At 64.8% G+C, this 114,461-nt stretch carries 98 protein-coding genes and 1 riboswitch (2 of these 99 cut by a window edge); of the genes, 51 read left to right on the top strand and 47 right to left on the bottom strand.

Annotation, left to right across the window (positions count from 1 at the left end; genetic code table 11):
• Nucleotides 1-1,578 carry the 5' portion of an FHIPEP family type III secretion protein gene (locus ACEN9T_RS01440; RefSeq protein ID WP_413706583.1) on the bottom strand. The gene continues 378 nt to the left of window position 1, outside the view, so 1,578 of the gene's 1,956 nt are visible here — the first part of the coding sequence; its start codon is at nt 1,576-1,578; its stop codon lies beyond the left edge, outside the window.
• 318 nt (nt 1,579-1,896) lie between these two features.
• Between ACEN9T_RS01440 and ACEN9T_RS01435 the strand changes: the two genes are divergently transcribed.
• From ACEN9T_RS01435 to ACEN9T_RS01420, 4 genes are read left to right on the top strand one after another with little or no spacing between them, the layout of a single operon-like run.
• The gene (locus tag ACEN9T_RS01435; RefSeq protein WP_413706206.1) at nt 1,897-2,745 is read left to right on the top strand and encodes a helix-turn-helix transcriptional regulator; all 849 of its coding nucleotides are present in this window, start codon (nt 1,897-1,899) and stop codon (nt 2,743-2,745) included.
• Nucleotides 2,742-3,830 (top strand): type III secretion system cytoplasmic ring protein SctQ, encoded by a 1,089-nt coding sequence (sctQ, locus tag ACEN9T_RS01430; RefSeq protein WP_413706205.1) that lies wholly within the window; start codon nt 2,742-2,744, stop codon nt 3,828-3,830. The genes ACEN9T_RS01435 and sctQ overlap by 4 nt, the downstream gene beginning before the upstream one ends.
• Before the next feature lie 52 nt (nt 3,831-3,882).
• Complete coding sequence (sctR, locus tag ACEN9T_RS01425) at nt 3,883-4,542, top strand: type III secretion system export apparatus subunit SctR (protein ID WP_092971978.1); 660 nt, start codon at nt 3,883-3,885, stop codon at nt 4,540-4,542.
• Nucleotides 4,543-4,553: 11 nt separating this feature from the next.
• Nucleotides 4,554-5,324: a lytic transglycosylase domain-containing protein gene (locus tag ACEN9T_RS01420; RefSeq protein WP_413706204.1), complete on the top strand. Its 771-nt coding sequence runs from the start codon at nt 4,554-4,556 to the stop codon at nt 5,322-5,324.
• Between the two features lie 38 nt (nt 5,325-5,362).
• On the opposite strand, the gene ACEN9T_RS01415 is transcribed toward ACEN9T_RS01420, so the two are convergent.
• Complete coding sequence (locus tag ACEN9T_RS01415; protein ID WP_175537119.1) at nt 5,363-6,442, bottom strand: helix-turn-helix transcriptional regulator; 1,080 nt, start codon at nt 6,440-6,442, stop codon at nt 5,363-5,365.
• A gap of 450 nt (nt 6,443-6,892) precedes the next feature.
• On the opposite strand from ACEN9T_RS01415, the gene modB reads away from it, so the two are divergent.
• Together modB and ACEN9T_RS01405 are read left to right on the top strand one after the other, a co-directional pair.
• On the top strand, nt 6,893-7,579 hold the full coding sequence (gene modB / locus ACEN9T_RS01410) for a molybdate ABC transporter permease subunit (protein ID WP_092971980.1): 687 nt from the start codon (nt 6,893-6,895) through the stop codon (nt 7,577-7,579).
• Nucleotides 7,576-8,319, top strand: a complete 744-nt coding sequence (locus tag ACEN9T_RS01405; RefSeq protein WP_092971981.1) for an ABC transporter ATP-binding protein — start codon at nt 7,576-7,578, stop codon at nt 8,317-8,319. The genes modB and ACEN9T_RS01405 overlap by 4 nt, the downstream gene beginning before the upstream one ends.
• Here the strand turns inward: ACEN9T_RS01405 and ACEN9T_RS01400 are convergent.
• From ACEN9T_RS01400 to ACEN9T_RS01385, 4 genes are all read right to left on the bottom strand, one after another.
• Complete coding sequence (locus ACEN9T_RS01400; protein WP_413706203.1) at nt 8,316-8,813, bottom strand: flavodoxin family protein; 498 nt, start codon at nt 8,811-8,813, stop codon at nt 8,316-8,318. The genes ACEN9T_RS01405 and ACEN9T_RS01400 overlap by 4 nt on opposite strands.
• Nucleotides 8,814-8,819: 6 nt before the next feature.
• Nucleotides 8,820-9,632: a TOBE domain-containing protein gene (locus ACEN9T_RS01395; RefSeq protein WP_413706202.1), complete on the bottom strand. Its 813-nt coding sequence runs from the start codon at nt 9,630-9,632 to the stop codon at nt 8,820-8,822.
• A 66-nt stretch (nt 9,633-9,698) separates the two neighbouring features.
• Nucleotides 9,699-10,202, bottom strand: coding sequence for a DUF6622 family protein (locus ACEN9T_RS01390; RefSeq protein ID WP_413706201.1), 504 nt, complete (start codon nt 10,200-10,202; stop codon nt 9,699-9,701).
• Between the two features lie 123 nt (nt 10,203-10,325).
• Nucleotides 10,326-13,076, bottom strand: a complete 2,751-nt coding sequence (locus ACEN9T_RS01385; RefSeq protein ID WP_092971985.1) for an EAL domain-containing protein — start codon at nt 13,074-13,076, stop codon at nt 10,326-10,328.
• A gap of 712 nt (nt 13,077-13,788) precedes the next feature.
• Between ACEN9T_RS01385 and ACEN9T_RS01380 the strand changes: the two genes are divergently transcribed.
• From ACEN9T_RS01380 to ACEN9T_RS01365, 4 genes are all read left to right on the top strand, one after another.
• Nucleotides 13,789-14,187: a glycoprotein gene (locus ACEN9T_RS01380; protein ID WP_092971986.1), complete on the top strand. Its 399-nt coding sequence runs from the start codon at nt 13,789-13,791 to the stop codon at nt 14,185-14,187.
• Nucleotides 14,184-14,615 carry a hypothetical protein gene (locus ACEN9T_RS01375; protein WP_092971987.1) on the top strand — a complete coding sequence of 144 codons (432 nt, stop codon included), beginning with the start codon at nt 14,184-14,186 and terminating at the stop codon, nt 14,613-14,615. Before ACEN9T_RS01380 ends, ACEN9T_RS01375 begins: the two co-directional genes overlap by 4 nt.
• 52 nt (nt 14,616-14,667) lie before the next feature.
• Nucleotides 14,668-15,591, top strand: a complete 924-nt coding sequence (locus ACEN9T_RS01370) for a helix-turn-helix domain-containing protein (protein WP_413706200.1) — start codon at nt 14,668-14,670, stop codon at nt 15,589-15,591.
• A gap of 148 nt (nt 15,592-15,739) precedes the next feature.
• Entirely contained in the window at nt 15,740-16,180 is a 441-nt protein-coding gene (locus tag ACEN9T_RS01365) for a universal stress protein (protein WP_092972309.1), read from the top strand.
• Nucleotides 16,181-16,242: 62 nt separating this feature from the next.
• Here the strand turns inward: ACEN9T_RS01365 and ACEN9T_RS01360 are convergent, their stop codons facing one another.
• The 3 genes from ACEN9T_RS01360 to ACEN9T_RS01350 all read right to left on the bottom strand — a co-directional run bounded on the left by ACEN9T_RS01360 (nt 16,243) and on the right by ACEN9T_RS01350 (nt 19,102).
• Nucleotides 16,243-16,797: a Spy/CpxP family protein refolding chaperone gene (locus ACEN9T_RS01360; RefSeq protein ID WP_092971989.1), complete on the bottom strand. Its 555-nt coding sequence runs from the start codon at nt 16,795-16,797 to the stop codon at nt 16,243-16,245.
• 105 nt (nt 16,798-16,902) lie between these two features.
• Complete coding sequence (locus ACEN9T_RS01355) at nt 16,903-17,562, bottom strand: response regulator (RefSeq protein ID WP_413706199.1); 660 nt, start codon at nt 17,560-17,562, stop codon at nt 16,903-16,905.
• Nucleotides 17,546-19,102: an ATP-binding protein gene (locus ACEN9T_RS01350; RefSeq protein ID WP_413706198.1), complete on the bottom strand. Its 1,557-nt coding sequence runs from the start codon at nt 19,100-19,102 to the stop codon at nt 17,546-17,548. Before ACEN9T_RS01350 ends, ACEN9T_RS01355 begins: the two co-directional genes overlap by 17 nt.
• A 262-nt stretch (nt 19,103-19,364) precedes the next feature.
• On the opposite strand from ACEN9T_RS01350, the gene ACEN9T_RS01345 reads away from it, so the two are divergent.
• Together ACEN9T_RS01345 and ACEN9T_RS01340 are read left to right on the top strand one after the other, a co-directional pair.
• A complete protein-coding gene (locus ACEN9T_RS01345) occupies nt 19,365-20,144 on the top strand; it encodes an AraC family transcriptional regulator (protein WP_413706582.1) in 780 nt (259 codons plus the stop codon).
• Between the two features lie 92 nt (nt 20,145-20,236).
• Nucleotides 20,237-21,145 carry a DMT family transporter gene (locus ACEN9T_RS01340; protein ID WP_413706197.1) on the top strand — a complete coding sequence of 303 codons (909 nt, stop codon included), beginning with the start codon at nt 20,237-20,239 and terminating at the stop codon, nt 21,143-21,145.
• Here ACEN9T_RS01340 and ACEN9T_RS01335 read toward each other — a convergent pair.
• Entirely contained in the window at nt 21,142-22,722 is a 1,581-nt protein-coding gene (locus ACEN9T_RS01335; RefSeq protein ID WP_413706196.1) for a TerC family protein, read from the bottom strand. The genes ACEN9T_RS01340 and ACEN9T_RS01335 overlap by 4 nt on opposite strands.
• A gap of 123 nt (nt 22,723-22,845) precedes the next feature.
• The gene (locus ACEN9T_RS01330) at nt 22,846-24,252 is read right to left on the bottom strand and encodes a cytochrome-c peroxidase (protein ID WP_413706195.1); all 1,407 of its coding nucleotides are present in this window, start codon (nt 24,250-24,252) and stop codon (nt 22,846-22,848) included.
• Between the two features lie 274 nt (nt 24,253-24,526).
• Between ACEN9T_RS01330 and acpA the strand changes: the two genes are divergently transcribed.
• Nucleotides 24,527-26,689, top strand: coding sequence for an acid phosphatase (acpA, locus tag ACEN9T_RS01325; RefSeq protein WP_413706194.1), 2,163 nt, complete (start codon nt 24,527-24,529; stop codon nt 26,687-26,689).
• A 66-nt stretch (nt 26,690-26,755) separates the two neighbouring features.
• Here the strand turns inward: acpA and ACEN9T_RS01320 are convergent, their stop codons facing one another.
• The gene (locus ACEN9T_RS01320; RefSeq protein WP_024978611.1) at nt 26,756-27,004 is read right to left on the bottom strand and encodes a dodecin; all 249 of its coding nucleotides are present in this window, start codon (nt 27,002-27,004) and stop codon (nt 26,756-26,758) included.
• Nucleotides 27,005-27,347: 343 nt separating this feature from the next.
• Between ACEN9T_RS01320 and ACEN9T_RS01315 the strand changes: the two genes are divergently transcribed.
• The gene (locus ACEN9T_RS01315) at nt 27,348-27,629 is read left to right on the top strand and encodes a hypothetical protein (protein WP_092971996.1); all 282 of its coding nucleotides are present in this window, start codon (nt 27,348-27,350) and stop codon (nt 27,627-27,629) included.
• Between the two features lie 19 nt (nt 27,630-27,648).
• On the opposite strand, the gene ACEN9T_RS01310 is transcribed toward ACEN9T_RS01315, so the two are convergent.
• On the bottom strand, nt 27,649-28,005 hold the full coding sequence (locus ACEN9T_RS01310) for a DUF3175 domain-containing protein (protein WP_413706193.1): 357 nt from the start codon (nt 28,003-28,005) through the stop codon (nt 27,649-27,651).
• A 152-nt stretch (nt 28,006-28,157) separates the two neighbouring features.
• On the opposite strand from ACEN9T_RS01310, the gene ACEN9T_RS01305 reads away from it, so the two are divergent.
• From ACEN9T_RS01305 to ACEN9T_RS01295, 3 genes are all read left to right on the top strand, one after another.
• Nucleotides 28,158-29,456, top strand: a complete 1,299-nt coding sequence (locus ACEN9T_RS01305; protein ID WP_413706192.1) for an MFS transporter — start codon at nt 28,158-28,160, stop codon at nt 29,454-29,456.
• Nucleotides 29,457-29,607: 151 nt separating this feature from the next.
• Nucleotides 29,608-31,644: an ATP-binding protein gene (locus tag ACEN9T_RS01300; protein WP_413706191.1), complete on the top strand. Its 2,037-nt coding sequence runs from the start codon at nt 29,608-29,610 to the stop codon at nt 31,642-31,644.
• A gap of 269 nt (nt 31,645-31,913) precedes the next feature.
• Nucleotides 31,914-34,343 (top strand): penicillin acylase family protein, encoded by a 2,430-nt coding sequence (locus ACEN9T_RS01295; protein ID WP_413706190.1) that lies wholly within the window; start codon nt 31,914-31,916, stop codon nt 34,341-34,343.
• A gap of 332 nt (nt 34,344-34,675) precedes the next feature.
• Here ACEN9T_RS01295 and ACEN9T_RS01290 read toward each other — a convergent pair whose 3' ends face one another.
• Both ACEN9T_RS01290 and ACEN9T_RS01285 read right to left on the bottom strand, forming a co-directional pair.
• Nucleotides 34,676-35,602, bottom strand: a complete 927-nt coding sequence (locus ACEN9T_RS01290; protein ID WP_343659503.1) for a sugar kinase — start codon at nt 35,600-35,602, stop codon at nt 34,676-34,678.
• 12 nt (nt 35,603-35,614) lie between these two features.
• Nucleotides 35,615-36,892, bottom strand: coding sequence for an amino acid deaminase (locus ACEN9T_RS01285; RefSeq protein WP_413706189.1), 1,278 nt, complete (start codon nt 36,890-36,892; stop codon nt 35,615-35,617).
• Nucleotides 36,893-37,054: 162 nt separating this feature from the next.
• On the opposite strand from ACEN9T_RS01285, the gene ACEN9T_RS01280 reads away from it, so the two are divergent.
• The 5 genes from ACEN9T_RS01280 (at nt 37,055) to ACEN9T_RS01260 (ending at nt 41,968) form a co-directional block, all read left to right on the top strand.
• The gene (locus tag ACEN9T_RS01280) at nt 37,055-37,924 is read left to right on the top strand and encodes a MurR/RpiR family transcriptional regulator (RefSeq protein WP_175537132.1); all 870 of its coding nucleotides are present in this window, start codon (nt 37,055-37,057) and stop codon (nt 37,922-37,924) included.
• A gap of 13 nt (nt 37,925-37,937) precedes the next feature.
• Nucleotides 37,938-39,434: an N-acyl-D-amino-acid deacylase family protein gene (locus ACEN9T_RS01275; RefSeq protein WP_092972312.1), complete on the top strand. Its 1,497-nt coding sequence runs from the start codon at nt 37,938-37,940 to the stop codon at nt 39,432-39,434.
• Between the two features lie 42 nt (nt 39,435-39,476).
• A complete protein-coding gene (locus ACEN9T_RS01270; RefSeq protein ID WP_009240594.1) occupies nt 39,477-39,863 on the top strand; it encodes a RidA family protein in 387 nt (128 codons plus the stop codon).
• Nucleotides 39,864-39,954: 91 nt separating this feature from the next.
• The gene (locus tag ACEN9T_RS01265; protein ID WP_413706188.1) at nt 39,955-41,307 is read left to right on the top strand and encodes a gluconate:H+ symporter; all 1,353 of its coding nucleotides are present in this window, start codon (nt 39,955-39,957) and stop codon (nt 41,305-41,307) included.
• A gap of 34 nt (nt 41,308-41,341) precedes the next feature.
• Nucleotides 41,342-41,968, top strand: a complete 627-nt coding sequence (locus ACEN9T_RS01260) for a bifunctional 4-hydroxy-2-oxoglutarate aldolase/2-dehydro-3-deoxy-phosphogluconate aldolase (protein ID WP_092972008.1) — start codon at nt 41,342-41,344, stop codon at nt 41,966-41,968.
• A 36-nt stretch (nt 41,969-42,004) separates the two neighbouring features.
• Here the strand turns inward: ACEN9T_RS01260 and ribB are convergent, their stop codons facing one another.
• The gene (gene ribB / locus ACEN9T_RS01255) at nt 42,005-42,730 is read right to left on the bottom strand and encodes a 3,4-dihydroxy-2-butanone-4-phosphate synthase (protein ID WP_413706187.1); all 726 of its coding nucleotides are present in this window, start codon (nt 42,728-42,730) and stop codon (nt 42,005-42,007) included.
• 126 nt (nt 42,731-42,856) lie between these two features.
• A riboswitch (FMN riboswitch) is annotated at nt 42,857-43,012 on the bottom strand.
• 197 nt (nt 43,013-43,209) lie between these two features.
• Here ribB and ACEN9T_RS01250 point away from each other — a divergent pair.
• Nucleotides 43,210-44,904, top strand: a complete 1,695-nt coding sequence (locus tag ACEN9T_RS01250; protein ID WP_413706186.1) for a phospholipid carrier-dependent glycosyltransferase — start codon at nt 43,210-43,212, stop codon at nt 44,902-44,904.
• Nucleotides 44,905-44,979: 75 nt separating this feature from the next.
• On the opposite strand, the gene ACEN9T_RS01245 is transcribed toward ACEN9T_RS01250, so the two are convergent.
• From ACEN9T_RS01245 to ACEN9T_RS01235, 3 genes are all read right to left on the bottom strand, one after another.
• Nucleotides 44,980-45,420 carry a DUF333 domain-containing protein gene (locus ACEN9T_RS01245; RefSeq protein ID WP_413706185.1) on the bottom strand — a complete coding sequence of 147 codons (441 nt, stop codon included), beginning with the start codon at nt 45,418-45,420 and terminating at the stop codon, nt 44,980-44,982.
• Nucleotides 45,421-45,539: 119 nt separating this feature from the next.
• Nucleotides 45,540-46,826, bottom strand: a complete 1,287-nt coding sequence (locus ACEN9T_RS01240) for an ATP-binding protein (protein ID WP_092972012.1) — start codon at nt 46,824-46,826, stop codon at nt 45,540-45,542.
• Nucleotides 46,810-47,541 carry a response regulator gene (locus ACEN9T_RS01235; protein ID WP_024978593.1) on the bottom strand — a complete coding sequence of 244 codons (732 nt, stop codon included), beginning with the start codon at nt 47,539-47,541 and terminating at the stop codon, nt 46,810-46,812. Before ACEN9T_RS01235 ends, ACEN9T_RS01240 begins: the two co-directional genes overlap by 17 nt.
• A 253-nt stretch (nt 47,542-47,794) precedes the next feature.
• Here ACEN9T_RS01235 and ACEN9T_RS01230 point away from each other — a divergent pair, with 253 nt between their 5' ends.
• From ACEN9T_RS01230 to ACEN9T_RS01210, 5 genes are all read left to right on the top strand, one after another.
• Nucleotides 47,795-49,183 (top strand): MdtA/MuxA family multidrug efflux RND transporter periplasmic adaptor subunit, encoded by a 1,389-nt coding sequence (locus ACEN9T_RS01230; RefSeq protein WP_413706184.1) that lies wholly within the window; start codon nt 47,795-47,797, stop codon nt 49,181-49,183.
• A 57-nt stretch (nt 49,184-49,240) separates the two neighbouring features.
• Nucleotides 49,241-52,375, top strand: coding sequence for an MdtB/MuxB family multidrug efflux RND transporter permease subunit (locus ACEN9T_RS01225; protein ID WP_092972014.1), 3,135 nt, complete (start codon nt 49,241-49,243; stop codon nt 52,373-52,375).
• Complete coding sequence (locus tag ACEN9T_RS01220; RefSeq protein ID WP_413706183.1) at nt 52,372-55,473, top strand: multidrug efflux RND transporter permease subunit; 3,102 nt, start codon at nt 52,372-52,374, stop codon at nt 55,471-55,473. The genes ACEN9T_RS01225 and ACEN9T_RS01220 overlap by 4 nt, the downstream gene beginning before the upstream one ends.
• 2 nt (nt 55,474-55,475) lie before the next feature.
• Entirely contained in the window at nt 55,476-56,981 is a 1,506-nt protein-coding gene (locus tag ACEN9T_RS01215) for an efflux transporter outer membrane subunit (RefSeq protein ID WP_092972016.1), read from the top strand.
• Nucleotides 56,982-57,280: 299 nt separating this feature from the next.
• Nucleotides 57,281-57,844 carry an acyloxyacyl hydrolase gene (locus ACEN9T_RS01210; protein WP_413706182.1) on the top strand — a complete coding sequence of 188 codons (564 nt, stop codon included), beginning with the start codon at nt 57,281-57,283 and terminating at the stop codon, nt 57,842-57,844.
• A gap of 78 nt (nt 57,845-57,922) precedes the next feature.
• Here ACEN9T_RS01210 and ACEN9T_RS01205 read toward each other — a convergent pair whose 3' ends face one another.
• Nucleotides 57,923-59,263: a diguanylate cyclase domain-containing protein gene (locus ACEN9T_RS01205; RefSeq protein WP_092972313.1), complete on the bottom strand. Its 1,341-nt coding sequence runs from the start codon at nt 59,261-59,263 to the stop codon at nt 57,923-57,925.
• 654 nt (nt 59,264-59,917) lie between these two features.
• Here ACEN9T_RS01205 and ACEN9T_RS01200 point away from each other — a divergent pair.
• On the top strand, nt 59,918-60,394 hold the full coding sequence (locus tag ACEN9T_RS01200; protein ID WP_092972018.1) for a hypothetical protein: 477 nt from the start codon (nt 59,918-59,920) through the stop codon (nt 60,392-60,394).
• A 14-nt stretch (nt 60,395-60,408) separates the two neighbouring features.
• Here ACEN9T_RS01200 and ACEN9T_RS01195 read toward each other — a convergent pair whose 3' ends face one another.
• Nucleotides 60,409-60,921, bottom strand: coding sequence for a GtrA family protein (locus ACEN9T_RS01195; RefSeq protein WP_092972019.1), 513 nt, complete (start codon nt 60,919-60,921; stop codon nt 60,409-60,411).
• A 119-nt stretch (nt 60,922-61,040) separates the two neighbouring features.
• Here ACEN9T_RS01195 and ACEN9T_RS01190 point away from each other — a divergent pair, with 119 nt between their 5' ends.
• Both ACEN9T_RS01190 and ACEN9T_RS01185 read left to right on the top strand, forming a co-directional pair.
• Complete coding sequence (locus tag ACEN9T_RS01190; RefSeq protein WP_092972020.1) at nt 61,041-61,946, top strand: flagellar brake protein; 906 nt, start codon at nt 61,041-61,043, stop codon at nt 61,944-61,946.
• Nucleotides 61,947-62,169: 223 nt separating this feature from the next.
• Nucleotides 62,170-63,585, top strand: coding sequence for a bifunctional diguanylate cyclase/phosphodiesterase (locus tag ACEN9T_RS01185; protein WP_092972021.1), 1,416 nt, complete (start codon nt 62,170-62,172; stop codon nt 63,583-63,585).
• Nucleotides 63,586-63,643: 58 nt separating this feature from the next.
• On the opposite strand, the gene ACEN9T_RS01180 is transcribed toward ACEN9T_RS01185, so the two are convergent.
• Nucleotides 63,644-65,212: a methyl-accepting chemotaxis protein gene (locus ACEN9T_RS01180; RefSeq protein ID WP_413706181.1), complete on the bottom strand. Its 1,569-nt coding sequence runs from the start codon at nt 65,210-65,212 to the stop codon at nt 63,644-63,646.
• 292 nt (nt 65,213-65,504) lie between these two features.
• Here ACEN9T_RS01180 and ACEN9T_RS01175 point away from each other — a divergent pair, with 292 nt between their 5' ends.
• Nucleotides 65,505-65,645: an entericidin A/B family lipoprotein gene (locus ACEN9T_RS01175; RefSeq protein WP_009240575.1), complete on the top strand. Its 141-nt coding sequence runs from the start codon at nt 65,505-65,507 to the stop codon at nt 65,643-65,645.
• A gap of 75 nt (nt 65,646-65,720) precedes the next feature.
• Here ACEN9T_RS01175 and ACEN9T_RS01170 read toward each other — a convergent pair whose 3' ends face one another.
• On the bottom strand, nt 65,721-67,448 hold the full coding sequence (locus ACEN9T_RS01170; RefSeq protein WP_413706180.1) for a phospholipase D-like domain-containing protein: 1,728 nt from the start codon (nt 67,446-67,448) through the stop codon (nt 65,721-65,723).
• 186 nt (nt 67,449-67,634) lie between these two features.
• Here ACEN9T_RS01170 and cls point away from each other — a divergent pair, with 186 nt between their 5' ends.
• Both cls and ACEN9T_RS01160 read left to right on the top strand, forming a co-directional pair.
• Nucleotides 67,635-69,068, top strand: a complete 1,434-nt coding sequence (cls, locus tag ACEN9T_RS01165; protein ID WP_413706179.1) for a cardiolipin synthase — start codon at nt 67,635-67,637, stop codon at nt 69,066-69,068.
• A 93-nt stretch (nt 69,069-69,161) separates the two neighbouring features.
• Nucleotides 69,162-70,424: an MFS transporter gene (locus tag ACEN9T_RS01160; protein ID WP_413706178.1), complete on the top strand. Its 1,263-nt coding sequence runs from the start codon at nt 69,162-69,164 to the stop codon at nt 70,422-70,424.
• Here the strand turns inward: ACEN9T_RS01160 and ACEN9T_RS01155 are convergent.
• Nucleotides 70,379-71,443 carry an AraC family transcriptional regulator gene (locus ACEN9T_RS01155; RefSeq protein ID WP_413706177.1) on the bottom strand — a complete coding sequence of 355 codons (1,065 nt, stop codon included), beginning with the start codon at nt 71,441-71,443 and terminating at the stop codon, nt 70,379-70,381. The two genes, ACEN9T_RS01160 and ACEN9T_RS01155, sit on opposite strands and share 46 nt — an antisense overlap.
• A 143-nt stretch (nt 71,444-71,586) precedes the next feature.
• Between ACEN9T_RS01155 and ACEN9T_RS01150 the strand changes: the two genes are divergently transcribed.
• The 7 genes from ACEN9T_RS01150 to ACEN9T_RS01120 all read left to right on the top strand — a co-directional run bounded on the left by ACEN9T_RS01150 (nt 71,587) and on the right by ACEN9T_RS01120 (nt 78,217).
• Complete coding sequence (locus ACEN9T_RS01150; protein ID WP_024978576.1) at nt 71,587-72,642, top strand: 3-keto-5-aminohexanoate cleavage protein; 1,056 nt, start codon at nt 71,587-71,589, stop codon at nt 72,640-72,642.
• A gap of 71 nt (nt 72,643-72,713) precedes the next feature.
• Complete coding sequence (locus ACEN9T_RS01145) at nt 72,714-74,054, top strand: spinster family MFS transporter (RefSeq protein WP_413706176.1); 1,341 nt, start codon at nt 72,714-72,716, stop codon at nt 74,052-74,054.
• 129 nt (nt 74,055-74,183) lie between these two features.
• Entirely contained in the window at nt 74,184-75,164 is a 981-nt protein-coding gene (locus ACEN9T_RS01140; protein WP_413706175.1) for a quinone oxidoreductase family protein, read from the top strand.
• Between the two features lie 9 nt (nt 75,165-75,173).
• Nucleotides 75,174-76,022 (top strand): TauD/TfdA dioxygenase family protein, encoded by an 849-nt coding sequence (locus ACEN9T_RS01135; RefSeq protein ID WP_413706174.1) that lies wholly within the window; start codon nt 75,174-75,176, stop codon nt 76,020-76,022.
• A gap of 57 nt (nt 76,023-76,079) precedes the next feature.
• The gene (locus ACEN9T_RS01130) at nt 76,080-77,213 is read left to right on the top strand and encodes a porin (RefSeq protein WP_413706173.1); all 1,134 of its coding nucleotides are present in this window, start codon (nt 76,080-76,082) and stop codon (nt 77,211-77,213) included.
• 102 nt (nt 77,214-77,315) lie between these two features.
• Entirely contained in the window at nt 77,316-77,891 is a 576-nt protein-coding gene (locus ACEN9T_RS01125; protein WP_413706172.1) for an RBBP9/YdeN family alpha/beta hydrolase, read from the top strand.
• A gap of 14 nt (nt 77,892-77,905) precedes the next feature.
• Entirely contained in the window at nt 77,906-78,217 is a 312-nt protein-coding gene (locus tag ACEN9T_RS01120) for a Rieske (2Fe-2S) protein (protein ID WP_413706171.1), read from the top strand.
• Between the two features lie 13 nt (nt 78,218-78,230).
• Here ACEN9T_RS01120 and ACEN9T_RS01115 read toward each other — a convergent pair whose 3' ends face one another.
• From ACEN9T_RS01115 to ACEN9T_RS01070, 10 genes are all read right to left on the bottom strand, one after another.
• Nucleotides 78,231-79,598 (bottom strand): MATE family efflux transporter, encoded by a 1,368-nt coding sequence (locus ACEN9T_RS01115; protein WP_413706170.1) that lies wholly within the window; start codon nt 79,596-79,598, stop codon nt 78,231-78,233.
• Nucleotides 79,595-80,209 carry a DUF2239 family protein gene (locus ACEN9T_RS01110; RefSeq protein WP_413706169.1) on the bottom strand — a complete coding sequence of 205 codons (615 nt, stop codon included), beginning with the start codon at nt 80,207-80,209 and terminating at the stop codon, nt 79,595-79,597. Before ACEN9T_RS01110 ends, ACEN9T_RS01115 begins: the two co-directional genes overlap by 4 nt.
• 110 nt (nt 80,210-80,319) lie before the next feature.
• Nucleotides 80,320-83,073, bottom strand: coding sequence for a molybdopterin-dependent oxidoreductase (locus ACEN9T_RS01105; protein WP_413706168.1), 2,754 nt, complete (start codon nt 83,071-83,073; stop codon nt 80,320-80,322).
• A 296-nt stretch (nt 83,074-83,369) separates the two neighbouring features.
• Nucleotides 83,370-84,602 carry an NAD(P)/FAD-dependent oxidoreductase gene (locus ACEN9T_RS01100; protein ID WP_413706167.1) on the bottom strand — a complete coding sequence of 411 codons (1,233 nt, stop codon included), beginning with the start codon at nt 84,600-84,602 and terminating at the stop codon, nt 83,370-83,372.
• A gap of 106 nt (nt 84,603-84,708) precedes the next feature.
• Nucleotides 84,709-85,047: a nitrite reductase small subunit NirD gene (gene nirD, locus ACEN9T_RS01095; RefSeq protein ID WP_024978563.1), complete on the bottom strand. Its 339-nt coding sequence runs from the start codon at nt 85,045-85,047 to the stop codon at nt 84,709-84,711.
• A 23-nt stretch (nt 85,048-85,070) separates the two neighbouring features.
• Nucleotides 85,071-87,626, bottom strand: coding sequence for a nitrite reductase large subunit NirB (gene nirB, locus ACEN9T_RS01090; protein WP_413706166.1), 2,556 nt, complete (start codon nt 87,624-87,626; stop codon nt 85,071-85,073).
• Nucleotides 87,627-87,640: 14 nt separating this feature from the next.
• Nucleotides 87,641-88,963, bottom strand: coding sequence for an MFS transporter (locus ACEN9T_RS01085; protein ID WP_092972037.1), 1,323 nt, complete (start codon nt 88,961-88,963; stop codon nt 87,641-87,643).
• Between the two features lie 388 nt (nt 88,964-89,351).
• Entirely contained in the window at nt 89,352-89,645 is a 294-nt protein-coding gene (locus tag ACEN9T_RS01080) for a hypothetical protein (RefSeq protein ID WP_092972038.1), read from the bottom strand.
• A 161-nt stretch (nt 89,646-89,806) separates the two neighbouring features.
• Nucleotides 89,807-90,061, bottom strand: a complete 255-nt coding sequence (locus ACEN9T_RS01075) for a GlsB/YeaQ/YmgE family stress response membrane protein (RefSeq protein ID WP_004627540.1) — start codon at nt 90,059-90,061, stop codon at nt 89,807-89,809.
• Nucleotides 90,062-90,173: 112 nt separating this feature from the next.
• Entirely contained in the window at nt 90,174-91,718 is a 1,545-nt protein-coding gene (locus tag ACEN9T_RS01070; protein WP_092972039.1) for a PAS domain-containing methyl-accepting chemotaxis protein, read from the bottom strand.
• A gap of 424 nt (nt 91,719-92,142) precedes the next feature.
• On the opposite strand from ACEN9T_RS01070, the gene ACEN9T_RS01065 reads away from it, so the two are divergent.
• The 4 genes from ACEN9T_RS01065 to ACEN9T_RS01050 all read left to right on the top strand — a co-directional run bounded on the left by ACEN9T_RS01065 (nt 92,143) and on the right by ACEN9T_RS01050 (nt 95,515).
• Entirely contained in the window at nt 92,143-92,703 is a 561-nt protein-coding gene (locus ACEN9T_RS01065) for a GbsR/MarR family transcriptional regulator (RefSeq protein ID WP_045201721.1), read from the top strand.
• A gap of 18 nt (nt 92,704-92,721) precedes the next feature.
• Entirely contained in the window at nt 92,722-94,095 is a 1,374-nt protein-coding gene (locus ACEN9T_RS01060) for a cytochrome ubiquinol oxidase subunit I (protein ID WP_092972040.1), read from the top strand.
• Nucleotides 94,092-95,123, top strand: coding sequence for a cytochrome d ubiquinol oxidase subunit II (locus ACEN9T_RS01055; protein WP_092972041.1), 1,032 nt, complete (start codon nt 94,092-94,094; stop codon nt 95,121-95,123). Before ACEN9T_RS01060 ends, ACEN9T_RS01055 begins: the two co-directional genes overlap by 4 nt.
• A gap of 86 nt (nt 95,124-95,209) precedes the next feature.
• On the top strand, nt 95,210-95,515 hold the full coding sequence (locus ACEN9T_RS01050) for an NIPSNAP family protein (protein ID WP_413706165.1): 306 nt from the start codon (nt 95,210-95,212) through the stop codon (nt 95,513-95,515).
• A 7-nt stretch (nt 95,516-95,522) separates the two neighbouring features.
• On the opposite strand, the gene ACEN9T_RS01045 is transcribed toward ACEN9T_RS01050, so the two are convergent.
• Nucleotides 95,523-96,641 carry a helix-turn-helix transcriptional regulator gene (locus tag ACEN9T_RS01045; RefSeq protein ID WP_092972043.1) on the bottom strand — a complete coding sequence of 373 codons (1,119 nt, stop codon included), beginning with the start codon at nt 96,639-96,641 and terminating at the stop codon, nt 95,523-95,525.
• A gap of 252 nt (nt 96,642-96,893) precedes the next feature.
• Between ACEN9T_RS01045 and ACEN9T_RS01040 the strand changes: the two genes are divergently transcribed.
• Nucleotides 96,894-98,996: a hypothetical protein gene (locus ACEN9T_RS01040; RefSeq protein WP_413706164.1), complete on the top strand. Its 2,103-nt coding sequence runs from the start codon at nt 96,894-96,896 to the stop codon at nt 98,994-98,996.
• Here ACEN9T_RS01040 and ACEN9T_RS01035 read toward each other — a convergent pair.
• The 4 genes from ACEN9T_RS01035 to ACEN9T_RS01020 form a co-directional block, all read right to left on the bottom strand.
• Entirely contained in the window at nt 98,993-99,307 is a 315-nt protein-coding gene (locus tag ACEN9T_RS01035; protein WP_413706163.1) for a hypothetical protein, read from the bottom strand. The genes ACEN9T_RS01040 and ACEN9T_RS01035 overlap by 4 nt on opposite strands.
• Nucleotides 99,308-99,424: 117 nt before the next feature.
• Nucleotides 99,425-99,727, bottom strand: a complete 303-nt coding sequence (locus tag ACEN9T_RS01030) for a hypothetical protein (RefSeq protein WP_024978550.1) — start codon at nt 99,725-99,727, stop codon at nt 99,425-99,427.
• 143 nt (nt 99,728-99,870) lie between these two features.
• Nucleotides 99,871-100,038, bottom strand: a complete 168-nt coding sequence (locus ACEN9T_RS01025) for a hypothetical protein (RefSeq protein WP_413706162.1) — start codon at nt 100,036-100,038, stop codon at nt 99,871-99,873.
• Between the two features lie 111 nt (nt 100,039-100,149).
• Complete coding sequence (locus ACEN9T_RS01020) at nt 100,150-100,611, bottom strand: nucleoside deaminase (RefSeq protein ID WP_092972046.1); 462 nt, start codon at nt 100,609-100,611, stop codon at nt 100,150-100,152.
• 252 nt (nt 100,612-100,863) lie between these two features.
• Here ACEN9T_RS01020 and ACEN9T_RS01015 point away from each other — a divergent pair, with 252 nt between their 5' ends.
• Nucleotides 100,864-101,295: a PGDYG domain-containing protein gene (locus ACEN9T_RS01015; RefSeq protein ID WP_092972047.1), complete on the top strand. Its 432-nt coding sequence runs from the start codon at nt 100,864-100,866 to the stop codon at nt 101,293-101,295.
• A gap of 4 nt (nt 101,296-101,299) precedes the next feature.
• Here the strand turns inward: ACEN9T_RS01015 and ACEN9T_RS01010 are convergent, their stop codons facing one another.
• Nucleotides 101,300-102,226, bottom strand: a complete 927-nt coding sequence (locus ACEN9T_RS01010; protein ID WP_413706161.1) for a hypothetical protein — start codon at nt 102,224-102,226, stop codon at nt 101,300-101,302.
• A gap of 184 nt (nt 102,227-102,410) precedes the next feature.
• On the opposite strand from ACEN9T_RS01010, the gene ACEN9T_RS01005 reads away from it, so the two are divergent.
• Nucleotides 102,411-103,307 carry an oxygenase MpaB family protein gene (locus ACEN9T_RS01005; protein WP_413706614.1) on the top strand — a complete coding sequence of 299 codons (897 nt, stop codon included), beginning with the start codon at nt 102,411-102,413 and terminating at the stop codon, nt 103,305-103,307.
• Nucleotides 103,308-103,319: 12 nt separating this feature from the next.
• Here the strand turns inward: ACEN9T_RS01005 and ACEN9T_RS01000 are convergent, their stop codons facing one another.
• Nucleotides 103,320-104,900 carry an MDR family MFS transporter gene (locus ACEN9T_RS01000; RefSeq protein WP_092972049.1) on the bottom strand — a complete coding sequence of 527 codons (1,581 nt, stop codon included), beginning with the start codon at nt 104,898-104,900 and terminating at the stop codon, nt 103,320-103,322.
• Nucleotides 104,901-104,989: 89 nt separating this feature from the next.
• Nucleotides 104,990-105,937, bottom strand: a complete 948-nt coding sequence (locus ACEN9T_RS00995; protein WP_413706160.1) for a LysR family transcriptional regulator — start codon at nt 105,935-105,937, stop codon at nt 104,990-104,992.
• A 126-nt stretch (nt 105,938-106,063) separates the two neighbouring features.
• Between ACEN9T_RS00995 and ACEN9T_RS00990 the strand changes: the two genes are divergently transcribed.
• Nucleotides 106,064-106,690 (top strand): FMN-dependent NADH-azoreductase, encoded by a 627-nt coding sequence (locus ACEN9T_RS00990; protein ID WP_092972051.1) that lies wholly within the window; start codon nt 106,064-106,066, stop codon nt 106,688-106,690.
• 144 nt (nt 106,691-106,834) lie between these two features.
• On the opposite strand, the gene ACEN9T_RS00985 is transcribed toward ACEN9T_RS00990, so the two are convergent.
• Entirely contained in the window at nt 106,835-106,981 is a 147-nt protein-coding gene (locus ACEN9T_RS00985; protein ID WP_175537123.1) for a hypothetical protein, read from the bottom strand.
• A gap of 447 nt (nt 106,982-107,428) precedes the next feature.
• Between ACEN9T_RS00985 and ACEN9T_RS00980 the strand changes: the two genes are divergently transcribed.
• On the top strand, nt 107,429-107,560 hold the full coding sequence (locus tag ACEN9T_RS00980) for a hypothetical protein (RefSeq protein WP_024978542.1): 132 nt from the start codon (nt 107,429-107,431) through the stop codon (nt 107,558-107,560).
• A 37-nt stretch (nt 107,561-107,597) separates the two neighbouring features.
• Here the strand turns inward: ACEN9T_RS00980 and ACEN9T_RS00975 are convergent, their stop codons facing one another.
• The 3 genes from ACEN9T_RS00975 to ACEN9T_RS00965 form a co-directional block, all read right to left on the bottom strand.
• Entirely contained in the window at nt 107,598-109,247 is a 1,650-nt protein-coding gene (locus ACEN9T_RS00975) for a S10 family peptidase (RefSeq protein WP_413706159.1), read from the bottom strand.
• Nucleotides 109,192-110,790 carry a protease pro-enzyme activation domain-containing protein gene (locus tag ACEN9T_RS00970; protein WP_413706158.1) on the bottom strand — a complete coding sequence of 533 codons (1,599 nt, stop codon included), beginning with the start codon at nt 110,788-110,790 and terminating at the stop codon, nt 109,192-109,194. Before ACEN9T_RS00970 ends, ACEN9T_RS00975 begins: the two co-directional genes overlap by 56 nt.
• Before the next feature lie 124 nt (nt 110,791-110,914).
• A complete protein-coding gene (locus ACEN9T_RS00965) occupies nt 110,915-111,883 on the bottom strand; it encodes a hypothetical protein (RefSeq protein WP_413706157.1) in 969 nt (322 codons plus the stop codon).
• 975 nt (nt 111,884-112,858) lie between these two features.
• On the opposite strand from ACEN9T_RS00965, the gene ACEN9T_RS00960 reads away from it, so the two are divergent.
• On the top strand, nt 112,859-113,200 hold the full coding sequence (locus ACEN9T_RS00960) for a DUF1488 family protein (protein WP_004627574.1): 342 nt from the start codon (nt 112,859-112,861) through the stop codon (nt 113,198-113,200).
• Nucleotides 113,201-113,277: 77 nt separating this feature from the next.
• Here ACEN9T_RS00960 and ACEN9T_RS00955 read toward each other — a convergent pair whose 3' ends face one another.
• A protein-coding gene (locus ACEN9T_RS00955; RefSeq protein WP_413706156.1) for an AMP-binding protein crosses the window boundary here: on the bottom strand, nt 113,278-114,461 show its 3' portion. Its footprint extends 514 nt past the window's final position; 1,184 of the gene's 1,698 nt are visible here — the last part of the coding sequence; its start codon lies beyond the right edge, outside the window; the stop codon is at nt 113,278-113,280.

The following is a 114,461-nucleotide window of genomic DNA, read 5'->3' as shown; positions in this document are numbered from 1 at the left end:
CACCAGCTCCACCAGGCCGATCACGTCTTCGGGCTCTTTGGGCGACCACGTGATCAGGCTCTCGAAAATGGCGCGCAGGTTGCGGATCGACACGCCCTCCTGCACCAGCCGGCGCAGCACTTCCGTAATGCGCTGCGGAGGCACCAGGCGCGTGAGTTCAGCCACCAGCTCGCCGTGTTCGCGGCGCATGATCTGGATCAGGTTCTGTGTTTCCTGAATGCCGATGAGTGACGCAGCGTTGCGCTCGATGAGCGTTTCGACTTCTGCAGCCAGGCGGTCTTCGGCGGGCACGGCACCGTCTGAAATCGCATCGCGCTCCGGCAGCGTGCCTTCGGCGGCCAGCACGTCCTGCACAAGCAGCGCGTAACCGTGGGCGGGCAACGCCGCATCCCAGGTCAGTTGCACGCGTGGGAACACCGCGCCGAGCCTGCGCTGCACGCGCGATTTGGCTTCGGCCAGGCGGGTCTGCAAGGCAACGAGTTCGATCTTGCCGCGCAGGTCTTCCGACAGGCGCACCGCAATGGGCGCCGCAATGCCTTCTGCCGGCGAGCCAGCTTCGGGTTCGGCCAATCGCCGGGCATCGGGGCCGAGCACAAGCAGATCGAGCGGCGGAGCCTGCCGGCGCTGGCGCATGCGGAGGAACGCGGCGGCCGCGGTGCCGATCGCCAGTAGCAGGAACGACCATTTCGGAAACCCAGGCACCAGCAGGAACGCCAGCAGCACCCCGCTGGCCATCAGCATGCCGCGCGGGTGCGCGGTGATCTGCGCGCCGATCTGCTGGCCGAGGTGGCGGGCCTCGCGATCACGCGTGGCTACTCGGGTGGTGACGATGCCGGCGGCAATCGATACCAGCAGCGACGGAATCTGCGAGGCCATGCCGTCGCCAACCGTCAGGATCGCGTAACGGTGCAGCGCATCGCCGATCGACATGCCGTGCATCAACGCGCCCACGGCAATGCCGGCCAGGATGTTGATGACGGCGATGATGATGCCGGCAATGGCGTCGCCCTTGACGAACTTCATCGCGCCGTCCATCGCGCCGTGCAGTTGCGATTCCTGCTCCAGCGCCTCGCGGCGGCGCTTGGCCTCATCCGACGTGATGATGCCGGCGCGCAGGTCCGCATCGATGCTCATCTGCTTGCCCGGCATCGCGTCGAGTGAAAACCGCGCGCCGACCTCGGCCACGCGCTCCGAGCCCTTGGCGATCACGATGAACTGCACCACCGCGATCACCAGGAAGACCACGCCGCCCACGACGAAGTTGTTGCCGACCACCAGTTTTCCGAACGTGTCGATCACGTGGCCCGCGTTGGCCTGCAGCAGGATCAGCTTGCACGAGGCGATGTTCAGCGACAGGCGAAACAGGGTCGTGAACAGCAGCACCGCCGGAAACGACGAGAACGCAAGCGCCGACGGCAGATAGATCGACACGCACAGCAACACGATGCTTGCGGCCAGATTGAGCGAGATCAGCCCATCGAGCACAACGGTGGGCAGGGGCAGAACGAAGAGCGCGACCACCGCCACCACGAACACGGCAATCGCGATGTCGTAATTCACCAGCCGCGCCCAGCGCATGCCGGAGAGCGGAACATCCAACGCTGCAGCAAGATTCCGAGGCTTTGCCATGGAGCGCCTTTGGGCCCGTTTTGGACTGTTGGGACTGTTTTGGGCCGCGTGGGCCCACGAATCTCCGTAGAAGACAGGCGCTGTTGAGCCCCCGCTTCTCTTGCGAAAGTGTAGAAGTGAGGGGCCTGTCCGCTCAACGCTGAAACTCGTAGTCGAGCGGCCAATCTCTGACGAAGTTTCGGGGTCGACTACGCTTTTCGGTAGTTCATCGTGGTGTGTGCACGCCACTACAGTGAGTGCATTCACTTGCCACGCGAGAGGCCACGGTTGACTGCTTCGAATGTGGGTGCCGGCGATGTCCGCGCGCCGATCCTGTTTGGCGAAGAACACATCGTGGTCGATGCCGAATCGATCCGCCTGGGTGCGATGGCGCGCGCCGAGTCCTTCTCTGAAACCGCCCAGGATCTGCGGGCCGCGCACGGTGCGCAGGAACGGCAATTGCTGCTGCGCGCCGTCTTGCGCAGCATCGGCTTCGACTGGCTCTGCTACTACCGGCTGACACGCATTGGTGAATCGATTACGCGCGTGCTGTACTTCCGTGCGTATTCCCCGCCGAACTGGCCCAAGCGCTACATCGAAGAGCGCTACTTTGAAATCGACCCGCGCCTGGCCTTTGCGCTGCGCCACGAATGGCCCCTCGTGTGGGACCTGGCCGACCTGGGCGCCACGCTTACCGCGCCGGCGGATGCGGACCGCCTGCACCGCCTGCTGCAAGACGCGGAACGCTCCGGCCTGCGCAGCGGCATCAGCTTCGGCGTCGTCAGCCCACGCAGCCTGGAACACAGCGTCATCTGCTTTGGATCGGGCAATAACGCCAAGGGCTGGATTGCCGACAACGTGGTCGGCCAAGCCTATGCCGTAGGGCTGGGCCTGCATGAATTTCTCATGCAGCACGCCAAGCCATTGCATGAAGACACGCACGCGCGTGCGCTCACGCAGGTGCAACGGCAGATTCTGGAATTCATCACCAGCGGGTTGTCGGACAAGGCGATTGCCGAGCAGCTCAACATGTCGCCGCACAACGTCGACTATCACCTGCGTCAGCTCAAGAAGAAATACGGTGCACAGAACCGCGTGCAGCTGGCCTATATGGCCGGGCGCATGTTCATGACATGAATACGCTCGACGCACGCATGCTCTCCGCTGTGGACCAGACACTGGCGCGTGCGCTGTCGCGCCTGTATCTGGCGCGCGCGGCACTACCGTTTTCCGTAGGGAACATGCCCTACGAAGCGCGTTGCGAAGCGCATGCCGTGCAGGCTGCGGCACAGGCCTACCGCTTCACGTTGGGCGATGCCCCGGGCTGGCTGCTGCTCGATGCCGCCGCTGAACGTGCATGGCTGGCCGACGCCGCAGATGCGCACGTGCCGCAAGCCCTGCGCTGCGCCGTGCTGGCCGACGTTCTGGCACCGCTCACTCGGGCCATCGAGCAACGCAGCGGACGCGCGCTTATGTGGTTGCCAGAGACCGCCTCGCCCGACGTACGGCTGGACCGGCCAGACGTCCTGCAGATGATGATCACCCGCCGCGATGACGAATCCGTCGGGGACGGTGCCGCGCCGTGGCTGGCGCGCGCCGGTCTGCTGTTCGACGCGCCGCAGGTGCTAGCCGAACTGTGCCCGCCGGAGTTGGCCGCGGAGCCCATTCCGCTGGCCGCGTTCATGGGCACGCAGGTGCCGCTGCGCTTCGAGCTGGGCGCCACTTTTCTGTCGCGCCGCGACTTTGCCAGCATTGCGCTGGGCGACATCGTGCGCATCGAAAAATGGCTGCCCGCAGGCAATGCGCTGCGCTGCGTGGCCCGCGTGCGGGGGCAACTACACCTGCGTGTTTTCGGGCAAGTGCAAGGCAACCGCATCGTCGTGGAAACCGTAGAGGAAAAGCCGATGACAACAGAGAACCCAGCCCCCAATACCGCTGCATCCGGCACGGAACCCTCCGCGCGCCCGCTTCCCACCGACAGCCTGGACGACATCGAACTGGTCACCACTTTCGAGCTGGAAGAGCGGCGGCTGTCATTGGCCGAACTGCGTGCGTTACGGCCCGGCACGGTCATGGAGCTGGCGCAGCCGCTCAATCAGGCTGTCATCCGCATCCTGGCCAATGGCATGCCGGTTGGCGAAGGCCACCTGATTGCGGTCGGCAACCGGCTCGGTGTGCGCGTGTCGCGCTTCATCGGTCAGGCGGCACCGGGGCAGGCATAACTAACGCCCCTCCCTCAACAAGAACAACGCATCGACACACTCGACACACCCAATGGGAAACCTGCCCAATCCCGTAGCGATGATTGCCGTGGTGGCGGCGCTGGGCATCGCGCCCTTTGCCGCGCTCATGGTCACGAGCTACACCAAGCTGGTGGTGGTGTTTGGCCTGCTGCGCTCGGCGCTGGGCATTCAGCAGGTACCGCCCAACATCGTGCTCAACGGCATCGCGCTGATCCTGACGGTGTTCATCATGGCGCCGGTCGGCATGGACATGGTCGACAACCTGCGCGGGCGCAACTTCAACCTGAGCAGCCAGATGAGCGTGGACGACGTGATCGCCATCCTCGATGCCGCGCAGCCGCCGGTGAAGAAATTCCTGGAGACCCATACGCTGGAATCGGAGCGCAACTTCTTCGTCAAATCCGCCACGAGCATCTGGCCCAAGGAGCGCGCCGCCGGCCTCAAGAACGACGACCTGACGGTGCTCGTGCCGAGTTTCACCCTCACCGAGCTGATCAAGGCGTTCCAGGTGGGCTTCGTGCTCTACATCATCTTCGTGGTGGTCGACTTGGTGGTGGCCAACCTGTTGCTGGCCTTAGGCATGCAGATGATTGCGCCGACCACCATCTCGGTGCCGTTCAAGCTGCTGCTGTTCGTGATGCTCGATGGCTGGTCGGTCCTGGTGCACGGGCTCGTGCTGTCTTATCGATAGAGGTGGCGACCATGCGTGTCAGTGCTTTTATCGTTGCCGCCATGGCGTTTGGGGTCTGCATGGCAGCCACGTCTGCCGTAGCGGGGCCACGCATTGATGCGCGCGCCTTCGCCACGCTGGCTGCCACATGCGCGCCACGCGTTGATCGCCTCACGCTCGAAGCGCTGGTGCGCACGGAGTCTGCCTACAACCCGTATGCGATCGGCGTGGTGGGCGGCAGGCTTGTGCGCCAACCGGCCACGCTGGAAGAAGCCGTCGCAACCGCGCGTTCACTGGAGCGCCAAGGCTACAACTTCAGTGTCGGGCTCGGGCAGGTCAACCGCTACAACCTTGCGCGCTTTGGCGAGACACTGGAAACCGCGTTCGACGCCTGCCGCAACTTGCGTGCAGGCGGCACCATCCTCGCCGAGTGCTTTGCACGCTCATTGCCGCGCTACGGAGATCAGCAGCAGGCGTTGCGCGCGGCACTGTCGTGCTACTACAGCGGCAATTTCGAGACCGGCTTCCGCCATGGCTATGTGCAGAAGGTTGTCGCCAACGCTGGCGACGTGCCTGCCATCGTGCCCGACGCTGCCGGTGGGCGAATCGAGCCGATTCCTGTCGTGCCCGCCGGCGGCGCTACGCCGGCTGCAAGGGCACCCCGCCCCGCCTCTGCACCAGCGCAACCACGGGTGCTGACCGGCAGCGCGTGCACGGGCCAGACCGGCCGGCAGGTGATGATCGTTGCGTGCAATCGCGCCGACGGCGCGTCGTGCCTGCGCTGCGTGGCACTGCCGCGCTGAACGCCGCGCGGCAGCTTCCACATCGCCCCTTCCCCCCGTCAGATCAGGTTCAGGCGGCCCGCAATGTAGGCCAGCTGAGCGCGGTTGGTCGCGCCGTAGCGGCGGCGAATCAGGCGCAAGTGGTAATCAACGTTGTGCGCCGTGGTGTGCAGTTTGATGGCGATTTCCTTGTCGCTCATGCCCGCGGCCAGGCACGTCAGCACACGGCTTTGCATGACGGTGAGCGGTGCCTCTTCACCGGATACGCACGTGTTGCGCGTGAACGTTTGCAGTGGCGCCCGCCAAACCTGATGCAGCGCCATGCCAAAGAGGATCGACTGGCCAAGCACACTGTCGCTGATCCATTCCCGCCCTGCATGCGGCGAGCTGAGGCTGACGATTGCATGGTTCATGCCCTTGCCCGCGCCCAGGCTGAACATCACGCCGCTGCGCAGGCCGTGTTCGTCCATCGCCTGCAGCAGCGCGCGCATTGTGGGCTCCATGCGCGCCTGGCCGCGCGCCAGCGATGCCAGATCCCACACCAGCGGCATGCCGGTGGCAAACACCGCGGGCAGGCGCGGGTCGACAGTGAACAGACGCTCGTCGCAATAGCGCTGCAGGAACCGCGGCGCCACGTAGTTCTTGAGCATGGCCACCGTGGGCGGCGCGTTTTCGTGGCGCTCGGTCAGCGCGTAGGTGAGGGACGAAAAACCCATCAGCCCCATCAGCCCGGACACAATGCGTGCGCGCTCGGCCACCCCGCGTGCGGCCTGCAGTTCGGCAGCCAGGCGCAGGCGACCCGGCTGTGCAGGCGCGGGCTCGAACAGCAGCGCGTGCTCGTCCACGGGAACAACGTCCGTGCCGGACGGCAGCGGCACGAAGAAGCGATCGCCATTGGCGGCATCGTCTGCTGCGGTGCGCGCGGCCAGGGAATCGGCGTGCCCGGGTAGCGATGCGCTGTCCGCCTTCGGGGACAGCGCATCCAGGTCGAGCTGGAGGGAAGCGCCTGGGCAGGTGGAAACACCGGACTGCGCGTCCGCCCCCTTGAGCGCGGTGCGCATGTCCATCAGCAGCGCCACGTCTTCGGCGCGGGGGAAACGTACTGCCTGCAAACCATCTGAGCGATGTGCGGCGGCCATTGCCGTCCTCCGGTCATGTTGGAAACACCTGCTTGGCCGCCGGAAAGCTTCCGGCCATAGCCAAGACTGTTTCCCCCCCGGGGGATGACATTTGCTGTGCGGTGACCCTGAGCACCGCTGGGCATGGATCGTGAAAAGCGACGTCCGGCCTACGTTTTGGCGCATTGTTGCAAGCCGACGGCAAGGTTGTCCAACAAAACTTTTTAGTGCCCCACCATCGACGTGGCTTATGTTGCAACGCAGCGGAGGACGCCGCTGACAGCGGTGGCAGGACGGCGCATCCATGCCCCTTGCGGCATGCCGGACATCATTGTGTCAGGATTGACCGTGCGTTATATCCAACCCTATATTGCGAATAATTAACCCAATCTGTCGCCGGCGCCCAACGCGTCACCTCGTGGTTTGCGGGAATCATCCGGCCAGCCAACCGCACCTTCGCAACGTATCCGCATGTCCGCTTCCATCTGGACGCCTCTGCTGCTCTCACTCAAGGTGGCCGGCTGGGCGACCGTCCTGAACCTCGTGCTGGGCGTGGGCGCGGCTTACGCGCTCGCGCGCACGCGCAATCGCCTGCGCGACGTCATCGACTCAATCCTGACGCTGCCCCTCGTACTGCCGCCCACGGTGCTCGGTTATTACCTGCTGGTGCTGCTGGGCCGGCGCGGCACGATCGGGGGGTGGCTCGACAGCCTCGGGATTCAGCTCGTCTTTACGTGGCAGGGTGCGGTGATTGCCTCCACGGTGGTGGCGTTTCCGCTGGTCATGAAATCCGCACGCGCTGCCTTTGAAGGCGTGGATCACCAACTGGAAAATGCGGCGCGTGTGCTGGGCCTGCCGGAGGCTGCCGTGTTCTTTCGCGTCACGCTGCCGCTGGCCGCACGCGGCATTGCCGCTGGCGTGCTGCTGGCCTTTGCGCGTGCATTGGGCGAATTTGGTGCCACGCTCATGATTGCCGGCAACCTGCCGGGCCGCACGCAGACGCTTTCCGTGGCTATCTACGAAGCCGTGCAGGCCGGCGACGACGCCACGGCCAATACGCTGGTGCTGATCACCTCACTCACCTGCATCGTAGTGCTGGTGGTTGCCAGCCGGCTGCTGCAAGGGCGCGCGCCCAGCCTGCAGGAGCAACTGGCATGAGCGGCGGCATGATCGACCTCGTCGTGCAGAAAACGCTCACCAGCGCGGCGCGTGTGTTCTCGCTGGACATTGCCGTACGCTCGGACAGCCGGCGCGTGGTGCTGTACGGGCCGTCGGGCGCTGGCAAGAGCCTCACCTTGCGCGCCATTGCCGGCCTCATGACGCCCGAGCGCGGCCGCATCGTGCTGAACGGCCGTACGCTGTTCGACCACGCCGAGAGCATCAACCTGAGCGCGCAGGAACGCCGCGTCGGCTACCTCTTCCAGGACTACGCGCTCTTCAACCACTTGACGGTGGCGCAGAACATCGCGTTCGGACTCAAGCGCGGGTGGTTCAACCCGCCCCGCCGCACACGCGACCCTCGCGTGCAGCAGTGGATCGACACATTCGAGCTAGGCGCCGTCGCCGCCAATTACCCGACGCAGATTTCCGGCGGGCAGCGCCAGCGTGTGGCGCTGGCCCGCGCGCTGATCGCCGAGCCGTCCATGCTGCTGTTAGACGAGCCCTTTGCCGCACTGGACCCGGCGCTGCGCACGCGCATGCGTTCCGAGCTGTCTGCCCTGCAAGCGCGGCTGCAGGTGCCGATGCTGATGATCACGCACGATCCGGCCGATGTGGAGATCTTCGGAGACCACGTATTCGAGCTGCGCGATGGCCGCGTCGTGGCCGATGCCGTGCGCGCGCCCGATGCGGCGCCGCTATCGCCGTATCCGCATCTGACGGCGGTGCTGAACCGCTAGAAAACGCCTAACGCGAGCCCGGTTGCCATGGCCTGCCCGAGGGTGCGGCAGCGCTCCAGATCGTCTGCCCCGATGTGCTTGAGAGCCAGGATGGCCTCGGGCGTTTGCGCATGCGTGCAGACGATGAGCGGTCCGGCCACGGCCTTGAGCCGCCAGCCGGTGGCAATGCGCTCAATCTGGCGCACCGCGTTCTGGCCATCGCTGCCTGCACAGATCAGGCATGCGTATGGCCGGCCGTTGATACGGTCGAGCATCGGGTAATAGCAGCGGTCGAAAAAATCCTTGAGCTGTCCGCTGATGGCCGCGAGGTTTTCCGGTGTCGCGAAGAGATAGCCGTCCGCCGCCAGCACATCGTCGGGGCCAGTCTGCGCCGCGTGCAGCAACCGCACGGCAACGCCGCCCTCTTCCGCGGCACCCGCCTGCGCGGCCTCAGCCATCTGGCGCGCACCGCCCGTCATTGAGTGGTAGACGATCAACAGGGTTTTGGGCGTCATGAAGGCTTAAGCCAATCCCAGGATCACGCTCGACGCCTCAAAGACGGCCACGGCTTCCACGCCTTCGGCGAGCGCCAGTGTTTCCACAGCGGTACGCGAGAGCATGGCCACCAGCACCGTTTCTCCCGCCAACGCAGCGTTCGCATCCAGCAGGCGCAGGCGCACTTCGGCCTGCACCGCGCCATCGCGGATTTCCGTGACCACGCATGGCAACTGGTTTTCTGCCGAGACGCGCCACTCGCCGGCGCCACGCATCAGCATCACAGCAGGCGCCTTGATGAGCGCGACGGCCTGCACGCCCGGCGCCAACCCCAGCACGCGCGTGCTTTCCTGCGTGATGGTGGCGGCGACAGCCTGGCCGCCGGGCAGACGCAGCGTCACCACATCGTTGACAACGCCCGGTGCGACCGATTCGACCGTGCCGAACAGCGCATTGCGCGCGCTCGTGCGCAGCATCAGGCGGCGCAGCAGGTTGACGTCTTCACTGGCGGCTTGCGCGGCGGCATCCAGGCGCTCGACAAAGCGACGGTGTTCGGTTTCCAGCGCGCGAAAGCTCTCGATCAGCCGTTGCGCGCGCGGCGTCAGCACACTGCCGCCACCGCCCTTGCCGCCCGTGGTGCGCACCACCAGCGGCTCGCCGGCCAGGTTGTTCATGGTGTCGATGGCGTCCCACGCGGCCTTGTAGGAAAGACCTACCGCTTTTGCGCCTGCGGTGATGGAGCCGGTCTGCCCGATGGCAGCCAACAGTTCGATCCGGCCACGCCCGCCCCAGTTGTCTTCACCGGCGCGCAGCCAGATGGTGCCGTCGAGTTCCAGCATGTCGTCCCGTCTTGGATGGAGATTGCAACATGCAGGATGTTAACGTGTTAACACCGATTCGCTGGCTCAAGCCGCCGCCAGGCGCGGCGTACGCACATGCAGCAGCACCGAGCGCGAGAGCAGCAGGCCACCCAGGAAGCCGAACAGCGCGCTGAACAGCGCCATGAAACTGCCGGAGTGCGAGACTTCCGGATGCATCGCCAGCATCACGTTGTAGGCATAGCGGGACGCGAACAGACCCACGACCACCACCATCGGCACCCAGCTTCCGGGCACGCGCACGGTGTCGGCAGTTTCGGACACGGCGCCGTTGGGCGGCGACATGTACGTCAGCAGGAATGCCATCAGAACGGCCACCAGCCACATCGTGAGCGCCAGCGCGCTGCCATGGCTTGCCATCGACACACCGTAAAGCGAATACGCGGCCACCACCAGCGGCAGTACGATCAGGCGGCGGCGCGACACGATGCGGGGCTGCATCTGACGCACCCCGATGGCGATCAGCACGGCAAACACGACGAACACCCAGGTGGGCGTGTGCGAAACGATGGAGGCGATCGATTCGAGCATGGCGGTCTCCCTGTTGGAATGACGCCAGCTTAGGTGCCGGCCCCCGCACGCGGGAGCGGATTGCGACGAACGGCAGAAACCCCGGTGTGAACGGCTCAGTCAGCCATGCAGCCGGCCGGGCGGTCAGCCCAGCGCCGCGCGTACGCCGGCATCCACCACCGACAGGTGCGCCCGCAGCAAACGGTCGAAACCCTCGGCCGTGACGGGCTTGCCGATGTAGTAACCCTGGATTTCCTGGCAGCCCGCCTTGGCAAGAAACTCCACCTGGTCGGCGTCTTCCACACCTTCGGCGGTGACGGTCATGCCCAGGGCGCGCGCCATGGCGACGATGGCCTCCGTCAGCGCCACGGAATCCGGATCGCCCGGAATGCCGGTGATGAACGAGCGGTCGATCTTCACGTTGCTGATCGGGAAGCGCTGCAGATACGACAACGATGAATACCCGGTACCGAAATCGTCGATGGAGATCCGGATGCCCTGCGCGGTGAGCGCATCGAACATGGGGCGCACTTCATCCGCACCGCCCATCAGCAGGCTTTCGGTAATTTCCACTTCGAGCGCGGTTGGCGGCAGCCCGGTGTCGGCCAGCGTCTGCTCGATCATGGGCACCACGTCGCCGGCCTGGAACTGGCGCGCCGACAGGTTGACCGCCATGCGGAAGTCATAGCCCAGCGCTTCGTACCAGATCACGGCCTGCTCGCAGGCGCGGCGCAAGACCCATGCGCCAATCGGCACAATCAGACCGGTCTCTTCCGCCACCGGGATGAACTCCACCGGCGAGATCGCCCCGAGCTTGGCGCTGTTCCAGCGCAGCAGTGCCTCGGCGCCGACGATGCGATGGCTGGCCAGGTCGTATTTGGGCTGATAGACGAGCTGCAGTTCGTTGTTCTCGCGCGCATCGCGCAGCGCGTTTTCCAGCATGTAGCGGCGTTGCAGGCGGGCGTTCAGTTCAGCCGTGTAGAACTGCGCGCGGTTGCGGCCATTCTGCTTGGCGCGGTACATGGCGGCATCGGCCGAACGCAGCAGGTCGGAACCCGAGATGCCGTCGTGCGGATACAGCGCCACGCCAATCGACACGCCTAAGTAATACCGTCCGTTGACAGTATCGAACGGCTCGCGCATGGCCTGCAGCAAACGTTCGGCCAGCAGCGCGATGCGCTTTCCTTCGACACGCTGGTCGATCAGGATGACGAATTCGTCGCCGCCCAGGCGGGCGATCATGTCGCCAGGGCCGATGCAATCGGTCAGGCGGGCGGCGGCGCTTTGCAGCAGCGTGTCGCCGCAGGCATGGCCGGCGGTGTCGTTCACGCTTTTAAAGCGGTCGAGGTCAAGGAAGAAAAGCGCCAGTTCGCGGCTCTCGTCGCGTGCGCTCTCAATGGCGCTTTCCAGGTGTGCGATGAAGAAGCTGCGGTTGGTCAGCCCTGTCAGCGCATCGTGCGCGGCCAGATGGCGCAGGCGCTGCTCGGCGCGCTTGATGTCGGTGATATCGGCAAACGACAGCATCACGCTACTGGGCGTGGGCTCGGCGTGACGACGAATGGGAATGATGTTCTGCCGCACCCACATCAGCTCGCCCGTCTTGAGCAACAGCCCATACACGCGGCCGAAGATGGGTTCGCCAGTGCGCAGAACCTGCCCGGACGGCATCATGGTCGAACCGATTTCCTTGCCGTCTTCATCCACGACGCGTTGAATCGGGTCGAGCCGGTTACGCCCGACAAGCTGCCCAGGACGCACGCGCAGGATGCGCTCGGCGCTGGCGTTGGCGGCCTGCACCACACCGTCCGGCGACATGATGACGACGCCTTCGTGCAGGTTCGAGATCGCCAGGCGATAGCGTTCTTCGCTTTCGGCCAGGCCGCGCTCGACGTTGTCCTTCTGAATGGCAACGCCTGCCAGGTGCGTGACGTCGTCGAGGAAATGCTGTTCTTCTTCCACGGGCATGCACGGTTGTCGATAGAACAACGCGAGCACACCAAGCTTGTCCCCGCGCGATGAACGGATCGGCAACGCCCAGGCAGAAGCAAAGCCCGCCGCCAGCGCCGCCGTGCGCTCACGCTGCCAGCGCGGGTCGGTCGCAATGTTGTCGATGAAAACGGCGTCACCCAGGAATACGGCGCAACCGCATGCGCCAACATCGGGGCCGACTGGTGTGTTTTCCAGCGTGGCGGCATAGGCCGCGGGCAGCGTAGGCGCGGCGGCCACACTCAGGGTCTGGGAGTCGGCGTCCAGCAGCAGCAGCGCCGACATGGCATTCGGGTAGACCTGCTCGACGTACAGGCACAGATGGCGCAGCACCGTCGACAGCGTCGCATTGGAGGCAAGTTGCGCAAGCACGGCATTCTCCGAAGCGAGCAGGCGGCGCGCATGCAGTGCTTCGGCGCGAGCCTGTACGGCGTGGCGCTCCAACGCATGGCGCGACACGGCTTCGCGCAGCACGATCATGACGGCGGGCTGCCCCTCGTGCTCGCACGCGGCGGCTTCGCTGGCAACCAGCACGTGCGTGTAGTCGGCGCGCACCAGACGGTGTTCGACCGGCTGTGCAGAGACGCCGCTGCTCACCATGCCCGCCAGGCGCGGAACCACCTGGGCAACGTCATCAGGATGAATCAGGCCGGCGAGTTGCAGGCCGGCCAGTTGCGCTGGATCCTGCGCGCCCAGCAAGCGGGCGGCTGCCGGGTTGGCTCGCACGAGGCGCCCGTCCACGGTCAGCAATACCGCGTCGGACGACAGCCGTGACAGCGCATCGAAATCGGTACCACGCACATCAGTCATCGCCCCGACCATGGCCGCCACCGGACGTTGCGCGGCCTGGGGGCCCAGCGCAACGTCTGCAGGAGAGGCTCCGGCCTGGGCCGGAAGAAACTGGGTCATGGGCAATGCGATGGCTTGAGCGATAACAGCAACAGCAGTGGCAATGGGAAAGCGAGAGGGAGACTACACGTGTCTCGACCCTAACCACAACGGCGCGCCGGCAGAAAACTGAAGGGTGCTGCGTGCGATACCCCTGACGGGCGTGTGGCGGCCGTCCTACGTTGCATGCCCCAAGAAAAAACCCGCGCTCAGTTGACGAGGCGCGGGTTGAAATCTCTGGACCGTGTCGATCTGTTCCAGAGAGGAGAACCGACCCATGAGGCAAGCGAGGCAAAGCTGCATCGCATCGCCATGTTGTGAATCATAGTTGCCCCCTTGGAAAAACAAAGGGCGGAAAAGACCGGATATTTCGTCCCATTTTCATTTCCGCCGACCCATTTGTTTTGGCACTGCACGAACCCCTGTGCTGCTTATCCCGCCTGCTTACATCGCCTGCATGTGCGAGCCTTATGGGCGGTTCGTTTCACGATGCAGACGATGCCGGAAAAATCTCCCCGGCGTATCGGTTGGTCGCTACATTGGCAAGAATGTTCCAAGCTGCCAGATTATGTCGGTTCACATGAAGCATTTTGCGCAGGCAAAATCACGTCGGAGTGGCTCATGAGGCAGATTGCCGCGTCAAGTTCGGGCGCGGCGTGCCGTTACTGGTCGAAAGAGCGCGCCTGTTCCGTGACCTAGCAGGCGCAATTTGGATGCCCGTTCCTGGACTGTCATGCCGTCTCTGTCTCCCCCCACTGGATCGCTTTCACGGCGCACGACGCGGTTGCTGATTGCCGTGAGCGTGCTGGCCGTCCTTGTTGCGTTGCCGCGCGCACACGCTTCAACGCCGCCCGCGGCCGCAGTTGTGCCTGCCCCCAGCCGGCCACCCGTTGCTGCTGCCCCGCCCGCACCGATTCCGGCCGCTAAGACAACCAAGGCGACGACGGTTGCCTCTACCGCCCCGACCTGCCAAGCGATCATGCGGCGCCTGTCGGGCAGCCTGGCTGCCACGCCGAGCACGGCCGATAAGCCGGGCACCGTGATGATCGACGTGGACAAGGCGGGCGTGATGATGGCCTGCAGCCATTCCGACTCCATTGCCATCCCTGTACCGGGTGGCAAGCCGCGATGACACCCTTCGTCTTCGCACACCGTGTCATGGCCGGCATGCTGGCGGCGCTGGCAGCGCTGTCCATGCCGGTGGCCGGTGCGGAGCGCTGGATCAGGCTGGCCGATCAACCGGACAGCTACGCATCGCTCGACGTCGGAAGCATCCAGCGCATGCCCAGCGGGCCGGTCAGCGCATGGGTGCGCGTAGAAGCGTCGAACCGCTCGGGCATGCGCTCGCTGCAACGCATGTTCGGCGCCTTTCGCGGCGACATGGCCGATTTTCTGTACACCATCGATTGCCGCAGCCGGCAGTTCTCCGTCTCGCAAGCCAAGCTGTATCAAGGCGCGCTGACCGTCAGCGAACGACAGCTCGCCAACGATGCGGGCTGGCAACGCGTGGATGCCGTGGGCCTGGCCGGCGAGGTGGCGCGCCAGCTCTGCAGCGGATAGCGTCCAGGCTTCTTGCATCGCATCGCGGTGCCATCGTTGGTAACATCAACGCGTGCGCCCCGCTCCCAAGTCCCCTTCGCTTCAGCCTGCCGACCCTCGCGTAACCGCAGACGCGAGCGTCTTCGGCACGCTTGCACGCGGCTCGCGCGCATCGCTCGAGCGCGTGACGAATCTGGGCGATGGGGTGACCGCCGCCATCTGGCGCAACGAGCACGACGAGGCGCGCTACATCCAGCCCGAGCACCACACGCTTTCGGTCTATCTGCGGGGCGGGTACACCACGCACCGCCAGGATCTGCCGCACCTGTTCGGTGCGCCGGGGCGCGTCTGCATGCTGCCGGCCGAACACCAGTCGAGCTGGGTAATCGAGCAGCCGATGCGTTTCGTTCATCTGTATTTCACGCCTGACGCGTTGGCGGGGCACGCCGTACGTTTGCTCGACGCAGAGCCCCGCCTGTTCACGCTGCACGACCGCACCTTCATTGAAGATGTTCATCTCGCACAAGCCTGCGCGAACATCGCTCAGCTCGACTGGACCGACCTGGACGACCGCATGCGCGCCAACGCGCTGGCCAACGACACGCTGTCGTATCTCGTGCAGACCCAGGGCCGCACGCGGGCGCTGGCCGTACGTGGCGGACTGGCGCCGCACGTATGCCGGCGCATTGCCGCGCGTATCGATGCCGAGCTGCATCTGCCCCTGTCGCTCGGGCAACTCGCAGCAGAAGCAAACCTGTCGGAGTTCCATTTCGCACGGATGTTTCGGGCATCGTTCGGGGTGGCGCCGCATGAGTGGGTGATGCAGCAACGCATGGCGCGCGCGCAAACGCTGTTGCGCACTACAACCCTTGCGCTGGCGACGATTGCCGAGCGCTGCGGCTTTGCCAGCGCCAGTCATTTCAGCCGGCGATTTGCTCTGCAGCTCGGCGCGTCGCCGTCGCGCTACCGGCAGGCGTGGCACGGGGCTAGGCCGTAGCCTGCCACGTCAATATGCGAACGACCGTGCATCGCGATCGCCCGGCTCTCCATATCAGCCGAAAAGCTGCGCTGGACTAGCGTTTTCCACGATAGAGGCGCATCGGCGGGCGCAGTAACGTGGAGATGGGTTCCCCATGGAGACCGCCATGTTTACCCATATCCTCCTGCCGACCGACGGCTCCGAACAGTGCCGCAAGGCCATCGACGGCGCGCTCAAGCTGGCGCGCGCCACGGGTTGCCGCCTCACCGCCTACACGTGCATTGAAGAATTCCCCAACATGGCCTATTCGGCCGGCGTGGGCGAGTGTCCGCATGCGCACTACATGGAAACGGTGCAGGGCCACGCCAAGGACTGCATCGACCGCATTGCAGAGCGCGCCCGGGAAGAAGGCGTGCAGTTCGACAGCGATGTGTCGCAGTTTCCCGAGCCCTATCTGGGCATCCTGGATGCGGCAAAGCGGCACGCGTGCGACGTCATCTTCATGGCATCGCACGGGCACCGCAGCCTGATGGGACGACTGTTGATCGGCAACGAGACGCGCAAGGTGCTGACCTACGCGCATGTTCCGGTGGTGGTCTACCGCTAGGCATCCGTTCACGGGCCGCCCTGCGGACCGGGAACCGATTTCATCTTTGGGCCAATCCCGAATTACATCATCGGTGCGGGTTCCAGCCCGCCTTCTCCGGGCTCGAGCTCGGCCACACGCTGAGCCTCACGGTCGGCGATCTGCTTGCGCTGCTCCGGCGTGAGCACCTGCATGATCTTGGCGCCAGCCTGCGCGCGCAACTGCGCTTCGCGAGCCACGGCGCGGCCCAACGATTCAGTCAGGCTGCGCGCACGCGCTTCGTCATACTGACCCGAAGCCACCATCTGATGCAGATCGCGCCGGGCGTGCTCGATGGCCTTGCGCTGTTCGCGCGCTTCGGGCATCTGCGCATATTCGATGGCGAAGATCTTGTCGCGCTGCTCTTCGGTCAGCTTCAGGCCGTGCAGGAAGGGCGCGCCGCCATGATGCGGGCCCATGCCACGCGGGCCGCCGGGGCCCATGCCTGGCCCGCGCTCCATCATGCCCGGACCATGTGGTGACATAGGTGGCATGGGCGAGAGCGGATCAGCGCCGGGCCCGGCGGTCTGGGCCAGCGCGGCGCACGAGAGCAAAAGTCCGGCGGCAATACCGGCCACGCGGGAAGTCACTGCGGTCATGTTGAGGCTCCTGATGAGATCGTCGGCCGGACATGCCAGCCATACGCTCACTGTAGCCATCGACATCGCACCAAAGGTGGGCAAACAGAGGAGTTTTCTTGAACCTCAGGCGTCAAGGCGATAACCCACGCCATAGACGGAATGGATCAGGTCGGTGCCCGGGCTCACCTGCTCCATCTTGCGGCGCAGGTTCTTGATGTGGGTATCGACCGTGCGGTCGGTCACGATGCGGTGGTCGTCGTAGATCTGCTCGAGCAGGTTCGATCGCGACAGAATGCGCCCCGGTGCGCCCGCCAGCGCAGCCAGCAGGCGAAACTCCACCGGCGTGAGGTCGAGGCGCTGCCCGCGCAGCGTGGCGGCATAGGCGGCACCGTCGATCTGCAAGGCGCATTCCGGCATGCCGCCACCGCGCTGTACGCGGCGCAGGATGGTCTTGATGCGCGCCACCAGTTCGCGTGGGCTGAAAGGCTTGCAGACGTAATCGTCGGCGCCCAGCTCCAGGCCGAGCAGGCGGTCGATTTCTTCAACACGCGCCGTCACCATGACGATGGGCACCTCGCTGAATGCGCGTACCTCGCGGCAGATTTCCAGGCCGTCCTTGCCGGGCAGCATCAGGTCGAGCAGCACGAGTTCGGGTGCCGTCTCGCGAATGCGCTGCGTGGCATGCGTGCCATCGGCCAGCCACTCGGTCTCGTAATGAGCGGCGCGCAGATAGTCGGTCATCAATGCGGCCAGCTTGGGTTCGTCTTCAATGATCAGAATCATGGTCGGCTAGCGGATCAAGCACATCAAGAACAGGCAGGCGGATGGCGATCCACAGCCCGCCCAATGGCGAATGTCTGGCGTCAATGGTGCCGCCGTGTGCGGCAATGATGGTCTGGCACAGGCTCAGGCCCAGGCCAGCCCCGCCCTGCGCCCGGCTGCGTGAGGCATCAACGCGGAACAGGCGATCGAAGATGCGCGGCAGCATCGCCTCGGGCACGCCCGGCGCGCTGTCCTGCACGTCGATCTGCTGCCAGTCACCGTCCTGATGCACGTGCACACGCAGCGTGCCGCCGGCATCGGTATAGCGCAGCGTGTTCTCCAGCAGGTTCTGCATGACCTGCCGCAGACGCTGCGCGTCGCCCTTGACCAGCGTCTCGTGCGACGGCGCCTCCGGCAAGTCCAGTTGCAACGCGATGCCCTTTTCCATCAGGCGGGGCGTGAAGCCCTGCACGGCGCTGCACACGGTATCGGCCAGATCCAGCGGCTCCATGTGGAAAGCGAGCGCGCCTACATCGGCCAGCGAGAGTTCGTACAAGTCGTCGATGAGCTTGTTGAGCGTCGCCACCTCCGCCTGCAATGAGGCGAGCGAGGTGGCCGTCAGCGGGCGCACGCCGTCTTCCAGAGCTTCCAGTTCACCGCGCAGCACGGCCAGTGGCGTGCGCAGTTCGTGCGAGATGTCGGCCGTGAGCTGACGCCGCATCTTCTGGTTGGCCTCCAGCGATGCTGCCAGGTGGTTGAAATCCGCCGCGAGCCCGCCGAGTTCATCGCGCGAATGCACGTCGACACGGGTGGCGTAGTCCCCATCGGCCATGCGGCGTGCGGCATCCGTCAGCCGGCGCATCGGAGCGAGCAGACCGCGTGCGAGCAGCACCGCCACCAGCGCCGCCAGCAGAACCGACAGCCCCGCGATGATCCACGTGGCGCGCAGCTGCTGCGCCTGGAATGCCTGGTCGGCGCCCTCGGGGACCCGCACGCGCGGGGGCATGGCCAGCCAGCCGATGGTCTGGCCGTTATGGTGCAGTTCCTGCCATCGCGCGTTCGGCCCGAGCGGCGGCCCGTCTCCAATGACGACGTTGCGCTGCGCATCAAGCAGCCAGATTGGCGAGTGCGGCATCGGCGGCTCGCCGGGCGGGTGCGAGGGCATGCTCCCTGCGGGAGGCGGGCCGGGCGGCGGCGGCATGTCTCCGTCGATGCCGCGGTCCGGGCCGGGTGGGAGCGGATCAAAGCGATGGCCCGGTGGCAGGTCGAAGCGATCGCCGCCCATGCCGTTGGCGCGTGCCCGGGCGCCCTCGCGGCGCAGCAGGCGGAACCACGCCATGCGATCGTTGCGCAGGAAATCCCAGTTGCCGTGCTGCGTGTAGGCACCCTCCACGCCCTGCGCGAGCACGGCCATGCGCTCGGATTCGCGCGCGTTCACGTAGTCGAGAAAATTGGCGTCAAAGCGCCAGCGCACCGCCGCGCCCATGGCGAGCGCAACAACGATGCTCAGCATGAACAACGCGACGAACAGCTTGGAGGTGATACCGAAAGACGGGCGCATGGATCAGTCAGGGGCTGCCGGGCTCCGCTAGCAGGAGCGGTTCCCGCACTGCCCGGCAGCAGGCACGGCCTCATCTTACCGGGCGCGCTGCCGCAGAAAGCGCCAGCATACCAACCGCCTGTGGGCAAAAAATGAGCGAAATGCGAAGAAAGCGTATGCTGCTGCCACGCTACAGATCCATATATTCGCGTATCCCCTTCACAAGGAACCGCCCTTGCCCAGCCGGTCGGCCAACCTCGCGTTTTCGATGCATCGCTGCGCCATGCGCGGCGTGGAAGCCGTCGCCGCAGATTCTGGCCACGCCTTCCCGCGCCACACGCATGGCCAGTTCGGCATCGGCATCGTTGATCGGGGGGCGCAGAGATCATTCAGCGGACGCGGCACGGTAGAAGCCGGCGCAGGCGACGTCATCACGGTCAATCCGTTTGAAGTGCACGATGGAACACCCATCGGCGATGCCGGCCGCGCATGGCGCATGCTTTACCTCGACCCCGGCGTGGTCGCAGAGTTGGCGACGGACCTGCACCCCGGCCACTGCGGCGACGCTGAATTTGACCGCCCTGTCATCCACGACACAGACCTCGCCCCTCGCATGCACCTGTTGTTTGCGCAGATGACGGTGCCCGCCGCGCAAAGCGATGCACTGCTGCGCGAGCAGTTGCTGTTCTCCGTCCTGGCAGACGCGCTGCACGCCGCCAACGACCGTACCAACCACCACATTGAAACAGCCCCCGACGCCATCCGGCTTGCCCGCACCCGCATCGACGACGACCCCGCGGCCGCCATCTCCCTGCTCGACCTCGCGCGCGAGACCGGCCTGAGCCGCTTCCAGGTATTGCGCGGCTTTGCCCGTGTCACGGGCCTCACGCCCCACGCCTATCAGGTGCAGCGCCGCGTGGCCCTCGCGCGCCGGCTGATCGCCCAAGGGCAGCCGTTGGCGGAAGTGGCGGCCGCCTGCGGCTTTGCAGATCAAAGCCACATGACGCGGCAGTTCGTGCGCAAGTACGGCGTATCGCCGGGCATGGTGGCGGCGGCGCGCTAGCCGCATCCTCCGCACCCTCGCGCTGCAATTTCGTTCAAGACGCGCACATCGCGTGCGCCCATCCTGCGGCTTCCACCCACGCAGGATGCGATATGTCCAAACGACTCGAAGGTTGTCTCTACCTTGCCCTGGCGATGGTGCTGGTGGGCAGCACCGTGGCGGCCAGCAAGATCATCGCGGCGGGCTTGCCGCCCTTTACAGCGACGGCGTTGCGCTTTGCGATGGCACTGCCGATGTTCCTCGTCATCATGCGCATGACCCGTTCGCGCTGGCCCGTGCTTGCACGCCGCGACTGGGTGCTGCTCTTCCTGCAGGCGGCCGCCGGCAGCGTGGGCTATACGACGCTGCTCATTTCGGGCCTGCGGCACACGTCTGCCGCAGACGCGGGCGTCATCATCGGGACGCTGCCGGTCATGTCGGCGCTCATTGCAATCGTGCTGCTGGGCGAACGGCCCGGCCGCGCGGTGCTGGGGGCGATTGGGCTGGCCACCGCCGGCGTGCTGGCCATCGCCCTGCAGCCGCACGGCGACGCGACGCATCCGCTGCTGGGCAATCTGCTGGTGATGGGCGCAGTGGTGTGCGAGGGGCTCTTCATCCTGCTCAACAAACGCCTGCGCACGCCCGTACCGCCGCTTGCGCTGTCGGCATTGATGAGTGCATTCGGTTTGCTGACGGCGCTGGCGCCCGCGCTGTGGGAAGCGCCGTGGCAGCTGCACGCATCGGTGCAGACAACGCACGCGCTGATGGCGGTGGCGTACTACGCCATCGTGCCAACAGTGGGCGGTTTTGTGCTGTGGTATGCCGGGGCCGCGCGCGTGAGCGGCGCGGAGGCGTCGCTGTTTACCGCGCTGGCGCCTGTGGCAGCCATGATATTTGCAGCAACGCTGCTCGGCGAGGCCGTCAGCACGCGCCAGGTCAGTGGCATCGCCTGCGTGCTGGCGGCGGTGCTCAGCCTTGGCCTGGTGCGTGCACCACGGCCGGTCACATCGACGACGTCTTAGGCTTCCGCCTCGGGTGCCGTCACATCTTCCATGCGCTCGATCCGCACGCGCACGATGCGGCGGCTGGCGGCTTCGAGAATCTGGAAGCGGAGGTCGTGGCGAACCAGCGTGTCGCCTACTTCGGGCAGGCGGTCCCACTGGTTGAAAAGGTAGCCACCGAGGCTCGTGGCGCCGCCGCCTTCATCGAGCAGCCAGTCGACATGCAGGACATCTTCGAGCTGGCGCAGGTCGGCCTCGCCGGCGACTTCCCAGCAGCCATCGCTGACTTCCACCACGCCCAGGCGTTCGTCCTCATCGGGGAATTCACCGGCAATGGCTTCGAGCACGTCGATGGGCGTCACCACGCCCTGCACCACGTCCAGCGGATCGGTCACCAGCAGCATGCGCCCGCGCGCACGCTTGAGCTGATCCATCAGGCGGAGGATGCCGATGTTGTCGGACACCTTGAGCGCAGGCTTCACGCTGCGGTCTACGTCGATTGAGCCGCGGGTGTCGAGATCGCCCATCAGGTCCTTTGCGCGAGCAACGCCCACCAAGTCATCCAACCCGCCGCGGCAGACCGGAAACTGGTTATGCGGCACAGCCAGCAGCAACTTGCGCGTGACGGCCGCATCGGCATCGATATCCACCCACGAAATATCGTGGCGCGGCGTCATGATCGAGCGCACCGAACGTTCGGCCAAATCCAGCACGCCGCTGACCATGCTGCGCTCTTCCGGGCGGAACACGGTCTCGGGCACGGACTTGCCGGTCTCGTGCGAAGCGGCTTCGTGCGATTCAGACTCTGCCGGCGCGCCACGGCGGTCGCCCAGCAAGCTCAGCACGGCATCGGCAGTGCGCTCGCGCAGCGGGCGCCGGCGCTCGTAGCGCACGGTATTGCGCTGGGCCACCTGGTTGAAGAACTCGATCAGGATCGAGAAGCCGATGGCGGCATACAGATAGCCCTTCGGAATATGAAAGCCCAGGCCCTCGGCAACGAGCGAGAAGCCGATCATCAGCAGGAAGCTCAGGCACAACACCACCACCGTGCGATGCGCGTTGACGAATTCCGTCAGCGGCCGCGAAGCAAACAGCATGGCGCCCATCGCGATCACCACGGCCGCCATCATCACCGGCAAATCGTTGACCATGCCCACGGCGGTGATGACGGAGTCGATGGAGAACACCGCATCGAGAATCACCACCTGCGCGATCACGTTCCAGAACTTGCCGTGACCGCTGCCGTGGCTTTCGTCCTGCGGCTGGCCGTCCAGACGTTCATGCAGCTCGGACGTGGCCTTGAACAGCAGGAAGAAACCACCCAGCAGCAGGATGATCGATCGGCCCGACAGGTCGACCGGCCCCAGCGTGAGCAACGGCTTGGTCAGCCCGATCAGCCACGACATGGCGGCCAGCAGCACCATGCGCATCAGCAACGCCAGGCCTAGACCGATCATCCGGGCCCGGTCTCGCAGCGCTGGCGGCAGCTTGTTGACCAGGATGGCGATGAAAACGAGGTTGTCGATGCCGAGAACAATCTCGAGCACCACCAGGGTGAACAGGCCGATCCAGATGGACGGGTCAGCAAGCCAGGTCATAGCGGGAAGTAGAAGACAGCAAAAAGACGATCCGCCGATGATAACCGCAGCGCACGCGCGGCCTTGCGGGAATCCCTCGCAAGGTGTTGCAACAAACGGGCCGCGAGGCTTGGAGCCGGCGGTTCAGCGCTGTGCAACGCGGCTGCCGCCCTGGGCACCGGATTGCGCTGTCCGCACGGGGCGGTAGCCGTCGGAGAGCGTCTTGAGGAAGGCAACGATGTCGCGCACATCAGCCTCGGACAGCACGGGCGTGTCGCCGGGCTTGCCGCCAAACGGCGGCTCCATGTTGACGTTGGCGCGGTATTGGGGCGGCAGGTCATCAAACTTGTCGACCGTGCCGTCTGCCTTGCGCGGGTACCACTTCTGCGGCTGCGTGTCGCGCTGGGCGTAGAAGCGCACCGCGTCTTCCAGCGAATGGACCGCGCCGTTGTGGAAGAACGTCTTGCGCAGCGCCACGTTGCGCAGCGAGGGCGTGCGGAAGCGGCCGCAGTAGTCGGCGCGGTCTTTCAGATCGGTCCGGTCAGGCCCGCACAGGCCCAGATCGAAGAACTTCGGATCAGCATTGGCGGCCAGCGTGCGGTTGCGTGGAACGCCCACGGCAATGTGGCCGAAATCGGTGAAGGCCGGGAATGCACCGTCCTGCTTGATGGCGCTCACGTGGCACGAGGCGCAATTGCCCTTGGCTGGATCGGAAAACGCCTGCAGCCCGCGCATTTCCTGCGGTGAAAGCTTCGCCTGCTTGCGCAAAAACGCGTCGTACTTGCTGTCATACGGATAGAACTCGGACGGCGTTTCCTGGAAGACCTCCAGCACCATCAGTGCGGCGCGGAAGGCAGTGTCTTCGTTGTCGAGAATGTCGTTACCGAACACCTGACGGAACGTCTGTGCATGACGGCCATTGCGCAACTTGGCCACAACGCTGGCCTGCGTGCCGTTGGCCATCTCGTGCCCCGACAGCAGCGGAATACGCGCCTGGCCGTGTGTGGACGACACGCGGCCGTCCCATGTGTAGCCGCCGGTCGGACCCTGGTCTTCAGAGTCGTTACCGTCGCTTTCATAAAAGTGTTCGGAGAACGGCGGCACATTCTGCAGATAGCGCAGCGATGGCGCGGCACGCACACCGGTCTTGTTCATGCCCGTGCCGCCAAGCTGCACCGACAGATCATTCGGCGGGCCATAGGCATGCGTGGGGCTGTGGCAACTTGCGCAGGCCAGCTTGCCCGAGGCGGACATAGCCGGATCGAAGAACAGCGCCTTGCCCAATGCCGTCATCGCCGGAACCGACGGGCGGCGCGTTGCCATCATCGTGTAGAAGGCTTTTTCATAGGCCGGTGCCACCGTTGGCTTGCCGACCGTTGCCGTTGCCGCTGCCGCTGCCGGCGCCGCAGCGGCCGGTGCAGAAGCCGCCATGGTTGCGGCATGGGCTGTCGCCGAATCGCCCCGCTCGCAGCCGCCCAACCCGACGACCGCGCCCGCAAGCACCGACATAGCGATCACGCAAAACGTTGCAGCGGGCAGGACACGGGACATTTTCGACAGACGAAATTTTGGGAGCCTTGCAACTTAGCATGGCGCCCATGACACTTTGATGTCGTCAAACGTGTGTCACGTCAGCCCTTGGAGAGGTCCTATGGTGGCAAATGTCTTCAAACGTTCGGTGGTGCCCCTGCTCATCCTGATGATGGTTATCACGCTGAACTGGGGCGAAATCGGCGCTACGCCTGCGTTTTCATCATCAACTTGTCACACACAAAGCACAGACTCCGGCTCGCTTTCGTCCCCCACACAACAATCCAGGGAAATCATGAGCCGAGCGCTTCGTCTTTTGCCGCTGACCGCGTTGGTTGCGGCCAGCATGTCTGCCTGTGGTGGCAGCGATTCGAACAGCAATGCCTCCGCGTCCACCTCGGGCGTCGTGACGGGTAGCTACTTCGAACATGCCAAGGTCTGTATCGACGCCAACAACAACGGCAAGTGCGATTCGGGTGAGACCAGCACCTACACCGATGCGAACGGCGCTTACACGCTGGCTGGCTCGGGCGCCATCACCGTGGAAATTGGCACGGACGCCTTCCGCAACGACCCGGACAAGGGTACGCACACGGCCATCACGCAGCCGCTGGTGTTCCGCGCACCGGCCGGTGCCAACGCCGTTGTCAGCGCCATCTCGACCGAACTGGCTGTGCTGATGGACAGCAACGGGGGCGACATCAATGCCGCCAAGACGGCGCTCGCCGCACGCCTTGGCGTGACGATCGACAAGCTGCTGGAAGACCACAACAAGGAAACCGACGCTGGCACCAAGGCTGCCCTGCAGGCTGAAATCGACCAGGCCATCGCCCTGATCGCTGACGCCATTACCAACGGCGGCGACGTCGGCAAGAGCCTGCGTGACGGCGTGGCCAAGCGCATGGCGCTGGCCAACAACGTCAAGACGATCGTGGTGATCTACGCAGAAAACCGCGGCTTCGATAACCTGTACGGCCTGTTCCCGGGCGCCAATGGCATCCCCGGTGTGAACCCGACCTCGACGGGCACCGCCGTTGCGCAGAAAGACTTCGATGGCTCCGTGCTGCCGACGCTGCCGCCCACTTGGGGTGGCGTGACCGCGGCCGGCCAAAGCGTGCAGATCACGCAGGCGTCCACGGCCAACATGCCCAATCAGATGTTCCAGATCGACAGCCCGTCGGGCTTCGGCAGCACGGGCACGGTCGTCGGCCAGAACGTCATCACGCGTGACCTGTGGCACCGCTTCTATCAAAACCAGATGCAGATCAACGGCGGCAAGAACGACAAGTTCGCCGCCTTTGCCGACGCCGGCGGCCTGACCATGGGCTACTACGACGGCAGCAAGATGACCATGTGGAACATCGCCAAGCAATACACGCTGGCGGATAACTTCTTCATGGGCGCATTCGGCGGTTCGTTCCTGAACCACCAGTACCTGATCTGCGCGTGCGCGCCGGTCTACCCGAATGCCGCCACCTCGCCGGCCAAGGGCAGCATTGCCAACGTCAAGACGAATGCAGACGGCAGCCCGACGCTCATCCCGGCGGCAAGCTCGGTGATGGCCGGTGCGCCGACCTCATACGCAGGCGCGGCCGACGATGGCAACGCCACGAAGGACGGCAACCTGACGCCGGTCGACAGCAACGGCAATTCGTACGCCGTCAACACGATGCAGCCGCCGTACCAGCCGTCGGGCAACGCCGTAGCCAGCGGCAACGCGGCTTACGCCGATCCGACCAAGGCCACCACCCTGCCGAAGCAGTCGACCACCAACATCGGTGACCTGCTGACGGCACGTGGCGTGGACTGGGCCTGGTACGCCGGCGCCTGGAACGCGGCCATCGCCGACGCCCCCAACGCTACGCGCAGCGTGATCTACAGCGGTTCGATCCAGTTCCAGCCGCACCACCAGCCGTTCAACTACTTCAGCCGCTTCGACCCGGCCACGAGCACCGGTGCTGCTGAGCGTGCGGCCCACCTGCGCGACTACGACGCCGCCTTCCTGCAAGACGCAGCCGCAGGCAAGCTGCCCGCTGTCACGTTCTACAAGCCGCAAGGCAACCTGAACCAGCACCCGGGCTATGCCAACGTGGCTGACGGCGACGCGCACATCGCCAACGTGATCGCCCAACTGCAGAAGAGCCCGCAGTGGAAGAACATGGTGATCGTCGTGACGTATGACGAAAACGGCGGCTTCTACGACCACGCCACGGTGCCGAAGGCTGACCGCTGGGGCCCGGGCACGCGTATCCCGGCGATCGTTGTCTCGCCGTTCGCCAAGAAGGGGTTCGTTGACCACACGCAGTACGACACGGCTTCGGTGCTGCGCCTGATCACGCACCGCTTCGACCTGCCAACGCTGCCGGGTATCAAGCAACGCGACGCCGCGCTCGTCTCCAACGGCAACAAGCCGATGGGCGACCTGACCAACGCGTTGGACTTCACGCAGGCGCAATAACGCTACAACGCAGTCCTCACGAAAAAGGCGGCCGGAGCAATCCTGGCCGCCTTTTTTCTTTAACCGCTATTTGCCCTTCTTCTTGCCGGCGGGCTTTTCGCTCTCCAGCGTTTCAAGCCGCATCCCCACCTTGATCGTCACCTGCCAGTGGGCGATTCTGCCGTCCACCAGGTGGCCGCGTGTTTCCAGCACTTCAAACCAGTCCAGATGCTTGAGCGTCTCGCCCGCTCGCGCGATGGCGTTGCGGACGGCTGCATCGCTGGAGTCGGGTGAAGACCCGACCAGCTCGATCATCTTGTAGGTATGGGAACCCATATCGCCTCCTTGTTGGCATGGTTGGAACGTCGGCAGGGTGCCTGCAAGGCGCGATGTGCATGCGATGCGCGCGCCATGGCACTTACCAGAATGGCACCTGTCCCTCCGCCTTGATAGCCCGGATTTGCACGGGGCCAAAAAATCCTGGCGGTTAATTGCGTTTACAAAGCTGACAAATCTCGTCAACGGACCGACGCATGGCGTCAAACCCGCTCGCATGCCGAGCGCCTGACTGCTGTTGAGGTGCCACTTTTCGGGCGACCGCATGGCATGTCCAGGCCAAAGGGAGCTGGTACGGAACCTGCGTTGGAGTGCACACCCGTTTCCCCCAAGAGGAGGCGTCATGCGCCACCCAGAACAACAAGCATCCGCCTCATACTCGCCGCTGTCGGCCGTACCGCCCACGCCGCCGGCCACACAGGAAACCGCGCGCCTAGTCGCCGAGACCATCCCTTTCAATCTCGAGCGCGGCGGCCGGAGCATCGAAGCCACCTATTCGACCCGCAACGGCATCGTGACGGTCAAATACCGGGGCAAGACGCTGTCCACGTATTCGCCGCAGGGTGACGAGGCCAACTACAAGGCGGTCGCCCGCCAGTTGCTCAGCGTCATGCTGACCATCTGAGCCGCGCCACACCTTCCCATCAATGCCGGGCCTTGGCCGCGCTATGCGCAGGGCGACCGAACTCGGCACGCAGCGCATCCTTGGCACGTTCGAGAATCCGGCGCCGGCCGGCGCTGAGGTTGTGCCCCGCCCGATTGATATAGAACGTCAGCATTGACATGGCCGACTGGAATGCCGTCCCCTTGCGCCGCCGGCTGTGCTCGGCCGATGCCTTGAGCGACGCTGCAATCCGCGCGGGGCTGCGCGACTTGAAGATGTCGGGTTCGATGTCCAGCGCGTCACTGGTTTCCATCACATGGTGCGACCAGCGCTGGGGCTTCGGTTTGGCCTTCGATTTGGCCGTCGCCGGCTTGGGCCGGGCGTGGTGCGTGGCCATGATGAAATCTCCTGTAATGATGTACCGGCAGTTCCGCAAGCCACGTACCCGCGCGGGCAGCTACAAAGCGGCGACTTCCGTTACGATGACGGACGCTTCACGCCTCTTTTCCGCCTCTTTCATTGATCGCCGGGTTCCGGCGCACATCCAACGTGTCTGGCGACGCCGGTCTTTCTCCCGCTTCCTCTTCCGCATCCGCGCAAACGCTTTCACATGCGCCGTTCTCCTACCCCGCCTTCAGGCTGTTCTGGTTCGCCCGGCTGTCCACCACCTTCGCGTATCAGATGTTCGGGGTGGCCGTCGGCTGGCAGATCTACGACCTGACGCGCAGCGCCTATGTGCTGGGGCTGGTCGGGCTGGCGCAGTTCTTGCCGTCGGTGGTGCTGGTGCTGGCTTCCGGCCATATTGCGGACCGCTACGACCGGCGGTACGTCGTGCGTGCCTGTCAGGCCATCGAAGCCCTGGTGGCCCTCGCGCTGGCTGTGCTGGCGGCCAATGGGCACGCCGGTGTGCAGCCGATCTTCCTGTGCGTGGTGGTGATTGGCGCCATGCGCGCCTTCGAGACGCCGACGCTGCAAGCGCTATTGCCGACGCTGGTGCCACTGCAGGCATTGCCGCGCGCAGTGGCGCTGTCGAGCTCGGCCGGGCAGACCGGCGTCATCCTGGGGCCGGCGCTGGGCGGCTTTCTGTACGTGGCCGGGGCCCCAGTGGTGTATGCCACGGCAGCCGCGCTGTTTTTGCTCGCGCACGTGTTGCTGGCGCTGGTGCGGATGGAGCGCGCTGTGCCCGTCAGCACGCCTGTGAGCCTCGAATCGCTGTTCGCGGGTATCGCGTTCATCAAGGGGCGGCCAGTGGTGCTGGGCGCCATCTCGCTCGACCTGTTTGCCGTGTTGCTGGGCGGCGCGACCGCGCTCCTGCCGATCTACGCGCGCGACATCCTGGGCACAGGCGCATGGGGGCTGGGGCTGCTGCGCTCGGCGCCGGCGGTGGGGGCGCTGGGCATGGCGCTCTTCCTGGCGCACCGCCCACTGGATCGGCGTGTTGGCCGGGTGATGTTTGCTGCCGTGGCGGTATTTGGACTGGCGACGCTGGTGTTCGGGGTGTCGCGCTGGCTGCCGCTGTCTATGCTGGCACTGGTGTTACTGGGCGCGTCGGACATGATCAGTGTGGTGATCCGCACTTCGCTGGTGCAGCTCGATACGCCCGATGCCATGCGCGGGCGCGTGAGCGCCGTCAATTCCGTGTTCGTGGGTGCGTCCAACCAGTTGGGCGAATTCGAATCGGGCATGTTGGCCGGGCTGCTGGGGCCAGTGGCCTCGGTGGTGCTTGGCGGCCTTGGCACGCTGTTGGTGGTGGCAGCCTGGATGCGGCTGTTTCCCGCCCTGACGCAACGCGATCGCATGCGCGATCCGCACCCCGAGCATGCCGGACACCCCTCTTCAGGGGGATAAACCCGCGGGCCCGCGCTGCTGCTGGCCTGAGCAAGAATGGGGCGCTGTCTTGCAAGCGTGTCAGCGAAACCCCGATGGCATCGGCGACGGCCAATTCGTATCCTGAGTCACCTTTGGCTGCCTTGTTCCACGCCCGGTATTGCGCCCGACTGTGACGTCCATTCCGCCCTCTTCGTCCCACCCTTCGGACGCGCGCGCTGCCGCCCCTGCCCCGTTGCCGGACCCTGGGCCCTTCAGCACTAGCGGGTTCAACGGTGCGCCGGCCATTCGTCCTTCCGCATGGCTCGTGGCGATCGGTGCTGCCGCAGTCGGCACGATCGGGCGGGTGCTGCTCGAATCGGCGATGGGTATCCATCTGCCGTTCTACCTGGCCTTTCCGGTAGTGACGATTGCCGCGTGGTATGGCGGCTTCTGGCCGGGGATGCTGGCCATCGCCTGCTATGCGGGGTTGTTCATGGCACTGGCCACGCTGCAAAGCTGGCCTGCCGCGATGCCTCTCACGTCAATCCAGATGACGGTGTTTGGGGTGGGCGCATTGCTCATCTGCGCCTTGTGCGAGCAGTTGCGCCGCGCCCGCGCCGGGGCTGAACGGCGTGCGCGGGCCGAAACCCAGCAACGCCTGTCGCAGCAACGCCTGCTGGCCGCACTGCAGGCCTCGCCCATTTCACTCTACGACGTCGACAACACGATGCACTTCACGTGGGTGCACAACCCCGTGTTCGGCCTGCAGCCCGAGCAGCTCATGGGGCGGACGGTGCGCGAAGTGTTCGGCCGCCGCGCCGCGTCGCGCCTGACCGAAGCCGGCCAGCGCGTTATCGCAACCGGCACGCCTACGCGCGTTGAGTTCGCATTCCGTCGGCGCCATACGCAGCGCGTGGTCTACGACGTGGTGGTCATGCCGCTGCGCGACGACACCGGAGAGATCATCGGTCTGACCAACGCCGTGATCGACATCAGCGAGCGCCGCCAGGCCGAGGCCCGCCGCACGCAGTTGCTCGAAGCCGAATCCCGCGCCCGCGAAGAAGCCGAGCGCGCCAGCCGCCTGAAGGACGATTTCCTGGCGACCGTCAGCCACGAGCTACGCACACCGCTCAATGCGGTGCTGGGCTGGGCGCAACTGCTGAACATGCGCGCCTACGATGAAGCGATGTTCAAGCGCGGCATTGAAGCCATCGAGCGCAGCGCCCGCACGCAAGTCCACCTGATCGATGATCTGCTCGACATGTCGGCCATCCTCTCGGGCAAGGTCCCGCTGGAGATCGGCCCCGTGGACCTGGCCGATGTGCTGGAACGCGCGCGCGAGACCATCGAGCCCATGGCGCGCCAGAAGAACATCACCATCGATACCGAATTCCTGCCCGTGCCGATGCTGCAAGGCGATGCCGGGCGCCTGAAGCAGGTGTTCTGGAACCTGCTGGCCAACGCCGTCAAGTTCACGCCTGAGGGTGGGCACATCCGGCTCTCGGTGCACCCGTCGCCCGAAGGCGTGGTCGCCACCGTGCGCGACACCGGCATCGGCATCGAGCCGGCCTTCCTGCCGCATATTTTTGACCGCTTCCAGCAGGCCGATCTGTCCAGCACACGCCGCCACGGCGGGCTCGGCCTGGGGCTGGCGATTGCCAAGCAGCTTGTCGAGCTGCATCACGGCCGCATCACCGCCGCCAGCAGCGGTGCGGACCGTGGCACCACCATGGCCGTGTCGCTACCGCTGCATGCAGCGCAACCGGGCGAACAGGCCAACCGCGCGCCGGGGCTGGTCGCAGGGACAGGCATGCCGACGCTGGACGGCATCCGCGTGCTGGCGGTGGATGACAACCCCGAATCGCTCGGCGTGATCGCCCTGATGCTGGAGCGCTACGGCGCCGAGGTTGTCACTGTATCCGGCGGAGCCGCCGCGCTCGAGGCGCTGGAACATGCAGTCGCCAACGCCTACCCGTTCGATGCGCTGGTCAGCGACCTTGCCATGCCGGGCATGGACGGCATGCAGCTCGTGCGAGCCGTGCGCGAACGCGGTTTGACCGACCTGCCCGCCATCGCCGTGACGGCTTTCGCCGACCCGATCCGCCTGAAGGCAGCGAAGGAAGCCGGTTACCAATCCGTCATCACGAAGCCGATCTTCCCGGGCGAGCTGGGCCACGTGCTGGCCGCAAATGTGCATCGCAAGACCGGGCCTGAGACGCTGGTGTGACACATCGGCAACCATGCCTTGACGGAATGGTTGACCGAACAAAAGTCATTGGCGCAGGTGGCGAGAGGTCCGCATACTCGTCAGTCTGTGCCGATCGGTGGGCATCTCTCCCCTAGCAGTTGCCAGCACCGGCTCACTCGATCGGCCAGCTTGCCCTTCCCAATCAGCCGCGCTCGCGGTTGTCTGCCGTATCCATAAGAACGCCTGAATCCTCCCTGCCCATCTGGGCTGCGCTGGCATTCCGGGCTCAGAGAGGAGACTGCATCGCCATGCTTATCCGTTCGCTTCCCGTGCTGTTGTCTGCCGTTGCGCTTGGCATTTCTGCGCAGGCCGCTGCCAAAGACGCGCCCAAGGCGGCCACTCAGACCATCGCCGTACCCGGCCTGTCAAAACCCGCCGACATCCTGATCGACCGCTGGGGCGTGCCACACATTTACGCCAAGAGCGAAGACGACGGCTTCTTCGCGCAAGGCTTCAACGCGGCGCGGGACCGCCTGTTCCAGATCGATCTGTGGCGCCGCCGCGGCCTGGGACAGCTTTCGGAGGTGTTCGGGGCCGCCTATGTCGAACAGGATCACGCGACGCGGCTGTTCCTCTATCGCGGTGACATGCAAGTCGAATGGAATCATTACAGCCCCGATGCGCAGCGCATTGCCACGCGCTTCGTCGCCGGCATCAACGCGTATGTCGACTGGCTGATCAAGCATCCGGAGCAGATGCCGTTCGAGTTCCGCAAGCTCCACTACACGCCCGCGCACTGGGCGCCGGAAGACGTGGTGCGCATCCGCAGCCACGGGCTGACGCGCAATCTGCAATCGGAAGTCGCACGCGCCAACGTGGCCTGCAAAGCCAACCTTGCTGACGACACCGTCCGCTTCGGCCTGCAACCCGCCTGGCAAACCCAGTTGCCCGAAGGCCTGGACCCGTGCCTGCCGAAGGATCTGCTGAAGGTCTTCACGTTGGCCACGCAGGGCGTGAAGCTCACGCCAGAAGCGCTCAAGGGCGTGGATATCGACAACACGCGCGTGGCCGCCGCCGCCAACCTCGAAGAGACGATGGAGGGCAGCAACAACTGGGTGATCGCGCCGGGCAAATCCACCACCGGCCGCGCCGTGATGGCCAACGACCCGCACCGCGCGTATTCGGCACCGAGCCTGCGCTACATCGCCCACGTCAGCACACCTACGCTCGACATCATCGGCGCCGGAGAGCCATCGCTGCCGGCCGTGTCGATCGGGCATAACGGGCACGTCGCGTTCGGCCTGACCATCTTCAACATTGATCAGGAAGACCTCTACGTCTACGAACTGAACCCGGCCAACAATAGCGAATACCGCTACAACGGCGGCTGGGAGCCCTTCACCGTGCTGCACGAAGCCGTGAAGGTGCGCGGCGGTGAGTCCCGCCCCGTCGACCTGACCTTCACGCGCCACGGCCCCGTCATCTACATCGATGCCGAGAAGCACCGGGCGTATGCCGTGCGCTCCGCGTGGCTGTCGCCGGGCATGTCGCCGTATTTCGGCTCGGTCGGCTACATGCGCGCACGCACTTTCGCGCAGTTCAAGCAGTCGATGATGAACTGGGGCGCCCCCACTGAAAACCAGGTCTATGCGGACACAAAAGGCAACATCGGCTGGGTTCCGGGCGGCCTCGCCCCGATCCGCCCGAACTGGGACGGCCTGCTGCCGGTGCCCGGTGACGGCCGCTACGAATGGGCCGGATTCTGGCGCGGCGATCAACTGCCCAGCACCTACAACCCCAAGTCAGGCTACTTCACCTCGTCCAACGAGATGAACCTGCCACCGGACTACCCGTACCGCGAGCGAAAGCTCGGCTTCGAGTGGACCAACGGCTCGCGCCACGCACGCATTGACGAAGTGCTGGCCAGACTCGACAAGGTGTCGATCGAAGATTCGATGCGCCTGCAGAACGACATGGTCTCGATCCCGGCGCGCAGGCTGATGGCCCTGCTGGCGCCTCTGTCGTCCAACGACGCCGACACGCAAGCCGCGCTCAACCTGTTCAAGGGCTGGAACGCGACCATGCTGGCGGATTCTCCGCAAGCCGCGCTGCATGAGGTCTGGTTCACGCACCACCTGAGCCGCGCATTCAAGAACGCCGTGCTTTCCAAGGCCAGCGCCGAAGCAATGGCCGCGCCCGACACCGACGTCATGCTCGACACGCTGGAACACCCGCAAGGCAGCGAACACAAGTTTGGCGAAGACCCGCAACAAGCCGCCACCAAACGTGATGCCGTGCTGCTCGACAGCCTGAAGAATGCGTGGAGCGATATGGTCAAACGCCAGGGCCCGAACCCGCAAGCGTGGAACTGGGGCCAACTGCACCACAACCTCAACGCCCATCCGTTCGCCGCCATCGTCGACGAAGCCACGCGCGCCAAGCTCAACGTCGGCCCCACGCCTGAAGGCGGCAGCCCCTACACGCCCAACCAATCGACGTATCGCGCGAGCGATTTCCTGCAGACGAACGGCCCGTCGTTCCGCACGGTGGTGGACGTCGGCAACTGGGACAACTCGCGCGCCGTCAACCTCCCCGGCCAGTCCGGTGACCCCGACAGCCCACACTACCGGGACCTGGCACCGCTGTGGCTCAAGGGCGAATACTTCCCCCTGCTGTATTCGCGCAAGGCGGTGGAAGCGGCAACCGAGTCGCGCGTGCATCTGGTGCCTGGGAAGTAAGCACACGATGAGCAAAAAGAAAACGCCACCGCAAACAATGCGGTGGCGTTTTCCTTTACCCAACAAGAACACAGCTGGGCACCAACACAGGCACACGACGGTTTGGCCGTACCTTGCCCTAGATGGCGCCTTGGATTTTTGTCGCGGGGAGGAAAAAGGAAGGAGCCCTGTTTGAGCGCAGCGAGTTTGGCTCCTTCCCCTCCCCGTGACACAAATCCAAGGGGAAGTCGCCATCTCGGGCGCGCCTTTCTTTGCTTACTTTCTTTGGCAAGACAAAGAAAGTGAGTCAGCCCCGGCAGGGGATGAAACACCAGCGCACCAACAACATCCTTTCAGGCAGTCTGCGTGGACGCCAACACCGCCCGCACCACCTCCGCCCGCGGAATCGGCGCCACAGCGCTATAGCCCGTCGTCGAAATCGCCGCCGCCACATTCGCATACCGCGCCGCCTCTACCGGCGAATCCCCGGCCACAATCCGCGCCACAAACGACCCGCCAAAACAATCGCCCGCACCGGTCGCATCAATCGCATTGACCGTATGACGCGGCACCAGCGTGCGCGACTCGGGCGTGGCCACGTAACAGCCTTCCGCGCCCATCTTGAGCGCCACCAGCTTCACGCCCCAGCCGAGCAGCGTATCGACAATGCCATCGCGGTCATGGCAGTCGAGCAGCACGGTCACGTCATCCCAACTCGGCAGGCAGAGATCGCACGTCCGCATCGCTTCCTGCATCACGGCGCGGGCGCGCGCCAGCGGCCACAGGCGCAGGCGCAGGTTGGTGTCGAACGACACCAGCACACCCGACGCCCGCGCATGCGCCATCGCCGCCAGACCCGCGTCGCAGGCCGTATCGCTGATGGCGAGGCTGATGCCCGACAGGTGAAAGGCCTTGGCAGACGAAATCGCCTGCAATGGCAGTTGCGCCGTCTGGAAGCGGCTGGCTGCCGAGCCCGCGCGCAGGTAGTCGAAGTGGTGGCCACGTGCATCGTGCGACACGAAGTACAGGCCCGTGGGCGCCTGCGTATCGGTGTGCACGTAGGTGTGGTCGACACCTTCGTCCTGCCACAGCGCGCGCAGCGCCTGGCCGAAGCGGTCGGCGCCCACCGCGCTGATGTAGCCCGTGCGTGCGCCCTGCCGTGCCGCGGCAATGCAGAAGTTCGACGTATCGCCGCCGAAGCCGAAATTCCACGACGTGCTGCCGGGATCCGCCTGGTTGAACTCGATCAGCGCTTCGCCGTAGGCGAGGATGTCTGCCATGGGCGCTCTCGCTCAGAAGTAGGTCTGCACAACGTCGACCACGTTGTACGCATCGTCAACCACCGAAATCTGGCGCCACTTGTCGAACGTCAGGCACGGGTGCGAGATATCGAAGGCGATCATGTCGCCGACCTTGATGTCGTCGCCTTGGGCGATCTTCAGGTAGGCATGCTGATCCATCATGCCGGTGACTTCCCAGTGCGCCGGCGTGGCTGACGGCATCTTGTCACCCGGGCGGAAATGCAGCACCGGCAGCGGCAGACCGGCGTCGAATGCGGCGTCACGCTTGCCCATTGCGATGATGGCGCGCTCAGCCTCAGGCACCGATTGCACATAGGCCCAAAGCTGGAGCGCCGGCAGCAGGCTCGAACGCATCTTGTGCGCGATCGGGTTGTTGGCGTCGATACGGGCTTGCGCCGCGCGGTAGATGCCCACATCGTGCGTCAGATAGCAGCCCGGGCGCAGCACCACATCCAGCGGCTGGCCGATACTGGCCTTGGCGAATTCTTCGGCCACGACGTCGTACCAAGCCGACCCGGCGCCGGTCAGCACAGCCGGCGTGCGTTGCAGGCGACCCGCCTTCGCCAGATCCTCCGTCACCTTCACGGCGCGCTGCAGGAAGGCGCGGATATCCGCCTCTTCCTTGATCACGCCCTCATAGACTTCAACGCCTGCGAGCTTGACGGCGCCATCGGCACGCGTGAGCGCATCGAGCACCGATTGCAGTTGCGCGTCGTCGCGCACGCCGGTGCGGCCGCCTTGCACGCCCAGTTCGATCAGCACCTGGATCGGGCGCCCCGCCTTGCCGAAAAATGCGGCAAGCTGATCGACCTGATCCGCCGCATCCACCAAGCAGAAGAACTCAAACGTCGGATCGGCCAGCAACTCGGCGAGGATCGCCATGTTGCGCTTACCGACCAGCTGATTGGCCATCAGGACGCGACGCACGCCGTGGGCATAGGCAACGCGCGTCTGGTGCGCCGTAGCCAGCGTGATGCCCCATGCACCGCCGGCCAGCTGACGTTGGAACAGGCGAGGCGCCATCGTCGTCTTGCCATGCGGTGCGAGCTTGGCGCCGTATTCGCTCACGAAGCGCTGCATCCAGGCGAGGTTGTGCTCCACGCGCGATTGCGAGAGCACCGCCGCGGGCAGGTTCAGGTCTTCGTTCAAAACATTCCAGCGCTGCGCAGCAATCTGCTCCGGCGCGCATGCGGTTTCCAACGCACCCAAGCCCTTGTCGAGCGGGTTGACGACGGCGTTGGCGTCTCCTTGGTACTTTGTATCACTCATGGGATTCGGCTCGTGTTCCTTTGGGGGTAAACATCGGGTTGACACAATGATAGCGGCGAAACTATTCTCCGGGCCAGCCTGTTACAAAGTACCAAAGCACTCTCAAAGCCGCTATCCGGACCACTACCGGGGGCCAGAATGCGAGACCCTAAGCCCGACCCGATGCGTGAACCGATGGACATCGTGACCCGACTCTCCCAGCGTGCCGCTGAACTGCGTCCCGCCGAGCAGAAGGTCGCGCAGACGGTCTTGAGCGACATTGCCGAAGCCGCCGCCGGCAGCATCCAGACGCTGGCCGAACGCGCTGGCGTGAGTGAGGCCAGCGTCACCCGCTTTGCCAAAGCGATGGGTTGTCGCGACGTGCGAGAACTCAAGCTCAAGCTAGCGCAGGCAGCCGCAGTCGGCCAGCGCTTTCTGGATGGCGGCGCGGACCGCCCACCTTCAAGCGCGGACGGCATCCTGGCCGACATCAGCAATGTGCTGGAGGCCAATCGCGCGCTGGTGCAGCCCGAGGCGTTCCGCACTGCGGCACTCGCCCTGGTGGCGGCGCGCATGATTGCCGTGTTCGGCATGGGCGGCGGCTCGACCACCATGGCCGACGAAATGCGCTACCGCCTTGCGCGCCTAGGACGGCCGGTCACCACCTATCATGATTCGATGCTGCAGCGGATGGTTGCGGCCACGCTCAGCCCGGACGATGTGGTGGTCGTGTTTTCCGTGACTGGCCACGTGCCCGAGGTGATCGACAGCGTGACAATCGCGCGCGAGTACGGCGCGAAGATCGTCGCCATCACGGCCATCGGCTCACCGCTGGCTGCGCTGGCCGATGTCTTGCTGCCGATCCAGGCCATGGAAACCGATTTCATCTTCAAGCCGTCGTCATCGCGCTACGCCATGATGATGATGATTGACCTGCTGGCCACCGAGGTCGCACTGCAGCAGGCCGATCGCAGCAAGGAGCTCTTACGGCGCATCAAGTACGTGCTCGATGCGCATCGCGGCGGCGGCAATCGCCAGCCGCTCGGGGATTGAGCAGGAGCAGCACATGCAGCAGTACGACACCGTCATCCGTCAGGTCCGCATTGTGGACGGCAGCGGCCACGAACCCGAGGCCACGCTGTTCGACGTGGCCATCACCGATGGCCGCATCGCCGCCATCGCCACATCCGACTCCACCGCCTGGCTGGGGGATGAAGAAATTGCCGGCGAGGGCCGCGTCCTCGCCCCCGGCTTCATCGACGTGCACACGCACGACGATACCAACGTGATCCGCACGCCCGACATGCTGTGCAAGGTGTCTCAGGGCATTACGACGGTGATCGTCGGGAACTGCGGCATCAGCGCGTCGCCCGCCACGCTCAAGGGTGAACCGCCCGACCCGATGAACCTGCTCGGGCCAGCCAGCGCGTTTGCGTACCCGACCTTCGCCGCCTATGTCGACGCGGTGGAGCGCGCCAAGCCGACGGTCAATGTGGCGGCGCTGGTCGGCCACACGGCACTGCGCAACAACCACCTGGACCGCCTCGATCGCCCCGCCACCGCCGATGAAGTCGAAGGCATGCGCACACAACTGCGCGAGGCGCTCGACAACGGCGCGCTGGGCCTGTCGACAGGCCTCGCCTATGCCAACGCCTTCGCTTCGACCACCGAGGAAGTGATGGGCCTGGCCGAACCGCTGGCCGAAGCCGGCGCCATCTATACGACGCATTTGCGTACCGAATTTGCCGCGATTCTCGATGCGATGGACGAGGCGTATCGCATCGGCAAGCATGCACGCGTGCCCATCGTGATCTCGCACCTGAAATGCGCGGGTGCGGCCAACTGGGGCCGCGCGGGCGAAGTGCTGGAATCCATCGAAGGTGCCCAGCGCTATCAGCCCGTGGGCTGCGACTGCTATCCGTACACCGCAAGCTCGTCCACGCTGGACTTGAAGCAGGTGACGGACGAATTCGACATCTTCATCACGTGGTCTGAGCCGGAGCCGGGCATGGCCGGACAGACGCTCAAGGAGATCGCCGCCGCGTGGGGCACCGACCTGATGGACGCCGCGCGCCGCCTGCAGCCGGCAGGCGCCGTGTACCACAACATGTCCGCGCAGGATCTGGACCGCATCATCACCCACCCTGCGACGGTGATCGGCTCCGACGGCCTGCCGAACGATCCGAAACCGCATCCGCGCCTATGGGGCGCCTTTCCGCGCGTGCTGGGGTACTACAGCCGCGAGCGCAAGCTGCTCTCGCTGTCGGCCGCCATCCGCAAGATGACAGGCCAGTCCGCCGAGCGCTTCGGCCTGACTGAACGCGGCCTGGTGCGCGAGGGCTATTGGGCGGATCTCGTTTTGTTCGATCCCGAAACGGTTCGCGATGTCGCCACCTTTACCGACCCGCAGCAACCGGCCGCGGGCATTGCGGCGGTGTGGGTCAACGGCCATCTGTCATATCAGGGTGGTGCCGTGCAGCCCGCGGTACAGACACCCGGCGCGGGGCGCTTTCTCAAGCGCGGGCCGCGTGCGCAGGCAGTTGCGGCCACCGAAGTCCACTGAAATCCGAGTTTGTTTGAGAGTTTTGAAAGAAGGAACGTAGCGATGACGATTACCCGAATTGGCGTTGAAGGCGGCACCGGTACCGGTGGCCAGCACCTCCCCTTTGCCCGCGCGGCCGGCGCAGACGGCTGGCTGTTCGTCTCGGGCCAGACGCCCATGGTGAACGGCGAGGTGGTCGGCAACGGCATCGTCGAGCAATCCCACCAGACCATCAAGAACGTGCTCGCCATCCTGGCCGAAGCGGGCTACGGCCCCGAACACGTCGTGCGCTGCGGCGTGTGGCTGGATGACCCGCGCGACTTCCAGTCGTTCAACAAGGTGTTCAAGGAGTACTTCGGCGCCAACCCGCCCGCGCGCGCCTGCGTGGTGTCGAGCATGGTGATCGACTGCAAGGTTGAAGTCGATTGCGTGGCGTACAAGAAGCCGTAACGCGCAATACAAGCGCAGTTCAAAACGGGCGCCCGCACAACGGCGCGCCCACGACAACAAGAGCCGTGAATATCCCTGAGGAGGAAACCCGATGGTCCCGATGCAAGGCAACTCGCTATTGCTGACCGCCGCGCTGGCGGTGGTCGCGCTGATCTACCTGATTGCAGTCCAGAAGCTGAACCCGTTCGTCACGCTGATCGTCGTCTCGCTCGCGCTGGGCGTGGTGGTCGGTATGCCGATGGGCAATATCGTCAAGGCGTTCGAAACCGGTGTGGGCGGCACGCTCGGCCACATTGCGCTGGTGGTGGGCCTCGGGACGATGCTCGGCAAGATGATGGCGGAATCCGGGGGGGCCGAGCGCATCGCCAAAACGCTCATCAGTGCCTTTGGCGAGAAGAACGCGCACTGGGCCATGATGGTCGTGGCGTTCATCATCGGTTTGCCGGTGTTCTTTGAAGTCGGTTTCGTGCTGCTGATCCCGATTGCCTTTAACGTGGCCAAGCGCACGGGCACGCCGATCCTGATGGTCGGCCTGCCGATGGTGGCCGGCCTGTCGGTGGTGCACGGCCTGATTCCTCCGCACCCGGCCGCGCTGCTGGCCGTGACGGCTTACCAGGCAGACATCGGCAAGACCATCATGTATGCGCTGATCGTTGGCCTGCCGACGGCCATCCTGGCCGGTCCGCTGTGGGCGATGCTGATCTCGCGCTACGTCAAGCCGGACGAGAACAACCCGCTGGCCGCGCAGTTTGTTGAGGCCGACCAGAAGCGCGAACTGCCGGGCTTTGGCGTGACGCTGTTCACGATCCTGCTGCCGGTGGTGCTGATGCTGATTGGCAGCTGGGCCGACCTGATCGCCGCGCCCAAGACGCTGGCAAACGACATCCTCAAGCTGGCCGGCAACTCGGTGATGGCCCTGCTGATTGCCGCCATCGTGAGCTTCTACACGTTCGGCAAGGCACGCGGCTTCAATCGAGACACCATCCTCAAGTTCACCAACGAGTGTCTGGCACCGATCGCCACGATCACGCTGGTGGTGGGTGCAGGCGGCGGCTTCGGCCAGATCCTGCGTGATTCGGGCGTGTCGAAGGCCATCGTGGCTGTCGCCACCGACGCACATCTGTCGCCGCTGCTGTTGGGCTGGGTGGTGGCCGTGCTGATCCGTATCGCCACGGGTTCGGCCACGGTGGCCATGACGACCGCCTGCGGCATCGTCGCCCCGATCGCTGCAGCTTCGGGCGCCGCCGTCAAGCCGGAGCTGATGGTGCTAGCCACGGGCGCCGGCTCGCTGATCCTGTCACATGTGAATGACGGCGGCTTCTGGCTGGTGAAGGAGTATTTCAACCTGACCGTGCCGCAGACCTTCAAGACGTGGACGGTGCTGGAAACCATCATCTCGATCGTCGCGCTGCTGCTCACGCTTGCGCTGGCGACCGTCGTTTAAGCTTGTTCTGTTGAAGTTGATCTAGGAGAACGTTGTGGGTATCGATTCCGTCGTCAAGGCCGGCCCGGTCATCCCGGTGCTGCAGTTCCAATCTGTCGATGAAGGCGTCAAGGTGTGCCGCGCGCTATACGAGGGCGGTATCCGCACGTTCGAGATCACGATGCGCACGCCGGTGGCGCTGGATGTGATCCGTGCGGTGGTGAATGACCTGGGCGGAGATGCCATCGTCGGCGCCGGCACGCTCACGCGGCCGGAGCATTTCCAGCAGGCGAAGGATGCCGGTGCGGTGTTCGCGGTGTCGCCGGGCATTACGCCCATGTTGGCCGTGGCGCAGGCCAAGACAGAACTCGATTGGCTGCCGGGCATAGCCACGCCGTCCGAGCTGATCCTGGCGCTGGAGTTCGGCCTGAACACGCTCAAGTTCTTCCCGGCAGAAGCGGCTGGCGGCATCCCGATGCTCAAGTCGATCTATGGCCCCTTCGGCGATGTGCGTTTCTGCCCGACCGGCGGCATCACACCGCAAAGCGCGCCCGACTACCTCGCGCTGCCCAACGTGGTGTGCGTAGGCGGCTCGTGGATGGTGCCCAAGGACAAGGTCGCTGCCGGTGACTGGGCAGGCATTACGGCGCTCGCCAAGGAAGCGGCCGCGCTCAAGCGGTAAATCAGCGTTACCTTTTTCGCGCGGCCGGCTTTGGCATTAGACGAAGCTGACCGCGCGCTCCATCTGCTCCCGATATTGAACGATGTCTTCAATGGTCAGCACCGGCAGGTTGTGCTGATCAGCGAAGCGCACCGCGTCGTCCCGGCGCGCCATGGTGCCGTCGGGCAGCATCAGTTCGCATAGCACGGCAGCCGGCGGCAAGCCCGCCAGACGTGCCAGGTCGACCGAGCCCTCGGTATGACCGCGCCGCGCCAATACCCCGCCCTCCTTTGCCACCAGCGGAAACACATGCCCGGGGCTGACGACCGATTGCGTATCGGCATCTGCCGCGATGGCTGCGCGGATGGTCGTGATGCGGTCCGCTGCAGATACGCCGGTGCTCACGCCCGTGCGTGCCTCGATCGACACCGTGAACGCCGTGCCGTACTGGCTGCGGTTGTCTTCCACCATCGGGCGCAAGCCGAGCGATGCGCTCTTCTCCGCCGTCAGGCACAGGCAGACGATGCCGCTGCACTCGCGAATGAGCATCGCCATGCTGGCCTGGGTGAGCTTGTCGGCGGCGACGATGAGGTCGGCCTCGTTCTCGCGGTCGGCATCGTCGAGCACGACAACGGGCACGCCCAGCCGCACCGCATCGAGCGCGGCGGCCATGCGCGCGGGCATGTCGGCCGGATCAAAGCGGGCATCGATGGCCTCAAGCATCACATTGCTGGCAGGCAACGCGGGCGGGCGAACTACAGGGGATTGCTGAGTGGACAACATGGAAACGCTCCTCGCAAGATTGGCGACAAGACGTTCCAGGGCAAGCAGACAAACACGCGCGAGCCATGCAGCGGCGCAGCCAGGCACAAAGCCAAGCGCGCCCCTGTAGCGGGGGCGTGTTGTTCCGCACATCTTCTTCCATCCGGACTCTGACCGTCGGCCCCGGCATCTCACCGGATCTGCTGACCCTTGCATGCAGGCGCATGCAAGGCGCTCGCGGGCTCACGGACGCAAGGTCCGCATACCGCCGGTGGGGAATTCCACCCCGCCCTGAAGACGTACTGAACCGGCAGGATTGCCGGCAAGCGCCATGCTACCGCAACAAGTTGCAACGATTCGACCCTACTGACGGGTCGGGCAAAGCGCTATCTAGGCTTCGTGATGGCTGCGGTCGCTAATACACGGCATGAAGATCAACGCTGATCCGGCATCGACTAGAATCCACCCTTTCCGACCGTGCCCGCGAAGTTCACCCCTGCATGGAATCCCGCCTTGTTTCCTCCCGCCGCTCGCCATGGATGGCGTTGCTTGTCATCGCGCTCGTCGCTGTGTTCCTCGCGCTGTGGACGGATGACCTGTTCCAGCGCTCTACCCTGTTCCGGCCAGATGAAGGCCGCTATGCGGAGATCCCGCGCGAGATGGTGGTCTCGGGCGACTGGGTAACGCCGCGCCTGAACGACCTCAAATATTTCGAGAAGCCGCCTCTGCAGTACTGGACGACGGCGGCCACGTTCCAGGCGTTCGGCGTCAATGCCTGGGGGGCGCGCCTGTGGCCAGTGCTGTTCGGTCTGGGCGGCATCCTGATGACGGCCTGGACGCTGGCGGTCTATCGCGGCGGGCGGGCCGCGGCAACCGGCGCGGCAATTCTCGCCTCGTCGCTGCTGTATCTGCTGTTCGGGCAGGTCATCACGCTCGACATGGGCGTGGGCTTCTTCCTGACCGTCGGAGCGTGCGGCTTTGCGCTGGCGCAGCGGCCGAGTGCATCGCGTGGCGGGCGGCTCGCATGGATGCTGGTGGTCTGGCTGGCGCTGGCAGGTGCGACGCTCACCAAGGGGTTGATCGGGCTGGTCGTCCCGGGCTTGATCGGCGTGGCCTATCTGCTGATGACGCGCGACTGGGCACTGATCCGCCGCATGCACTGGCTACCGGGCCTTGCGCTGTACCTGATCGCCACGGTGCCATGGTTCGTGATCGTGCAGCAGCGCAACCCGGAGTTCTTCAACTTTTTCTTTATCCACGAGCATTTCCAGCGCTTCCTGACCAATGAGCACCATCGCAGCGGCAAGTGGTGGTACTTCATCGCGGTGGGCGCGGCGGGGCTGCTGCCGTGGACGCCGCTGCTGTTTGCGGCCATCGGCCGGCGCATGGGGCGCGTGGCCGATCTCTTCGTTGGCACGCGACAGTTTGATTTGATGCGCTGGTCGATTGCGTGGGCGGGGATGATTTTCCTGTTCTTCTCGGCGTCCAGCTCGAAGCTGCCGGGCTATATCGTGCCGGCCTTCCCTGCGCTGGCGATTGTGCTGGCTTTGGCGCTGGAGAAGATGCCCACGCGCACCGTCGCGTGGTCGCTGGGCGTCAATCTTGTGATCGCCATCGGCCTGTGGTTTGCGGTGCCGATGATCGGCGCCAAGGCCGGCGCGAAGATGCCGGTTGAACAGGTTGCGGTGGCCATGCCTGCGTTGCGTGAGGTCATGGCCATGCTGGCCGTCGGCACGCTGGCTGCACTCGTGGCGCTGCGCTGGCAGAAGCGCACCGTGGCCGTAATCGTGCTGTCGATCTCTGCCCTGTTCTGCTGGGATCGCGTGCTCAACGCCAGCGAGATCTTCCGCGACGCGCTGTCTGCCCGCGACGTCATCGAAAAGACGCTGAGCGCGACGGGCCCGATTCCGGCCGAGACGCCGTTCTACTCGGTCGAGTGGCTAGATCAGACCGCCATCTACTACCTCGGTCGCCCAATGACGCTGGTCTCGGGCTTTGACGAACTGGAAATGGGCGCCGGCCTGGAACCGAGCAAGGTCGTTGCCACCACTGACGAATGGATCAAGCGCTGGACCGACGGGCCACCCGCTTACGCATTCATGCGCCGCACCACGTGGCAGAAACTCCAAGACGCCGGTGTGCCGATGCGCCTGGTGGCCGAATCTGCCGACAAGGTGGTGGTGGCGCGGCGGTAAGCGCACCTCCAAACCATTCGCCTCCTCCAAACAAAAAGGGCCGCAACATCTGCGGCCCTTTTTCATTGCCTGCGGTTACCACGTACAACTGCCGCGCAGGAACGCCCATTCCTCGCACTCATCGCCGCCGGGACTGACGCACGTTCCTACGTCAGCGCCGTTGGCACGCGTGGAAAACTCAAGTTGACCGCCGCGCTGCAGGCAATACGTGGATGCCGGATTCGCCATGCCCGGCGTTGCGCGCGGGGGTTCCGCATCTGCGGCAGGCGGCGGCGCGTAAGCCGGCGGCTGGGACGGCACCGACTGCATGGCCGGTGACGGCGGCAGCGTGGTCGCCGGCGCAGGTGCCGGTGCGGGCGGCGGCGGAGGTGCGGGCTCGATGGTCATGCGCGGCGGCTGCCACGGAGGCATCGGCGACGAGCAGGCTGCCAAGCCCATCGCCAGCACACAAGCGGCAACGGTGGCGGCCATGCGGGCCTGGCCAGCATCCTTGACGAGACAGACAGCGCGATCCATGCGTTTTCCTCCCGGAGTTCTGGTGAGCGCACGCAACAAGCGTGCTTGCGCCGCCTAGGATAGCTTACGCAATCGCTTGCTCATATGTCAGTCAGGCGAACAGTCGAGCGTTCCGGCGATCAAGCCACCGCAGTTGAGACTGGAAATCGCATCGTGACGCGAAAACCCGGCGATGGCGCGTCCGCAGCCGCCGGTCCGACTGCGAGATCGCCGCCCAGGTGGCGCACCAGCCGATCGACGATCGCCAGGCCGAGCCCGCAGTGCGCATTGCCGCCGCGAGCCGGGTCCAGGCGCACAAAGGGCCGCATGACGCGGTCAAAGTCAGCCACGGGGATACCCGCGCCGTGGTCTTCCACCGTCAGCGTATAGCCGGTTTCGTCCACTGCGGTGCGCACGTTGACAGGCTCGGCGCCATACGCGAATGCGTTGTCGAGCAGGTTGACGACGATGCGCTCGAGATGCGTCGGCTTGAGGCGAAAGCGGTCTCCCGCATGCAGATCGAGCGCGACATGCTTACCCTGCTCGGCAAACGGCTGCACCAGGCTGCGCAGATGGCGGTCGACCGACACCTCGCGCGCCTCGCTGTCGCCGCTTTGCGCATAGGCGAGAAACTGCTCGACGATGGCCGACATGGACTCGACATCGCGTTCGATACCGGCGCCTGCTTTCTGGTCAGCCAGCATTTCGGCACGCAGGCGCAGGCGTGACAGCGGCGTCTTCAGATCGTGCGCAATGCCGGCCAGCATGGTGTTGCGCTCTTCGTCGGCGGCCGACAGGTCAGCAGCCATATGGTTGAACTGGTCGGTCAACTGGCGGAGTTCGTACGGGCCACGCTCCTTGAGCGGGGCCACGTAGCGGCGCCGGGCCAACGCCCCGGCCGCATCGGCCAGCTCGCGCACGGGGCGTTGAATCTGCCACGCCGCAAACAACGAGAACGCAATAGCAATCGCCAGCACCACCATCACGCCCGGTACCACTGCCGAGATGGTGGGCGGCGCATGCACCCACACCAGCGGCATGGCGATCCACTTGTTGCGCTGCGGAAAGCGCACGAACACGCGCGGCGTGGGGCCGGGTTCCAGCCGCAATTGCGTATCGGATGGCAAACGACGCGCGAGCTGTCGCACCAGTTCGGCGGACTTGTCCGATGCGGATGACGGGTCCCCCGCGGGCGGCTCAGCGGTTTCGGTCACTAGGTCAGGCAGTTTGACCTTCAGATGACCGTCCATCGCTGCCTGGAAGGCTTGCAATTGGAATGCCATCTGATCGACCGAAGCCTGGAATTGCCGCTCGCGCCGCTCCGCGCGCAGCACGCCCAGCCATGAGAAGTGGCTCAGCACGAGCACCACCACGATCAGCACCGCCAGCCGGCCGAACAGCGTGTCGAATCTAGCCTTGAACTTCATTGACCTCTTCCCGCTCATCCGGCACGAAGGTGTAGCCGCGGCCACGCACGGTCTGGATATACCGCGGGCGCTGCGCGTCTTCTTCCAGCACGCGGCGCAGGCGCCAGATCTGCACGTCGATGCCCCGGTCGGACACACCGCTGCCCGGCCCGTACATCAGCTCAACGATGTGCTCGCGCGTGAGCACCTGCATCGCATGCCCGATCAGCAGCTTGAGCAGCGCGAATTCGGTATCGCTGATGGAGAGCGCGGTATCGCCGCGAAACAGCGTGCGCATGCGAAAGTTGAGCTTGAACGGGCCGAAACTGAAGCTGTCGCGGTCTTCCGGAGCCGATGCCGGCACGGCGAGGCGCCGGCGCAGCACCGCGTTGATACGGGCGAGCAGTTCGCGCGGCGAGAACGGCTTGCCGAGATAGTCGTCGGCACCGATTTCCAGGCCGATAATTCGGTCGATCTCGTCGCTGCGGGCCGTGAGCAGGATGACGGGCACGTCGTCGTTGCGGGCGCGCAGATCACGCAGGGCAGACAGGCCATCCACCTTGGGCATCATCAGGTCGAGCACGACGAGTGCCGGACGCTCGCGTTCGAGCCGGGCGCCGAGTCCATCACCGTCGTGCAGCACGGAAACGGCAAAGCCCTGCTGGGTCAGGTATTCGCGCAGAAGGTCGCGCAGTTCGACGTCGTCATCGACGACCAGGATCTTGGTGCCGCTCATCTGTCTGGTGGAGTCTCTGGTATGCGCAGGAAGGTGTGCTCATGATAGCGATTGTGGCCACCACGAATTGCGTGCACTTTCACCATATTGTTTCGCCCGGTAACACCGCGATGGGTTTGTAATTAGCCGTAATAGAACCCGCTGCGCGACTAATTCTGCGCAAAGGCGTTGCCTTTAAGCTGCGGTCTGACTGGCACGGGCGCCAGCTATCATGTGCGCTCGTCCCCATATTGCTAAGAACAGGAACGCCAACATGTCCGATCCCAAGGACCAGAAGCCCGGCCAGTTTGACGACGCCGGCCGCCGCACGTACGACGGGAAGGAGACGCCCAACGAGGTATCTCCGACGCTGCTGCCGCCCCCGCGCGAGGGTGGCAAGCGCCGCCGCTGGGGCATCTGGGTGGTGATCGTTATCCTCGTGCTGATCGGTTATGCGGTCTATCACGCGAAGTACCGCAATGCGGGCGGCCCGGGTGGTCGAGGTGGCCCCGGTGGGCGCGGCGCAGCCATGGCCGGCAAGCCGACGCCGGTGATGGTCGGCACGGCCGTCAAAGGCGACATCAACGTGGTGCTGTCGGCGCTGGGCAATGTCACCCCGGTCAACAACGTGACGGTCAAGACGCGTGTGGACGGCCAGCTCGTGCGGCTGGCGTTTACAGAGGGGCAGACCGTCAAGGCCGGCGACCTGCTGGCCGAGGTCGACCCGCGCACCTATCAGGCACAACTTGCCCAGGCGGAAGGTCAGCTTGCACGCGATCAGGCGCTGCTGCAAAACGCAAAGCTCGATCTGCAGCGCTATCAGACGCTGCTCTCGCAGGATTCGATCTCCAAGCAGCAGGTGGATACGCAAGCCGCGTTGGTGCGCCAGTACGACGGCACGGTCAAGCTGGACCAGGGCAACGTCGACAACGCCCGCGTGCAGCTTTCCTATACGCGCATCACTGCGCCGGTGTCGGGCCGGGTTGGCCTGCGCCAGGTCGATCCGGGCAACATCGTGCACGCCTCGGACACCAACGGCATCGTGGTCATCACGCAGATCGACCCGATCACCGTCATCTATTCGATTCCCGAAGACAACCTGCCCAAGGTCATGCCGCGCCTGCAGTCCGGCGACAAGCTGCCGGTGGAGGCCTGGGATCGCGGCCAGACCACGCAGCTCGCGCGCGGCGTGCTCATGACCGTGGACAACACCATCGACAACACCACCGGTACGGTCAAGCTGCGTGCGCAGTTCCCGAACCAGAACGCCATGCTGTTCCCGAACCAGTTCGTGAACGTGCGCATGCGTGTGGATACGCTACGCGACGCGGTAATCGTGCCGAGCGCAGCCATCCAGCGCGGCACGCAGGGCACCTTCGTCTACGTGGTCGGCGAAGACAACAAGGTAGCGCTGCGCGTGGTCAAGCTGGGCGTGACCGAAGGTGAGCGCGTGTCGGTGGCGCAAGGCCTGCAGCCCGGCGAACACGTGGTGATCGACGGCGCAGACAAGCTGCGCGACGGCTCGCCGGTGGAGGTGATCCAGCCGGGTGCCGCCGCTGCAAGCGCACCCGCGGCCGGCCAGGCCCATCAGGGCGGGCGTCATCGCCGTGGCCAGGGTGGCGCTTCGGCACCCGCCGCAAGTGCCCCGGCTGCCAAGCCGTAAGCCGTGAGTCGTGCATTGCGTGCACTCGCCTGACGAAGTCTTCTGTTCCGAGCTGGCATGAATCCCTCCCGAATCTTCATCCTCCGGCCCGTGGCGACCACGCTGTTGATGGTCGCCATCCTGCTCTCGGGCCTGGTGGCGTACCGGATGCTGCCGCTCTCTGCGCTGCCCGAGGTCGACTATCCGACCATCCAGGTCACAACGCTGTACCCGGGTGCCAGCCCCGACGTGATGACGTCGTCCATCACCGCGCCGCTGGAGCGGCAGTTTGGACAGATGCCTGGCCTGAAGCAGATGACGTCGTCCAGCTCGGGCGGCGCCTCGGTCATCACGCTGCAGTTTGACCTGTCCCTCTCGCTCGACATTGCGGAGCAGGAGGTACAGGCGGCCATCAACGCGGCCGGCAACCTGCTGCCGAACGATCTGCCGATGCCGCCGATCTACAGCAAGGTGAACCCGGCCGACGCGCCGATCCTCACGCTGGCGATCACCTCCAACACGATGCCGTTGCCCAAGCTGGAAGACCTGGTCGACACGCGCATCGCGCAAAAGCTATCGCAGTTGCCGGGCATTGGCCTGGTCAGCATCAGCGGCGGGCAGCGGCCGGCCGTCCGCATCCAGGCCAATACGTCGGCGCTAGCCGCGCTCGGGCTGTCGATTGATGACATCCGCACCGCCATCGGCACCGCCAACGTGAATGGCGCCAAGGGCAGCTTCGACGGCCCGATGCGCGCCTCCACTATCGACGCCAACGATCAGCTCAAGTCGGCCGCCGAGTACGGCAAGATGATCGTCGCCTACAAGAACGGCGCGCCCATCCGCCTGACCGACGTGGCGCAGATCGTTGACGGCGCCGAAAACAGCAAGCTGGCCGCGTGGTCCAACACCACCCCCGCCATCATCCTGAACGTGCAGCGCCAGCCTGGCGCCAACGTGATCGAGGTGGTCAACCGTGCCAAGGCGCTACTGCCACAGTTGAAAGAAACGCTGCCCGGCAACGTAGAGGTATCGCTGCTGACCGACCGCACCACGACGATCCGTGCCTCGGTATCGGACGTGCAGTTCGAGCTGATGCTGGCCGTGGCGCTGGTCGTGATGGTGATCTTCCTGTTCCTGCGCAACGTGCCAGCCACGGTCATTCCGGCGGTAGCGGTGCCGCTGTCGCTGGTCGGTACGTTTGGCGTGATGTACCTGGCAGGTTTTTCGATCAACAACCTCACGCTGATGGCGTTGACCATCGCCACGGGTTTCGTGGTGGACGACGCCATCGTCATGATCGAAAACATCGCCCGCTACATTGAAGACGGCGACCCACCGATGGAGGCCGCACTCAAGGGCTCCAAGCAGATCGGCTTCACGATCATCTCGCTGACGTTCTCGCTGATCGCCGTGCTGATTCCGCTGCTGTTCATGGGCGATGTGGTGGGGCGGCTGTTCCGCGAGTTCGCCATCACGCTGGCGGTATCGATCCTGATCTCGGCCGTGGTGTCGCTCACGCTCACGCCGATGATGTGCGCACGCTTGCTCAAGCACATTCCCGAGGCCGAGCAATCCCGCTTCTACCACGCGGCCGGCGCGTTCTTCGACAACGTCATCGCCCGATACGGCCGCATGCTGCAGTGGGTGCTCGACCGGCAGAAGACCACGCTGCTGGTGGCCATCGGCACGCTGGTGCTGACGGCGTTGCTGTATGTAGTGGTGCCCAAGGGGTTCTTTCCGGTGCAGGACACGGGCGTGATCCAGGGCATTTCGGATGCGTCTCAGTCGATTTCGTTCTCGGCCATGGCAGAGCGCCAACAGAAGCTGGCCGAGGTGGTACTGAAAGACCCTGCGGTCGAAAGCCTGTCGTCGTTCATCGGCGTGGATGGCGTGAACACCACGCTCAACAGCGGCCGCATGTTGATCAACCTCAAGCCGAAGGATAAACGCGACGCCGACGCCACCGAGATCATTCAGCGCCTGCAGCCCGAATTGGCCAAGGTGGCAGGTATCTCGCTGTACATGCAGCCGGTGCAAGACCTGACGATTGAAGACCGCGTGAGCCGCACGCAGTATCAGTTCACGGTAGAAGATCCGGACCCGAACAACCTCTCGAAGTGGGTGCCGAAACTCGTTGAACGCCTGCAGCAGACCAACGAACTGCGCGACGTGGCGAGCGACCTGCAGGACAACGGCCTGCGCGCCTACGTGCAGGTCGACCGCGACAAGGCGGCGGTGTACGGCATCACGATGGCAGCGGTCGACAGCGTCCTGTACAGCGCTTACGGCCAGCGCCTGATTTCGACCATCTTCACGCAATCGAACCAATACCGCGTGGTGCTCGAGACGGACCCGAAGATGCAGCTTGGGCCGCAATCGCTATACGACCTGCATGTGGCGTCAAACAGCGGCCAGCAGATTCCGTTGGGCGCGTTTGCCACGGTGGTGGAACAACCGGGCTCGCTGGTGGTGAACCATCAGGGCCAGTTCCCGGCGGCAACCATTTCGTTCAACCTCGCCCCGCATGCCTCGCTGGGTGCGGCCGTCGACACCATCAATGCCGTCGAACAGGAGATCGGCCTGCCGGCCAGCATGCAGACCAGCTTCCAGGGGGCCGCGCTGGCGTTCCGTGCGTCGCTGTCGAACCAGTTGTGGCTGATCCTCGCGGCTGTCATCACGATGTACATCGTGCTGGGCGTGTTGTACGAAAGCACGATCCACCCGGTGACGATCCTGTCGACGCTGCCGTCAGCCGGTGTAGGTGCCCTGCTGTCGCTGCTGGTGTCGGGCAGGGACATGGGCATCATTGCCATCATCGGGATCATCCTGCTGATCGGTATCGTCAAGAAGAACGCGATCATGATGATCGACTTCGCGCTGGAGGCCGAGCGCGAGCAGGGCATGGCCCCGCGCGACGCCATCTACCAGGCGTGTCTGCTGCGCTTCCGTCCGATTCTGATGACCACCATGGCCGCCCTGCTGGGTGCCCTGCCGCTGATGCTCGGCACGGGCGTGGGCTCCGAGTTGCGCCAGCCGCTGGGGATCACGATGGTGGGCGGCCTGCTGGTCAGCCAGGTGCTGACGCTGTTCACCACGCCGGTCATCTATCTGGCCTTCGACAACCTGGGCGAACGCCTGCGGGACTGGCGCGCCCGCCGTGCTGCCCGACGCCACGGCGCCGCAGGCACCAACCAATCTGGCGGACCGCGATGAATCTGTCCGCCACCTTCATCGCCCGGCCGGTTGCCACGGCACTGCTGACCATCGGCGTGGCGTTGGCCGGTATCGCGGCGTTCCGCTTACTGCCGGTGTCGCCGCTGCCGCAGGTGGACTTTCCGACCATCTCGGTCAATGCGTCGCTGCCGGGCGCCAGCCCTGAGACCATGGCGGCCACTGTGGCGACGCCCCTGGAACGCTCACTCGGCCGCATCGCGGGCATTACCGAGATGACGTCTTCCAGCTCGCTCGGTTCGTCGCGGATCACGCTGCAGTTCGATCTGTCGCGCGACATCGACGGCGCGGCGCGCGATGTGCAGGCCGCCATCAATGCTTCACGCAGCCTGCTGCCTTCCGGCCTGCCGAGCAACCCGACGTATCGCAAGGTCAACCCGGCCGATGCGCCAATCATGATCGTGGGGCTGACGTCCGACACCAAGTCGCGCGGCGAGCTGTACGACGCGGCCTCGACCATCCTCGCGCAGAAGCTGTCGCAAATCAACGGCGTGGGCCAAGTCACCATCGGCGGTGCGTCGCTGCCGGCGGTGCGGGTCGAGCTGAACCCGATGGCGCTGAACAAGTACGGCATCTCGATGGAGACCGTGCGCACCGTCATCACCAGCACGAACGCGAACAAGCCCAAGGGCATGATGGAATCCGGCGACCGCGTCTGGACCATCTACGCCAACGACCAGGCCAAGAAGGCCGTCGAATACCAATCGCTCATCATCGCCTGGCGCAATGGCTCGCCGGTGCGGCTGGCCGACGTGGCCGAGGTGACTGACAGCGTGCAGGACATCCGCAACTACGGCTCGGCCAACGGCAAGCCTTCGGTGCTGCTCATCATCAGCCGGCAGCCGGGCGCCAACATCATCGACACGGTCGACCGCATCAACGACATCCTGCCGTACCTGCGCAACACCATTCCCGCGCAGATCAACCTCGATGTGATGATGGACCGCACGCCCACCATCCGCGCCTCGCTCAAGGATGTGGAGCGCACGCTGGTGCTGTCGATCGCGCTGGTGATCATGGTGGTGTTCCTGTTCCTGCGCAACGTGCGGGCAACGCTCATTCCGAGCGTGGCGGTGCCCGTCTCGCTCATCGGCACATTCGGGGTGATGTACCTGTGCGGCTACAGCCTCGACAACCTCTCGCTGATGGCGTTGACCGTAGCAACAGGCTTTGTCGTGGACGATGCCATCGTCGTGCTGGAAAACGTCTCGCGCCACATCGAAAACGGCATGCGGCCCATGCAGGCTGCGCTCAAGGGCGCGCGCGAGGTCGGTTTCACCGTGGTGTCGATGAGTTTTTCGCTGATTGCCGTGTTCATCCCGCTGCTGATGATGGGCGGCATCGTCGGCCGGCTGTTCCGTGAGTTTGCGGTGACGCTGTCGGTGGCCATCCTGGTGTCGCTGGTGGTATCGCTCACGACCGCGCCGATGATGTGCGCACGCTTGCTCAAGCCTGCCGCCGAGGAAGAACATGGCTGGTTCCATCGCAAGACCGAAGGCTTCTTCACCTTCCTGCTCGACCTCTACCGCAATTCGCTGGCGTGGGCGCTGCGGCACAGCTGGCTCACGCTGCTGATCCTGCTGGCAACGGTGTGCCTGAACGTCTACCTGTACATCATCGTGCCGAAGGGGTTCTTCCCGCAGCAGGACACCGGCCGAGTGATCGGCTTCATCCAGGCGGACCAGTCGATCTCGTTCCAGGCGATGCGCACCAAGTTGACCGACTTCATCACCATCGTTCGGCAAGACCCGGCGGTAGAGAACGTGGTTGGCTTTACGGGCGGCAGTCAGCGCAATACCGGGCAGATGTTCATTCAGCTCAAGCCGCTGGCCGAGCGCAAGATGTCCGCCGACCAGATCATCAACCGGCTGCGCGGCAAGCTCGCGCGTGAGCCGGGCGCGAGCCTGTTCCTGCAATCGGTACAGGACATCCGGGTGGGCGGTCGGGCCAGCAACGCGCAGTACCAATACACGCTGCAGGCCGACGACCTGAACGAGCTGCGCGCGTGGGATCCGAAAATCAAGCAGGCGCTCACGCAGGTGAAGTCGCTGACGGACGTCAACACAGATACGCAGGACAAGGGCTTGCAGACTTCCCTCGTCATCGACCGCGACAAGGCGAAATCGCTCGGCATCAATCCGAGCGATATCGACAACGCCCTGAACAACGCGTTCGGGCAGCGCCAGGTATCGACCATCTACAACCCGCTCAACCAATACCGTGTTGTGATGGAAGCCGCGCCTCAGTACTGGCAGAACCCGGACGGCCTGCGCGACATCTACATCATCACGTCGACGGGTGCGCAGGTGCCGCTGTCGACCTTCTCGCATTACGAGCCCACCAACACGGCGCTGGCCGTCAATCACCAGGGGCAGTTTGCGGCCAGCACGATCTCGTTCAACCTCGCGCCGGGGGCATCGCTGTCGGGTGCCACGCAGGACATCCAGGACGCGATGAACCGCATCGGCGTGCCGTCCTCCGTGCACGGCAGTTTCCAGGGCACCGCCAAGGCGTTCCAGGATTCGCTCTCGAGTCAGCCGGTGCTGATCCTGTTTGCGCTCATCACCATCTACATCGTGCTGGGCGTGCTGTACGAGAGCTATGTACACCCCATCACGATTCTGTCGACGCTGCCCTCGGCCGGTGTCGGGGCGCTGCTGGCGCTGATCATCACCGACACGGATTTCTCGATCATCGCGTTGATCGGCGTGATTCTGCTCATCGGCATCGTCAAGAAGAACGCAATCATGATGATCGACTTCGCACTCGAGGCTGAGCGCAGCCAGGGCATGAGCCCCGCAGATGCGATCTTCCACGCCTGCGTGCTGCGCTTCCGACCGATCCTGATGACGACGATGGCCGCGCTGCTGGGCGCCCTGCCCCTGGCGCTCGGCCACGGCGACGGCGCGGAGCTTCGCACGCCGCTGGGCATCTCCATCGTCGGGGGGCTGCTGGTCAGCCAGATCCTCACGCTCTACACCACGCCGGTGGTCTACCTGGCGCTCGACCGGCTGCGCCTGCGTCGCGCCGGCCGCAGCAAAGACGCACCGCTGCCCGCATTGGATTCGCAAGGAAGCTGAACATGACAAGAGGCACTCAAGCCCTTCGCACCTCGTTGCTCGCGCTGGCCGCGTGCGCGCTCGTCTCGGCCTGCGCGGTCGGGCCCGATTACAAGCGCCCCACCGCCGAAGTGCCGCAGCAATACAAGGAAGCCGGCGACTGGAAAATCGCCGACCCGAGCGACGCCATCGCCCGCGGCAAGTGGTGGGAGATCTTCAACGACCCGCAATTGAACGCGCTCGAAGAACAGGTGGCCGCCGCCAACCAGAACATCCTGGTGGCCGAGGCGCAATACCGCCAGGCCCAGGCGCTGGTGCAATCGGCGCAGGCTTCGTTCTTCCCGACGCTGGGTGCCAATGCATCGGCCACGCGCAGCCGTTCAGTGCGCACCTCGGTCAACCCGGACGGCAGCCTGTCGACAGGCAACCCGAGTCTGCTCAACTCGCAAAGCCTGTCACTCAACGCCAGCTGGGAACTGGATCTGTGGGGCCGCATCCGCCGATCGGTGGAGTCGAACAAGGCCAGCGCGCAAGCCAGTGCCGGTGATTTGTCGTCCGCTTTGCTGTCCGCGCAGGCAACGCTTGCGCAGAATTATTTTCAATTGCGTGTCACGGATACCCAGAAGGCTGTCTTGCAACGCACGGTTGCAGACTACGAGCGCTTCCTGAAGCTCACGCAAAACCAGTATTCGGTGGGCGTGGCGCAGCGTTCGGATGTACTGACCGCGCAGACGCAGCTCAAGCAGTCGCAGGCGTTGCTGCTGGATACCGAAGTCACGCGCGCGCAGCTTGAGCACGCCATTGCGGTGCTGATCGGCAAACCGCCGGCGGAATTCTCGCTGGCCCCGGCCACCGCTGCCAGCGCAGCCGACTTGCCGGCCCTGCCCGCCATTCCGCTGGAAGTGCCATCGGCCGTGCTGGAACGCCGCCCCGACATTGCCGCCGCCGAGCGCCGCATGGCCGCTGCCAACGCGCAGATCGGTGTGGCCAAGGCTGCGTACTTCCCGACGCTCACGCTGGGAGCCTCGACCGGTTTGGCGGCCAACACGCTTTCGCGCCTGGCAACGCTGCCCAGCCGCGTCTGGTCGATCGGCCCAACGCTGGCCGCCACGCTGTTCGATGGCGGCGCGCGTGCAGCCGCCGTCGACAAGGCCGGTGCTGCTTACGATGCGTCGGTCGCGACATACCGCCAGACGGTGCTGGGCGCGTTCCAGGATGTCGAAGACAACCTCGCCGCGCTTCGCTGGCAGACGCAGGAATTTGGCGTACAGGCCGATGCCGTCAAGGCCGCGCAGGAAGCCGCGCAACTCAATCTGAACCGCTATCGCGCGGGCACGGTGAGCTTCCTGGAAGTCATCACCGCACAGGCCACGGCCTACAATGCCGAGCGCACGCTGCTCACGCTGCAGGGCAAGCAGTATTCAGCAGCGGTGCTGCTGGTCAAGGCGCTGGGCGGCGGGTGGCACGGCGAAGTGCCGGTGGTTGGCCAAGCGGCGCTGCAACCGGCATCCGCGCCTGCCGCGCAATAACCCTTCTCTTGTTGCCGGTGGCCGACAACGTTTCGCCACCGGCAATGTCCCCTTGTGCGTAAGCCCGCACGCAGTCGGAAAGTTCCCCCTATAATCGACGGAATTTATTTCAGACCGCCCGACCATCCGGGCCGGCTGATGCAGCAGCGGGCGCGCAAATTGCGTCGTCCGATGCCTTGCAAGCCGCCCCGGTGCTATCCAGACCGTCTGTTTGCCAGCCACCATGTCCGCCGCGCGCGTGGTTGCCGACGCAGTTGCCCCGATTCACGCGCGCCGCTCAACTGACTCTGCTCTCTCTGATGATCCGATCCGCGCTTCCCCGTTCTGCCAAGCTGCTGGCTGCCGCCCTGGGCGCCGCCACGCTGTTTGCCGCCCTGCCTGCCCAGGCCGACCCGTCCGTGCGCGTCATCTACGGCAAGGACAACCGCCACGGCATCGAGAAATATGGGGTCGATCTGGATTTCGATTCGGGCTACCACTGGGGCAACCCGGAAGGCTGGTTCGTGAACCTGGATTGGGAAGTGGCGCTGGGCCAATGGCGCTCGACCAAGGGAACCAACCGCCAGAACCTGACCGAATTTGGCGTAACGCCGCTGTTCCGCATTGAAAAGCGCGGCGGCTCGTGGGTGCCATTCATTGAAGCTGGCGTTGGCCCGCGCCTGCTCTCGCACACCCGCACGTCGGATGAGCACAACTTCAGCACGGCCTTCCAGTTCTCCGACATGATCGGCGTGGGCGTGGCCTTTGGCAGCAAGCAGCAATTCCAGATGGGCTACCGCTTCGAACACCTGTCGAATGCGTCGATCAAGCGCCCGAACCCGGGCACGGACCTGAATGAGCTGTACCTGCGCTACACGTTCTAAGACCTGAGCGTTTGCGACGCTCCAAGAAAAACGGCCTGCCTTTCGGCGGGCCGTTTTGTTTGGGTGCGCGGTAGCGGATCAGCGTGCGCCGGCTTCGCCATCGAGATCACGATCGCGCGATCGCATGCCCATCAACCGCTCGTAGTTGAGCGAGGCATGGAAGCCCAGGCCGTTGCCGCCGGCACGCTTGACTTCATACATCGCTGCGTCGGCATTGCGGATGAGTGTCTGCGCGTCATGCCCGTCGGTCGGATACAGCGCCACGCCGGCGCTCACGCCCATCGACAGCACATGGCCTTCCACACGAAACGGCGTCTGCAATTCTTCGATCAGGCGTTCCACGGTTTGCGTCACATCGTCGCGCGTGGCGCAGTGCGTGAGGACAGCGACAAATTCATCGCCACCCAGGCGCGCCACCGTGTCCGAAGCGCGCAGTCCGCTGCGCAAGCGCATGGCCGTGGCCTTCAAAACGAGATCTCCCACGGCGTGGCCATACTCATCGTTGACCGGCTTGAAGCGATCAAGATCAATGAACACGACGGCGACCTGGCCGCGCGCGCGACGTGCCGCCTGAATAGCCACGAACAGGCGATCACGAAGCAAACGCGCATTGGGCAAGTCCGTGAGCGGATCATGCAGCGCGAGGTGGTGCGCCTGATCCAGCGCCGCGCGCCGCTGCGTCACGTCGAGCAGCGTTCCGCTTACACGCGTGGCCACGCCACGGGCATCGCGTTCGGTCACGCGCCCGCGCGCAGCCACCCAGATCCATTGGCCATGGCGAGCGCGCATGCGCTGCTCGATCTCAAAGCTGTCGGCATCGCCGCGCATATGGCGATAGATGCGTCGCGCGCTCAATGCGGCGTCTTGCGGGTGCACCATGGCGTACCACGCATCCGGATCGTTGGACAGATCCGCCGGCTCGTAGCCGAGCATGTCGGCCGTCCGCCGGTTGAACGACACATGCCGTGTGCGCGTAGACCAGTCGAACGTACCCAGCCCCGCGCCATCGAGCACATAGGCCAACCGTTGCTCCGACGCGCGCAGCGATTCCAGCGCCAGCCGGCGCGCGGTCACGTCCTGCATCTGCACGACGAGATGCTCGTTGCCGTCGTCGCGCGCCACCGCCACGTCGGTCTGCACCCACACGGTGCTGCCGTCCTGACGGACGAGGCGCGTTTCCATCGACAGCGCATCGCGCTGACCGGCGAGCAGCGACTCGACACCATGTCGTGCGCGTTCAGTGTGATCGGGGTGGCAAAGGTCGAACAGATCGCGCGCACGCAGGGCCTGTGCTTCGTGACCAGTCAGCGCGCACAGCGCACGGTTCACGTCGAGGAAGCGACCCTCCGGCGCGCACAGGCCGATTCCTATCGGCGAATGTTCGATCGCAGCCTTGTACAAGTGGTGGTCCTCAAGCATGGCGATGCTGTTTCGCGAATGCGGCAGTCCCGGGGGCGTGGCTGATGTGATGGCCATCGCGCCTCCGGTGCCCTTTGACGCAATGGTTGCATCAGGCGCGCGCGGTGGCGGTTGGCGTGATCCCCGTAACCGGTCTCGTGGTCTGCGTGGCCCAGTTGGCGGCCGGTAATGGCAAACCTTGGTGCGTTACAAGCGCACGAATCGAGGCGGACTATAGAAGCCGCGAGTTAACGGGGCAATCCCTTCCCGCGAGGGGACATGGACCGCGTGCCCGCTTTGGGTCCCCTCGTGCGCGAAATGACGCGAAGGAAACGCGCCCCGCGTCATTCCCGTCTGCGTTTGTCGACCTTGATTGTCGACAGCTGCCCAGCGTCGCCGGACACCCGAGCACTCTACACCGGACCCCGCTGCGAAGCAGCTAGCCGTTTGGTTAGGTCGCGCAGGCGCTGCCGGCAAGCAACCGTTTGCTATGTGGGTTGGCCACGATCTCCACATTGTGAATGTCTTAAGGTGAAGACAAGGCCCCTCGACCTCATCCGGAAGGACGAAACGCGCAATCGGGCGGCTCCGTTACTATTCTTCAATATCGCTTCGGGGGGCGAATTCAAACACGGCGAAGCCGCGGCACCAGCGCACGCGGCTGTGGGAGGTCGTATGGAATTGAGTTTTGTCGCCCCAGGCACGCAGACGCATCGGTATGCGCTCAAGCTCGCGGGCCTGCCCGAAGCCGAACCGGGTACGCCAGTGGATCCGGCTTGGGTGGACGATGCCCTTACTGCCGCCGTGCGCGTATTCGATGCGCACCGCGTGCACTTTGCCGACGCGTACTTCGCCTATCGCGCCCGTGAGACCGCGCAGCATCCCACTCGCGCTGCCCACCAAAGCTCGCCCGCACGCGTGGCAGGCGATCTCCACGACGACACGCCGCTGCTGGCGGATACGTTTGCGATTGCGCAGTTGGCCGCACTTGTTTCGCTAGAGGCAGCCGGCGTGGCCGATGTGATCGATGTGCGCTTGGTGGTGGAGCGCTTGCGTGACGATGCCCCCGCCCCGCCCGCCGACGGCATCGGTGAAGTGACACTCGTCACGGAAACCGCGGCCAGCCTGCAAGGCGTAGCCAGCCGGCATTAACGCGGCGGGACCGCTCAACGCCCGTGGTGCGTGGGCCGCTCCGGCACGATGGTCGGCTGCGGCTCAGTGGGCGCGCCGACTGCGTCGGCGTCACGAAACGTCCAGTACCGGTGCACCACGAAGTTGAAGATTGCCGTGATGGCCGAGGCGAACATCTGCGCGATCAGGTAATACAGGCCAATTCCCAGGCCGATGGCCATGATGGTCGCGTTGCACCCCAGCGCGAGAAAGGCCACCAGGCCGAACCGCACCATCGCGCCCACGTGCCCGCGTGTGCTGTTGAAGACGGCCTGCCGGCTGATGAAGTAATTGAGCGTCGCTCCGATCACGCTGCCCGCCACGGACGCTCGCCAAGGCGAGACGCCTACTTGCACCAGTCCGAACAGCACCACATAGTGCGCCAGCGTTGCGCTGCCACCGATGACCACATAGCGCGCAAATTGCTCAACCGCCGCCCAGAAATGCTGCCGAGACGCCATACGCGCGCTCACCCCGTCCACTTTGGAACCGACATTGTGCTCGATCATGGCTGCGAGGCCGCAACTGGCGTGCCACGGTCCCTGCACAATAAGTGCGCTTAAAGTTGTGCAACATTTGGCCGTATAGAAACGTGGGGCCCTGCGCGGCTGTTGGCTCCCCCATTGCCATGCTCGAACTTCAACCTCTCGACATTCCGCTTGCGATCCCCCTTCCGTGGCCGATGCTTGACGCCGACGGGCAGTTGCTCGTCCCAAAGGGCGACGTCATCCACTCCCCGGAGGAGATCGACCTGCTATGCACGCTGCACCGCCCGCATCGGCTGGCGGACGGCACGCCCGCGCCTGCGCCCGTGTTTGCAAATACGCAGTTCCCGAACACGATGTTCCCCGACATGGGCGACGACCCTGACGGTGAACGGACGATCGCCATGGAGCTGCTGGGCCTGCGCCCCGGCGGCATGCTGACCGTGCGCCTAACTGCGGGCGCCGGCCAGACCAAGGGCGCCGCACGCGTGATGGGCTACAGCCCGCAGCGCCATCTGCTCATCACCATGCCCACCGAAAGCGGCCGTACGGTCATGCCGGTCAAGGACGAACTGGTGGAAGTGCACGCCTTCTCGGGCGAGGGCATTGCCAGCTTCGAATGCACGGTGATGGCGGTGTGCCGCATCCCGTTCGAATACGTCGTGTTGTCACCGCCGCGGCGGATCAAGAACCGCACGTTGCGCAAATCGCTGCGCGTGCGCGCCAACGTGGTCGGCAAGATGCTGGTGAGCGGCGACCCGCCGCGCATGATCCATATCTCCGACATCAGCACGACGGGCGCGTCGTTCCGCTCCGCGCATCGGCTGGAAGTGAGCGGCGCGCCGGCGCGTCTGCGCTTCCGGGTGAAAACGCGCGACTACCACTCCGAGCTGGTGGCTGCGGCCCTCGTGCGCAGTGAAAAGCCGGCCGACCTGCCCAACGTCTACCAATACGGCGTGGAATTCGTCGAATTGGTCGCGGCCCAGAAAATGCTGCTGCAATGCTTTATCTACGAACAGTTGCTGTGGGGCGGCCAGCGCATGGTGTAACGTGCCGACCGACCTGATATTCGTAGTTCTTTGATCAGAATTAATTGCTGTTAAACGTTAAAAAGGCGCGCCGGACTCACGCGAAAACATGCCGGTAATCGGCCACCGTGGCCGATTTTCGGCTTATGATGCCGCAGGCTTGCTTGTGACAAAGCTATACAATTGACAACGTATCAAGTGCACGTATATCCGTTTTAAAGGCATTTGCAGGACGATCCCATTTATGAGCCGCGCAAGGTCTGCCGCGCCATCGAGTCTGGATCCGATCTCCGGATTGCCGGGCCGCGAACGATTCGTCCAACTGCTGGCTGCCATGCCGCAACCCGCACGCCAGGACGCGATCGGCGCCCTGCTGCTGATCAGCTTCGACCATTTTGCCGAGGCGACCAACACGCTCGGGCCGCTCGCCGCGCGCGAGGTCATCGTCGAATGTGCATCGCGGCTTGAAGCGCTGAGCGTGCCGCCCGCGGATGGCATCGCACCCATCGTCGGGCGCGTCGGCCATGAGACCTTTGCCGTTGCCTGCGCAGATTTCGTCTCGGCACAGGATGTGCACGATCTCGCGCGGCGGATTTCTGCTGCGCTCACGCGGCCTTACATCACGCATGGTTATGAGCTGGTCTGCTCGTGCAGCATCGGCATGACGCTTTTCGAGGGCATGCCCTCGGATGCAGCGCGGCTGATCGAACAGGCCGACCGGGCACTGTACGGTGTTCAGCACGGTGCCGAACGAAGCCCAGCGCTTTACGCCCCGGCGGCCATGCCTCCACGCAGTGGCGTTCACGTCGCCGAGGACGATGGATACGACCCCGTCACCGAGCACCCGCGCCTGGCCGCCCAACTACGCCACGCGCTGGCCCGCCGCCAGTTCAGCCTGAACCTGCAGCCGCAACTGAGCCTGACCGACGGACGGATCGTCGGCTACGAATTTTTGCTGCGCTGGATTTCACCGGAGCTGGGAGGCGTGGCACCGGCCGATTTTCTGCCGATCCTGGAGCAGACGGGCGACATTCGCGAAGTGGGCCACTGGGTGCTCGACAACGCCGCCCAGATGCTGGCCGGGCTGCTGCGCGAAGAATCTCAGCGCGCAGGACGCAACAACCGGCATCAGCCAGGCGTGCATGCTGCCGTCAACTTGTCGGTTGCGCAGTTGCTCGATCCGCAGTTGAGCGACGTCGTGCGCGACATTGCCGCGCGCCATGCAGTGCCCACCACGCGCCTCGTTTTCGAGATCTCAGAACACACGCTGCAGCGTGCCAACGGCTCGGCGCAGAAAGCCGTGGAAGCCCTGCACGCCTGTGGCGCACGCGTAGCAATAGAAGACTTTGGCGCCACTGCACATAGCCTCGATTGCCTGGCAACGTTCCGCCCCGATCAAGTCAAGCTCGATCAGGCCGTCGTCAACGCAGTGACCAACGCAAGCGATCACGCGGTGCTGCAACGCCTGGTGACTGCGGCGCATGGTGCGGGCGTGCCCGTCACCGCCACGCGCGTGGAAACCGCCGTGCAGCTCCATGCATTGCGTGCCTGCCGATGCGACGTGATCCAGGGCTACCTGCTCTCGCAACCCTTCCCTGCCCGCTGGATCGACGACACGCAAGACGTGATTGCCGAGCGCGCACGCGATCTGATGCCGTAAAAGAAAATGCCCTCCGGCCCGCCAGGCGGAAGGGCGTTGGTGCTTGCGCGCGTGCTGCTTATGCGTGCTCGACACGGAAGACCGACACCGCGCTGCGCAACGCCTCGGCCTGCTCTTCCAGCGATTCCGCCGCAGCCGCAGCCTGTTCGACCAGCGCCGCATTCTGTTGCGTCACCTGATCCATCTGCGTAACGGCTTGGTTGACCTGTTCGATGCCGCTGCTCTGCTCTTCCGACGCAGCGCTGATCTCGCCCATGATGTCGGTCACGCGGCGCACCGCCACCACCACCTCGTCGATCACCGTGCCAGCTTCGGCCACCAGGGTCGTACCGTTTTGCACGCGGCCCACCGAATCGCCGATCAGTTCCTTGATTTCCTTGGCCGCCGTGGCGCTGCGCTGCGCAAGGCTGCGCACCTCTCCGGCAACGACGGCAAAGCCGCGGCCCTGCTCTCCAGCGCGTGCGGCTTCCACCGCGGCATTCAACGCCAGGATATTCGTCTGGAACGCAATGCCTTCGATCACGCCGATGATGTCGGCAATCTTTCGGCTGCTTTCATTGATGCCGGCCATCGTGTCCACCACGCGGCCCACGACTTCCCCACCCTTGACCGCGATATCCGACGCATTGACGGCCAGCGTGCTCGCTTGACGCGCGTTATCGGCATTCTGCTTCACGATGCTCGTCAGCTCTTCCATGCTCGACGCGGTTTCTTCCAACGACGATGCCTGCTGCTCCGTGCGCTGCGAAAGGTCGGCATTGCCGGCAGCAATCTGCTTGGTAGCGCTGGCGATCGAATCCGAGCCCGTGCGCACCTGCCCGATGATCTGCTGCAGACTGGTCTGCATGGACGACACCGCATGCATCAGGCGTGCGGTTTCATCGCGGCGGCCCGCGGCGGTCTGGCCTTCCATACGCGTGGCAAGGTCGCCCGATGCCATGCGCTCGAACACCTGAATGGCGCGCTCCAGCGGACGCACCACCGTACGGCCGAGCACGCCGCGCGCTACCACCGACAGCACCAGCGCGGCGGCCAGCAAGCCACCCGAGATCCAGATGCTCATCGCGTAGCGCGACTGGGAATGGTCAAAGCGTTGCTGGCCGTACTTGAAACGCGCCCCGACCAGGGGCCCGAGCGCCGAGTCGTAATCCACAAACAGCTTGGGCACCAGGTTCGTGTTCAGTTCGCGATACGTGGTGAGGTCACTGCGTTCCAGTGCGGCAATGGCCGGCTCCAGCGCCGTTTTGACGAACTTGGTGCGTGCCGCGTCGGCGGCCTGCAACTGGGCGCGGTCGGCTTCCGGAATCGGCAGCTTCATGAACTGGGCCCAGGCATCGTTGGCCGAGTTGACCATGCCATGCGCATCGGACAGCAGCTTCTTCAGTTCTTCAGGCGACGAAACCGAATCGAAATTGGTCAGGTGAATGCGCGCCCACAGCAGGTTGATGGTGTCTTTGGCCAGCAGATCCAGGCCCTTGGCATCTTCCAGATACACCGCACGCAAATCGTCATTGGTCGCCCGGCCGGTGGTGATACCCGCGAAGCCCACCACGGCAATCATCACCGCAAATACCGCGACCAGGAACGTCAGCCGCGTGCGAATGCTCGTATCCATCCACTTCCACATGTGTTTTTCCCCTGCATGGTTGAGCCGTGTGGCGCCGAGATCCTCTTCCCGCGCCCCTCTTCAGGCACCCTGTTCACTCCCCAAAGGTGCTAACGGCAGGGCACGGTGGAAATAGAGGGCGTGACCGCGAATGTCCGGGATACGCTGCAAGTGATATGCAAGAAGGTAAAAAAGATGCGGCTGACGCACCCCACGTGCGCGGGGTCGCACTAAAATGCGGGTTGCGCCACCGCTCGGGTGGCAATCACGCGAACATCGTGCGGGATACCGCACGGCTCACAAGGGGATCGAGATGAAGAAACTGATCGCACTGCTGGCCCTGGGCTGCGCCGTCCTGGCGGGCTGTAACACGATGGCAGGCATGGGCAAGGACATCCAGACGGGTGGCCAGAAGCTGGAAAACGCTGCGGACAACACCAAGCAGAAGATGTAATGCAGCGACGGCTGGGCGAGCGCCTGGCCTGAGTCAAGAAACGCCGCCATTCGCGGCGTTTTTCTTTTGGAACCGCTACAGCAGTTCTTCCGGGGTAAACGGCGCCAGCATCTGAATCCACGTCCGGCGGCCCAGGCCCACTTCCGGTTCGTGATCGACAACGACCTCCTTGCCGTTCTCATGCGTGGTCCAGCGCAGGTGGCCATCTTCCTTGGTCACCCGGTAGGCGCTGTCGCGCACCGAGTCGTCAAACAGCTTGGCCACCGCCTCTGAAAGCACCGGGCTGCGGATGATCAACCCTGTCTCCGTATTCAACCCGATGGAACGCGGGTCGATGTTCATTGAGCCGACAAACAGCGTGCTGCGGTCCACCACGATCGATTTCACATGCAGGCTTGCCTGTGACGAACGGAACGTGCCGATCACCTTGGGGCGATCCCCCAGCGTCGGACGCAGTTCGTACAGCTCAACGCCGTCATCGATCAACTGGCTCCGATATCTGGCATAGCCCACATGCACGATGGGCGCGTCGGTCGCTGCCAGCGAGTTGGTCAGCACCCGCAGGCGCACGCCACGATCCTGCAGGCGCTTGGCCACCTCGATACCGCGCTTGCCCGGCACGAAGTACGGCGAGATCAGCACGACCTCCCGCTTGGCCTCGTCAATCAGACGCAGAAGCGTCTGGGCGAGGCGCTCGCCGCCGGGTTCCACCTCATCACCCGACACCTTGGCTGGACGGTCGACGATCACCTGCGCGGGCGCCCATTCCAGGCGCAGGCGGCCCCGGGCAATCTGGTCGGCCAGAAACCAGTCGCGCGGCGCGGGCTTCAGCGGCAAGGGCTGCTCTGGCGCCGGGCTGGCGAGATCGGTCTGGTTGCGACGCTGCTCGAGCTGCGAGATGGTCTGCTCGGACGCCGACTTGGCGGAACCGGAGCCCATGTTGATCGGCCGGGTCGGCACATCGATATGCTGCGGTGGCCCTGCCGGCCGATCTGGCATCGTCACCGGCGGCGGATAGCTGCCCTCCTTCGGCTCGGGCGGATGTGCCGTGCTCGGCTCGGGCGCCAGCGCCTGCACCGGATAGGCAAATTCGCTATTCCAGTACGCATCGAACGCTGACGATAGCTGACGCACCGCCGGCCCCGCGGCCAGCACGTCCAGATCGACGAAGTTGGTGGTCTGGTTCTGCGTGAAATACTCGGCGCCCAAGTTGCGCCCGCCCGTCACGGCCAACGCGTTGTCGGCAATGAAGGCCTTGTTGTGCATGCGCCGATTGACGCGGCGGAACTCAGCCGCGCCGCTCAGGTACCGTGTGACATTCGACATCCGCCCGCCCGGAAACGGGTTGAACAGCCGCACGTCGATGTTCTTGTGCGACGAAAATTTCAGAAATGCCAGATCGCGCCCATCGCTGTGCAGATCGTCTACCAGCATGCGCACGCGCACCCCGCGATCCGCAGCGGCCCGCACATGGCGCATCAATTCGCGCACGCTGTTGTCGCTCGCAATGATGAAGTACTGCAAGTCGAGCGTGCGCTCGGCCCGGTCGGCCAGCGTGAGCAACGTGGCGTAGGCTTCTTCGCCCGACGGGATCAGCCGAAAGCCGGACACCTCGGGCGCCGGCGCATTCGTCTGCGCCAAGCGCCCCAGCGAGGTGGCCGACTCGGCATTGGGCAGCGCCGTCGTCACGGGTCGATCGACGTGCTCGGGCAGGCTTGCGCAGCCTGTCACCAGCGCGATGGCCAGACAGGCGAACCAGGCGCGCAGATACGCGATCGGGAAGTTCCTCGGGTGCCCTTGCATATTCGATGTCGTCTTGGGTACGGCGGGTCGAAAGGACGTCGACTTCACACCAGCACGCGTCGTGCCTGAACGGCCGCCACGGCCAGACTACGCGAGATATCAGCCGGGGCAGTATCCGTGTTTGTCCGACGCCACGTGGGGCGTGTCAAAATGGCCAACGGTGTGCTGTTTTCCCCGCCGCTTTCCATGCTGACCAACACCACGGCATTTGCCACCTTCCTCTTTCTTGTGCACTGCGTGGGCGTCCTCGCCGCCATGCATGCTGTGCTGACCGTGCGCACGTCGCAGGGCGCCATCGCGTGGGCCATCTCACTGGTGACGCTGCCGGAGTTCACGCTGATCCCCTATCTGATCTTCGGGCGAAGCACCTTTGCCGGTTACGTGGATGCGCGGCGCTTTCACAACGCCCGCCTGCGCGAAATCACCCTGTCTGACGACTGGCGCCGACTGCGCGACCATGAATCCAGCGTGGTCGCACCGCAGCACACCTGCATGCAGGCCTTGCCGCGCCTGACCGGCACGCCGTGCCTGGCTCGAAACCGCGTGCGGCTGCTCGTCAACGGCGCGGAAACCTTCGATGCCATCTTTGCGGCGATTGCGCAGGCGCGGCGCGTGCTCATCGTGCAGTTCTTCATCGTGCATGACGACACGCTCGGCCGCCGCCTGGCCGAGCTGCTGCTCGACCGCGCGCGGGCCGGGGTGCACGTGTACTTTCTCTTCGACAGCATCGGCTGCCACGCGCTGCCCCGCCACTATGTGCATCGGCTCGTCGAAGGCGGCGTGCACGCCAAACCGTTCTCCACGCACGCCGGGTTCGTCAACCGCTTCCAGCTCAACTTTCGCAACCACCGCAAGCTCGTCGTGGTGGACGGCGAGCGCGCTTACGTTGGCGGCCACAACGTCGGCAACGAATACATGGGCGAAAAGCCGCCGCTTGCCCCGTGGCGCGACACGCATATCGAGATCGTCGGTGCCGCAGTGATGGACTTGCAGCTGACCTTTGCCGAAGACTGGTACTGGGCCGCGCACGAAGTGCCGCAGCTGATCGTTCCGGAACTGCGGCCCGAAGAAGACATGGTCTGCCAGGTGGTCGCCAGCGGCCCGGCCGACAAGCAGGAAACCTGCTCGTTGTTTTTCATGGAAGCCATCCAATCAGCACGCAAGCGGCTGTGGATCACGTCGCCTTACTTCATTCCAGACGAAGCTGTGTTTGCCGCGCTGCGTCTGGCCGTGCTGCGCGGGGTGGACGTGCGCATCCTGATCCCTTCGCGGCCGGATCATCACATGGTGTTCCTGGCGTCCACGCTGTATGCATATCAGGCGATCCGCGCCGGCGTGAAGATCTACCGCTACCTGCCCGGCTTCCTGCACCAGAAGGTCGTGCTGATCGACGATGAGGCCGCCGCCGTGGGTAGCGCCAACCTCGACAACCGTTCGTTCCGCCTGAACTTCGAGCTGATGATCATGACCGCCGACCCGCGCTTCGCCAACGACGTCGCGCAGATGCTCGAAGCCGATTTTGCCGAAGCTGCCCGCGTCGGCCGTGACGAATACGAACACGCACACCCGCTGCGCCGCGTGATCATGCACGTCGCCAAGCTGTTCGCCCCCATCTTGTAATCACGCTCCAAATTCCGAGTTCGCCCGCAAGAAGCGGAGCGCATCCAGGCATCGCCGTCCCTACCCTGAAGCGAACATTTTCAGGAGTGTGCGATGTCAGATTCCCATGATCTTGCTGCCGACCGCCTGCCGCCGGGTTTCAATCGGCTGGCGGGTTCGAACCTGGCTGCGCAGTCAGCCGAGCAGATTGCACTGGCCGCCATGCCAATGGTTGCGGTGCTCACCCTGCATGCCGACGCCAGCACGGCGAGCTGGCTGCAAGTGGCGCTCACGCTGCCGTTCGTGCTGTTTGCCATTCCCATTGGCATGCTGGCGGACCGTTGGCCCAAGCGTGCATTGATGGCCGGCGCAGAGGCGGTGCGCGCGCTGGCGTTGTGTGTTTTGGCGGGCCTGCTGGTGGCCGGGCGGTTGAACCTGGCTGCGCTGGGCGGGCTGGGCTTCATTGCCGTGTGCGGCACGGTGGTGTTCAGCGTGGCGGCGCCTGCGCTGGTGCCCTCGCTCGTGCCGGCAGCAATGCTTGGACGCGCGAACGGCCGAATCGAACTGGCGCGCACCATTGCATTTGCGTGCGGCCCGGCCATCGGCGGTGCGTTGATCGGCTGGACCGGCTCGATGGCGGCGTTCACGCTGGCTGCAGCGTTGTCCGCCATGGCTGCGGCACTGCTGGCCGGCGTGACCGCTCCGGAGCCCGTGGCGCGGCATGCGGCGCACCCGCTGCGGGACATTGCCGAGGGCGCGCGCTTCGTGTTTCACCATCCGCTGCTGCGGCCGGTGTTCATCACGCAGTGCGTTTTCACCATGGCGTTCTTCATGGTGTTGGCCATCTTCGTTCCGTATGCGGCGCATCGGTTGAACCTCTCTGCACAAGCGATTGGGCTGACGCTCGGCATGTACGGCGCGGGCATGGTGATCGGCGCGCTGCTGGCCGCCCGCATTCTGGCGCGCTGGCGCTTCGGCCATGTGGTGGCGACTGGCCCCGTGTGTGGACTGGCGGGCGGTGTGCTGCTTGCGGCCACGCTCTGGCAGCCGTGGCCGGCACTGGCACAAGCGGGCTTCTTTCTGCTGGGTTGTGGGCCGATTCTGTGGGTGGTCAGCACCACCACGCTGCGGCAGACGGTGACGCCGCCCGCCCTGCTCGCGCGCGTATCCGCAGTGAATGTGATGTCGTATGGCGCCCGGCCGATCGGCGCGGCAATGGCCGCGTGGCTCGCTGCACACGCCGGTGTGGGGGCGTGCCTGCTCATGGCGGTAGCAGGTTTTGCGCTGCAGTTGCTGTGCATCCTGCAATCGCCTGCGGTGCGGCTGGCGCGTCAACCGCGTGCGGACGATACGTCGGCCGGGCTCGAACCTGCCTGAGCCGCGTCGGCACCGAGGTCGCCGCGCTGCCGATCGCGCCACGCGCGCGGCGTCATGCCAAAGTGGGCGATGAACCAGCGCGTGAACGACGCCTGCCGCGTGTAGCCGAGCAACGCGGCCACCCGCCCGATCCGGTAGCTCGGGTTCGCCATGTAGCGAACGGCGAGGTTGTGCCGGACCTCCTCCACCAGGTCAGAAAACGTCATGCCGGCCGCTTCCAACTGACGTTGCAAGGTCCGCACACTCAGGTGGAGGTGATCAGCCACCTGCTCGACCGAGGCACGCTCCAGCGGCAGCAGCAGGTAGATCGCGCGACGCACGTCCTGCACCACCGCCTCCTGCGCCGACACATTGAGCGGCTCGGCGAGGCTTTCCGCATAACGCACGAGGGCCGGGTCAGCGGCAGGGTTGGGCGTCTCCAGATCGGCCGCCGCACAGACGATGCCGTTAAAGTCGCTGCCGAACACGATGGGGCAACCGAACGCGCGCCGATGCAGGCTGACGTCGTTGGGGGCGGCATGTGAGAAGTGGATGCTGCGCGGCTTCCAGTGAACCCCCAGCAGCGCGCTGCACGTCCGAGCCAGCACGCCGACGGCCAGCTCGTTAGCCTGCCGCAGCGGCACCGGCGTCTCGGTGATGACCTCTTCGCGAATGACCACCATGTCGCCATCGGATTCCAGGTAGATCGCCAGCGCCTCGTTCAGCAGGTGGCGGTACTGGATGATGGCCTGCAGTGCCTCGCGCAGCGTGCGCTTGTGGGCCAGCAACAAGCCGAGCACACCGAAATCCAGCTCCTGACGCGCCTCGGCCATCTGCAGCCCCAGCGTCGGACATGGGGCACTGGCGGCGGTGATCTCCATCAACTGGCACGTCGCCACGACCGACACGAGCTGCTCTGGATCGGTCAGTCTGGCCGGGTCCAACCCCACCTGCCGCAGGGCTTCCTGCGGGTTGAAACCGAGCCGGCGCACGACCTGGAAATAACCGTTGAGCGAGCGGGCACGCACCATCGTTTCCATAGGTTTCAGTGAGCTCCGGGCCGTCTTGGTGTTTACGCGGAATGGCGTGTGAAGAGATAAACTTGGCGCCAATTGAGAAATTCAAAGCTACCGCTTCCCTATAGTGAAGTCCAGCCGAGACATCCCCTACAGGAGCCCCCAACATGCAATTCCTCGATGATTCGCTGCACCCGGAAAACCAGGACAAGGTCGTCATTACCGTTGCGCCGTACGGCCCGGAATGGATGCCGGAAGATTTTCCCGAAGACATTCCGGTCACGATGGAAGAACAGGTGCAAAAGGCCGTCGATTGCTACAACGCCGGCGCTACCGTGCTGCACCTGCACGTGCGTGAACTGGACGGCAAGGGCTCCAAGCGGCTCTCGAAATTCAACGAACTGATTGCCGGCGTGCGTGCGGCGGTGCCCGACATGATCATCCAGGTGGGCGGCTCGATCTCGTTTGCGCCGGAAGACGAAGGGCAAGCCGCCAAGTGGCTGTCGGACGACACGCGCCACATGCTGGCCGACCTGACCCCGGCGCCCGACCAGGTGACCGTGGCGGTCAACACCACGCAGATGAACATCATGGAGTTGCTGTATCCGGCATATCTGGAGGGCACATCGCTGGCCAATCCAGCGCTGGCTGCAGCCTATGCAGAAATGACCGTGCCCGCCGGCCCCGCCTGGCTAGAAGAACACCTGCGCCGTCTGCAGGCCTCCGGCGTGCAGCCGCACTTCCAATTGACCGGCATCCACGCGCTGGAAACGCTGGAGCGCGTCGTCCGCAAGGGCGTCTACAAGGGCCCGCTCAACCTGACGTGGATCGGCATTGGCGGCGGCTTCGACGGCCCCAATCCGTTCAACTTCTTCAACTTCATCCACCGTGCGCCGGATGGTTGCACGCTGACGGCCGAGTCGCTGCTCAAGAACGTGCTGCCGTTCAACATGATGGCCATGGCGATGGGCCTGCACCCGCGCTGCGGCATTGAAGACACGATCATCGATCAGCACGGCAATCGCATGACGTCCGTACAGCAGATCGAGCAGTGCGTACGCGTGGCGCATGAACTGGGCCGTGAGATTGCCAGCGGCAAGGAAGCCCGCGCCATCTACCGCATCGGCGTGCAATATGACAGCGTGGAAGAAACGCTGGCGAAGAACGGCATGTCGCCCAACCGTGCCCCGAACGTGAAGAACCTGCCGCTGCGCGCGGCCTAAACTAAAAACCGCAGTATCACCGGGCCAACACAGGCGGCGCTCAACGCAAGCGCCGCCACTCGGAGACAACCATGAATCTGCATGCCGCCGACCCGCGCGCAGACCACCACGACGGCTACCTCGTCAGCCGACCCCAGGCGTGGTTCGCGTTTGCAATGACCTTTGCACTGATGCTGTTCGATTACATCGACCGGCAAGTCATCGTGTCGCTGTTTCCGCATCTGAAGACCGCCTGGGCGCTGTCCGACAAGCAACTTGGCGCGCTCGTCTCGGTCATCTCGATCGTGGTGGCGGTGGGTGGCCTGCCGGTGGCGCTGTTGGCCGACCGCTACAGCCGCGTCAAGAGCATCGTCGTGATGGCCACCGTATGGAGTCTGGCAACGATCTCCTGCATGTTCACGCGCAATTACGGACAACTCTTCACCGCGCGCGCCATCGTGGGCGTGGGTGAGACCGGCTACGGCTCGGTGGGCGCGGCACTGATTGCCAGCCTGTTCCCCAAGCGCCTGCGCGCCACGTTGATGGGCGCCTTCTTTGCCGCGGCATCTGTCGGTTCGGTATTGGGTGTGTTGCTCGGTGGCGTGATTGCAGCGCGCTGGGGCTGGCAGGCGGCGTTCGGCGTGGTGGGCGTACCGGGTCTGGTGCTGGCGCTGCTCTATGTATTCGTGCCGGACTACAAGACAGTGGCGATGGCGGCTGGCGGCCCGCAAGTGCGGCAGCCCGCAGGCACGCTCCTGCAAAGCGTTGCGGGCGCGCTCACCAGCTCGCGCACGCTGTGGTGGACGTGCCTGGGCGCAGCCTTCCAGTTGATCGTCGTGTCGACCATCTGGGCGTGGCTGCCGAGCTACCTGAATCGCTATCACGGGACACCGCCGGACCGTGCTGCCATGCAAGCCGCACTGGTGGTGCTGTGCGGTGCGCTGGGCGCCTTCGTGTGGGGTGTGGTGGCCGATGTGGTTGCAGCGCGCCGCCAGCGCAACCGGCTGATTGCCGTGGCTGTGCTGGCCGTGGTCACGCTGCTCGTATTCATGGCGGCGTTCGGCATGAGCATGCCGGCCAACCAGCAGTTCCTCCTGATCGCCTTCGGCGGCTTCTTGATGACGTGCACGGTGGCGCCGGCTTCGAGCGTGGTGTTCGATGTGGTGCACCCCGGCGTGCGCTCGACAGGCGCCGCGGTGCTGTCGCTGTTCCAGAACCTGTTCGGCCTGGCGATCGGGCCGTTTGTGGGCGGCGCCATGTCCGATGCATGGGGCCTGCAGACTGCCCTGGCCGTGATGCCGGTCTTCGGCGTGGTGGCTGCGGGTTGCTTCTTGCTGGCCGCACGCAGCTATGAAGCTGAACTCAAGCGTGTGGCTAACGTGTCGATCGACGCGGCGCCCGCCGCGACCCCTGCCGCCGTGGCTTCCGCATGACGCCCTTGCTCAGCTAACCGCGCGCCGCCTTCAAGGCACCCATCCCCTCTCCGCTTTGACCGCGTCTCCTGAACGAGCCGCGCGGGCGGCGCGCACCCAAACATCTTGAAAAGCATCCAGGAGATACCCATGGCAACCGCAATCCGCTTTCACGAAACCGGCGGCCCCGAGGTCTTGCGCTGCGAGACCGTCGAGGTCGGCCAGCCCGGCCCGGGACAGGTCCGTCTGCGCCACGAGGCCGTCGGCCTGAACTTTGCCGACACCTACTTCCGCTCGGGGCTCTACCCTGTGCCGCGTCCGGCCGGCATGGGCGTTGAGGCGGCAGGCATCGTTGAAGCCGTCGGCGATGGCGTGAGCAACGTCGCCGTGGGCGATCGCGTGACCTATACGGGCTTCATCAACACGCTGGGCGCGTACAGCACCGAACGCCTCATTCCGGCTGCACCACTGATCAAGCTGCCCGCTGCCATCGCCTGCGAAACCGCCGCCGCCATGACCATGCGCGGCCTGACGTCGGCCTACCTGCTGCGCCGCATCTACCCGTTTGCAAAAGGCAACACGATCCTGCTGCATGCGGCCGCCGGCGGCGTGGGGCTGATCGTCTCGCAGTGGGCCAAGCTGCTTGGGCTGACGGTGATCGGCACGGTATCGAGCGAAGCCAAGGCCGACATCGCCCGCGCGCACGGCTGCGACCACGTCATCAACTACGCGCACGAAGACGTTGCAAAGCGGGTGCGCGAACTGACCGACTGCGTGGGCGTGAACGTGGTGTTCGACAGCGTGGGCAAGGCCACCTTCGATGCCTCGCTCGATTCGCTCAAGCGACGCGGCCTGATGGTATGCGTCGGCACGGCGTCCGGCCCGATCGCGCCGTTCAACCCGCAGCTGCTGGCGATGAAGGGATCGCTTTACCTCACGCGCCCGGCCCTGGCCGATTACATCGCCGACCCGGCCGAGAAAGCCGAGCTTGCCGGCGAGCTGTTCGATCACGTCGCCGCCGGTCGCATCAAGATCGAAATCCACCAGCGCTACGCATTGGAAGACGCCGTGCAGGCCCACCGCGATCTGGAAGCACGCAAGACGACGGGTTCGTCCGTCTTCGTCATCTGAGGGGCCGTCATGCGCATTGAACAACTGACCAACGCCCTGGGTGCCGAGCTGACCGGCGTGCAATTGCGCGACGCCATCGAAGACGATGGCCTGTTCAGCGAAATCCGCGCCGCGCTGCTCAAGCACCGCGTCGTCTTCCTGCGCGACCAGGACCTGAGCCGCGCGCAGCACGTCGCATTTGCCCGCCGCTTCGGCGATCTGGAAGACCACCCCGTGGCCGGCAGCGACCCCGAACACCCTGGCCTCGTGCGCATCTACAAGACGCCCGATCACCCGAACGACCGCTACGAGAACTGCTGGCACGCCGACACCACGTGGCGCGAAGCGCCGCAGTTTGGCGCCGTGCTGCGCTGCGTGGAATGCCCGCCCGTTGGCGGCGACACCATGTGGGCCAACATGGTGCTGGCCTACGAGAAGCTGCCGGACGACGTCAAGCGCGACATTGCGGGCCTGCGTGCCCGCCACAGCATCGAGGCCAGCTTTGGTGCCGTCATGCCGATCGACAAGCGTCTCGCACTCAAGGCGCAGTACCCCGATCCGGAACACCCCGTGGTGCGCACCCACCCCGAGACCGACGAGAAGGTGCTGTACGTCAACGGTTTCACGACCCACTTCACGAACTACCACACCCCTGCGCGCGTGCGCTACGGGCAGGACGCCACGACAGGTGCATCGGAGCTACTGCGCTACCTGATCAGCCAGGCCTACATTCCCGAATACCAGGTGCGCTGGCGCTGGAAGCCGAACAGCGTGGCCATCTGGGACAACACCGCCACGCAGCACTACGCGGTCATGGATTACGCGCCGTGCCATCGGAAGATGGAACGCGCCGGCATCATCGGCGGCAAGCCATTCTAACGATCGTCGGGACACATCGGACCCGTCGGCGATAACACCAAGAGGAGACCCTGCAACATGAAGACGAAGCACATCGCCCCCGCTGCACTGCTGGCCTGCGCCGGCGCGGCCTGCGCGCAATCCGGCGTCACGCTGTATGGCGTGGTGGATACCAACATCGAATATGCGACGAACCTGCCGGGCGCCACACCGGGCAGCTCGGGCAATCGCGTGTCGATGCAAAGCGGCGGCCTGTCAGGCTCGCGCTGGGGCCTGCGCGGCGTGGAAGACCTTGGCGGCGGCCTGAGCGCCCTGTTCGTGCTCGAAAGCGGCTTTGCAAGCGACACGGGCCAATCGCAACAAGGGGGCCGGCTGTTCGGGCGCCAGGCCTACGTTGGGCTCAAGAGCAGCACGATCGGGCAGTTCACTTTCGGCCGCCAGTACACGACGCTCTTCCAGTTGCTGGCCAACTTCGAGCCGATGGCGTATTCCACGCAGTACGAACCGGCCGCCGTGCAGACCGGCGTCAACTTCCGGTCCGACAACACCGCCATGTACACAGGCAACTTCGGCCCGGTGACTGCGCAGGCGCATTGGTCATTCGGCACGGGCGCCCCGAGCGCCAACCCCACCGGCGGCGGCAACGGCGAGGTGCCCGGCCAGGCGCGGCGCGACAGCGGCTACGGCGCGGGGGCGGCCTATTCGTCGGGGCCACTGGGCGCCACGCTCGCGTATGACCAGTACAACCCGAGCACGCCGCTGGGCGGCGGCGCATTCAGCTCCGGCACTGTGCGCAAGGCGGCGCTGGCCGGCAGCTATCTGGTGGGCGATGTGCTCAAGGTCATGGGCGGCTACCGCTGGGGCCAGAACAAGAACGCCAACGGCAGCGTGGCGCTGCGCGACGACTATTTCTGGGCTGGTGCCAACTATCAGGCGACGAACGCGCTGATGCTCTCGCTCGAATACTCGTACCAGAAGATCAAGACCATCAACAGCGCGCCGTCCACGCAGGCCAACCCGTGGCAGGTCGCGTTCATTGCCGACTACACCCTTTCCAAGCGCACCGATCTGTACCTGACCACGGCCTATGCGCGCAACGCGGGCCTCGCGCTGGACCAGGCCACGGTGGATCTCAACGCCACGGGCTATGGCCTCGCCGCAGGCAAGACCAGCATGCTCGGCGCGGCCGTCGGCATCCGTCACAAGTTCTGAGCGGCCGACATCCAAAAGCACCACGGGAGGCGGACTCCGCCGTCTCCCCGGTCGGCATTCGAGGAGGGCGACCTCCTCGTTTTTTCTTCATGGCGTTTCATCATGACGTTGTCCAACCCTTCTCCCACCATCCTCATGGTGCCCGGCCTGCGCGACCACGTGGCCGAACACTGGCAGACGCTGCTCGAGGCCGAACTCCGGGCGGCAGGCCACAAGGCCGTGTCGGTCCCGCCGCTGGAGGTCGACAAGTTGAGCTGCGCGGCACGGGTCGCAGCGTTGGACAAGGCCATCAGTGCCATCGCGGGTCCGGTGATCCTGGTGGCGCATAGCGCAGGCGTGATGATCACCGTGCACTGGGCTCGGCTGCACACGCGCAAGATCCACGGCGCCCTGCTGGCCACCCCGGCCGATCTCGACACGCAGTTGCCGTCGGGCTACCCCACGCACGACGTGCTGCAAGAAAACGGCTGGCTGCCCTGCCCGCGGCATCCGCTACCGTTTCCAAGCATCGTCGCCGCGAGCCGGAACGACCCGCTGGCCTCGTTCGAACGCGTGGCCAGCATGGCCGCCGACTGGGGCAGCCGACTGGTCGATCTCGGGGATGTCGGACACCTCAATCCGGCATCGGGCTTCGGCCCCTGGCCGGGGGCGCAGGCACTCATCGCTGCCCTGCGCTGATTCGGGAGGCCAGCATGTCGCACGCCGTGTCGATCCCCTTGGCGGAACTGCCGCAGGGTCAACGCAAGCTCATATGGATTGCGGACCGGTGCATCGCGCTGTTCAACATCGACGGCGCGGTCTACGCCATCGACAATGCGTGCCCGCATCAAGGGGCGGCGTTGGCCAACGGGCCACTGGAGGGCACGTGGCTGCGGTGCCCCGCGCATGGCCTGCGCTTCAATCTGGCGGCACCGGCGACGGGCCTGTGCCTGACGCATGTGCCGATCAGCATCGCCGATGACACGCTGGCCGTCACGCTCGGCGGCCCGCAAGACGGTGCGTAGCTCCACGGGCCCATCACACCATGCGGCGGATGCCGAACCGCTGCGCACGGCGTCGCCACACGAGCGCGTAATACAGCCCTTGCATCACGAACATGGCGAGGAAGGCAGCCGGGTACGCAGCCCAGATGCCGTCGGTGCCGATATGCCGGCTCAGCACCCAGGCCACTGGCACTTCCACCGCCGCAATGGCGAGGATGGAAATCGCCGTGGGCGCCATCACCGTACCGCTTGAGCGCATCACGCCCGAGAAGACGCTCGCCATGCCAAAGATGACCGAGCTCCACAGCGAGATATGCAGCAGGCTCTGGGCAAGGCTCATCACCTCCGTGTTCGTGGTGAACCAGCCGATGACGGCACGCGAAAACAGCAAGGCCATCACCACCAGCACGCCGGTAATGGCCACGTTGAGCCACAGCCCGGTGCGCGTGATGGCGTCAAGCCGCTCCGTATTGCCCGAGCCGATGGCTTGCGCGCCGAGGATGGACGCCGTAATCGCAATCGACATGGCGGGAAACTGCACGTAGCTGATGATCTGCGTGCCGGCGCCGTAAGCGGCCGTCGCGTCGGAGCCGAAGCCGTTGACGAAGGACAGCAGCGCCAGCTCGGCAATCGAGATCACCACAAGCTGCACGCCCGTCGGTACCCCGATCTTCAGCACGGTTTTGAGCACCCCGAAATCGACCCACAGGTGCCGCGCCAACACGGCATCAGGCGCGAGCGGATGACTGCGGCGGCGCAGGAAAAAGGCGAGCCAAACCAGCGCGACCGTAAACGAGATGATGGTGGCCACAGCGCCGCTTGCCACGCCCAGTTGCGGCAAGCCGAACCAGCCGCGAATGAAGGTGGGTGTCAGCACCAGCCCGATCGACGTCGACAGCGCGAGCGTGCGTAGCGGCGTGCGCGTGTCGCCCACACCTCGCATCATCGCCGTGGCAAGCAGGTAGACGAACAGCCCCGGCATGGCATAGAGCATGACGCTGGCATAAAGCGTGGCGTCCTGCAGGATGTCGGCCGGCGTGCCGAGCCACCCCAGCAGCGCGTTGGCGAAGGGGCCGCCCAGCAGTGCCACCGCCAGCCCGACGATGAAGCCCACCGACAACGTTGTCCCGGCCACGGTCTTGACTGCCTCGGGCTTCTTGGCGCCCCACGCCTGCCCGATCAGCACCGCCGCACCGGACCCGAGTCCGATGATGAAAGCGATGAAGAAGAACAGGATCGGGAAGAACGCCGACACCGCGGCGAGCGCCTTCACGCCCAGCATGTGTCCGACATAGACGTTGTTGAGCGTGCCCGACAACGATTGCAGGATGTTGGCTAGGATCAGCGGGCCCAGGAATGCAATGAATGTTCGCCACAGCGGGCGAGCAGCAGGCGCTGTCATGCAGCCTCCTGTTGAGGATTGAATGCCTGGCTCGCCAGTTCGCGCGCAAAGTCGCGCACGTCGGCGGGCCAGGATTGAGTGAGGGAAGCGAACGCCACGGCATCTGCGGCAAACAAGGCGCGTGTGGCATCTTCAAAGCCTGCGGCGTTGCCGGCCATGGCGGACATGAAGCGATACGCCGCCTCTTGCGCAACGCGGCGGCGGTCTGCGCCTTCGGCGGCGCGGCGCGCGTCTTCCACCAGCTTGCGCAGCGTAACCGACGCCCCGCCCGGCTGCGCGGCCAGCCAATCCCAGTGGCGCGGCAGCAGGGTCACCTCGCGGGCAATCACGCCCAGCTTGGGGCGGCCGGGGCCACGCGGGCGGCTTTCGGATTCGGTGGGTTCAGCGGCAGATGGGACGGCGCGATCGAGCCGCGCCAGCACGTCTTCAACCGTGCCGCGCAAGTCGAATTCCACGGGCTGTGCGCTGGTGTTGTCGAACACCAGCACCGGCGATTCGGGATGCGCATCGAGGTGAATCTTGACGGCCCGTGCGACATCGCGGACGGGCCCGCCGGCCAGGCGTTGTGTGCCGGCAAAGGCCGTGCACGCGTGGATTGCTGCGGCATCCATGAGAAGCGCTCCTGCTGAAGTTTCAACAGAAACGCATTCTACCCGGGTTTAATTGGATGTCAATATTACCCGGACATAAAAGCAGTCTGGTGCGTAACGTGATGCAAAGGTCATGCGGCCTGCTGCACGCGCGCCTCCACCAGCAGCCGTTTGAGTTCCGGCACGCATGACCCGCAATTGCCGCCCGCCTTCAGGCAAGCCGTGATCTCGCTGGTGGTTTGCAGGCCCTTGGTGCGGATGGCATCGCAGATCGTATTGCGGCCCACGCCAAAGCACGAGCACACGGTTGGCCCCACATCGACGCCCGCTTCGATCGGCTGGCCGAGCAGCACGCCCGCGCGATCGACATCTTCCAGGCGCTCTTGCGCGAACAGGCCCGCGAGCCAGTTGCGCGACGGCAGATCCGGGCGCGGCGAGAGAAACACGCAGGCTTCGATGCGGTCATCCACCACGTGCACGGCGCGGTAGACATGCGCAGTGGTGTCTTCATATTCGAGCCAATCGGCATGTGGGTCGGTCACGCCCAGCAGCGCGCGCGCCCAATCGTGTGCGGAGCCAAGATGCTGGCGGCCGGCCAGCTCATAGCGCACGAACTGCTTGCCTTGAATGCGCGTCCACCACGTTGCATCGTCGGTGTCGAGTGCACGGCGCGAGAGGACGAAGCCGTGCCACGCCACATCGAACGGCTCGACCATCACCGGCGTGTGCTTGAACTCCGGCTCGCCCGACACCGGGTCGACCACCGGATTGACGACCGCGCCCACGCGCGCATCGGAAGCAAACTGGCCGTTCCAGTGGATCGGTACGAACACGCTGCCGCGCGCGATGCCGCCCGTCATGCGCACACGTGCCACCACACTGCCCCAGCGCGATGACACGCGCGCCAGGTTGCCTTCGCGCACGCCGGCCAGCAGCGCATCGTGCGGGTGCAGATCGACAAACGGTTCGGGCACGTGGTCCGCCAGCTTGGGCGCGCGGCCGGTGCGCGTCATGGTGTGCCACTGGTCGCGCACGCGGCCGGTGTTGAGGATGAGCGGATATTCGCCATCTGCCGCATGCGCGGGCGCACGGGCAGGCGTCGGCACGAAACGCGCGCGGCCATCGGCGTGGGCGAAACGGCCATCGCTGAAGAGGCGCGCTTCGCTGTTGCCCGACGTTGCGATGGGCCATTGCACCGGCGACATGTCGTTGTATGCATCGGTATCAAGCCCCGTCAGGCCGCCCAGATGGAAGGCGCGACGCGTGCCGCTCGCATCGTTGGCGTAGGCGGACAGGCGTGCGTGTTCATCGAACACATCGCCCGGGCTCTTGAATTCGAAGCCGTCGTAACCCATGCGGCGGGCCACGTCGGCGATGATGTCCCAGTCGGCGCGTGCCTCGCCGGGTGCGGGCAGAAAGGCGCGCTGGCGCGAGATGCGGCGCTCGGAGTTCGTCACGGTGCCGTCTTTCTCGCCCCAGCCCAGCGCGGGCAGCAGGATGTCGGCCAGAACGGTGGTGTCGGTGGCTTCAACGATGTCGGAAGCGACGACGAGCTCGCACTTGGCCAGCGCACGGCGCGCCTGGTCAGCATCGGGCAGGCTGACCACGGGGTTGGTGCCCATGATCCACACGGCCTTGATGCGCCCGTCTTCGATGGCGTTGAACAGATCGACCGCCTTGAGGCCCACCTTGTCGGCCATGCGTGGTGCGCCCCAGAACGTCTGCACGAGGTCGCGATGCGAAGGCTCGTTCAGTTCCATGTGCGCGGCCAACATGTTGGCCAGACCGCCCACTTCGCGTCCGCCCATCGCATTCGGCTGGCCGGTAATCGAAAACGGCCCCATGCCCGCACGGCCGATACGGCCCGTGAGCAAGTGGCAGTTGATGATGCTGTTGACCTTGTCCGTGCCCGCTGTCGACTGATTCACACCCATCGAGAACGCGGTGATGGTGCGTTCGGTCTCGGCAAACCAGTTGTAGAACATCAGCAGATCGTCGAGCTTGAGCTTGCAGGCCTTGGCAACAGCTTCGATGTCGTGGCTCTCGGTGCCGGCGGCTTCCAGGGCGGCGTCCGGGCCGTTGGTGTGCAGCGTGACGAAGTTGCGGTCCACCACACCACGCCGCGAGAGGAACGACAGCAGGCCATTGAACAGCCACACATCGGTGCCGGGTTTGATGGGCAGATGCAGATCGGCCAGCTCGCACGTGGCCGTGTGGCGCGGGTCAACCACCACCACCTTCATCTCAGGCCGCGCTTCCTTTGCGCGCACGATGCGCTGGAACAGGATCGGGTGACACCACGCCGTGTTGGAGCCCACCAGGACGACGAGGTCTGCCGTTTCCAGATCGTCGTAGCAGACGGGCACGAGGTCTTCGCCAAACGCGCGCTTGTGCCCGGCCACGGCCGACGACATGCACAGCCGCGAGTTGGTATCGATGTTGGCCGTGCCGATGAAGCCCTTCATCAGCTTGTTGGCGACGTAGTAATCCTCGGTCAGCAACTGGCCGGAGACGTAGAGCGCAACGGAATCCGGGCCGTGCTCTTCAGCGATGCGGCGAAAGCCGTGCGCGACCGCATCGAGCGCGGTGTCCCACGACACGCGTTGCAATGGCGCCGGCTTGGTGAGCTGCGCGGCGTCCACATCATGCGAGCGATGGCGCATGGCCGGGTGGAGCAGCCGGCCGTCCAGGCTGACGGTCTCGCCCAGCGCCGAGCCTTTCACGCACAGGCGCCCTGCGTTGGCGGGATGCGTCGGATCGCCTTGAATGCTGACACTGCCATCCGCCTGCGGGGTCGCGAGCACGCCACAGCCGACGCCGCAGTAGGGGCAGGTGGTACGCACGGCGTTCGTTATTGGGTGAATGGGGATGGTGGTCATCGTCATCTCTGTGTTGCTCTGCGTGATTGGTGCATCCCTGGTTTCACCCCCTGCCGGGGGCGACTCACTTTCTTTGTCTTGCCAAAGAAAGTAAGCAAAGAAAGGCGCGCCCGAGATGGCGACTTCCCCTTGAATTTCTGTAACCGGGCGGGGAAGGAGGCAAACTCGCTTCGCTCAAACAAGCCTCCTTCCTTTTTCCGCCCGCTTACATAAATTCAAGGCGCCATCCAGGGCAGATAAGTCAAAGGCCACACCGGCGGCATGCAAAGTGTGTTGCCGGTTTCGCGTCTTACCAGTGGTCATTACGCGGCTTCTGCTTCGCACAGCGCACGGCCAAACAACAGGCGCTGGCGAATCGGTGTGATCGGGGTCTGGCGCTGGATCATGTCGAAGTACCACGGGCCGTCGGCCACGTCGCCGTACAGCACCGCGCCGACAATGCGGTCCTCTTTCAGCACGAGGCGCTTGTAGACGCCGCGGCGCGGGTCGCGCAGCACGATGTCTTCGGTGCCATCGCCGCCGATGAAATCGCCAGCGGAATACAAGTCCACGCCCGTGACCTTCAGCTTGGTTGCCGTGGCCTGCTGGATATAGCGGCGGTGTCCGGCGCCAGCCAGGTGCGCGGCACACACGCGGGCCTGATCCCAGATTGGCGCAACGAGACCGAACGTTGCGCTGCGGTGTTGCACGCATTCGCCCACGGCGTAGATGCGTGGGTCGTAGGTTTGCAGCGTGTCGTCGACGATGATGGCGCGTTCGCAATGCAGGCCGGCGGCCTTGGCAAGCTCAATGTTCGGGCGCACACCGGCAGTCATGACGACGAGGTCGGCGGGAATTTGGGTGCCATCCTTGAACCGCACGGCGGTCACACGGTCGGTGCCAAGCAGCTCCGCCGTATGCGCGCCCAGCAGGAAGCGCAGGCCCTTGGCCTCCAGCGCCTTCTGCAACAGCTTGGCGGCCGGCTTGTCGAGCTGGCGCTCCATCAGGCTGTCGGGCAGGTGCACCACGGTCACGTCCATGCCCTGGCGCATCAGGCCGTTGGCGGCTTCCAGCCCAAGCAGGCCACCGCCGATGACGACCGCGTGCCGGTGGTTGCGGGCCGCCTCCAGCATTGTCTCCACGTCCTGAATGTCGCGGAAGGCGATCACGCCCGGCAGCAGGTGTCCCGGCACCGGCAGGATGAATGGCCGCGAGCCGGTGGCGATCAGCAGGCGGTCGTAGCGCACCTCCACGCCATCGCGCGAGCGCAGTGTGCGGCGCGGGCGATCGATAGCAACCACCGGATCGCCCGCATGCAGCGTGATGTGGTTCTGGTCGTACCACTCGCGCGTGTTGAGCATGATGTCGTCAACCTGCTTCTCACCCGCCAGCACAGGCGAGAGCAGGATGCGGTTGTAGTTGCCGTGCGGCTCTTCGCCGAACACGGTCACGTCGTACAGGTCCGGCGCCAGCTTGAGCAACTCTTCGACCGTGCGCATGCCGGCCATGCCGTTGCCGATGACGACCAGCTTGGGACGTACGGTCTTGGCGTTCATGCTGCCCTCTTCTGAAGGTTGTCGGTCATTTGATTCACTCAGTGCCGGCGGCCATCGGCATGCGCCGCCGTGTGTCTGCCCACTGCGCAGGGCAGCCGCTTACGGCTCATGCCGCTACCCAGACCTTGCCGTCTTCCACCTTGGTCGCGTACGCGTGCACGGAGTTGGCCGGCGCTTCCAGGCACTCGCCCGTGGTCAGATCGAAATGCTGCTTGTAGATAGGCGACGCGACGACAATGCGCTCGCCCAGGTTGCCGACCAGTCCGCGCGAGAGCACGGCGGCGTCGGAGTTCGGGTCGTAGTTGCCGATGGCGTACACACTTTGTGGTGTGTTACCGCCCACGCGGAACACGGCAACCTGGTCGCCTTCCACCAGCGCGCAGACGCCGGTGTTGGGAACGATGTCGTCCAGGGCACAGATCGGGGTCCAACGGGATGCTTGCATGGCGTTCTCCTCTTCTCTCGGGCTCAAGCGGCTTCAGCAACAACGGGAATGCGCACGGGCCGCGTCTTGGCACGCTCCTCGACCGTCGCCGGGCGGATCTGGCCACGCTCCTCGACGAAGACGACATTCGCATCCTTCGCTTCGCTGTTGACGAAGTGACGGAAGCGCTTGCGTACCTCGGGGTTGGTCACGGCCGTCTTCCACTCGTCTTGATAGGTGTCGACCACGTGCTGCATGTCGGCTTCGAGTTCCGCCACGATGCCCAGCTTGTCGTTGATGACCACGTCTTTCAAATAGTCGAGACCGCCTTCGAGGTTGTCGCGCCACGTGCTCGTGCGTTGCAGGCGATCGGCCGTGCGCACGTAGAACATCAGGAAGCGGTCGACATACCTGATGAGCGTTTCCTGGTCCAGGTCTGCCGCCAGCAGTTCGGCATGACGGGGCTTCATGCCGCCGTTGCCGCACACATACAGGTTCCAGCCTTTTTCGGTAGCGATGATGCCGACATCCTTGCCTTGCGCCTCCGCGCATTCACGCGTGCAGCCCGAAACGCCAAACTTGATCTTGTGCGGCGAGCGCAGGCCCTTGTAGCGGTTCTCCAGCGTCACCGCAAAGCCCACCGAATCGCCCACGCCATACCGGCACCATGTGGAGCCCACGCACGACTTCACCGTGCGCAGCGACTTGCCATAGGCATGGCCCGACTCGAAGCCGGCCGCAATCAGCTCTTCCCAGATCAGCGGCAACTGCTCCAGACGCGCACCGAACAGGTCGACACGCTGGCCGCCCGTGATCTTGGTGTACAGGCCGTATTTCTTGGCGACCTGCCCCACGGCGATCAGGCCGTCTGCCGTCACCTCTCCGCCGGGCATGCGCGGCACCACGGAGTAAGTCCCATCCTTCTGGATGTTGGCGAGGAAGTAGTCGTTGGAATCCTGCAGGCCGGCGTGCTCTTTCTTGAGCACGAAGTCGTTCCAGCACGAAGCGAGGATGCTCGCGACGGCCGGCTTGCAGATGTCGCACCCCATGCCGCTGCCATGCGCCTCCAGCAATGCTTCGAACGACTGGATGCGGCCCACGCGCACCAGGTGATACAGCTCCTGGCGCGAATACGGAAAGTGCTCGCAGATGTGATTGTTGACGGCCAGGCCTTGCTTCTTCATCTCGGCCTTCATCACCTGCGTCATGAGCGGCACACAGCCGCCGCACGAGGTGCCGGCCTTGGTCGCATCCTTGAGCGCGCCTACGGTGGTGGCACCGGCACACACGGCCTGGCACAGCGCGCCCTTCGACACATCGTTGCACGAGCAGATCTGCGCGCTATCGGGCAGCGCATCCACGCCCAGTGCGGGGCGTGCATTGCCATCGGCCTGCGGCAGGATCAGGAATTCCGGCGCCTCAGGCAGCTCGATACGGTTGAGCATCATCTGCAGCAGCGTGCCGTATTCGGCCGCATCACCCACCAGCACGCCGCCCAGCAGGTACTTGCCGTCTTCCGACACCACCAGCTTCTTGTAGATCTGCTTGCGCTCGTCGGTGAACTGCACGCTGCGGCTGCCCGGCGTCACGCCCTGCGCATCGCCCAGGCTGGCGACATCCACGCCCATCAGCTTGAGCTTGGTGCTCATGTCAGCGCCGCTGAACTCTGCCGCATCGTCGGCCGCCAGGATCTGCTTGGCGGTGATGCGCGCCATCTCGTAACCGGGCGCGACCAGGCCGTAGACCTTGCCACCCCACAGCGCGCATTCGCCAATCGCGTACACGTCGGGCGCGGAGGTACGGCACTCGGAGTCGATCACGATGCCGCCGCGTTCGCCCACCTCCAGACCGCAGGCGCGCGCCAGCTCATCGCGCGGACGGATGCCGGCCGAGAAGACGACCATGTCGGCTTCCAGGTGCGTGCCGTCGGCAAAGTTCAGGCGATGCGTCGCCGTTTCGCCGTCGACGATCTCCGAGGTGTTCTTCTGCGTGTGAACGGTCACGCCAAGATCTTCGATCTTCCGGCGCAGCATGCGGCCGCCGCCGTCGTCCACCTGCATGGCCATCAGGCGGCCGGCAAACTCCACCACGTGCGTTTGCAGGTTCATGTCACGCAGCGCCTTGGCGCATTCAAGGCCCAGCAGGCCGCCACCAATGACGACGCCCGTCTTGGCGCGCTGGCCACATTCGGCCATCGCTTCGAGGTCTTCGATGGTGCGATAGACAAAGCAGTCTTTGCGGTCTTTGCCCGGCACCGGTGGCACAAACGGCGACGAGCCCGAAGCGATGACGAGCTTGTCATACGGCAGCACCTCGCCGGTGGAGGCCGTGACCGTTTTGGCAGTGGTGTCGATGGCCGTGGCGCGAGCGTTGAGCTTGAGCACCACGTCGTCGCGGTCGAAGAAGCCCGGGGCCACGAGCGAGAGATCTTCCGCCGTCTTGCCCGTGAAAAATTCCGACAGGTGCACGCGGTCGTATGCGGGGCGCGGCTCTTCGCACAGCACCGTCACCTCAAGGTGATGGCCCGGTGTGTGCAGCAGGCTTTCCAGAAACTTGTGGCCCACCATTCCGTGGCCAATGACGACGATCTTCATGGTCATGGTGATGTCCTCTTTCAGGCGTTGCCGGCGGCGGCCAGCGTGTTGTCGTACAGCGCTTGTTCGCGCGCCTTGTGTTCTGCCGAGAAACGCACGGCGATGGCGCAGATGGCCGACAGCGCCACCAGCACGCCGAGGATGGACAGCGTGGCCTGCGTATCGGCCATGCCCTTGAGCAGGAAGCCCGCCGCCACCGCGCCGGCGTTGCCGCCCGCGCCGATGATGCCGGCCACGCCGCCCAGCGCGCGGCGGTCAATGAAGGGCACCAGCGCATACGTCGCGCCGCACGCCATGTGCGTGAACAGGCCGAAACCGAGCATCGCGAGCACTGCCACCGTCACGCTTCCTGCATGGGCGAAACCGAACAGGCCCAGGCCCTCGCCCACCATCAGCACGCACAGCAGTTGAGTACGCGCATCCAGGCCGCGCTTGGCTGCCACGCGGTCCGACACGATGCCGCCCAGCGCGCGTGCAAACAGCGCCAGCAGACCGAAGCTCGCCGCAGCCATGCCCGCAGCCGAGAGCGACAGACCAAAGTGATCGACGTAATAGGTGGCAGCGATGTTGTGGATGAAGATTTCCACGCCAAAGCACGCGCCGTAGGTGATGAACAGCAGCCACACGCGATAGTTGCCAGCGGCCGCCACGAAGCTGCCCCAGCCGCCCTTTTTGCCGCCTTCGATGGTCTTGCCGGCGGCGCGCAGCGCGCTGAAATTGCCTTCCGGGCAGTCTTGCGTATAGCGCCAGTAGAGCGCCGCGACGATCAGCATCGCCACGCCCGGCACCACCATGGCAAGGCGCCAGCCCATGCTCTGCGTTACACCCATCATCACGATGGCGGTGAGCAGCAGCGGCATCGTGCCTTGTGCCACACCGCCGCCCGCATTGCCCCAGCCTGCAGCCGCCGCGTTGGCCGTGCCCACCACGTTGGGCGCGAACATGACCGACGTGTGGTACTGCGTGATGACGAAGCTCGCACCAATCGCGCCGATCGCCAGGCGGAAGAAGAGGAAGGTTTCGTAGCTTTGCGCGAGCGCCACGCCCAGCACCGGGATGGCGCCCAGCAGCAGCAAGCCGGTATAGGTCTTGCGCGGGCCGAAGCGGTCGCACAGCGGGCCGACAATCAGCCGCACCAGGATCGTCACCGCCACCGCGGCGATGTTGATGTTGGCGATCTGGCCGGGCGTGAGGTGGAACTCGCCCTTGAGCACCGGCATGAGCGGCGCACAGGCAAACCATGCGTAGAAACACACGAAGAACGCGAGCCACGTCAGATGGAAGGCGCGCATCTGCGGCGTACGCAGGCTGAACAGGTCGATTCGGGTGGCTTTGCCGGTCATGTTGAATCCCAATCAGGGGCCGAAAAAAAAAAGAAAGGCGTCCGAGAGCCCGGCTGCAGTAGCCGGGGTCTGGGACGCCGTTGTCCAAGTAGCCCTGAGCACCAGGGCCTTCACCACGAAGAGCACAGATCGCCTTTGACCCGCGCGATGGTGCTATGCAACAGGTATGCCAGGCGGGCAAAGCCTTGAGCTATCGCGGTTTGCAGGAGATTGAGGAGAAGTCGCCGCCCGCGCGTGCCTCATGCGGGAGCACCGCGCCGCACGGTTTCGGTGCAGATGCGATTCGCGATGGTGCGGCACAGCAAATGCGTGGGCCGCCACCAATGGCGACCGACACATCACGTGCATGACCGGTGGAAGGAGAAGCTGCCGGGATCCGTAACCGACGTCAGTAGCCGTGCGTCACGATCGACAGCACAGACAGATCCGGATGCGTGCCGTCAACAATGCTGCGCGCCACGTGCATGGCTTCCTCCATTGCCTCTTCGGGGCTGTGGAAGGTGTCGTCCCCGTCGGCATGAAAGGGCACGACGTGACCGGGCAACTGCGGATCGGCGCCAGGGTGGCACACGTAGCCGGTGTAGGTGTAGCGCGTGGAGTTTGCCCGCGTCGGGCTTGGCACAACGTGAATCTCGAACCCTTCGTAGAGTTCTTGCGGTGCGGTGGTGAGCTGGTCAGACATGGTGGCCTCGCTGGGTTAGCGTGTACCGGCCGCGCTGGTGCTTGTGGCGTGGCGCGACTGCCCTTGGTTCAACCAGTCTAGGTGATGAGGTGCATGTTGAAATCCGGCGGTTGGATGACATCCGCATCCACCGCCGTTCTTGGGTCTGGTGCTGCCTTGCGCTATGCGCGCTTGATCAGCCGAATGATGAACAGCAGGATCACCGCGCCGATCACCGCCGTGATGATCGAGCCGATCCACCCGCCGCCCAGCGAGATGCCCAGCACCCCCGCCAGCCATCCGCCGATGAACGCACCGACGATGCCGACCACGATGTCGACGAAGATGCCGAAACCGCCACCCTTGACCAGGATGCCGGCAAGCCAACCCGCCACCGCGCCGATGATCAACCAGGCAATCAAACCGTGTGAGGCCATGTTCGCGCTCCAAAGAATGTGCGTTTTGAGGGACGTTACCGCACAGGCATAGTAGGCGAAGACCGCACAATCGCGATGTGGCGCTCACTCGGTTTTTGCAATTGCATCGTGCTCAACGGAACACGTTGACCGCCTCCACCAGGCGTGTGGCCTGAATGCGCAAGCCCTCGGCCGCCGCCGCGCTCTGGCCAACCAGCGTGGCGTTCTCCTGCGTGACCTGATCCAGATGGTTGACCGCCTGGCTGACCTGCGTGATGCCGTCGGTCTGCTGCGCCGTCGCCAGGCTGATATCGGCGATCATGGCCGAGACCTTTTTGACCTGCTCGACGATGTCGTCCATGGTCTTGCCGGCATCGTCCACCAGCCGCGAGCCCGATTCAACCTTGTCGACACTGGTGCCGATCAGCTCCTTGATCTCCTTGGCTGCACCCGCGCTGCGCTGCGCAAGCGCACGCACCTCGCCTGCCACGACGGCAAAACCCCGACCTTGTTCGCCGGCGCGCGCGGCCTCCACGGCCGCATTGAGCGCCAGGATGTTGGTCTGGAAGGCAATGCTGTCGATCACGCCGATGATGTCGGCAATCTGCTTGGCACTCTGCGTGATGGCGCTCATGGTGGCCACGACCTGCTCCATGGCACGGCCGCCATTGACCGCCGCCTGCGTAGCCGCGCTCGACAACGTGTTCGCCTGCCCGGCCGTCTCGGCATTGCTCGCCACCGTGGCGGTCATCTGCGTCATGGAGCTGGAGGTTTCTTCCAGGCTCGCGGCGGCCTGCTCGGTGCGGGTGTTGATGTCGCCGTTGCCCTTGGCGATCTCCTGGCTGGCCGATTGCACGTTGATGACCTGCTCTGCCACGTCGTCGATCAACCAGCGGAACATCAGCCCGAGCTGGCTGATCGTGCGCAGCGTCATGCCGATCTCGTCCACGCGGTCTGCGATGGCGACTTTCCGGCTCTCGCCCGAGGCCACGCTCAGCGCAAGTTCCTGCAGTTTTTCGAGCGGCGTGGCGATCTGCACCTTCAATGACCACGAGGCAATCGCCAAAGCCACAAGCAACGCGCCGGCAAAACCGCCGAGCGCCGCGCCAGAGAGGCCGAACGCCCACCCTATTGCCAACAGCGCGGGCAGCAATGTGAGAAACGTGAGCCGAATGCGCCAGCGCACCGGCATCACCTGAAACACCGAACGCCAGGCCATCAGCCCGGTTCGCACGATCAGGCCCTTGTGAAACTTGCGGCTGCCCGCCTGGCCGGTGCGGAAATCTTTATAGAGCGCCTCGGCCGCCGCGATTTCTTCGCGCGTGGGCTTGGTGCGCACCGACATATAGCCGCTGGCCCGTCCGTTACGCACCACGGGCGTGGCGTTGGCACGCACCCAATAATGGTCGCCGTTCTTGCGACGGTTCTTGACCAGCGCCGTCCAGGGCTGCCCCGCCTTGAGCGTGGCCCACATATCGGCAAATGCCTCGGTTGGCATATCGGGGTGCCGCACGATGTTATGTGGCTGGCCTTCAATTTCTTCGCGGGAAAAACCGCTCACTTCCACAAACGCTGCATTCGCATAGGCGATGTAGCTCTGGGTGTCTGTGGTTGACATGAGCGTGGCGTTGTCCGGGAACTCGTATTCGCGCTGGGTGACAGGTTCGTTGACACGCATGGGGGATCTCCTTTGATGATTTACTTCGCAACGGATTATCGGCACATAACTGGATTTATTAAGACCCGATAACCTCGTTTTGCAACGCCCCGCAATTCAGCTGCCGTAGCAAATACTGCATTCTTGAAAATGATTCTTATCTGCCTTACCCGCCTTCTTTCTCGCCTCCGCCAGCAAAGCGATGCGGATTACTTCCGCACGCTGGCCTCGTAATACCTTATTTGCGTTAAATATTGTCAGATAAAAAAGATAAAAATCCCGATATTGAGGCACCAAACGTTTTATTGTGAGTTTTTCTCACACTTGAGGCACCTTCCGCCTGCTGCCAACGCCCCACACGCCCCGCGACAGCGCGTCACATCCCAAGGGCGGAAAGGGGGGCTAAACTTTCAGAAATTCCTGAAAATTGAGAAAGATCAAAACAATGCAACTCTCCCCCTTGAAACAGCGGTTCGTTCTGCATTTCGGTGAGATGGGCAGCCGCTGGGGCATCAACCGCACCGTCGGGCAGATCTACGCCCTGCTCTACGCCGCGCGCGAGCCGATCAACGCGGACGAGATCGCCGAGGCGCTGGGCTTCTCCCGCTCAAACGTGAGCATTGGGCTAAAGGAGCTGGAGTCTTGGAAGCTCGTGCGGCTATCGCACAAGCCGGGTGACCGGCGCGAATACTTCTCCGCCCCGGACGACATCTGGACCATCTTCCGCACGCTGGCCGAGGAGCGCCGCAAGCGCGAGATCGATCCCACGCTCTCGTTGCTGCGCGACGTCATGCTCGAATCCCCCACCGATCCGGATGACCGACACGCTCAGGCGCGCATGAAGGAGATGTATCAGCTCATCACGCTCATGACCAACTGGTTTGACGACGTGCAGAAACTCGACGCCGAATCGTTGCAGCAACTCATGAAGATGGGCTCCAAGGTGCACAAGCTGCTGGAGATGAAGAACAAGCTTGCCGTGGTCGTTGGCGGCAAATCGAAGTAGCCCGTATCAAGAAAAACCATGTCGCTCGATCCCGTTGTCCTGGCGCGCATCCAGTTTGGCGCCAACATCACGTTTCACATCCTCTTTCCTACCATCAGCATCGCGCTTGCATGGGTGCTGCTGTTCTTCAAGCTGCGCTATCGCAAGACCGGTGACGAGGCCTGGATGGCCGCATATCGCCTTTGGGTAAAGGTCTTTGCATTGACGTTCGCGCTGGGCGTGGTGTCCGGCGTGACGATGAGTTTTCAGTTCGGCACGAACTGGCCGGGCTATATGAATACCGTCGGCAACATCGCCGGGCCATTGCTGGCGTATGAAGTGCTGACCGCGTTCTTTCTGGAGGCCAGCTTTCTCGGGATCATGCTGTTCGGCACAGGCCGCGTGAGCCCGCGCATCCATACATTCGCGACGTTCCTGGTTGCGCTGGGCACGACCATCTCGGTGTTCTGGATCATCGCGCTCAACTCTTGGATGCAGACACCCGCCGGCTACGTGATGATCGACGGTCGCGCACATCCGCAAAGCTGGCTGGCGATCATCTTCAACCCGTCGTTTCCATATCGGTTCACGCACATGCTGCTGGCCTCCGGCTTGACGGTGTCGTTCCTGCTGGCGGGCGTATCGGCCTACCGCTGGCTGCGCAACGACCGCGGAGGCGATGTGCGCGCCGCGCTCAAGACAGGCGTGGTGATCGCGGCGATGCTGATCCCGCTGCAGATTGCCGCCGGCGACGCGCACGGTCTCAACACACTGGAGCATCAACCGGCCAAGCTGGCCGCGATGGAAGGCATCTGGCAAACCGAACGCGGCGTGCCCGCCGTGCTGTTCGGCATTCCCGATGCGGCCTCGCACAGCAACCGCTACGAAATCGCGGTGCCGAAGTTGGCGTCGCTGTATCTCACGCATTCGCTCGACGGCGAGGTGCGGGGGCTCGATCAGTTCGACCAGCACCCGCCCGTGCTGCCGGTGTTCTTCGCCTTCCGCCTGATGGTCGGCGTGGGGCTGCTGATGCTGGCGGTGTCGTGGACAAGCGCCTGGCGCCTCCGCCGCCACGGAGAACTGCCGAACTGGCTGGCACGCGCCCTCGTTGCCATGACGTTCTCAGGCTGGGTGGCCGTAGTGGCCGGCTGGTACGTCACCGAGATCGGCCGGCAACCGTGGCTTGTCTACGGCGTGCTGACCACCGCGCAGGCTGCGTCGTCCGTGCCCGCGCGGATGATCGGCAGCACGCTGGCGATGTATCTCGCGCTGTACGCGTTCCTCATCGCCTCCTACATCGGCGTGGTGTTCTACCTGGCCCGCAAGGCCGGCGGCGCCATCGATCCGACGGATGCCGATATCCCCGGCAAGCACACCTCTCAATCTTCTGCGCCCCTCGCGAGCCACGCATGAGCACCATCCCTGACCTCACCCAACCCGCCGGCTGGCTGCCGGTGGTCTTCATGGCCCTGATGGGCATTGCCGTGCTCGCCTACGTCGTGCTCGACGGGTACGACCTGGGCGTCGGCATCCTGCTGCGCCGCGCGGATGACGCCGAGAAAGACACCATGATCGCTTCCATCGGCCCGTTCTGGGACGCCAACGAAACGTGGCTCGTGCTCGGTGTCGGGCTGTTGCTGGTGGCGTTTCCGGCCGCCCATGGCGAGATCCTGGGCGCGCTGTATCTGCCGGTGGCGCTGATGCTGTTCGGCCTCATCCTGCGCGGCGTGGCCTTCGACTTTCGGGTCAAGGCACGCGCGCACCACAAGCCGTGGTGGAACCGCGCGTTTTACGCCGGCTCGGTCATCGCCACCGCAGCGCAGGGCCTGATGCTCGGGCTGTACATCACGGGGTTCCAGTACGACGCGGCCAACGTTGTCTTTGCGATCTGCACGGCGGGCGGCCTGATTGCGGGCTACCTGCTGCTGGGCGCCACGTGGCTCATCATGAAGACGGAAGGTGCGCTGCAATTGCGCGCGGTGCAATGGGCGCGCGGTAGCCTGTGGTTCACCGCGCTCGGCGTAGCCGCCGTGTCGCTGGCAACGCCGTGGGTCAGCACACGCGTGTTCGACAAGTGGTTTGCACTGCCGAACATCATCCTGCTGGCGCCCGTGCCGCTGGTGACCATCGTGCTGTTCCTGCTGATCGACTGGGTCCTGCGCCGCCTGCCCCAGCAGATTTCCAAGGGCGATGAACACCTGATCTGGGCGCCGTTTGTCGGTACCGGGGCCATCTTCCTGCTCGCCTTCAATGGCCTGGCCTACAGCCTCTTCCCGTATCTGGTGGTGGATCGGCTCGACATCTGGCAAGCCGCCAGCGCGCCGGAATCGCTTGAGTTCATGCTGGTGGGCGTGGCGATTGTGCTGCCGACCATCGTCGGCTACACGATCTACTCGTACAAGGTCTTCCACGGCAAGGCGACGGAGTTGCGCTATTACTGATACTGAACACGCCGCCCGCACACGGCATTGACCGGACTGCGGGCGGACGTTTAGGCTGGTGCGCTCCCGACCTCACCATACGCGCCATGATCACCTGCTACCTCCGCTACATCATCAACCCGGCACGGCTTGCCGAATTCGAAACCTACGGAAAGATGTGGATTCCGCTGGTCGAAAAATTCGGCGGCCAGCACCACGGCTACTTTCTCCCATCGGAAGGGGCGAACAACGTTGCGCTAGCCTTGTTTTCGTTCCCGAGTCTGGCGACCTACGAGGTCTATCGCGAGCGCGCCAAGACCGACCCGGATTGCATGGCGGCCTTCCAGTACGCAGAAGACACCGGCTGCATCGTCAGCTACGAGCGCAGCTTCTTCCGACCGGTATTTTCCTGACAGCCGTCTAGCCTTGCGGCCTGCGCTGCGACAGCACCCACAGCATCGCGCCCACGGCCTCCGCCTGCGAGCGCGTGCAGGTCTTTTCAAAGATGGCCCGTAGCTGCGAACGCACGGTCGACATGGCGACGTTGGCGCTGGCCGCATATTCGTCAGGCGTCTTGCCGACGATCAGCGCTTCGCCCACCGCCGCCTCTGCCGCTGACAGACCGAACGCCTGGCGCAACTGCACTGCTGTCACCGGCGCCGCATCGCCCTTGCGCCGGGCCGTGACCAGCATGGCGGCATCCCCAAACGCGGCATGCGCGGCATTGGCGGGCAATTGCGAGATGCCAAGAAATATCTCGTGTGGCGCCCCAAGCGCCGGCCGCACAGCGAAGCTCTCGCCCTTGCGTGACTTTGCCACCCGCGCCAGCGCGGCTTGCAGGCCATCGTTGTCGACAGCAAACGCGGCTGTCAGTCGGCCGTGCTCCAGCCGCAGGCAAGTCGATGCGCGCAGCAATGCTTCGGCTTGCACATTGGCAAAGAGCACGCGCTGGTCCCGCCCGAGCGCGAATACGGCCAGGCCAAGCTGCTCCATCAGTTCGGCGCCGAGTGCAGCATCGCGATGCAGCACGCGTGTATCCCGCCAGAGATTGATCGTGCGCTGCAGGTGGTCGGTCATGCCGGCCGCGTTGAAACGATCCTCGTCGGAAAATGGCGTCCGGCCGTGTGCCCGCAACATGCCGAGCAGGATGTCGCTGCTGCCGGGGCGCTCCAGGCGCACGCCCATCAGGTAACGGAAGCCCGCCGGAATCTGGTAGTCCTGGAAGAACTCGCTGCGCTCAACATATGCATCGGACAGGTAATCCTGGCAGAAGGCAAACTCGCGCACACCCGCACGTTCGACAAAACCGCGGCGAGGGTCCAGTGCGCCGTAGTACCTGTCATACAGCCCGATGGTGTCGTCCAGCCCCCGCTTCGGGGAGTAGACCGAAAGTTGAGGCGCATTGCGCACGGTGTCCCAACTGAACATGTGGAACAGGTCGGCACCAAGCGATTCGGTCACGCCCTGGAACACGTCCAGAAACCCTTCCTGCGTTACCGCAGCTTCGTACAGATCACCGATGAGCTGGTCTTTGAGCACGCGTCCCTCCCCCGAAGGATGGCTGTCTGGCCTTGGCGTCTGCCATGCTCACCCCGGGAAAACTGGGTGGCGGCGGACATGTTATGCGTGCAAACGTAGCACGTGTGCGTATCCGTCAACATCGTTCATTTGGCGACGCTTTCCTCCAAATGAATGATGCGGACGCTTGGGGCGCGCTTCGAGAATCTCCGTGCCGAATAACGGAATAACGGCGTCGCACGCACGGCGCACCCACGATCCAGGGAGGACTCCATGAAACTCACCCCCATTTCCATCGCACTCGCCACGCTTGCGCTGTCGGCTTGCGGCGGCGGCGATTCCGGCAGCAGCACCAGCACAGCGCCCGGCACCACCGTTCCGGCAGCACAGACCGTCAGCGGCGTCGCTGCCACGGGTGCAGCCATGCAAGGCGCCACAGTCACGCTGATGGATGCGAACGGCAAGTCGGTCGACTGCCCCGCTAACGCCACTACGGGCGCCTTCCAGTGCACGGTCACGGGCCTTGCCGCGCCGTTCGTGCTGTCGGCGGCCGGCAACGTTGCCGATTCGCAAGCCACGCTGATCGCGCTGTCTGCCAGTGCCGGCACGCAGACGATCAACATCACGCCCATCACCAATGCCATTGCCGCCACCATCGTGGGCGATAACCCCAGCAAGCTCCTGGGCAACACGGGCCTGCTGCAGAGCAAGGTGACCGCGCAAACCGTCTCAAGCACGGTGGCCGCCTATGCCGCCGCGCTGGCCGACCTGCTGGCCGCCACCGGCAACACGGGGGCGGACCTGATCTCGGGCCCGTTGACTGCAGGCGCGCCGGGGCTGGACCGCCTGCTCGACCAGTTGAAGGTGAACGTGCTGCCGGACGGCAGCGTGCAGATCAGCTCCGTGGCCGGCGCGTCGAGCGATACGCCCGCGCAGCTGCAACTCGCGCCAGGCGTAGCGCCCCAGCCCAGCGACAAGGCGAGCCTGCCCAGCGTGGCGACCATCAATGGCAACCCCGTCTCCAACCTGCCGACCGCCTCGGACCTGGCTGCGCTGCAAACTGCGCTGAACCAATGCTTTGCCGGCTCCACGGGTGCGGCGCGCACGGGCGGCAGCGTGCCCGTTTGCGGCCAAATCTTCGTGGATGACGTGGCCAACGGCGCGCTCATCAACGGCGTGCCGTCGGCCTACCTGAACAACGGCATGACGGCCGACCAGGAATTCGGGCCGGCATCAGGCGGGGGCAACCCAGGCCTGTTCGCCGATGATGCGATGAACAACGCCAGCTTCAGCCTGCCGGAGATCATCCGCGTGGCGTCCAACAGCGGTGACACGCTGTGGGTCAAGCTCGCCTGGACCCGCGCCGACGGACTTCGCGACGGCATGCAGCAGCATGTGCAAGTGGCGGTACAACCTGCCTCTCGCGCCAGCGGCGACAACGGCTGGCGCATCGTCGGCAATCAGCGCGCGGTGCTCACGAAAGTCAACGCCAACGCGCAGAAGTGGGATTGGCTGAACAGCGCCACCGCAATGACGGGCACCAACGCGTTTGTCGATTCGATCAACATGCAGGTGGGCGTCGTGGATGCCGCTGGCACGCCCGTCGACTTTGCGATTGTTACCGGCCCCGGCCTGCGCAATGGCGTGTTCCTGCAGCCGTCGTCAGGCACGTGCGACACACTCAACATCCGCGCCCAGGTTGGCGCGAGCCAGACGGCAGCACAGCTTGCCTTGCTGGCCAAGCAAAGCTCCTGCCGCAATAACTTCCGCCTGGCAGGTGTGGCCCAAGACCCGGCCAACCAGGGCAGCTTCACATGGCCCGGAGATGCACCGCGCAACAACACGGCATGGGCCAAGCCGCAACTGACGGCATCGGAGCTGGCGACCATCACGCCGTTCAGCGCCTACACGATCGCCATCTATCAGGGCGGTGTCACGAGCCAGCCGTCCAAGACGTACACGGTGCGGCTGCGCACGCCGTCGCCCTCGCCTGATGCGCTGCGCCAATACACGTGGCAGGACATCTCACAGGCCACGCGCGACATCCTCACTCCGGGTACGGGATCGACGTTTGCAGGCGGCGCCACGCTGCCCGTCACGTGGACGACCAAGGCGGGCGTGCCCTTCGTGAAGCGCGTTAACGTGCAGATCCGTTCCACGATGTCGGGCCAGTCGACGGTGTTCGTGAACGGGGTGGGCCGCGCCTCACCGGCAGCGCCCGGGACCACGCTCACCGTGAATGTGGCGGGTGATCAGGGTGTGGCCTTCCCCGCCGTGACGGGCTGGACGGGCGCGCAGGACATGTCGTTCACCAACATGTCGTGGGCCGACCCGCTGGATCTGAACTTCACCACGTCGGTCGAGTACGACCGCTAACACGCAGGACCGCAGGGCACACACGGGGAAGTGCGGTGATCGGGCCCGCAAGGCGTCATGGCTGGCGCCCTGCGGGCCACGATCAACCCACCGTCATCTCGAACACGCGCCGGCAACTGCGCATTGCTGGTGAACACCGGCGGCCGGATAAAACCGAGCATGTCGGTGCCCAGCCCCACGTGCGCCACGCCGACCACGTCGGCCATGCGCTTGATGCCCAGCGCCATGGCATCGAGATTGGGAAAATCGGCCGCTTCGGGCCACACGCCAATCACGCCGCCAGTGTCCGCCACCGCGCGCGCATGCGGCATTGACCGGACGGCGGGCGGACGTCTAGGCTGGCGCGCTAACCCACCCGCATGCACGCGCCACGATCTTTTACTACGTCCGCGCCATCATCGGCCGGGCGCCGCTGCCCGGTTCCAAGCCTACCAATCGACCTCAATGTTGGCATTGGTGGCGTTGTTCACGATGTTGTTGATCTGCGTCCAGACGGCGCGGTCGTAGTCATCTCGGTCGGTGTGCTCGACACGCATGATGGCGGGGCCGTTGGAGTAGAAGTGTCCGAGCAGATCGCGGAGTCCGCGCTCGTTCAGCCGAATACCGACGATGAAACGCTGATCACTCAGGGCGATGGGCGCAGCGTACGTCTGCAGATTGGTATGCAGGCTGCCGGCCGAGACGTTGTTCTGGGTGAATTCCAGTTGATAGATGCGCAATGCTTGGGGCATGGTGGGCTCCGCAAAGAGTGAAAGAAATGCCCCCGACAGACAGCAAACCGCAGAGGGCGAGACCACTCTATGGGCGCCATCGCTTCTGCCCTATAGCGCTTGCGTACCACGCGTTGGCCCGTGAGAAAGAGCACGGGCCCCGATCAACCCACCGTCGCCTCGAACACACGCCGGTAGTTGCCGCCCAGAATCTGGCCGGTCTCGACTGACGGGTCAGCGTCCAGCGGCATCGCCCAGCCTTCCATGTCGACAACAGTGTCGTGCAGCGCGTCAGCCTCGCGCGTGGCGATGAGGGACCAATCGATAAGCATGCGCACCCCGCAAAATTGAGCTGCGGTATTGTGCGCGCGATCGGTCCATCGCTCTATCGCCGTTGCTTACATGGTCCTACAGAGCACGACGATCTTGAACGTTCGTGGCGCTCACCCCCAGAAGCCGATGTGCGATTGTGCGGCTTCGTCTTCGATGAGCGGGCCGTGCACGTCGATGTGGCGCTGACCGCGTACAAACACCTCCCGGCATGGCAGCGAGAACGTCGGGTTCTCGGGGTGGTCGCCGGTGAGCGTCAGCAGGTGGTGCTCAGACAGCGCATAGACCACGCGGCCGATGTTGCACCAGTAGATGGCGCCCGAGCACATGCAGCAAGGTTCGGCACTGGTGTACAGCGTGCAGCGCGCGAGCTGCTCGGGCGACAGGACCTTGGCCGCTGCCGCCGCGGCAGCCAGCTCGGCATGCTGCGTGGGGTCGCCTTCGGGCGGCATCGAGTTGTTGCCAGCGGTGGCGATCACGTTACCGCGCTCATCGGCCACCAGCGCGCCGAACGGATGGCGGCCGCGCTTGCGCGCGTCGTCGGCCACCGCAATCGCCTGGCGTAACAGTGCCATGTCGAGTTCGGTCAGTTGGGATGGCGTGTGGGGCTCAGGTGCGGTCACGATGAAATCCTTGGCATGAGAATCGACGAAAGACGCGGGGGCAATTCAGCGGATGCGCGGCCTGGGAGGCTCCGGGCTGCCCGGCACGCCACAAGATGCTGGAAAGTAACCGCAACGGCAATCCCACCACGCTGTAACCATGCCATTTGCGCTACGCTTACGGCCTTTCGCTTGCCCTCGCCTTCATCGCTTTTGCGTCACCTCATGCCCACGCTGCAACACGTCGACCTGCGCACGGACCCCGCCGCCCGCCCCTTCGTCAAGGACGAGACCGTCCACGTCGACTTTGCCGCAGAAGCCGGCGAGCTGATGAGCCTGGAAGGCCCCAACCGCTACGCCCCCGGCGATGCGCTGATCACCGGCTCCACAGGCGACCGCTGGGTGGTCTCGCGCGAACGTTTCGATACGAAATACGTTCCCACCGATGCATCGCTCGCGCATGGGCAGGCCGGCGCCTATCGCAACCGCCCCAGCGTGGTGCTAGCCAGGCAGATGAGCGAAGCGTTCTCGATGGCGCGCTCCGAAGCCGGCGATGTGTTGCACGGCCAGGCCGGTGACTGGGTGCTCCAATACGCCCCGGGTGACTACGGCGTCGTGCAGGCGCAGCGCTTCGCCAAGGTCTACCGCCCGGCCTGAAGCGTTACTGCGCCGCCTGCTGGCGCTCGACTTCGTGGTGTTTCATCTGCAGATAGTCCTGCCGTTCCACTTCATGCAGTTGGCGCGGGTACTGCTCGGTGGCGTTGAACCACGTGTTCAGCCGCTGCTGCAAGCGCTTGTCCGGGGGCGCCGACAGCGACTTCAGATAGGCGTCGATGGCCAAGTAGTAGCGCATTGTGTTGCGCTCGAGCAGGCCGCGCACACCGCCCACATATTCCGGCTCTGCGCCCGATGACGAGTCCGCCGCCTTGGTAAAACCGACTTTGCCGCTGCCCACGGTGGCGAGGTACGTGCGCATCGCCAGGCGGCCGGCCGTACCGTAACCGTACGCGTAGGTCAGGTGCAGAAACGTGTGGTTACCCCCGCCCGGCGCGGGAATGGCCTCCAGCATGATGTGATAGTCCCGGGTGCTGAGCGGGCCGGAAGCCGCGCTGAGTTCCACGCGAAAATAATCCGCACTGCTGGCAACTGGGTGATAACCAAACTCCAAGCGATAGCTGCTGGAAAGCGAGTCCTCCACCTTGCGGCCCAGATTCACGTTCAGCACGCCGCCATCTGCGCCCTGCGTGGCGTGGCAGTACTTGATATTCAGATGCAGGATCAGCACGTCGCACCAGTTGGCAGCCCCGTGCTCCGGATCGCCCAGTGCGTTCTTGACGGTCGCGAAGGGGTAGTCGAGCACGCTATAGATGTCACTCTTGAGCCGGTCAGGCGCTTCGGTGGATTCCAGGACCAACGGGCGATGGAACACGTTATCGGCCAACTGGGGCGCCACAGTCTGGTATTTGTCGCGCAGACCTTGCGCGCTGTCCGCCGCACGCAGGGGGAGGCTCAGGCATAGGCCCGCCACCAAAGCAAGAGCGGCAAGCGAGCCCAACCAGGCGGTATGTCGATGGGAGGTCATAGGCATGGCGTTCTCGTGGAATCGTTCTTCATTCTAGGAGGCCCGGACAGACATGCCGTCGCAACAAATGGTCCTGCGAAGGCACATCGGCCATGCGGCGTTCTGTCATCACAATAGGTGCAGTGTGCCTCGATGCGGCTCGGTAAAATGGATGCTCCTTCGCCTCGTGCTTCCCGGCACTTCCGGCACCATGCCCTCGCCACTCGTCGCCATTCGCGAACGCATCGCCAACCAGGTCCGCGGCCTTACACGTGCCACCGGCAGCCTCACCCTCGACATTGCATCGCCGCCTGGCGACCCCGGCCTGTTCGGCCCCGACGCCGTCTGCTGGAAAGTGCATGCCGATTTTCCGGCGATGATGGCCGGCGGCATCAGTGCGCTGTTGTTGCAGGCGTTGCACCCGCGTGCGCTGGCCGGCGTGTGGGACCACTCCAACTTTCGCGAAGACCTGCAGGGGCGCCTGGGGCGCACCGCGCAGTTCGTAGCCGGCACCACGTACGGCAGCCGCAAGGATGCGCTGGCGCTCATCGAGCGCGTGAAGACCATCCACGACCGCGTACAGGGCATCGCGCCCGATGGCCAGCCGTATTCGGCCAACGACCCGGACCTGCTCACCTGGGTGCACGTGGCGGAGATGTCGAGCTTCCTGGCAGGCTATCTGCGTTACGTGGATGGCAACCTGAGCGGTGCCCAGCAGGATCGTTACTTTGAAGAGACTGCGCTGGTGGCCGAGATGCTCGGCGCGCGCGACGTGCCGAAATCGCGGGCGGCCGTGCAGACCTATCTGAATGCGAAGCGCGCCGAGCTGGTGGCCAGCGATCGCACGCGCACGGTGGTGGAGGTGTTGACGACGTGGCAGGCGCCGCGCCCCGGGTTGCGCCCAGCGGTACGCCTCTTCCTGGACGCGGGCATCCAGTTGCTGCCGCCGTGGGCAATACAAATGCTCGATCTCAAGCGGCCGCCGCTGCAGGCGGCCATTGCATCGGCAGCCATGCGCACCGTGGCGCCCACGCTGCGCTGGGCGCTATACGAGGGCAGCGTGGCGCGCCGGGCTCGACACCGCGCACTGGCGCCCGCAACAACCTAGTGCGTCCGCGAGCTACTCGATGGCGTCGGCAAGCGACACCTTGCCGCGCAGCACCTTCTCTTCCAGCCGGATGATCAGCAGCGGCGAGACCACCGACACGGCTGCCGCAAAGAAGAACAGATGCCTGAAAGCGCTTTCACCCGCGCGCTGCAGAGCCTCGGCATCGGCACCGCTGCTGGCAAGCGCAGCGTGGAAAAGGTCCATCAGCACATCGCCGCCGGCCGCCACATGCGCTTCAGGCGCAGCCTGGCGCAGCAACGCAATCAGCACGGACGTCAGCACCGCCACACCCACCGCGCCCCCCAGCAGACGCGAGAAGGCCGTCAGCGCCGTGGCCAGGCCCACCGTCTGCGGCGGCACGGCGTTTTGCGTGGCGACCAGGCCGGTCGGAAACTGCACGCCAATCGCCAGACCGAGCACAATCATCGCAAGGGTCAGCGGTAATACGCTGTGCGGGTCCAACAAACCCAGCGAAGCCACGGCAAACGGCACCACGCATGCGCCACCCAGCATGAGCGGCTTGTAGCGGCCGCTGTGCGTCATCCACTTGCCGGCGATGAAGGCGCCAAGCGGAATTGACAGCGTGAGGGGCACGAGGCGCAGCGCCGCAGCATCGGGGCTGGCACCGGCCACCATCTGGAAGCGCAGCGGCATCAGCACCGACGTGGCAATCAGTTGGAAGAAGCAGAGGAACAGCGCGAGGCAGCAGATCGTGACCGTGCGAACCCGGAACATCGACAGCGGAATGATCGGCTCGACGGCACGGCTCTCTTGCCAGACAAACGCGCCCAGCAGCACCACCGCGCCCGCCAGCAGGCCCAGGTTTTCGGGTTGCATGAGCGGCGTGCCCTGCCCCACACGGGTAATCATCAACAACAGCGCAGTCAGGCCCCCGGCAAACAGCACCACGCCCGGCACGTCGATGGGGCGACGCTGATGCGCCACCGGCAGATGCCGCAGCGTGCGGCGCACGACCAGCAGCGCGACAATCCCCAGCGGCAGGTTGATCCAGAAAATCCAGCGCCACGACAGGTAATGCGTGAGATACCCGCCGATCACCGGGCCAGCAAGGCTGGCCATGGCCCACATGCCGCTCACGTAGCCCTGGTAGCGACCCCGCTCGCGCAGGGGCACCACATCGGCAATCGTGGCTTGCGATACCGAAATCAGGCCGCCGCCGCCCAACCCCTGGAGCACGCGGGCAAGCAGCAGCATCGGCATGCTGGTTGCCAACGCGCACGCCACGGAGGCCAGCACGAAGAGGACGATGGCCGTCGTCAGCATGGCGCGGCGGCCGTAGAGATCACTCAACTTGCCGTAGATGGGCGTCACCACGGTAGACGCCACCAGGTACGCCGACACCAACCACGCCATCAGCGCAAAGCCGTTGAATTCGCCCGCGATCACGGGCAACGCCACGGCAACAATGGTTTGCTCCAGCGCGCCCAGCAAGATGGCGAGCATCAGCCCGCCCATCACGGCCATCACCGGAATGTCGGCCACCGGCGGCGTATCCAGCGGGCTGGATACCGACGCGATGGGCGCGGTCGGTGTGTCTGGCTTGGGCGGTTCGATGCTGGGGCGGGAAGACATGGGAATGTGCGCGAATGCCGCTCAGGCACCCGCGCCAATGGAAGAAGCGAAGCCGTTGATGATACTGCCGATTCCCATTCGTTGCAGAGTCAACGATCCGGTTGCCGGACGATGTCCTCATAACAACGGCTGACATTTGCCGTCATGCCAGGCAACTCTTCTGCGAGGAATTCGATGAACGCGCGCACGGCCGGCACCAGCCCGCGGCGTGACGGAAACACCGCGTGAAACTGGTGGACCGGCAAGCGGTATTCCGGCAGCAGCACGACCAGTCGGCCATCGCGCACCGGCTCCGCGCACAGGTTGAACGGCAGTTGCGCAACGCCAACGCCAGCGAGCGCCGTCTGTCCCATCAGGTACAGATCGTCCGTCACCAGCGCGGGGGTGTAATCGATATCAACTGCGCCGCCTTCCGGGGCGGTCAGGCGCCAGCGCGTCCGCTCGCCGCCCGCACCGTCAAAGCCCACGCCAATCGCGCCGCGCATCGCTTCCGGCGTCTCGAACGGGCCATGCTCGGCAACAAACGAAGGGCTGGCGACGAGCACCTGATCGCTGACGCCAAAGCTGCGCACGACGAGGTTGGAGTCGTCCAACGCCGAGCGCACACGCAGCGCCACGTCGTAGCCGTCGCCGATTACGTCGACACGGCGGTTCGTCACGTCCAGCTCCAGCCGTACATCGGGCTGGGCGCGCAGGAATTTCGACAGCACGGGGGCGATGAACACGTGCGCCACGCCAACGGGACAGCTCACGCGCAAGCGGCCGGAAGGTTTTTCGCCTGCGTGCTCGGCCACCTCGAAGGCAGCGCGGGCCGCCTGCGTCATCGATTCGCAATGCGTAAAGAACGCCGAGCCCACGTCCGTCACATGCACCGCCCGCGTTGAGCGCTGCAGCAGCCGCACGCCCAGGCGCGTTTCGAGATCGGCCACGCGGCGGCTCACGCGCGATTTGGGGATCCCCAGCGCCCGCGCGGCACCGGAAAAACTGCCGTGCGTCACCACACTGGCAAACAGGACGAGGTCGTTCAGATCTTCCATGGCCGTTCTCCGAAGCACGGGCGCATTGTCTCATCCATAGAACGAAGTGTGTCAATTCGACCCACTACTGGAACTCGCTGCATCGCACTATCTTTCCAGCAACCCACCTTTTCTTGGAGAGACACCATGCAAGTCCTTCACATTGATTCCAGCATCCTCGGTGACGCCTCGGCCTCGCGCATCCTGAGCGCCGCCATTGTTGATGAGCTGCGCCGCGAAAACCCCAGCACCACCGTCGTCCACCGTGACCTGTCGGTCGAAGCGATTCCGCACCTGGACGGCGCCATTGCCGCCGGCTTCCGCGCCACGGGTGCCGATGATTTTGACGACGCCACCCGCGCCGAGCATGCCCGCTCAGAAGCGCTCGTAAATGAACTGCTCGCCAGCGATGTGATCGTGGTCGGCGCGCCGATGTACAACTTCTCGGTGCCGAGCCAGCTCAAGGCCTGGATCGACCGCGTGGCGCAAGCCGGCCGCACGTTCAAGTACACGGAAAACGGCCCAGTTGGCTTGGCCGGTGGCAAGAAGGTGATCGTTGCATCGACACGCGGCGGCATGTACTCCGCCGGCCCGGCAGCCGCCATGGATTTCCAGGAGGCCTATCTGAAGACCGTGTTCGGCTTCTTCGGCATCACCGATGTGCAATTCGTGCGCGCAGAACGCCTGGCGATGGGCCCGGACGCCCGCACGCAAGCCTTGGAAGCAGCACACGCCGCCATGCGCGACGTGGTGAGCCAGGCCGTGGCAGCCTGAGCGAACACGGTTGCGGCGCAACGGGACGCGCCGCAACCGGCCCCGCAAAATGCCAAACGGGCGCCAGCAGCAATGCGGCGCCCGTTTTCGTTTTTTACCGGCGTGGCAAGAAGATTGGACCGGCGCAGATGGCCGATCGGCAAATTACTCGTCGCGGTGTTCGCGTGCCTGGTGCATGGCTTCGAGCAGACGGCGGGTACGCAGCTTGCTCCACATAACAGGCACGACGATCGCGGTAGCGATCAGGCACGGTGCAGCCCAGGCGATGCTGGATTCCAGAAAATTCGTCATGATGCATCCCCCCGATATGTTGCCGATGCGCCCAATTGGGTGGCGCGCATCGTATGGTCCCCGCAGGGCTTTGCTATCTCGATTGGGCCGAGATGCCCTGACATCTATATGAACGGCTATCGGCGCTGTGCGTTCAAACTTGAAGCCCAACGTTTGCCGTTTGTTGTATTTCCCGCCAGTCTCGACGATCTGTCAATAGTGTGGCGATAAGTTCGTGGAACATTGTGGCGCTGCGCTGACAGTGCCCGAAGACGCCCGAACTGCTCCACAGTCCGATCGCAAAGGTAACGGCAAATTACTGCGGCCGTGACGCAACCGTTGCCAACCCGGGGCGGGCCGTCGATTACCGGCCTGGGCGTCACAGTTTTTCTTACAAACGGTAAAGCGCGGTTGCGAAGCGTTTCCATACAGTGAGGCCAAGTCCAACGATAACCACGGAGCCTCACCATGAAACGCACCATCGCCCTGCTCATCCTTGCTGCTGCCGCTACCTCTGCGCTGAGCGCATGCGTGGTGGTGCCGGCAGGCGGCTATTACGAACGCCCGCATTACTACCATCCGTATTACCGCGGCTATTGATCCACGCGGTGCGCGGCGCGGCCTGCATGCCCGCCGCTCAGGCCTTGCGCGCCTGCAGCATACGGATGCGCGCGACCGCCTGGTGGTCTGTCGTGGCAGCGTCGTAAAGGCGCGCCAGGTCGGCCTTCAATGCCGTGCGCGAACCACCGTCCAGGTACACCATGTGCCCCGACGGATAAAACCCCGCGGAGAGGTTCTTGCGCACGCCGGCATCCAGCAACGGCATCGCCTTCAGGTCCAGCATGGTCTGGTAGAACGGCGTGACGAAGTCGTAATAGCCGTTGGCGGAGAACACCTTCAGATCCACGTTGAGGCTCATCGTGGCCGCAAGGTCACCCGCGGTGTAGAGCGCGACATTGCCGTTGGCGTCGAGCCCCTTCTGCGCGCCGGTCGGGTCGGTGTGACGGAAATCCCAATGGCGGAAGGCCTGGTCGTTCAAGTCCGTAAAGGCGGAGTTGGACGTGAACTTCAGGTCGTCGTTCAGGTAGGTGTTCCACATGGCGGTGTAGACGCCGGACACCGCCGTCATGGTCGGATCGTTGCCTCCGGAGTTCGGATCAACGCTAGCCGCAATGCCGGTGTGGATGCCCGTGACCCGACCGTCATACGCACCCAGCGACAAGCCTTTGTCTGCCAGCAGCGTGGTCAGGAACAGCGACGTGCCCGCGCCGTCAGAGGCTGCCACATCCAGCCGCCAGCCTTGCAACGTAGCCGCATCGATGCCGGTGTAGGCAGACAACGTCTTCAGCACGGCCAGATCGGCATGCGTGGGTTTGGCGAGCGCTTTTTCGTAATCGGTGCTGGCAAATACGGCGGCGGCTTCGGCAAAGTCGCCCACGTCAGCCGGCAGCGGGCCGCCTTTGGGTGAAGCTGCACGCTTATGGAACCACGCATCTGCGGCACACGTCGGCAAGAGCCCGACCGGGTTGCCCGCCTGCGTGTAGTCGAGGATGGACGATTGCAGCGTGATGCCGTTCAAATCCACCCCGTCTTCATGCAGCACGTATGAAAGCACGCAGGAACGCGCCGTGCCGTAAGACTCGCCAAACAGGAACTTGGGCGAATTCCATCGATCATTGGCCGTCAGCCAGCGCTTGATGAACTGCGCGATGCTGCGCGCGTCCTGATCGACGCCCCAGAAATCGAGGTTGCGCTTGGGCGCAATGGCCGTCGAATAACCGGTGCCGATCGGGTTAATGAAAACCAGGTCCGAGCGATCGAGCAGGCTGTCGGGATTGTCTTCCATGCGATACGGCGCGGGCGGCGTGAACGACGGCATCGACGTCACGATGCGGCGCGGCGCAAACGACCCCAGCAGCACAAATACGGCCGAAGACCCCGGCCCGCCGTTATAGAAGAACGTCACCGGCCGCGCCTGCGTGCCGCCCGCTGGCGTATCTGCCACAAAGGCCACGTGGAACATCTTGGCCACGGGCTGCGAGCTGCTCGGGTCTACCGTGACGAGGTGGCCGGCATGCGCGGTGTAGGCGATGTCGCGGCCGCCAATGCGCACGGTGTGGTGCGTGATCGCCATGCCCTCGCTGGTGTCGGTCACGCTGTCGTCGGGGCCGTTGCCGTAAGCGGTGGGGTCAAAGAACGGCTGGTCGGTGGTGGTCATGCGTGCCTCGCTGCTAGAAAAGGTTTGCGATCGCGTCGCCCTTGGGGCTGCCCAGGCCGGTGCAGGCATCCCAACCGGGCGCGGCAGCAAAGGTGCCGTTGTTGCCCTGCTTGATGTCGTTGAACGCCCCGGGGTTCTGATACAGCCGCGCATGCAGATAACCCGCCGGGCGCCCCTTGATGGCGTTGATGCGCGCGATGAGCGCGGCCCATAACGGTGCCGCGGCGCTGGTGCCGCCCACCACGCCGGACTCGCCATCCACGCGGACGACATAGCCGGTCAATGGGTCGGCATCGGCCGATACATCAGGCACGCCGCGGCGCGCCAGCGGCACACTTTCGCCGCCGGTCTGCTGCGCGGCCAGGCCCTGCTGCCAACTCGGCAGTGCAAAGACGGTGCTCACCCCGCCGCCGCCCGCGCCGCCTCGTGCGCCGTCGTTCCAGACGGTTTCCTCTGCGATGCGGTTTCCGCTGGCACGCACGCTGGTGCCGCCGCATGCCAGCGCGTACGGGCTGGAGGCGGGAAAGTCGACGTGATCAGCGCGATCAGGCTGGCCGTCGCTGGAGCCGCTGTCGCCCGAGGCCGCACACACCGTCACGCCCATCGTTGCGGCGCTCTGCAACGCGGCGTTGACGGCCTGCATGGCCTGCGGCGTCCAGGCGCTTTCAGGCGCACCCCAACTGATGGAGACCACCGAGGGCCGCAGCTTGGTGTAATGGATGGCGGCGTTGATGGCCTGCACAAAACCGGCGTCGGTATTGACCGTGAAGTACACGGCTAGCGTGGCGCCCGGCGCCGCGGCGCCTGCCACTTCCAGGTCAAGCATGACTTCGCCGTCGGGACCGCCGGGGTCCCCCGTGGGACGGTTGGCGCCCTGCCCGACCGGTATGGCCGTCACCTTGGGCATCGGCACGCCCAGCTCCTGGAAGTACGCACGCAGATCGTCTTCTCGGTAGCCGCCGCCAAGTTCAATAAACGCAATGCACTGACCCGCGCCGTCGCCCTGCGGAAAGCCGTAGAGCTGCGCGAGCTGAACCGGCGTGTACGACGCGGTGGGCGCCGCACGCGCGGGCCGTATGCCTCCCGGCTCAACCGGCCCGGTCGGCAGCGGCACGAAGCGGAAATGCGGCGCCGCCTGCGGGCGCGAGTCGAGCCCCAGCACGGCCACGACCACGTCCTGCAACGACTCCGGCAACCGCAGCGGGCCGGAGCGCCCGCGGTATTCGCAGTCGCCATGTGCCACGCGGTGCAGATGCGTATCGAAGGCCCTGCAAAATTGTTCGACGGAGCCTTCGAGCGTGACGGTAGCAGCCGCAACGTTCACTTCGACCACTTGCAGGCCATGTTCGCGGGCAAACGTGCGGACGGCGTCGATGTCGTCCGTGGTGGCGCCGAACTGTGCGGCCCACTCTTCGCGGGTCAGGGGTGTGGGCGATGGCGTTCCTGCGGCATGCGCGTGGACAAATCCGGACAGGCGCGCATCGAGTTCAGCCTCGTTGGGTTGGCGCAATTGCACGAGCGCCCGGATCTGCTCTGCCGGATGCGCATCGCCGAGGATGCGTGCGTCTTCAGGAATGGTGCGCTCGCTGCCGCGCAGGGTGTGCCGGACCATGGGCCATCTCCATGTAGGTAGGTGGCCCGAGCGTCGCAACCGGCGTGCCGAGGGTGCCGACAGGATGCGGCGCCACCTCCAACCACGTTAGGCGATGGCTTGCCCGCTTGATCTGCGAGGCTGGTCAGTCGGCAAAATCGGCGGCGCCCCCGCTTTCTGCGGGATGCTGCGGCTTGCCCTCGGCAAAGGCACGGCGGATCAGTGCGCCGCATGCCGCGCTGCGCACATAGGCGCGTGGGGCAAGGGTCTCGCGTACGAGCATGCCGTAATGGCGCTTGTCAGCGGTGATCCAAGGGTAGAAGCCGAACGCGCCGGCCGAGCTGAACGCGCCGTCGCCGCCGGGCTGGTCTTCGATCCAATAGTTGAGCGCGTAATGCCACGGCAGGGCGGCCGGGGTGCTGACAGCAGTCGAGCACGTGCCCGGCTCGGTGCAAACGGCATGCTGACCGAGCATCTTGCCGAGCTGGTATTCCCCGCGGATGAGACGACGCAAGAACTGACCATAAGCAGCCGGCGTGGCGATCATTCCGCCGGCAGGCTCCGGTGCGAGGTAACGGATGCCCAGGGGCTGGCCGGCATCGCGCATGCCTGGGGTATTGGCAAGCTGGCGATCGAGGTCGTTGTTGAGCGCATCGGCATCGGCACGGCCCAGGCCGAGATCGATCAACAGCTTCTGATCATGGCCGCCGTTGTAGCTGAAACGGCCGACGTGGCCCGGCGTGAAAGTCGCGTTGCGCCCTCGCTCAAAGCAGCTTTGCACGGTGTCATTGCGATTGCACAGCAGAGGGTTGAGCCCGTCGTACCCGGAGCGCATGGTGAGCGCATCGATTTCGCCGGGCGTCGGCTTGCCTTGCGCACGCTCGACCACGTAGGCGCCAAACACCCATTTGGATGCCGATGCCAGCCGCACCGTCTTGTTCGCGCCGATGCGCTGGCCCTGCTGCCCGTGCATCAGCTCGCCATGAGCGTCCCCAATTTCCCAGTAGTAATCGCCCAGGCGCTGGCAACTGCCTGCATGCGCCAGCGTCGATTCCACGGCAGCACGGCGCGTTGCCAGGCTCGGCGCGGCGGCTTGGGCCGCGGCGGTTGCCACCAATACTGCCGATGCCACCAAAGCGGCCCGCCCCCCCGCCCGATCCCTGCAGACGCCCTGATGTTCCGGACGTGTCTTGCTTGCGTCATATCGATGTCCCGCTCATTCTCTGCTGCCTTGCCAGCCCGGCGGCACTGTACCGCAGCGCGCGTGGCATTTCGCTGTTTTCCGCAGGGCGTCGATCGTTGTGCAGTCTTGCAACATGCCACCCGCGAAATGCGCATGACTGTATCGGCGGCACCTTGCAGGCAGTTTGCGAGGCGCGAGCGGCGCCCGTTTCAAACGTAAGCGTTTGCGCATCGATTAATCATCTTGAAGGTGATGAAAATCGTTTCATATTCGCCCCCCCAATATGTCCTAAACCTCCCGTTTATGAGCCAAATGGAGGATAAGAATCGTGCCAAGGCACGCTGGCGGTCTGCGTAGAGTGTCCTAGAATGCAATCGAAGAAAAGCAGAATTAAATAAAAGTAAATACGCGGCAGCGGCGAGCCTTCGGGAGCGGACCATGGGAACAATCAAACGGGGAACAGCGAGCTTGACCGCTCGTTTGGGGTGGGAACGTCACACTGCCAATTGGCAGGTGATTCCTACGCGTCGGCGCCTTTTTCAAACACGCCTTCCGGCGACGCGCGCCTCCACCGTTTTGCTCTGGCTGGTAGCTTTCTCGATTGCCATCGGCGTCGGGCTGCTGCACAGATTGTGGTAACCAAAAAACATAACTGAAATTTGTACGGGGAAGGTCGCAGCGCGAGAGCGAACCCGCAGTCAACTACCGAATTAACAGACCGTATAACGGCACCGAGGGATAGTCCGACCCGCTTCACTGGGTCAATCGCACCGGATGGATTCAACATCTGGAGCATCATCATCCCTCCATTCGGAAACACGCTCCCGCATGTGATCATTTGCGCCGCGAAAGCGGCATGTGGGGTATGCCGCTCAAACGGCACGCCTGATCAATGGGGGGAGCATCATGAACATTTCATTCACCGGCAAGACCTTCAGGTCCGTAGGCGACCTGTTCTTCCAAGCCATTGTCGACGGCAAGGTCGTGAGTTGTTTCGTCACGTCTGAAGCGCTGTCGCTCTGCGATTGCGCGCATCAGAAAATCACGGCCGAAGAGGTCTACCGCAATTACCGCGACTGGATTGAGCTGGCTGCGTCGGACCTGATCCGCGCTGGCTCGCTCGCCCCTGTCATCGTGCGCGGCCGCGACCTGGCCGCTTCACGCGCATCGCTGCCGCACGGTGGCGTGCCGGCTTACGATCTGGATCGCGCGCGCCAACTGCGCCTGGTCCCGCGTTCGTCGCGCTGATATCTGTCAGCGCTGGCGCAGCGGAACGTGCGGTCGGGGGGCTGCACGTTCCGTGGGTGCCAAGCACACCGCGCAAATCAATCGGCCGGGAAATCCTCTTCCCAATATTCCTGCATGTTGCGTACGCCCGCGGCGCTTTCGCTGCGCGCGGCTTCGCGCATGCGCAGTTCGACACGACGGATCTTGCCCGAGATGGTTTTGGGCAGATCGGCAAATTCGATGCGGCGCACGCGCTTGTAGGAAGCCAATCGGCTGCGGCAAAACCCAAGGATGTCCCGCGCCAGTTCCGGGCCGGCTTCGTGCCCCGCACGCAGGACCAGAAACGCTTTCGGCACGGCCAGGCGCAACGGGTCGGGACTTGGCACAACAGCGGCCTCAGCGATGGCCGGGTGTTCGATCAGCACGCTCTCCAGCTCAAATGGGCTGACACGGTAATCCGATGCCTTGAATACGTCATCGGCGCGGCCGACGTAGGTCAGGTAGCCACTGGCATCGCGCGCCGCAATGTCGGAGGTGTGATACACGCCGCCGCGCATGGCTTCGGCGGTTTTGTCGGCGTTGCCGGCGTAGCCCTCCATCAGGCCGGTCGGGCGTGAATTCAATTCGATGCAGATCTCGCCCTCTTCCGCCTCACGGCCGTCGGGGTCGCGCAGCGTGATGCGGTAGCCCGGCAGCGGCCGGCCCATCGAGCCCGCTTTGACCGGTTGCCCGGGGCTGTTGCCGATCTGGCAGGTGGTTTCGGTCTGGCCGTAGCCGTCGCGAATGGTGATGCCCCACGCCGCGCGCACGCGTTCGATCACCTCTGGGTTGAGCGGCTCGCCGGCGCCCACGAGTTCGCGCAGCGCGGGCTTCCATGCGGCCAGGTCTTCCTGGATCAGCATGCGCCACACCGTGGGCGGTGCGCACAGCGTCGTCACCTTGGCGCGGCAGAGCACATCGAGCGCCGCCTTGGGTTCGAAGCGCGCGTAGTTGTAGATGAAGACGGTGGCGCCGGCATTCCACGGCGCGAAGAAGCAGCTCCACGCGTGCTTGGCCCAGCCGGGCGAGCTGATGTTCCAGTGCACATCCCCCGGGCGCAGGCCGATCCAGTACAGCGTGGACAAATGCCCGACCGGATAGCTCGCATGCGTATGCATCACGAGTTTGGGTTTGGACGTGGTGCCAGACGTGAAATACAGCAGCAACGGATCGTTAGCCTGCGTTGGCGCGTCGGGCGTGAATTTGGCGGATGCATCGTAGGCATCTTCAAAGCGGTGCCAGC

Source organism: Ralstonia sp. Ralssp110 (genome assembly GCF_047325135.1).
Classification (GTDB): Bacteria; Pseudomonadota; Gammaproteobacteria; order Burkholderiales; family Burkholderiaceae; genus Ralstonia; species Ralstonia mojiangensis.
Note: the sequence above shows the minus strand (reverse complement) of the source record. Positions and strands in the feature narration are given on the sequence as shown.

Bases quoted from the DNA above. Each gene is read 5' to 3' on its own strand.
- sctQ (WP_413706205.1), top strand. From the start codon at position 2,742: ATGAATACGCTCGACGCACGCATGCTCTCCGCTGTGGACCAGACACTG.
- sctR (WP_092971978.1), top strand. From the start codon at position 3,883: ATGGGAAACCTGCCCAATCCCGTAGCGATGATTGCCGTGGTGGCGGCG.
- ACEN9T_RS01420 (WP_413706204.1), top strand. From the start codon at position 4,554: ATGCGTGTCAGTGCTTTTATCGTTGCCGCCATGGCGTTTGGGGTCTGC.
- ACEN9T_RS01415 (WP_175537119.1), bottom strand. From the start codon at position 6,442: ATGGCCGCCGCACATCGCTCAGATGGTTTGCAGGCAGTACGTTTCCCC.
- modB (WP_092971980.1), top strand. From the start codon at position 6,893: ATGTCCGCTTCCATCTGGACGCCTCTGCTGCTCTCACTCAAGGTGGCC.
- ACEN9T_RS01405 (WP_092971981.1), top strand. From the start codon at position 7,576: ATGAGCGGCGGCATGATCGACCTCGTCGTGCAGAAAACGCTCACCAGC.
- ACEN9T_RS01400 (WP_413706203.1), bottom strand. From the start codon at position 8,813: ATGACGCCCAAAACCCTGTTGATCGTCTACCACTCAATGACGGGCGGT.
- ACEN9T_RS01395 (WP_413706202.1), bottom strand. From the start codon at position 9,632: ATGCTGGAACTCGACGGCACCATCTGGCTGCGCGCCGGTGAAGACAAC.
- ACEN9T_RS01390 (WP_413706201.1), bottom strand. From the start codon at position 10,202: ATGCTCGAATCGATCGCCTCCATCGTTTCGCACACGCCCACCTGGGTG.
- ACEN9T_RS01385 (WP_092971985.1), bottom strand. From the start codon at position 13,076: ATGACCCAGTTTCTTCCGGCCCAGGCCGGAGCCTCTCCTGCAGACGTT.
- ACEN9T_RS01380 (WP_092971986.1), top strand. From the start codon at position 13,789: ATGCCGTCTCTGTCTCCCCCCACTGGATCGCTTTCACGGCGCACGACG.
- ACEN9T_RS01375 (WP_092971987.1), top strand. From the start codon at position 14,184: ATGACACCCTTCGTCTTCGCACACCGTGTCATGGCCGGCATGCTGGCG.
- ACEN9T_RS01365 (WP_092972309.1), top strand. From the start codon at position 15,740: ATGTTTACCCATATCCTCCTGCCGACCGACGGCTCCGAACAGTGCCGC.
- ACEN9T_RS01360 (WP_092971989.1), bottom strand. From the start codon at position 16,797: ATGACCGCAGTGACTTCCCGCGTGGCCGGTATTGCCGCCGGACTTTTG.
- ACEN9T_RS01355 (WP_413706199.1), bottom strand. From the start codon at position 17,562: ATGATTCTGATCATTGAAGACGAACCCAAGCTGGCCGCATTGATGACC.
- ACEN9T_RS01350 (WP_413706198.1), bottom strand. From the start codon at position 19,102: ATGCGCCCGTCTTTCGGTATCACCTCCAAGCTGTTCGTCGCGTTGTTC.
- ACEN9T_RS01345 (WP_413706582.1), top strand. From the start codon at position 19,365: ATGCGCGGCGTGGAAGCCGTCGCCGCAGATTCTGGCCACGCCTTCCCG.
- ACEN9T_RS01340 (WP_413706197.1), top strand. From the start codon at position 20,237: ATGTCCAAACGACTCGAAGGTTGTCTCTACCTTGCCCTGGCGATGGTG.
- ACEN9T_RS01335 (WP_413706196.1), bottom strand. From the start codon at position 22,722: ATGACCTGGCTTGCTGACCCGTCCATCTGGATCGGCCTGTTCACCCTG.
- ACEN9T_RS01330 (WP_413706195.1), bottom strand. From the start codon at position 24,252: ATGTCCCGTGTCCTGCCCGCTGCAACGTTTTGCGTGATCGCTATGTCG.
- acpA (WP_413706194.1), top strand. From the start codon at position 24,527: ATGAGCCGAGCGCTTCGTCTTTTGCCGCTGACCGCGTTGGTTGCGGCC.
- ACEN9T_RS01320 (WP_024978611.1), bottom strand. From the start codon at position 27,004: ATGGGTTCCCATACCTACAAGATGATCGAGCTGGTCGGGTCTTCACCC.
- ACEN9T_RS01315 (WP_092971996.1), top strand. From the start codon at position 27,348: ATGCGCCACCCAGAACAACAAGCATCCGCCTCATACTCGCCGCTGTCG.
- ACEN9T_RS01310 (WP_413706193.1), bottom strand. From the start codon at position 28,005: ATGGCCACGCACCACGCCCGGCCCAAGCCGGCGACGGCCAAATCGAAG.
- ACEN9T_RS01295 (WP_413706190.1), top strand. From the start codon at position 31,914: ATGCTTATCCGTTCGCTTCCCGTGCTGTTGTCTGCCGTTGCGCTTGGC.
- ACEN9T_RS01290 (WP_343659503.1), bottom strand. From the start codon at position 35,602: ATGGCAGACATCCTCGCCTACGGCGAAGCGCTGATCGAGTTCAACCAG.
- ACEN9T_RS01285 (WP_413706189.1), bottom strand. From the start codon at position 36,892: ATGAGTGATACAAAGTACCAAGGAGACGCCAACGCCGTCGTCAACCCG.
- ACEN9T_RS01280 (WP_175537132.1), top strand. From the start codon at position 37,055: ATGCGTGAACCGATGGACATCGTGACCCGACTCTCCCAGCGTGCCGCT.
- ACEN9T_RS01275 (WP_092972312.1), top strand. From the start codon at position 37,938: ATGCAGCAGTACGACACCGTCATCCGTCAGGTCCGCATTGTGGACGGC.
- ACEN9T_RS01270 (WP_009240594.1), top strand. From the start codon at position 39,477: ATGACGATTACCCGAATTGGCGTTGAAGGCGGCACCGGTACCGGTGGC.
- ACEN9T_RS01265 (WP_413706188.1), top strand. From the start codon at position 39,955: ATGGTCCCGATGCAAGGCAACTCGCTATTGCTGACCGCCGCGCTGGCG.
- ribB (WP_413706187.1), bottom strand. From the start codon at position 42,730: ATGTTGTCCACTCAGCAATCCCCTGTAGTTCGCCCGCCCGCGTTGCCT.
- ACEN9T_RS01250 (WP_413706186.1), top strand. From the start codon at position 43,210: ATGGAATCCCGCCTTGTTTCCTCCCGCCGCTCGCCATGGATGGCGTTG.
- ACEN9T_RS01245 (WP_413706185.1), bottom strand. From the start codon at position 45,420: ATGGATCGCGCTGTCTGTCTCGTCAAGGATGCTGGCCAGGCCCGCATG.
- ACEN9T_RS01240 (WP_092972012.1), bottom strand. From the start codon at position 46,826: ATGAAGTTCAAGGCTAGATTCGACACGCTGTTCGGCCGGCTGGCGGTG.
- ACEN9T_RS01235 (WP_024978593.1), bottom strand. From the start codon at position 47,541: ATGAGCGGCACCAAGATCCTGGTCGTCGATGACGACGTCGAACTGCGC.
- ACEN9T_RS01230 (WP_413706184.1), top strand. From the start codon at position 47,795: ATGTCCGATCCCAAGGACCAGAAGCCCGGCCAGTTTGACGACGCCGGC.
- ACEN9T_RS01225 (WP_092972014.1), top strand. From the start codon at position 49,241: ATGAATCCCTCCCGAATCTTCATCCTCCGGCCCGTGGCGACCACGCTG.
- ACEN9T_RS01220 (WP_413706183.1), top strand. From the start codon at position 52,372: ATGAATCTGTCCGCCACCTTCATCGCCCGGCCGGTTGCCACGGCACTG.
- ACEN9T_RS01215 (WP_092972016.1), top strand. From the start codon at position 55,476: ATGACAAGAGGCACTCAAGCCCTTCGCACCTCGTTGCTCGCGCTGGCC.
- ACEN9T_RS01210 (WP_413706182.1), top strand. From the start codon at position 57,281: ATGATCCGATCCGCGCTTCCCCGTTCTGCCAAGCTGCTGGCTGCCGCC.
- ACEN9T_RS01205 (WP_092972313.1), bottom strand. From the start codon at position 59,263: ATGCTTGAGGACCACCACTTGTACAAGGCTGCGATCGAACATTCGCCG.
- ACEN9T_RS01200 (WP_092972018.1), top strand. From the start codon at position 59,918: ATGGAATTGAGTTTTGTCGCCCCAGGCACGCAGACGCATCGGTATGCG.
- ACEN9T_RS01195 (WP_092972019.1), bottom strand. From the start codon at position 60,921: ATGATCGAGCACAATGTCGGTTCCAAAGTGGACGGGGTGAGCGCGCGT.
- ACEN9T_RS01190 (WP_092972020.1), top strand. From the start codon at position 61,041: ATGCTCGAACTTCAACCTCTCGACATTCCGCTTGCGATCCCCCTTCCG.
- ACEN9T_RS01185 (WP_092972021.1), top strand. From the start codon at position 62,170: ATGAGCCGCGCAAGGTCTGCCGCGCCATCGAGTCTGGATCCGATCTCC.
- ACEN9T_RS01180 (WP_413706181.1), bottom strand. From the start codon at position 65,212: ATGTGGAAGTGGATGGATACGAGCATTCGCACGCGGCTGACGTTCCTG.
- ACEN9T_RS01175 (WP_009240575.1), top strand. From the start codon at position 65,505: ATGAAGAAACTGATCGCACTGCTGGCCCTGGGCTGCGCCGTCCTGGCG.
- ACEN9T_RS01170 (WP_413706180.1), bottom strand. From the start codon at position 67,448: ATGCAAGGGCACCCGAGGAACTTCCCGATCGCGTATCTGCGCGCCTGG.
- cls (WP_413706179.1), top strand. From the start codon at position 67,635: ATGCTGACCAACACCACGGCATTTGCCACCTTCCTCTTTCTTGTGCAC.
- ACEN9T_RS01160 (WP_413706178.1), top strand. From the start codon at position 69,162: ATGTCAGATTCCCATGATCTTGCTGCCGACCGCCTGCCGCCGGGTTTC.
- ACEN9T_RS01155 (WP_413706177.1), bottom strand. From the start codon at position 71,443: ATGGAAACGATGGTGCGTGCCCGCTCGCTCAACGGTTATTTCCAGGTC.
- ACEN9T_RS01150 (WP_024978576.1), top strand. From the start codon at position 71,587: ATGCAATTCCTCGATGATTCGCTGCACCCGGAAAACCAGGACAAGGTC.
- ACEN9T_RS01145 (WP_413706176.1), top strand. From the start codon at position 72,714: ATGAATCTGCATGCCGCCGACCCGCGCGCAGACCACCACGACGGCTAC.
- ACEN9T_RS01140 (WP_413706175.1), top strand. From the start codon at position 74,184: ATGGCAACCGCAATCCGCTTTCACGAAACCGGCGGCCCCGAGGTCTTG.
- ACEN9T_RS01135 (WP_413706174.1), top strand. From the start codon at position 75,174: ATGCGCATTGAACAACTGACCAACGCCCTGGGTGCCGAGCTGACCGGC.
- ACEN9T_RS01130 (WP_413706173.1), top strand. From the start codon at position 76,080: ATGAAGACGAAGCACATCGCCCCCGCTGCACTGCTGGCCTGCGCCGGC.
- ACEN9T_RS01125 (WP_413706172.1), top strand. From the start codon at position 77,316: ATGACGTTGTCCAACCCTTCTCCCACCATCCTCATGGTGCCCGGCCTG.
- ACEN9T_RS01120 (WP_413706171.1), top strand. From the start codon at position 77,906: ATGTCGCACGCCGTGTCGATCCCCTTGGCGGAACTGCCGCAGGGTCAA.
- ACEN9T_RS01115 (WP_413706170.1), bottom strand. From the start codon at position 79,598: ATGACAGCGCCTGCTGCTCGCCCGCTGTGGCGAACATTCATTGCATTC.
- ACEN9T_RS01110 (WP_413706169.1), bottom strand. From the start codon at position 80,209: ATGGATGCCGCAGCAATCCACGCGTGCACGGCCTTTGCCGGCACACAA.
- ACEN9T_RS01105 (WP_413706168.1), bottom strand. From the start codon at position 83,073: ATGACGATGACCACCATCCCCATTCACCCAATAACGAACGCCGTGCGT.
- ACEN9T_RS01100 (WP_413706167.1), bottom strand. From the start codon at position 84,602: ATGAACGCCAAGACCGTACGTCCCAAGCTGGTCGTCATCGGCAACGGC.
- nirD (WP_024978563.1), bottom strand. From the start codon at position 85,047: ATGCAAGCATCCCGTTGGACCCCGATCTGTGCCCTGGACGACATCGTT.
- nirB (WP_413706166.1), bottom strand. From the start codon at position 87,626: ATGACCATGAAGATCGTCGTCATTGGCCACGGAATGGTGGGCCACAAG.
- ACEN9T_RS01085 (WP_092972037.1), bottom strand. From the start codon at position 88,963: ATGACCGGCAAAGCCACCCGAATCGACCTGTTCAGCCTGCGTACGCCG.
- ACEN9T_RS01080 (WP_092972038.1), bottom strand. From the start codon at position 89,645: ATGTCTGACCAGCTCACCACCGCACCGCAAGAACTCTACGAAGGGTTC.
- ACEN9T_RS01075 (WP_004627540.1), bottom strand. From the start codon at position 90,061: ATGGCCTCACACGGTTTGATTGCCTGGTTGATCATCGGCGCGGTGGCG.
- ACEN9T_RS01070 (WP_092972039.1), bottom strand. From the start codon at position 91,718: ATGCGTGTCAACGAACCTGTCACCCAGCGCGAATACGAGTTCCCGGAC.
- ACEN9T_RS01065 (WP_045201721.1), top strand. From the start codon at position 92,143: ATGCAACTCTCCCCCTTGAAACAGCGGTTCGTTCTGCATTTCGGTGAG.
- ACEN9T_RS01060 (WP_092972040.1), top strand. From the start codon at position 92,722: ATGTCGCTCGATCCCGTTGTCCTGGCGCGCATCCAGTTTGGCGCCAAC.
- ACEN9T_RS01055 (WP_092972041.1), top strand. From the start codon at position 94,092: ATGAGCACCATCCCTGACCTCACCCAACCCGCCGGCTGGCTGCCGGTG.
- ACEN9T_RS01050 (WP_413706165.1), top strand. From the start codon at position 95,210: ATGATCACCTGCTACCTCCGCTACATCATCAACCCGGCACGGCTTGCC.
- ACEN9T_RS01040 (WP_413706164.1), top strand. From the start codon at position 96,894: ATGAAACTCACCCCCATTTCCATCGCACTCGCCACGCTTGCGCTGTCG.
- ACEN9T_RS01035 (WP_413706163.1), bottom strand. From the start codon at position 99,307: ATGCCGCATGCGCGCGCGGTGGCGGACACTGGCGGCGTGATTGGCGTG.
- ACEN9T_RS01030 (WP_024978550.1), bottom strand. From the start codon at position 99,727: ATGCCCCAAGCATTGCGCATCTATCAACTGGAATTCACCCAGAACAAC.
- ACEN9T_RS01025 (WP_413706162.1), bottom strand. From the start codon at position 100,038: ATGCTTATCGATTGGTCCCTCATCGCCACGCGCGAGGCTGACGCGCTG.
- ACEN9T_RS01020 (WP_092972046.1), bottom strand. From the start codon at position 100,611: ATGGCACTGTTACGCCAGGCGATTGCGGTGGCCGACGACGCGCGCAAG.
- ACEN9T_RS01015 (WP_092972047.1), top strand. From the start codon at position 100,864: ATGCCCACGCTGCAACACGTCGACCTGCGCACGGACCCCGCCGCCCGC.
- ACEN9T_RS01010 (WP_413706161.1), bottom strand. From the start codon at position 102,226: ATGCCTATGACCTCCCATCGACATACCGCCTGGTTGGGCTCGCTTGCC.
- ACEN9T_RS01005 (WP_413706614.1), top strand. From the start codon at position 102,411: ATGCCCTCGCCACTCGTCGCCATTCGCGAACGCATCGCCAACCAGGTC.
- ACEN9T_RS01000 (WP_092972049.1), bottom strand. From the start codon at position 104,900: ATGTCTTCCCGCCCCAGCATCGAACCGCCCAAGCCAGACACACCGACC.
- ACEN9T_RS00995 (WP_413706160.1), bottom strand. From the start codon at position 105,937: ATGGAAGATCTGAACGACCTCGTCCTGTTTGCCAGTGTGGTGACGCAC.
- ACEN9T_RS00990 (WP_092972051.1), top strand. From the start codon at position 106,064: ATGCAAGTCCTTCACATTGATTCCAGCATCCTCGGTGACGCCTCGGCC.
- ACEN9T_RS00985 (WP_175537123.1), bottom strand. From the start codon at position 106,981: ATGACGAATTTTCTGGAATCCAGCATCGCCTGGGCTGCACCGTGCCTG.
- ACEN9T_RS00980 (WP_024978542.1), top strand. From the start codon at position 107,429: ATGAAACGCACCATCGCCCTGCTCATCCTTGCTGCTGCCGCTACCTCT.
- ACEN9T_RS00975 (WP_413706159.1), bottom strand. From the start codon at position 109,247: ATGCCTGCACCGGCCTGGGCAGCCCCAAGGGCGACGCGATCGCAAACC.
- ACEN9T_RS00970 (WP_413706158.1), bottom strand. From the start codon at position 110,790: ATGGTCCGGCACACCCTGCGCGGCAGCGAGCGCACCATTCCTGAAGAC.
- ACEN9T_RS00960 (WP_004627574.1), top strand. From the start codon at position 112,859: ATGAACATTTCATTCACCGGCAAGACCTTCAGGTCCGTAGGCGACCTG.